Here is a 115,343-nt window from a genome sequence, read left to right on the forward strand (position 1 = left end):
CAGATTAGGCCGCGTTTTCACCTGATAGGTTTGTTCCAGCAGTCTAGGCGAATTGACAAACGTATTGCGGTGCATGACGCCGTATCGCACAATTTCGGCGTTCTCAAGTCCCGGAATCATGGAAATAATCCGCTTCTGTTCGCCCCACTTCAAATGAGTCTGGAAACCGACAAGATTGTAGAGGGTACCTGCCGCATTATCCTGACGGAGCTGCACCACAGCGTGCGGCAGCTTGCCTGTATGCGGGTTCACCAATCCAACAGGCTTCATCGGGCCAAACAAGGCGGTTTGTTTACCACGCTTCATCATGACCTCGATCGGCATGCAGCCCTCGAAATAAATCTCCTTCTCAAACTCTTTCAATTGAGCGACTTCGGCATTGATAAGGGCGTCATAGAAAGCGTCGAACTCTTCTTCCGTCATGGGACAATTCAGATAAGCCGCTTCGCCTTTATCGTAACGGGATGCCAGATAGACCTTGCTCATATCAATAGAGTCTTTTTCCACGATCGGAGCAGCCGCATCGTAAAAATAGAAATAGTCCTCACCCATCAGCTCACGAATCTGTGATGATAATGCGGGCGAGGTCAGCGGCCCTGTAGCAATAACAACGATGCCTTCTTCAGGTATATGCTGAATTTCTTCATTTACAACCTCAATTAAAGGATGCTGATGCAGAGTCTCCGTAATTTCTCCCGAAAAACCGTCACGGTCAACGGCCAATGCACCGCCAGCCGGGACGGAATTGCGGTCTGCCGAACCGATGACAAGCGAGTTCAGCATCCGCATTTCTTCCTTCAATACCCCTACTGCGTTGGTTAAACCGTTCGCCCGAAGCGAATTACTGCATACAAGCTCAGCGAACTTGTCCGTATGATGAGCCGGCGTCTTAACGACCGGCCGCATCTCATATAATGTAACGGGTACGCCTCGGCTAGCGATCTGCCAGGCAGCTTCACTGCCGGCAAGCCCTGCACCGATAACCGTAACCCTCTGTGAATCTGTCAACGTCATTACCCCCTGTATGCCTTACAAATCTGCTGCGTCGTCTTGTTCCTCGACCATTTCGGAATAATCACAAGAAGTACATTGAAGTTTAATGCCTTGCTTGCTTTTCTTCTCTACCATTAAACTGCTGCAATTCGGACACGGCTTCGTTGACGGTTTATCCCATGATACAAAATCACATTCGGGATAACGATCACACCCAAAGAAGACGCGCCCCTTCTTGCTTCGTCGTTCCACGACATGGCCTTCCTTGCATTTCGGGCACGCCACACCGATATCTTTCACGATCGGCTTGGTATTCCGGCAATCCGGGAAGCCTGAGCATGCAAGAAACTTGCCAAACCTGCCCAGCTTATACACCAACGGCTTTCCGCACTTTTCGCAGATCTCGTCGGAAACCTCATCTTCGATTTCGATTTCCTTCATTTCTTCCTCTGCTACTTCAAGGCGCTTTTCAAAGGATTCATAGAACTCTGCCAATACTTTGACCCAATCTTCGGAGCCCTCCTCCACATGGTCGAGGTCCTCTTCCATGTTAGCCGTAAACTCCACATTGAGAATTTCCGGGAAGAACTGCTCCATCTGCTCGATGACAAGTTCACCGAGCTCGGTTGGCATGAATTTCTTCTCTTCGATGGCAACGTAGCCTCTCTTCTGGATCGTCTCCAGTGTCGGTGCATACGTACTAGGTCGCCCTATGCCGAGCTCTTCCAGCGTCCGGACAAGTCGTGCTTCCGTATAACGCGGAGGCGGCTGCGTGAAATGCTGCTTCGGCTCAATATCCTGCTTCTCCAGAATATCGCCGCTGTGAAGCTCCGGCAGGTATTTATCTTCCTCTGTCGTCCCGTCGTCGTTGCCTTCAACGTAGACCTTCATGAATCCAGGGAAACGAACCTTCGAACCTGTTGCGCGGAAGACGGTCTTGCCCGCGGCAATATCCACAGAAAGCGTATCCAGCACTGCAGAAGACATCTGACTTGCCACAAAACGCTCCCAGACCAGTTTGTACAAGCGGAGCTGATCGCGGCTCATAAACGGCTTCATGGATTCAGGATCCCGCAGCACCGATGTAGGACGAATCGCTTCATGCGCATCCTGAGCGTTGGCTGCTTTTTTCGAGTATTGTCTCGGGCTCTCCGGAACGAACGGATCACCATACTTCTCGGTGATGTATTCTTTTGCTTCTTCTTGAGCCGTACCTGAAATGCGCGTGGAGTCCGTACGCATATAGGTAATCAAGCCTACGGTGCCTTCCTTGCCAAGCTCGACGCCCTCGTACAGCTGCTGGGCAACGGACATGGTCTTGGCAGCCCGGAAACCAAGTTTACGTGCAGCTTCCTGCTGCAAGGAGCTCGTCGTAAACGGTGGAGACGGGTGACGCTGACGCTCGCGCTCTTTTACTTCGCTGACTTGGAAGGAAGCATCCCGAATCGCTTCGAGAATTTCATTGACTTCCTGTTCATTGGTCAGCTCCTTCTTCGCGCCGTTAAGCTGCGTGAATTTGGCTTCGAATGCGGATCCTTTAATGGCCAGCTTGGCCGTAATGGTCCAATATTCTTCCGGTACGAAAGCGCTTATCTCATTCTCGCGGTCGAGAATGATTTTGACGGCTACCGATTGAACGCGGCCGGCAGAGAGACCCTTTTTTACTTTCTTCCATAGAATAGGGCTGATCTTATAACCAACCAAGCGGTCCAGGATACGTCTTGCCTGCTGCGCGTTAACCAAATCCATGTTAATTTTGCGCGGCGTCTTGAAGGCATCCTTCACGGCCGTTTTCGTTATTTCATTAAATACAACCCGCAGGCTTTGAGTATCGTCCAGCTCCAATGCATGCGCAAGATGCCATGCAATGGCCTCCCCTTCGCGATCGGGGTCAGCTGCGAGGTACACTTTTTTCACCTTTTTGCTAGCATCCTTAAGTTCCTTTAAGACAGAACCTTTTCCGCGGATCGTAATGTATTTCGGATTGAAGTCGTTTTCCACTTCAACCCCGATCTGGCTCTTCGGCAAATCGCGAACATGACCCATCGAAGCCTTCACGATATACTTGCTGCCGAGATATTTGCCAATCGTTTTCGCCTTAGCAGGCGATTCTACGATGACGAGTGAATCCGCCACAGGTTCATCCTCCTCTCCAACATTCAAACTTTCCCATTAAATGATCTTATATATAGCACCGGGTAATTGGGTAATCTGCTTTTTTATGATTAAAGATAACAGAACTGAATGCAAATGTCCAAAATCCCACCGGGTTCGCTCGATCATATCATCCAGCGACCCGGGACCCTGTTCGAGCATATGGTATATTTGTCGTTCGTCATTTGTCAACCCGGCTAGTTCATCCGGCTGCTCCTGACGAGGGGCCCGCCGCTCCTTATTGTATGTATCGGAGGCCACTTTTGGCAACAAAGAATCATATTCTTCTATTATATCCCTTGCTTCCGTGACCATCTTGGCTCCTTGCTTGATCAAATCCAAAGTCCCTCTGCTCTTGGGCGAAGTAACAGGTCCCGGAACGGAGAATACGTCCCTTCCCGCCTCCAGGGCTAAATCCGCCGTAATCAACGATCCGCTGCGGGCATCTGCCTCCACCACCACGGTACCTAACGTGATTCCCGCGATAATCCGGTTACGCTGCGGGAAGAATCCCGGTAGCGCCTTGGTGCCTGGCGGGTATTCGGAAATGATAAGCCCCTTAGCCGCGATCTCTTCATACAGCGATCGGTTCTCCGGTGGATATATAACGTCAATGCCGGCTCCGAGAACCGCCACTGTCGGCCCCCCGCTTCGCAAAGCCGAATCGTGGACAACGCTATCAATGCCTCTGGCCATGCCGCTGACAACCATGAACCCTGATCGCACCAACTCCTCCGATAGCATCGTTGCAAGTTTGCGCCCATAGGCCGTAGGCATTCTTGTACCTACCATCGCAATCCCAGGCCTCGACAGCAGATGTAGATTGCCCATGCAATACAACACCCAAGGTGCCTGTGGCGAAGATCGTAACGTGTCCGGGTAGATATCATCGAGGGCTGTTATAATACGTATTTTTGAACGGTTTGTCAAATTCCATACCCCGGCTTCATGTTGGCGATACCCGACATCATCCGCATTCGACAGATCGATCTGCTTTCTTTCGACATTGGAAGGGAAGTCCTTGGCCAGTTTATTCGCTTTTTCGACAGACAGACCACAGGCCCTCCAATCATTCGCATCATATGACAGCAGCCCCTCATGTAGCTCACCATTCAATATGATTCGGTTAATGGTCTTCCATCCGACACCTTCGCTTTCATGCAATGCGATCAGCAGTAAGCTGTCCACCTTCATAACGGGACCTCCTTAAAATATAAAATCAAAAACAAAAAAGCAACCCTTCATTTCCTGTTTAGGAAATAAAAGGTTGCTTACCTTAAGTTAAGCCTTTGCTAGAATTGCATAAAAATCTAGATCTAGTGAGTCGTGCAAGACTCCAGGAGACCCTTCTCCTCAAGCACGCTAACCAGGGTTGAGCCCATTTCAGCAGGTGTAGGAGCTACCTTGATACCGCACGCTTCAAGTACAGAGATTTTCTCCTTGGCTGTTCCTTTACCGCCAGAAATAATCGCGCCTGCGTGGCCCATACGTTTTCCTGGAGGCGCCGTTGCGCCGCCTATGAAGCCTACCACTGGTTTAGTCATGTTCGCTTTGATCCATTCAGCCGCTTCTTCCTCCGCTGTACCGCCGATCTCACCGATCATAATAACCGCTTTGGTGTTAGGATCTTCATTAAAGAGTCTCAATACATCGATAAACTCCGTCCCTTTAACCGGGTCGCCGCCAATCCCTACGGCGGAGGATTGTCCGATGCCGCGAGCTGTCAGCTGATGAACGGCTTCATATGTCAGGGTACCGCTGCGCGATACAACTCCGACATGTCCTGGCGTGTGAATGTAACCAGGCATGATGCCGATTTTGCATTCGCCCGGTGTAATGACACCCGGACAGTTAGGTCCGATCAAACGAGTCTTCTTGCCTTCCATATAGCGGGATACTTTAACCATATCCAGCACCGGAATGCCTTCCGTAATACAGATAACCAGATCCATCTCGGCATCAACAGCCTCCAGAATGGAATCGGCTGCAAAAGCCGGAGGCACATAAATTACGCTAGCGGTTGCGCCTGTTTTGGCTTTGGCTTCCTCAACGGTGTTGTAAACCGGCAATTTGACGGTTTCGCCGTTCTCAAGCGTAATTTCGACTTCGGTTCCACCTTTGCCGGGTGAAGTTCCCCCGACCATCTGTGTACCGTAATCCAGGGCACCTTTTGCATGGAAAAGGGCTGTTTTACCTGTAATCCCTTGCGTGATAACTTTTGTATTTTTATCGATCAAAATACTCACGATTGATTCACATCCCCTATTGTTATTTGAAAATGAAAGCAACCGCACGGCAGGGCTAAAAAGCCCATCGTGCCATGCCCCTTCAGGAATGAAATATTACTGAACGAGGGAGACGATCTTCTGTGCTCCGTCGGCCATGGAATCAGCAGGTACGATATTAAGACCGGACTCAGCCAAAATTTGCTTGCCGAGGTCTACGTTCGTCCCTTCCAAGCGTACAACAAGCGGACGAGTCAGTCCCAGCTGTTTCGCTGCTTCGACAACACCGGTAGCAATAACGTCACAGCGCATAATACCACCGAAAATGTTGACAAAGATTCCTTTTACTTGTGGATCGGACAAAATAATCTTGAAGGCTTCCGTTACCTTCTCCGTTGTTGCACCGCCCCCAACATCAAGGAAGTTAGCAGGGTCGCCGCCATAGTACTTAATGATGTCCATCGTAGCCATGGCAAGACCGGCACCATTAACCATACAGCCGATGTTGCCATCCAGAGCTATGTAACTCAAGTCGTATTTGGATGCTTCGATCTCCTTCTCATCTTCTTCGTCCAGGTCACGCAGTTCAAGGATGTCTTTATGACGGAACAGCGCATTGGAATCAAAGTTGAGTTTGGCATCAAGAGCCATGACGTTTCCGTCACCAGTTACGACAAGCGGATTGATTTCAGCGATAGAGCAATCCTTCTCTACGAATGCCTTATACAGGGCCAGCATAAACTGAACGGCTTTCCCTACCAATTCATTCGGAATATTAATGGAATACGCTAATTTCCGTGCTTGGAATGTTTGAAGTCCGATCGCTGGATCTACAACCTCTTTGAAAATCTTCTCGGGAGTTGCTGCTGCAACCTCTTCGATCTCGGTACCGCCTTCTTCGGACGCCATCAAAACGACACGGCCGGTAGCACGGTCAACGACCACACCGATATAATACTCTTTGCGAATATCGCAGCCCTCTTCAATGAGGAGACGCTTGACTTCCTTGCCTTCCGGACCCGTTTGGTGAGTCACCAACACCTTGCCCAGAATTTCTTCAGCATAAGCACGAACCTCATCCAGGTTCTTCGCCACTTTAACGCCGCCGGCTTTACCCCGACCGCCTGCGTGGATCTGTGCTTTGACAACGGTTACGGGACTGCCCAAAGATTGCGCAGCTTCAACTGCTTCTTCTACCGTAAACGCTACCTTGCCGTTCGGAACAGCTACTCCATATTGCTTCAGTACTTGTTTTCCTTGATATTCATGGATATTCATTCTCGAATCCTCCTATCAACATGACTGGAACAAGGCTGGCTGACACGGAACGAATCTATGAAAGATTACCCTGTCAACCTTTATATATTAAACCCAAGCTATTGTAACATGTTTTTAAAACGCTTACCTTAAAAAGTTCACAGTTTATCCACTCGATTTGGCATGGGTATGATTCCTTCCAGATATAAATTGGAGATATATGTAAAATTTATTTGTTTTTTCGTGCAAAGCTTATCAATCCGATAATCCCCAATACGACAACGGCAATACCTAACGATCCTGCAACTAGTGTAATGATGATATTTTCCCATAATATGGTCATCCCGATCCACTCTCCCATCCCCATAATATTTGGTGTATTCATTACTATTATACCATTAAATCCCTTTTTGTTTGAGATAAACTGTGACGCAAAATAAAACTCTTTATCCTTTTTCTGCTATCCGTTAGAATGATTGAAAGATTAGTGAACGCATTCATAAGGAGATTCAGCATGAGTTGGTTGAAGTCATTTTTTCCGCTGCATTCATTATTTGTCAAAATGCTCGTGTATTTTCTCGTCGTGATTTTCCTGCTCTCCTCCTATAATCTATGGTCGATGACATTCTACTCCCGCAATGTTAACAATGAAATTGTCAAATATAATCTGACCCTGATTCGAAACACCGTCGATCATTTTGAGAAACAATACTCCACATGGAAAAATCTCCTCCTCAACCTTCAGCACGATGAATTTGTCGGCAATATCAGCAGGCAGGCCGATTCCGGGGGAAAGAAAGGCATCAATTATCTGCAGGTGGATACGGTGATGGATCAGATTCGGACCCTGGTAAGCCAGCCCTACTATCACTTGAACAATGTCATGATTTACTACCAAAATCATTCCTTCCTGCTTGAACGGGATGGCATCGTCGATGATGACCGCATGTTTAAGCATTACTACAAAAGCGATTCCTATCCATACGAATTCTGGAAACGGAGAGATCGCGCCAACGGCTTTCTGCACATGCTTCCCAGCAGCACTTTCTCCATCGGGACTGAGAAAAGTGAGCTGCAGCTAATGCCGCTAATTACGAATGTGCAGGGCAGCCCCTGGAGGATCATAGCTTTCGTAAATATGAAAAGCTGGTATGAATCATATAAAGGAATGGCTGGTTCCCGTTTTCTGCTGCTGGACTCGGAGGGAACAACCCTGTACGAATCCGCGCCGGATGCGAAATCCCTCCAACTGCCGGAATGGGACGGCCAATCGGAATGGATCATGGAGAAGGGAACCTATTACTTTTTCGAAAAAGGCACCCGCTCCGGTCTTACCTTCGTCTCCATTATTCCGCATAACGAACTCAACCAGAGCATCAGCCGCATGAACTGGATTGCCGTATTGTTATTTGCAGCTACCCTGCTTATTGGGATTCTGGCATCTTGGGTATTTTCCCGCAAAATCAATCAGCCGCTCAAGAGAATGGTAACGGGACTTGGCCAAGCAGAGATGGAGCTGTATCAAGGGAGTATTGCCGAATTCAGCGCCATTTCCAACCATCTGAAGGGTTTACAGCATGAACGTAAGATCATCAAGGAATGGATGGACCATACCAAACCGCTGCTGACCAGCTACCATTATTGGGCCCAGTTCAAAAACATTGCCCTTGATACCAAGGCTTCCAAAGAGCTCTGGGTCGGCGAGGGTGCATTTATGGTTATCGTTTATCAGTTGAGGTACCGGCACGTCCCTTCGCGTCAGCTTGATGCCTTAATGACAAGGGCAACCGGCAAGATCAAAGATATGATCACGCTGCAGATCCAAGAATCGTTTCCCTTATCCCACACCCTTCAGATGGAGGGCAAGCAGATTTTATCCATTGTGTATACACAAGAAAAGTCTGACATGCTGCAGCAGTGTCTCAATCATCTCAAACAGATTTTTGATCAAGATCAAAGCACCTATCTCGTGAATATTGCCGTTTCGTCCGTGTTCCAGCAAACCTCTGATTTTGACCGGGCTTATGCAGAAGCCATGTCGCTCCTGCAACAAGCCATGCCGATTGAGGAAACCCAGATCATCTGGGAGAAGGAACGCCGTGAAGATGTAACAGGATTCACTGCCGAGCAGGAACACGAATTTTACGTGAATTTACAGGCGGGCAACGAGAGCAGCTGCCAATCGCTTATTGAGCGCGCCCTGGATCGATTGCAGCGGCAAGCGGCCACGGCCGATCAACTAAGCCACTTTGCCAAATCGGTCTCGGTCCGCATGAGAAGGACAGTAGAACTGCTGAAAATCAATATCGACACCCTTCCGGATTACGCACAAAAGCTTGCATATAGCGTAACCCCCGAGCAATACCGGGAAATCCTGCTCGACGAGCTTGCCCATGCAGCCCATGCGATCCGTCTGAAACGTGAGGAGCATTACGATATCATTCAATATGTCATTCATTATCTGGAGTCCCATTACGCTGAAGATATATCACTCGAGCAGCTTGCCTTTAAACTCAACATGTCGCCAACTTATCTGTCTGGGTATATTAAAGAGAAGACGGGGAGCAACTTCAGTGACCAATTGAATGCGATTCGAATAACAAAAGCGAAAGAACTACTGCAGACGACAAATATGCCGATTCAGGAAGTTGGCAACCGGATCGGCTACCGTAATGTCACTTCCTTTATCCGCATGTTCAAAAAAATAACCGGCCAAACACCGGGTGATTACCGGAAAACCAACTGGATCCGATAACACATAGGTGAGCGGCCGGCCGCTTTAACCTTTAACCGAGCCTATTAAAGCCCCTTTTACAAAATACTTCTGTATAAACGGATAAACAAGCAGGATCGGCAAGGTGGACACCATAATGGTAGCGAATTTCAAGCCATCCTCCACCACCACGATATCGCCCACAATCGGACCATCCGTTCCCGTCAATTGCCCCGACAGCACGATGTTTCTTAAAATCACCTGGAGGGGCTGCATATCGGCATCCCGCAGATACAGCAGAGGCCCCATGAAGTTATTCCACATCCCGACGGCATAATACAATCCGATGGTGGCCAGCACCGGCTTGGATAGCGGGAGCACAATCCGGAAGAAAATCCCGATTTCGGACAGTCCATCTATTTTTCCGGATTCCTCGAGCTCTTGAGGCATGCCCATGAAGAAAGTCCGCATGATGAGCAGATTCCAGGTACCTACCGCTCCGGGCAGTACCATGCCCCATATCGTGTTGACAAAGCCCAACTCCTTCACGACCAGAAACGTCGGAATCATCCCGCCGTTAAAAAACATCGTAAAAACGATCAGCATCAGGATCGGTTTGCCCATGACCATCTTGGTCTTGGACAGCGCATAAGCCCCAAGTGCCGTTACAATCAAAGAAATGGCGGTCCCTGAAATCACATAAATCAGTGTGTTCTTATATCCTTTCAGCACCCGACCGTCCTCGAACACATACTGATACATATCCAAGTTGAAGCCCCTTGGCCATAGCCATACTTCCCCGGAGGCGATCGATGCGGAATCGCTGAGAGACACGGCTAGCATATAAACAAACGGGTATAGACACGCCATCACAATCCCTGAAAGGATCAAGGCATTGAGCGCGTCAAACCAATTCCATTTCGGTTTCATCACGTTCCTCCTTTACCAGATGCTGCTTCCGCTAACCCGCCGGCTGAACGAATTAGCCGCGATAATGAAGATGAAGCTGATGATGCCGGTAAACAGATCAATCGCCGTGGCATAACTGTAGTTGCCTTGAGTTAAGCCGACCCTGTACACATAGGTGGATATAATATCAGCTGTCTCATAAGTAGCGGGAGTCGCGAGCAGGTATACTTTCTCAAAGCCGATCTCCAGTATTTTTCCGATATCAAGTATCAAAATAATCACGATTGCAGGCGCAATGCCGGGAAGTGTAATATTCAGCGTCTGCTTCCACCGGTTAGCACCATCCATCCGTGCCGCTTCATATAACTGCGGATCGATTGCCGTTAAAGCAGCCAAATAGATGATGGTCCCCCATCCAATATGCTGCCAGACGTCCGTGGTTACATATATCGACCTGAACCAGGAGGCCTCAACCAAAAAATTGATTCGTTCGAGTCCGATCGCACTCAGCAGCTGGTTGACCACCCCGCCTGTCGGAGACAGGAACATAACCGCGATCCCCGCTACAACCACATTGGATATGAAGTGCGGGAGATAACTGACCGTCTGGACAAACCGTTTCAAAAACGACTTACTTACTTCATTAATGAGTAAAGCAAGTATGATAGGTGCCGGAAAGCCGAAGATCAGCTTGTATAAGCCCAGCAGGAATGTATTTCTGAGAACAGGCCAGAAGTCAGGCGTACTAAAAAACATGCTGAAATATTTAAAACCCACCCAGTCACTCTCCGTGATTCCCTTAAATAAGTTGTAGTCCATAAAGGCGATCGAAATGCCGAATATGGGAACATACTTAAAGATGATGTAATAAAGAGCACAGGGCAGAAGCAGCAGAAGCAGGTATTTGTCCCGCTTCACTTTCGTCAAGAAACCCGGATTCTTCGGTGGTTGCAAAAAAACGTATCCTCCTTTAGCCGCTTATATCAAAACTCAAACTCCATGCTGCTTCCCCATAAGGGACCGGGACCAGCCATTACTTAGCCAAAAGCCGGTCCGGGAAAAGAAAGCAGTGCGCTCATCTTGCGGCATGCCGCGCAGATATCAATTACTTGGTTTCATTCAAGAACTTTTGCGTCCGCTCATAAGCACTTTTATGAACATCCAGCACCTGCTGCACGCCAAGCTTGTTCACTTCATTCACGTAAGCATCCCAATCATCCATCGGTTTCTGTCCTAAAATGAACTTGGCGGTCTGCTCCTCATGGAACTTTTTCACCGTTTCGCCGACCATGCTGAGCACTTCATTTTCTTCATTCGTATATGCAAGCCTTGGCTGCGGTTTCGTTTCATGGTCTGGAGCGATGGTCATCGCTTCCCGCATTTTTGGGGAATACATGGACTCGTACGCCTTCATATCCAATACCGTATGCGCTCCGATCGTAGCGATACCCGTCTTGGTTCTCAAGTCGCCGAACTCTTTGTAATCCAGGTTGAATTTGCGAACCCCGTTCTCGGTTGTGAACGTCTCGCCTTCCCTGCCCCAGGTTGCCAGTTCAATTCCTTCGGGGGAGAACAAGAAATCAAGGTACTTCAGCAGCCGATCCCGCTCCTTGGAATTTGCCGCCACCGCAAAGCCGTCGGACTGCAATCCGGCAAATACATTGTGGGACTTGCCATCCGGCGTTCCAACAGGAGGAACCATATAATCGAGACTAAACTCGGATGCCTTATCCCCAAGCATTAACGGAAGTTCATCCATGATGCCGATATAATCGCTGGCGATAAACGATTTGTTCTGAAGCAGCAGATCGTTAAATTGCTTGCGTTTATGTGCCATGAAGTCAGGCGCAACCAAGCCCTCCGTATAAAATTTATTCATATACTCAACCATTTTCTTGTAGTTGTCCTCTGTCGGACCATAGCGCCATTCATTCTTCTCGAAATCGTAATAGTAGCTGCTGTTGGTATTAAACGCCGGTGCCATATTGACCAGCGGACTCAAACCGTTAAAAACCGCAATCGGGAAGCTGTCCGGGTACAATTCCTTTAATTTTTTCGCGACAGTGTACAGCTCGTCATATGTCGTCGGGGGCGTCAGATTGTGTTTTTTGAATATATCGTCTCTGTAAAGCCATGACCGCCTGGATTGCTGCTCGAGTCCATACAACGGCATAAAATAATTTTTCCCCTCGGGAGACAAAATAGCTGCCTTCACTTCCGGATGGTCCTCGAGAAACTTCTTATAGTTCGGCATCTGTTCCAAATGCTCGAAATAGTCGACAAATGCCCCGCTCTCCCCGTGCGTGTTGGCGGCGTTCAAGCTGTTGACCATCATAAGATCCGGTATCTCGCCCGAGGATATCGCCAGGTTCATCGTTGTGGTGTAATCGCTCATCACGGGTTGTACCTTGAAGGTGATGCCGGTCTCTTCTTTTAAGTACTTGTAAATCGGCCAGTTTTCCTTATAAGGCCAATTCGTATGAGAGAAGGTCATCATTTCTAGTGTGACTTCTTTGCCTAAGGCGGCGTTTTCAGGATTCTCCTCTTTTACCGCGTTTTCTTTTGAGCATCCGCTCAATAATGTGCCGGTTATGACGGCGGCCAATGCCACCAACCCGAGCTTTCGGTTCCAAATGTTCACGCAACCCTCTCCCTTATGTATGATGATGTAACGCCAGCTACTTTTTAAAGCAGCATGTCGTTTTATGATTTTGATTCTACTTGCCGGAACCGTGCATTGACTATTCACATTCCTTCCCGTAATTGCCTGTAGCTACGATTCTGAAGAAGTGACAACTTTCTGAATTATGGTACATTCACCGCTCCAGGTCAGGTCGTTGCAACATTAACAGCGGGCGGTGTCGATCAAGGGTTCTTTTCTTACAGATTATAAAAACCAATTGTAAATGATCCTACTGGCATAGCCAGTAGGATCAAATAATTTATAGAATCATTCATATAAGCTTTATGTTGCTACTGCAACAGTTCGATGCAGGGGAACACGAACCAGGAAACCTCCAATCAAAAATGTCGCAACCCCAAACTGTGTTCCTTGGTAAAATGTTCCGATAAAACCCGAGCCATTAAACCATACAAGAACAAAAGTTCCAATCCCAACTCCAGCCAGTGGATTCATAGAGCTCACCTCCTTTCATATTTTTCAATATGAATCATCAAGAGGCCAACATTCTTTTGTTCATTCTTCATTGCTGTCACTGAACTGTTGTCTGTTATAGTGCGGTGTATTTTTAAAGCTGCGGTTATTGTTAAGAGGACGTGAATAGAGGGCTTCTGTTTTATCAGAGGGAATGCTAATTGTATTGCTTCTGGTATTTCGTTTCAAATTAAGCATTTCGTCTTTACTTGATGGAATGTGGATTGTGTCTCCTCTACTTACCATATCGTTCACCCCCTTTCATAAACCGCATTTATTTTAGTCGAAAACCATTTTTTTTAAGAAAGAGGGCAACTTTGTTTTCATTTTTCTTCAACATAATATCTTTATAGTTTTTGGCAAAAATAGGATCTGAACCTAATTTATGCATAAGCTTAGTAGATTCAGTTTCGTTTAGTTTTACTTTTGCTTTTGCAAAAACATCCTTCATCTCAATTGACTCCCTTCATTTTTGGTTTATACCAAATTGTATTAATAGATTTGAGAAGTGACACAGGCTAACACTATAAATCTATTAAAATGGTCTTTTATTTGATATCTTTATCAGTTTGCTATATTTATAAAATAGTAAAAGCTCTCCAGTTATACTGGAGGAGCTTTTTTGGATGCTCTCAGAATTACAATAAAGGTAGCTTAATGCTATTTTTAATAACTGGCTGGAAGGGTAACTTGTTCCGTTTTACTATTTAACAGCACTACAGCTGGGCTGTTGCCCGCAATGAGAGCTCTTGTAGGAGAGCTCGAATTGACAGTCGGGAGGTAAACTTTTACAATACGGACTAGAGTCACCCAGCGAAAATGAGGAAGCACCCATTTCGATTCTTGGATGTTCTTTTGCGATTCAATCCACTGATATCAGAAATGAGGTGCTTTCATTTATGTACGGAAAACTTCATAGCGCTTGCTTGCACGGCATTGACGGCGTTGTCATCCAGGTCGAGGTAGACCTGGCGAACGGACTTCCCCAAACTTCCATCATCGGTCTGCCCGATTCCTCCATTCGCGAATCCATTGAGCGGGTTCGGGCAGCGATTAAAAACTGCGGTTTTACCTATCCCTTAAAACGGGTAACCGTTAATCTAGCACCGGCAGATCTCCGCAAAGAGGGCTCTTCCTTCGATCTGGCGATCGCTGTCGGCATATTGCTGACAAGCGAGCAATGGACCTTTTCGAATGCCGGGCAAATGTTGATCCTTGGCGAACTCGCACTGGATGGTACGCTGAGACCCATCACAGGAGTGTTGCCGATGGTGGAGCAAGCGAAAAAGGAAGGATACGCCGGAGTTCTTCTTCCGAGCGAAAATGCCCCGGAAGCTGCATTGATCGGGGGGATCGAGGTTTATGGGCTCAGGCATTTGAATGAGCTCGTCCAGGATGGATCAGATGAAGTTATCGATAACCGTGAAACTGGAGGAGCAACCATCGCTACCGTTTCGCTGGCAAAGCTCAGATATGATCGGGCCACGCATCCAAGCAGAACGCAAGCGGACGGTCTACAGGACAAGCAGCTGGAAGACTATAGAGATGTGATCGGTCAGCAGCATATCAAACGCGCCCTGACCATTGCTGCCGCAGGCATGCACAATATTCTGCTCATTGGGCCCCCGGGTACTGGTAAAACGATGCTCATGAAGCGCCTCCCCACCATATTGCCGCCGCTGGCGGACCAAGAAGCGTTGACCACAACGAAAATCTTCAGTGCTGCCGGAAAGCTAAAGCCATCCGATGGGTTAATGACCAGACGTCCCTTTCGGTCTCCTCACCATACCATATCCGCCGGCGGGCTCATCGGAGGCGGTACCATTCCGAAACCGGGAGAAGTCAGTCTGGCCCATAAAGGCATTCTCTTCCTGGATGAGCTTCCTGAGTTCTCGAGGCATGTGCTGGAAGTGCTGCGACAGCCCCTGGAGGATCGCGAAGTAACCATCAGCCGGGCACGAGCGGTATTTACCTTCCCTGCGCACTTCATGCTCGCTTGTTCCATGAATCCCTGTCCGTGCGGTTATTACGGCAGTGATCACCCTCATCAACGCTGCACGTGCAGCGTTACTCGAATTGCTCAATATCGCGCTAGAATATCGGGGCCCTTGATGGATCGGATCGACCTTCAGGTGGACGTGCCTCGGCCGAAGGAATGGCCTGGTGGCGCAACACCTATATCCTCCAAGCAAATGCGGGATCAAGTTTATGCGGCACAAAGGATTCAATTGGATCGCTACAGCAGGCTACCGTTCAGCTGGAACAGCGAACTGTTCGGCAGCTTCCTGAGGAACCATGCGGTGCTGGACAAGGACTCGGCAGAGCTTCTGCAAGCGACAATCGATACGCTGGGCTTGAGCATGCGCGCTTATGACCGAATCCTGAAGCTGGCCAGAACCATCGCCGATTTGGAAGCATCCGATAGGATACAGAGCCAGCATGTCGCAGAAGCGATTCAATACCGTCAGCTGGATCGCCAGTATATCACCGCCGATGAAACCACTCATTTGTGAAATGGAGTCGACAGCCTATGGTCATCGAAGCGATGACTAATGAAGTGTTACCTGCCGATAGCCAAAACAGGACAGAGGGAGCCAATCTTGAACTGGATTAAAAAAATAAAGCCGGGGAGTGATATGATCTGGACAACAACCGTCTGAAGGTTTGCTCCTAATGAATAAATAATCTGACCTGCGCAAAGAAGGTGATGGAGCTCGGCCCCTATCACCTTCTTTTTTTTAGTGTAATCCCTATAGATGCTTTGGATCGTATCCATCTAAAATGCATTCTCGATATGATCCATCGAGACGGGCGTCAGATCTGCGCGAAGAATAACGGAGATAACATCAAACCGGATCGGCCGTTCATAATAACGCTTAGAATGAACGTACTGCTCGGCTGTGTTTCGGACCTGCATCACTTTGCGGGCGTTCACGGACTCGGAAGGCGTACCGAAGCTGGCCGTTCCGCTTCGGCTTCTGACCTCAATCACCACAAGGGTCTCCCCAGTTTCGGCAACGATGTCCAGTTCTCCAAAGCGGCAGCGCCAATTCCGGTCCAGAACCCGGTATCCTTTTTCAATAAGGGCAGCAGCCGCCAGCTCTTCGGCAGCGGCTCCTTTTTGCTTGCGGCTGTTCTTTTTGCCGGAAGGCGAGTTCATTATGGCATCATCCCTCCATCTTTCGCTTGACGATCCGCACGATAAACATATGTCAGCACTTCCGCTACAAGCTGGTACAGCTCCTCGGGAATCTGCTGATCCAGATCCAGCTTGGAGAGAATCTCCACCAAAGCTGCATCTTCCTGGACAGGGACGCCATGCTCCCTAGCTTTGTCTAATATAGACTCCGCCAATTTCCCTTGCCCTTTGGCAACCACAACCGGCGCTTCGCTCTCGCCGGGCGTATATTTAAGGGCGACTGCCTTTTTCATGGCTGTTATTTGCCCTTGCTCTTTCTCTTGCTTGGTCATATCCGCATGTCCACCCCTTTATAGGTTTGCGGGGTGTATTCTGCTGCCGTTCCCTGCACGGACGTGTCTGAAGTAGGCGGGACAACTAAGGGCTGCGGTTCTGTTTTTACGCTGAGCAATTGGTAGCCGATAGACGAAACAGCTTGAGCCAACTCTTCTTTTTTTCCCTCAAACAGCTCCGCGGCGTACCTTTGATCATTCCTAAAGCTGAGGCTGACAATCCGATCAACGACCTGCACATCGATCAAGGTCGGACCCAGAAATTTCATATCCAAGTCGAACAAGAGCCTGCAGTTGGTCGCATCCAGCTCGCCTTTGCGGCCTCTGCGTGATTGAATATGTACGGATGCCGTCTGTTCCCCGTCGACCCCATGCAGAGGTATAAACATCGTGACCTGCGCGAACGGTGCCGTTCGATCGGTGTTTAGCAAGAGCTGCTGGCCTGTTAAATGCTGAACGAGTTGCTGTGCCGCTTCCTTTAGCGCAGGCGGCGTTTCCTGGCTGGACAACACCTGAAGCAATACTCCCTTCAGTGTGTCTTGCAGGGCAAGCGCCGATTCACCCGTTTGCGTTGAGGCCATGACAACCTGTTGTACGCCTTGGGCAGAATACTGCTGGCCGGATGGCACAACCGGCTGCGTCAAGCCCTGCTGATTCACGGCACCGGCCTGAGCATTCGGAACAGCTTGTTGGTTCGCATTCGCCGTATTCGCCGCATTCCCTGGCGTAGCGAGGGCCCCTGGCGTACTCGCTGCTGTGCCATTGCTGCCAGGGGCAGTGGGTGCTGGCAGTGATGCTGCTGCCTGTCCGACTGCTTGACTAGCAGCAGCGGTTGGCTGAGCTGCAGCAGGAGGCGGGGCAGCCGCGCCTGCTGCCGTTGGAGCAGCAGCCGATGCGGGCACGGCCGCATTCGCTCCGGGCGCGGCGGCGCCGGGAGCCGCGCCCGCGGCCGTGCTGCCGGGCGCCGCCGCAGGCTGCCCGGCTGGTGCTGCGGCGCTGCCACTGCGCGCCGTTTCGCCCGCGGGGCCCGTCCCGGCCCCGCGCAGGGCCTGCTGCTCGTGCTCCGCGCCGAGCAGCTTCAAGAGCCGCCCCACCCACGGCTCCGCGCTGGGGGTGGGCGGCTTTGGCGAAGGGCCTGCGGCCCCTTCGCCAAGAGCTGCCGCCGGCCCTGTGGGCACGGCGGCGGGTTGTCCGGCGGCAGGCGCTGCCGTGCCGCCGCTGGCCCATGGCTGCGCGAGCTCGCCGCGCAGCTGCTGCAGCAGGCCCTGCAGCTTAGTCAGCAGCGCCTGCTGACCTGAGCCGGCCTGTGCTGCACTGCCGGCTGTGCCATTCGCAGCCGCTCCTTGCTGCTGCCCGGCAGCGATCCCCACTGCGCCAGCTGCCGTCGATGGCGCAGCGGACGCTGCATTTTTCCCGGCAGCCGCTGCGCTTCCAGTACCGTTGCTTAAAGCAGACGCCAGCTGCTGCTCCAGCGACTGCAGCAGCTGATGCAGCTGGGGTCCGAATACCGCCTGATGCAGTCCCTTCACGCTTTCGGGGGTAATCGGCAGTCCGCGGTGAAACGCGATCGCAGCCGACTCCGCCCATTCCGCCGCGGGAATCTGCGGAGGCTTCACGGCCAATGCCTCACGGAACATGGCGATATTGTCCTTCGTCAGCGGGACTCCCGCGCTCTGCATACCCTTGATCATTTCGCGGTTTTCCTTCGTATCCGGAAGTCCGGCAAAATCCAGCACCTCAGCCATGGAAGACGGGGACAGCGGCTGTCCTGGCGTTTGACTAAGCGGCTTGAGAACGGCCGTCCCTCCCTCTCCTGGCGGCTGAACCTGCAGAAGAGCGGTTTCCCCGGCTCGAAGCGGCGTTTCCAGCTTCGCCTTCACTTGAACGCCCTGGATCTGCACCACAGCTTCCTGCCCGTCCTCCGATACGTTCATAACGACACCGCGAACGACTTGACCCGGCTTAAGTTCCAACGTCTTGGCGTCTCCCGGCTTCTGCTCGCCCAGGAGTCCGCGAATCAACGATCCGATGTTCACGATAGTTCCTCCCACACCTTCTGTATACCTTATATATCGGCAGCAGCCCGCCTTTTGACGAGGGCGGGCTGCATCGAAATCTAGAATAGGGACAATTGCTCAATCTCCATATTTTTCAGAAAACTTCTTCTGTGCATCGCGGTAGGTCCGTGCAGCTGCAGCTGTTCACGGTGAAACTTGGTAGCGTAGCCTTTATGTACGGCAATTCCATATTCCGGATAACGCGCCTCCCATTCCCCTTCGCACAATCTGTCGCGAGTAACCTTGGCAATAATGGAGGCCGCGGCAATGGACTGACTGTTAGCATCGCCTTTAATGATGGCACGCTGGGGAATATCGCATTCCACCTTCTCGGCATCAACAAGCAGAAACTGGGGAGTAACAGCCAATTGCTCGATCGCCATCTTCATGGCAAGCCTTGCGGCTTGTTTAATGTTGATGCGATCAATCGTTTCAGCGTCCACCAAACCAACGCCAACCGCCAGTGCCTGTTCCATAATGAGGTCATAGAGGGTCTCCCGCTTCTTGGCACTGAGTTTCTTCGAATCGTTAATTCCTTCAATGACCAGCCCCTCCGGCATAATGACCGCTGCAGCGACCACGTCGCCGAACAAACAGCCTCGGCCGACCTCGTCGATGCCTGCAATATGTATATAACGGCTCCAATACTCTCGCTCGTACATTAATAAATCTGTCATAGGTTTAACCCCTTTGGTTCCGAATTACCGTTTGTTACCTATTCGTACACACGGTGTATCCCATCTATTCTATCAATCTAGTAACTCTTCTAGATTATCACACTCACCACAGAGCGTCACCCTTTTATCCCTGCCCGCATCCCGGCAGGAATTGGTTCGTCCATCGCCGAACCATCGGTTATAACCCCCGAAAAAAAAAGAGCCGCCGGCTGCGGCAGCTCTTCCCCTTATTCGATTATCGTCCCTTGGCTTCAGAGCCCAAGCCGCCATCGCTGACGATCCGAAGCGGCATCCGGCACAATCAACTCCAGCCCCGAACCGTCAGCCTTTACGGCAAGCGCCCGTCCATCGTGTACGGATCGGATGGTTACCGTATCATCTTCCTGACGTTCCACTCTCCACCGCTGATTGTTGTAACCGAGATACGTATATAACTGAATTCGGTTTTGTCCGGTATCCACATCCAAAGCCTTCCCTTCCGGCGTGCGAATGGAATACGTGCCTTCCTCTCCCGTTGGCACCCATACCCATAGCGGGTTGCCCGTACCTGTTGATTCCTTCACGGTAACGGGTTCGCCGTTTACGGATTTTTCGGTATAGATCACCTGGTTCAAGGCTTCGTTCGTGAAGCTCGTTTTCGTCAGACGAGCTTCAGACGAATGACGGACGAAGACGTTTTGATAGGAAGCCTGTCCGCCGAACACATTGACGCCAAAATGCCCTTCGGCAAATGTTCCGTCCATGACATCGATCACCGTCTTCCCGTCCACGTCGACTTGAATATGCGGACCTTTCGCTTCAATCCTCAGGTGATAGGTTCTTCCCCCTTCGATAAAGCTGGGGACTCTGGCCAGGACCTGACGCTCCTCGAATCGCCCTTCGACCATGTAGAAGAGCCGAATCGCCTTCATACCAGGGTCCATATTCAGATAATATCCGCTGCGGCCGTCCCCGCTTGCCCGAAACAGCATGGATCCGGCACCGCCTGCTTCCCCAAGCCGCACGTCTCCTTCGAACGTGAAGTCTCCTGCCTTCTCTTGCGCCATATAATTGGCATCGCTTGAATGGCTGCCCCGGATTCCATGCTCGGTTAGGACCCACTTCGAGGCCTTGAGATCCGGTTTCCATCCCGTCAGATTCGTTTTGAATGTTCCGTTCGAGACTAACACGCGGGTGCTCGCCGATATTTTTCCGTTTGGGGTTGAGGCCGTAATGACGGCTTCTCCCGCATTCACAGCTTTTAATACGGCATGTGTCTCATCGGATGATACAATCCGGACCGTATCAGGATGACTGGATGTCCATACCAGAGGTTTCTTCCCGTTGCCCTGAACACGATCCACGGCTGCGTACAGCGATTCGGTCTGTCCCTGGGACAGGTCCAGCTCGTATGAATCCAACAGGATGCGGGAAGCAGGTTCCGAAAGATCCAGATGCCTCCACACGGAATCCAGCTCATGCACCTGAAGGGACTTCAGCTTCACTTGGCCGCCTCGGGTGTAGAAGCTCATCCCGCGTCTGGCCTGATCCGGAAAAATAACATCCGAGAACACAACCTTTCCATCATTGCCAAACACCTCTACTGAAGATTCATCGACATAAATGCGCAGCTTGACCACTCCATCTACGGGGTGTAGCAAAGCTTTGTGTTCGGTCGAGAACAGGCTGGAGAAATCCGTGGTTCCCGATGCCGAACGGTCAATGAACATGTGATGCGTGGAGTTGTTATAACCGACCAGCGTCTGTTGTCCGCCGCCTTCCCGCAGCCGGAAGCCGAATTCCAGCTCGCTGCTGTCTGTCGGAATCTCGACTTCCGCCTCGATTTCAAACGCGCCGGCCTGAATTCCCTTTAACACATTCTGCGAGGTCTCCGTCACTTCCCTGTTGTTCACATGGATTACCGTATTCCGGAGGGGCTCAAGCTCAGAGATTGGAGACTGGTGCAGACGTATCCCCTCACTCGTCGTTCGGAGCGACAGCTCTCTAGGGATGGTCATCTGACCCTTCCAGCCCGAAGTCGGAAAACTGAAGGGATAATCCCAGTTCGTCATCCATGCCAGCATGATTCTTCGATTGTCCGGCAGGTCGGAGAAGGACATGGAGGCATAGAATTCCTTGCCCCAATCCGTTCTCAGCACGGTCCCCGCCGTATGATCATTCATAAATTTGCCGTCTGGCGTCACATCGCCGATAAAATATTCCGCATCGGAGCCTTGAGTGTTCGGATTAGCGCCGCTGCTGATCATCAACACCCATTTGCGCTGACCGGAGCCGTCCACGGCAAGTTGAAACAGATCCGGACATTCCCACACGCCTCCACGGATATATTCCCCATACCCGAAATGGTCCGTTAAGGTCCAATCAACCAGATTGTCGGAGGTAAAGAAGCGGATATGATCTCCCCCTGATACCACCATGATCCAGCGGTTGTTGGCTTCATCCCGAACCACTTTGGGATCGCGAAAATCCCATCCTCCGGGATCCTCGCCCTGTTTGCCCGGGTTCTCGATGAGGATCGGCCGTTCTTTCGAATACGTCCAAGTCCGTCCGTGATCGGTGCTGTACGCAAGTCCGATCTTCTGATTCCCGCCCGGCCGATCAGGATTGAAGGATGTGTAGTAGGCAATGAGCCCTTTCCCTCCAGAATCCCCGAACAGACCTGAAGCGTTCGTTGTATCGGCTACGGCGGAACCTGACCAGACATGTCCGAGATCGTTCCAAGGCAGTGCGATCGGCAGCCGGTTCCAATGCACCAGATCCCGGCTGACCGCATGCGCCCACTGGCCTCCGTCCTGATGGAAGAGATGATACTCCCCTTCGAAATAGACCAATCCGTTCGGATCGCTTGCCGAGCCTCGGATTGGGCTATAGTGATACTGCGGGCGATACTTCTCCGTATAATAATCCTCCATCGGGGTTACGTACACGTCCTGAAAGTAAGCCGTTCCGGACTTTACCTTCATCCCGATCGATCCGCCCGCGTAACTTCCGTCGGATACATTGATCGCAGCGGGAGCATAACCGTCCACAACGATTTGAATTCTGTCTCCGGAGACGTGGATCTCCACATGATGCGCACTTGTCGGCAGGCTTGGGTAGGTACGGCTCGATGCGCCAATCACCTTTCCATCCGAGGTTTCCAGCGTTACCCGGACCTGATCATCATCCTCTCTCCTGAATACGGCTTCGTATCCCTCCGTTCCTTGATCGTTCCCTCTCCAATAGAACCCGGCTTCAGCCTGTCCCCCTAAGGTGATTTTGCCTTCCAGCACGTAATCCGCAGCCGCATTCTTATAGATCTTGTAGGCTTCGAGCCCGTCCGATGCCGATCCCTTAAGCCCTTTGATGTCAGGCTGCCAGTCCCCGCTCGTAGTTGCCGGTCCGAACAGGTTGCCTTTCCACTCGCTCACCTTGATGTTTTGAAACAGAGCGGAACCGTCCCACACATGAAGACCCAGGTATCCTGTGGAATAAGCCGTATCCTCGACTTCAATTATAGGTTCATATTGGCTTCCCCAATATACCTTGATATTACTTCCTACCACCTTGACCTTAAGGTGAACGATTTCCCCTTGACTAAACGAAAGCGCTTTTTCCACTTTCAATCTTCCGTTCCCTTCGCGGGCATCCTTGAGGCGAATCAAGCCTGCGCTTGGCACGATTTGCAGCATATACGATGACCAACCGTCAACGCTTGAACGAAAGACCAGCGAAGCATCTGCTTGCATATCCGTAATCATCACATCGGCTTCATATACAAAATCATCCGCTCTGGTTGCGGAGATCATCGCTGCGTTCTCACTTGAATCGGAGCTAAGCCGTAAACCTTCTGCCGTTTGTTCCATCTTGCCGTTGCCCTTCAACTGCCACCCTTCGAGGTTGGTATTCACATTGGATGCGCTTTCAAAAATGTCATTTTCTCCTTTCCCCTTCAAAGCTGCATTCTCTTCATGGATCGCTGACGTTGCCCATGCCGAACCCGGAAAGACGCTTGTCGCCAGCAACAAGGTCATCGTGATCGCAGACACCGTGCGCAGCAACGCCGCATGTACATCCAGCGGTAATTTCATATATCCACCTCTCTTTATTTCATTGCCACACGTTATATATAGGAAGGAACAGCCCGAACAATCGGGCTGAATTCCTAATGACGAACCTGTTTATGATTGCGAATCTTGCCATGCCTGGATTCCCAGCGCCAATGCGCCGCATAAGCCGGATTGGGTGCCTAAAGCCGGAGGAACAATATAATTTCCGATGTCGTATACGATTTCGTCGGCAAGCACATATCCGTTCAAATTGCGCCTCACCTCGGCACGAATTAAGGGATACAGCTGAGCTTGCTGCATGACGCCGCCGCCCAGTATGATCTTCTCCGGGGAATTCGTCAGAATCAGTCCGGTTATGGACTGCGCTACATAATAGGCTTCGACTTCCCAAGCAGGATGGCCGGCTTGCAGCAGATGCCCTTTCAAACCCCATCGGGCTTCAAGCGCCGGCCCTGCTGCCAATCCTTCCAAGCAATCTCCATGGTAAGGACAGGTTCCTGCGAAGGCGTCTTCGGGATGACGTTTAACGGGAGCATGCCCGCCTTCGGGATGAACCAATCCATGAACAAGCCGACCTTCAGAATAAAGGCCAAGACCAATACCTGTACCCACCGTGTAATAAGCGCAGCTGTTCAGCCCCTTGGCTGCTCCCCAAGTCGCTTCTCCCAAAGCAGCTGCATTGACATCCGTATCCCAGCCATAAGGAATGTCTAAATGCGACTTCATCTTACCGAGGACATCTACCTGCGACCATCCATGTTTCGGTGTTGACGTTACATATCCGTATGTCGGGCTGTCCGGTTTCAGATCGATGGGTCCAAATGACCCGATGCCAATGGCTTCTATCTCATGATCCTTGAAATAGGAAATGGCTCTGGATAATGTGCCTTCCGGCTGTCCTGTCGGAAAGCTGATGCTGTCTTCGACGATTCCGTCTTCATTTCCAATACCGCAGACAAATTTGGTGCCGCCCGCTTCCATTGCTCCAATACGCATACTGCCGGATCTCCTTATCCCTTATCGATTCATATTACTTTAACTGGCCACCAGATGAAGAAACCTTATAGATATGGAGGGATTCTACAACCTTCCGGTCATCATCGGCAAATACGGTTATTCCCGTTGAAGCAGGATCAGGATAAATCAAATCCGTGATCACCGCCTGCCCGCGATCTGCGAACAATTCCACGGACGAACGGTCCACGAAAATCCGCATCTCCAGCATAGGGCCCGATGTCTTTAGCGGCGCCGAATGCTTACCGGAGAAATCCTTATGGAAATCAGCCCGCCCTGAACGTGTGCGATCCACGTACACCTCGGCCGACCTTGCATCCCAACCGACCAACGTCTCTTGTCCCAACCCTGTCCTTACTTTGAAACCAAGTGAAAATGCTGTATGAAAGCGGACAAGGATTTCGCAGCTCTCCAGACGCACATCCGTTAACCGGGCAACCGCTTCATCCACGGCTATATCCTGCAAGGAAAGCAACTCGGTGCGGTACGCTTCAATTTCACGAATCGGCTGCTGCGTTACCGTGACTTCGCCTTCCAGCGTCTCCAGCTGGAGTTCCCGCACCAATGTCATGGCCCCCCTCCAACCATCCGTTGGTGTCAGGTTTGCGTATTTCCAATTACTCATCCAGCCGATGAACAGCCTTCTGCCATCCGCTGCAGGAATGTCGGACCAGCTGACCCCGGCATAATTATCTCTGCCATAATCCAGCCAGCGCACCTCACCTTTGGAGCGTTCATCCGGCATAAACGTTGTCCCGTCAAAGTCTCCAATGAAATATTGCGTTCTGGAGCCCTCGACATAGGCCGGATCATCCCCAATGCTGACAAGCATGACCCATCGTATTTTATTGTCCTCCGTAGTAAGGGGGAACAGGTCCGGACATTCCCAGACTCCATCATGAAATCCGATGCCTTCGCCAAACTCGCTGGCAAATACCCACTCTTTTAAATTCGAAGATTGATAGAGACATACCGTCTGGCCGCACGCCACTATCATCACCCACTGCGATGAAGGCTCATGCCAGAACACTTTCGGATCCCGAAAATCAACATAGCTGTCATGGCTAAGGACCGGGTTGCCGTCATACTTCGTCCAGGTTCTACCTTCGTCCTTGCTGTACGCCAGACTTTGATACTGAACGATTCGATTTGCGCCCGGCGAATCGTCATGATGCGTGAAAATCGCCACAAGCCCGGGCCCTTCATCGAAAAACCCGCTGGAATTGTTCCAGTCCACAACCGCACTACCTGAAAAGATCGTGCCGTGCTCATCCGGCGCTAGAGCGATGGGAAGCTCTTCCCAGGACACCAGATCCTTGCTGACCGCATGCCCCCAATGCATGGGCCCCCAGGTTGTGCCCATGGGATGATGCTGATAGAACAAATGGTATTCTTCTTTAAAATAGACCATGCCGTTGGGATCGTTCATCCAGTTCTTATGTGGTGAAAAATGATAGGCATTTCGATAGTTTTGTTGTTCTGTGATAGACATTTGGCGATCTCCTTCATTATTGTTATTTGGGTTTACGACCGTACTTCAACGATATGCATCAACGGCGGCCGCATACCATACGTTTACTTCATGTTTCTGTCGTATCCCGTTTGTTTGATCGTCAGCCACTCCTGAAGTCCAAGTCGATCCAGCTCCTTCAGGTAAGCGTCCCATTCCTGATCTACTTTTCCATTCTGGTACCATTCGGTGCGCATTCTTTCCAAATAAGGGAACAAATCCGCTTCAATTGTGGATAAGCGATCTAACTCGTCGATGGAGAAGAACACTTTCGGGTACGTATTCTCCGCTTTCATGTGCGGTACCATGACGTCCTTCATCAGTTTTAGTCTCCATGCCGCATCATCCGGCATCGTGGTGTACTTGCCATAATACTCGTCCAGGATCGCAAGCGGCCCTGCGATGCTTGTTTTTTGTCTTAGCTCTACCGGAGCCGTGCCTTCAAGCGGAAGATGCTTCAGCATCCCTTTGGCTTCGTCCAGTTCAAAAATATTCTGCTGGGTATCGTCGCCGTAAGTCCCCCAGTTGTTCTGAACCGATTGGAGCGGTTCATACATCGCATCGATCCATTTTGCCGTTTCTTCCAGCTTCTTGTTACTGCTGGTAATAACCAATCTTCCCCGGTCAAGACCGATCCCGTTCGTTCTCGTCACATTGATCTCACCGGATGGTCCTGCAAGCGGCGGCATCAGGTCATATGTATCGTTCATGCCCGTGATGTTGGCTTTATCCCATGTAAAATACATCCCGTACCGGTGGTCTTTGCCTTTGGCCAGGTAGGTATTCCAATCCTGCTGGAATGCTTCGATATCGATAAGTCCTTCTTTGTATAATTCATGGATAAAGTTTACTGCTTCCTTATACCCCTCCTCTGCAGCGGTAAACACCACCTTCCCGTCATCCGTAACAACGGTGTGGTCCCAGTTCTCGCCCAACCCGAAAGAAGCAAACAGGAATGTCAGATCCTCGCCACCCGGCTTATTAATGAAGGATAGCGGTATTTCGTCCGCCTGCCCGTTGCCGTTTGGATCTTGTGTTTTGAACGCTTTCAATACGGTTTTCAGCTCTTCCGTTGTGGTTGGCATGTCAAGCCCCAGGGTATTGAGCCACTCCACGTTGATCCAGGGGAAGTTATCCACGGATTGGATTCGCTCTTTCCCCGAGCCCAACTCCTCGATCCATGGAAAGGAATAAATATGTCCGTCCGGCGCCGTAATCATATTGACGTATTCCGGAGCTTCCTCCAGCACCTTTTTCAAATTCGGCATGTGCTGCTCGATCAAATCCTCTACCGGGATAATGACTCCATCCTTTGCCAATTTCAGAAGATCGTAATCTCCGTACCCGGCGTCAAAAATCGCATCCGGCAAATCCCCGCTCGCCACGGCCAGATTGCGTTTTTCCGCAAACACATCGCTGGTATAGTTCTTCCACTGGATATGAATGCCCGTTTTCTCCTCCAGCCGCTTGTTGATCAGCTTCTCGTTAGGGTCTGCCGGAGCCAGCGGCGAGCTTTGCGTCAGGACATTCAAGGTCACCTTACCGTCCGGCGACTCAGTTGAGGCTTCCCCGCCCTTGCCGCACCCGGACAAGAGCAGTACGGCTGCCAGAGCTGTGAGGGATACCGTTTTTTTACTGATATGTTTCTTTGATCTCTTCTTATTCATATCAATGACCTCCCGAATCATGTATTTGGATAATGACTTTATGTTGAAGGCGACCCGCTATTTAAGCGAGCCTACCATAACACCTTTTTCAAAGTACTTTTGGAAGAACGGATACATAATCAAAAGCGGAAGACTGGATATCACGATCGCCGAATATTTAATCATCTCCGAGAGCCGTTTCAGCTCCGCCATCGCAAGCTGGTCGCTGATCATGCCGGGTGCCGCCTGATTTTGAATCAGAATCGATCTTAGGACGAGCTGCAGCGGGTGCAGCTTGGGATCGTCCAGATAGATCATGGCGTCGAAGAATGCGTTCCACTGGCCAACGAAGGCATACAGGGCGAGTACAAAGATAATGGGTTTGGACAGCGGCAGAACGATCCGGAAAAAGATTTTCATATCGGAAGCTCCATCCACATTGGCAGCCTCCTTCAGTTCATTTGGTACCCCTTTGAAGAAGGTTCGGGACAAAATGATATTCCACACATTCACCGCACCCGGGATGATCACGGCCCACACCGTATTAAGCATGCCTAGCTCCCTCACAAGCAAGTACGTAGGTATCAGTCCGCCTCCGAAAAATATGGTGATAATGAACAGCGTCATGAAGAAATGACGTCCGGCCAGCCGGCTTTCCGAAAGCGCGTATCCCGCACAGACCGATACCGTTACCGTTAGTAGCGCAAATGCTGTTGAATAAAACACCGCATTGCCAAATCCTCGAAGCATCGCCGGATTGGACAGGATCATCTGATATCCTTCCAGGCTCCAATCGGAAATTTTAAAAGATAGTCCTTGATTCAGCAGCACGGTGGGATCCATGAACGAAGCAACAACAATGTAAACCAATGGAACGACCACGACCAGTACGGCAAGCGTTAAAAGGATCGCATTTAATGACAACAGAAAGCGGTCGAAGCGTGAATGTTTAACGGCCATGAATATGTCTCCTTTCCTAGTAGAGGCCTTCGCCTTCATTGAGTTTTCGGACAATAAAGTTCACCGTCACAAGCAAAATGACATTGATGACGGAATTAAATAAACCAACCGCTGCCGAGTACGCGTAATCGCCAGACTGCAAGCCGACCTTGTATACATATGTAGCGATAATCTCCGAAGTGGGAAGATTCATTGAGGTCTGCATCAGATAAGCCTTCTCAAAGCCAATGGACATAATGCCCCCCGCCGCAAGTATGAAAACGATCGCCATAATCGGCCTAATCGTGGGCAGATCGATATTTCGGATGCGCTGGAGTAAGTTAGCTCCGTCCAGGCTGGCTGCGTTATGCAGCTCGGGATCCACATTCGCAAGAGCAGCCACATAGATGATGGAGGCCCAGCCGGCACTCTGCCAAATATCCGAGAGAATATAAATCCATCTGAAATATTCCGGCTGCGACATAAACATCAGCGGACTTCCCGTCATCCAAATGACCAATTGATTGATTGGCCCCGTTGGGGACAAGAAGATAAACAGCATCCCGACAATGACAACCACCGAGATGAAATTGGGTGCATAAAGGAACAGCTGAATATTTTTCTTGACTGTCGCTTTGCGGACCTGATTTAACATGAGTGCAAGCAGAATCGGCACCGGGAAGCTAAAGATAAGACCAAAAAAACTCAATTTAAGCGTATTCATAAAGATGACGTCAAAATTTGGCGAGGTTATAAACTTTTCAAAATGCTTGAGTCCAACCCACTCGCTGCCCAGTATCCCTTTAATGGGACTGAAATCCTTAAATGCGATAACGGCACCATACATCGGAACGTATTTAAAAATAATGGTCAATATAAGGGCCGGGGCTAGCAGTATGTACAGAAAATAGTTTTTCTTGATGAATGCGAACGTTCGTCCCACAGAACTTCGTTCCCTAATTACCCCTGCCCCCTGATTGGCTGGTTCCACTGAGTTTTCCACACCTGTTCCCCCGTTCTTTCTAGAGAAGTTTACATGTTGCTTACAGAAAAGGCTTTCATTTTTCACTTATGTTGAATGTCACTTTTACAATTTATCAAATGATGTAACATCAGTCAATCATTTTTGTAAAAATGTATTTGTGCAATTGACAATATTGTTTGTTTGTTTATTTATTCATTTGTCATAAACACGGGTAGCCCATGTCGTTCCTTACGTAAAACTACGGAAATCTGCCCTTTCCATCCTTGTTAGATGATATTTTAACAAATGTAATGGCATAGCGAAGTGGATTTCAAATAAATCTCTGTTGTTTAAATGTTTGATTGATTGTGCATTTGTAAAGCGAAGGTTGCTATTTCAGCTAATCTATTATACATTTGATTTAAGATATTCCGGTCAATAGCGACTGGAAGAAACAACGAGACTGGTATGAAGTTGATCATTTGAGGTGAAATCAGATACATGACGAAAGAAAAAGTCACAATTCAAGATATTGCCGATGCACTGGGGATTTCCAGGAATACGGCCTCCAAGGCGTTGAACGGGAGCGAAAGCATTCCGGACGAGACGCGCAGCAAGGTTATCAGAAAAGCGATTGAACTGAAATACAAACAGTTTGCTTTCATGGAGACGGACAATCTGCTGACCAAAAACCCGGGAAATATCGCTCTTCTGACGGCAAATCTTCCGAGCACCTCCCATTTTGGCTCACGATTAATCAGCGGGCTTGAGAAACGAATCAGCGCGGAAGGCTATAATTTGTCCATTCATATTGTCCGGGATATCGATCGAAGCTCTCGGACGCTGCCTAACAATTTTGAATCATCCAAGGTCGATGGAATTATATGTATTGAGTTATTTGATATGGAATACACCAAGTTGCTCACAAGCCTTGGGCTTCCTACCGTATTTATCGATTGTGCCGCAGATATGTTTTACCCGGATCTGCAGGCGGATTTACTTCTGATGGAGAATGAACACAGCACCTGTCATATGACCAAGCGGCTCATTGAGCAGGGCAACACGAGCTTGGGATTTATCGGTGATATCCGTCATTGTAAGAGCTTCAATGAACGCTGGGCGGGATTTAATCGGGCTTTGACCGAGATGGGGATCCGGCTGGATCTGGAACAGTGTGTTCTAAACCCGGACCGTGAGTTTTTCTCCGAGTCCGACTGGATGGAGAAGCGGCTGAAACAGATGAAACAGATGCCGTCCGCTTTTGTATGCGCCAATGATTTTATTGCGGTCAATGTGATGAAAGCCTTGAAGAATAGCCATATCGCCATCCCCGGCGACATTGCCGTATGCGGCTTCGATAATGCGCCTGAATCGCGCATCGTTGAACCCCATTTATCAACGGTACATATCTATAGTGATGAAATGGGAATTACTGCGGCCAACATCCTGTTGTCCCGGGTGAAAGAACCGGCGTTACCCTATCAAGTCACCCATATCCAAACCAAGCCGATCTTCAGGGCATCGACCGAAGAAACAAACTAGGGGATCGCTGGAGGGCTGAAGCTCCACCATGGATTTCCTGCTGACCCACACACAAGAAAGACACTGATCGACATACTTGCACTGAAGGTCGGAACACGATGAAAGAAAGTTTTTCTTACGATAATGAGGGCATGCCTCTGATGTTTATCCTTTTATTGAAAAAAAGAACCGTTCTCCCGGTATTCGGGCAGAACGGTTCTTTCGGGTTGGGCTGGAGTGAGAGGCAGTTCATCCTCCCATTCTCCGTTAACGATTCAATAAGGCGATTCCATGGAATATCGCCCAAGTTTTCCTGCGCGAAGCTCCCGCAGGAAAATGCTTGAGGCTTTTTCCAGATCGACTCTTCCGCCGCTTACGATACAGCCGCGTTTTTTTCCGATCGCTTCCATGACCGCGACAATTTCATCCGGGTTATCCAGATCTGTGGGGCGCTCCTTAAGATCAAAGCGCTCGCTCATCGATTCCCAATAATAGTTGGAGAAATATTTGATCGCAAAAAAAGCAATATCCTCTACGTTCAATATTTCCTCTTTAATGGCGCCGGTGACCGCCAGGCGGTACCCTACATTCTGATCCTCGAACTTCGGCCACAGGATACCGGGTGTATCCAGCAATTCCATCTCACCGCCGGCAACCTTAATCCACTGCTGCCCTTTCGTGACACCCGGACGGTCTCCCGTCTCCGCGATGTTACGGCCGGCAAGCCGGTTAATCAGTGTGGATTTGCCTACATTCGGAATCCCCACGATCAACACCCTCATAGCTCGCGGGTTCATACCCTTGGCGATTTGTTTGTCGATCTTCTCTTTCAGCAGAAGCTTGATCTGGTTCGGAATATCCTTAACACCTGTCCCCGTGGATGCATCTACAGGGCAGGCGGTTAAGCCGTTTTCTTTGAAATGGGCTTGCCATTGTCTTGTTACCTCAGGATCTGCCAAATCAGCTTTGTTCATAATAATGAGCCGCGGCTTGCCCTGCAAAATCTCGTCAATCATCGGATTTCGGCTTGAGAGCGGAAGCCTCGCATCGATCAGTTCAATTACAGCATCGATCAGCTTCAGCTTCTCCTGAATTTGGCGGCGCGCTTTGGTCATATGTCCGGGAAACCATTGTATTGTCAAACGTCGTCACCTCTACTTTGCTCTGCGAACTTTCATCGTTTCTATAGCGCCCTGCGGCTGGCTAATGGTTGATGAGCCCTATGTCTTTAATCGGCCAGAAGATCAAGTCTGCTCGCCCGATAATATCCCCCAAAGGAACATATCCTATCATACGGCTGTCCGTGCTGTTGGAGCGGTTATCCCCCATCACAAACACATGGCCCTCTGGTACAACGCCGTCCTGAACGAACGAGTTCGGAAAGTCCGTGTTATTGTATAATCTGTTTTCAGCATGGGCTTGATCAATTGCTTCCTGTATGTAGGTTTCATGCACAGGCTCCCCGTTGACAAGCACTTTATCGCCTTCAACTTTAACCGTATCACCAGCAACTGCGATTACGCGTTTAATGAAATCCCTGCCCTCATCAGGAACATGGAACACGATAACTTCTCCACGCTCGGGTTTGCGGATATCATATAAAATCTCGTTGACGATCAGCTTCTGATTGGATACAAAGTTAGGTTCCATGGATGGACCCTGCACAATAAACGGTTTAAAGAGAAGCCAGCGAATGAGAACGACGAGAACCAGAGCAATGAGAAGAGCCTTCAGCCATTCTACAAGCTCGTTCTTAGCCTTTTTGGCCGGTTTCCCCACGTTGGTTTCAATGGCCTCCTGGTGTTGATCTTTCTCCATAACCCACCGTCCTTCCCTATGGATCGCTTTCGCATGATAACGATTTTTGGATATACAAAAGGGGCTTGTATATACGCACAAGCCCCTTTCTACCGCCTTGTAATTAACGACGAATTTCTTTAATTCTCGCTGCTTTACCGCGCAGTTCACGAAGATAATAAAGCTTCGCACGACGCACTTTACCACGGCGAGCCACTTCGATTTTATCGATTTTAGGCGAGTTGATTGGGAAAGTTCTTTCCACACCAACACCGTAAGAAATTTTACGAACGGTAAAAGTCTCACTGATTCCGCCACCGCGACGTTTAATTACTACACCTTCAAACAACTGGATACGCTCACGAGTTCCCTCGATAACCTTAACGTGTACTTTTAAAGTATCACCAGGACGAAAGCTCGGAATATCTTTACGAAGTTGTTCTTGAGTAATCGCTTGAACGATATTCATCTATGACTCCCTCCTCTCACACAGGTGTTCTTGCATCTTCCGGAAACTCTATGTATTTCCTTCATTATCCGCAGCGGACCACCGTATTCACAACAAAATAAATAATAACATATTTCGCAGTCCGAATCAAGTGTTTTATCTTTACACCCTCATGTATAAACCAGCATTTCCACCGAGCTTTCGTTCATAAAAAAACCACTTCCAGCATGCAATATCATGCCGGAAGCGGTTAGGCTGAACTTAATTTACGATTTCTTTCGAGTCGTGCAGGCCTTTGTGGCGCTTGCCATAGTATTCAAGAATGTCGTCTACCGTTTGGAATTGGACTTCTGTATTGTTTGTATCTTCTATTTTCGCTTCCTGTTGTTGTCGATGCTCTGTCATGACAAGATGCCTCCCCGTCTCTCAAGTGATTCTCCAGTTACATATTACCCACCAATGAAGGAGCTGTATCAGTCATTATTAAAAAAATGTCCCTGAAGTATACAATGCTGGGTTATGAGCCAATTCTAAAGATAGAAATTCTAGCAGCGGTTTGAGGGGCATTAATCGCTTTACTGACTGGCGATAAATTATAGAGCCCTACAGTGTTACCTGCACTTAGATTGATGACGGCTGACCCTGATACTTCGGCAGTAGTTGAATTCGAATTCATGTTCGCCGTACTGGTTGTATTCCCGTTAATAACGATTCCGAACGTGTTGGGGGCGGTTTGACCATTTTCAAGCGATATCTGCCAGTCAAAGTAGTAGAAACCCGCTGTCACGATAGTCAGCGTCGTTGTACCATTAAATGTTACCCCTTGAAGCGTGTTTGATGAAAAAGTAACAGGTGAGTTGGATGCTACATTCTGAGTCGTCCCATTACTGGCAAAAATCACACTGCCACCAGCAAGGGTAGTAGAGCCGGTTGGACCGGTCGGGCCTACCGGACCTGTCGCTCCTGTAGCTCCTGTTGTTCCTGTTGTCCCCCTTAGTCCTGTTACACCTACTGCACCGGTTGCTCCGGCTATCCCAGTTGCTCCTGTGACACCCGTTGGACCTGCAACTCCTGTTGGCCCAGTACCATCAGTTGCTCCTGCCGGACCTGTTGCACCAGTCGATCCTGTGCCCCCTATTGATCCGGTTGCGCCTGTTGCACCTGTAACACCTGTTGCTCCCGTTATTCCCGCAGCTCCGGTCGCTCCTGTGACTCCTGATGCTCCCGTTGCTCCTGTAGCTCCAGTTACACCCGTAACCCCCGTTGGTCCAGTACCGCCAGTTGCTCCTGCCGGACCTGTTGCACCAGTCGATCCTGTGCCTCCTATCGCTCCAGTTGCACCTGTGACACCTGCTGCTCCCGTTAGCCCTGTAACACCCGCTTCTCCGGTAGCCCCGGTAGCTCCCGTAACTCCCGTTGATCCTGTTGCTTCGGTCGCTCCTGTTGCACCAGTTGGACCTGTCACACCGCCTGGCCCTGTTCCTCCTGTCGCACCCATTACCCCAGACGGTCCGGTCGCTCCTATTATCCCGCCAGGGGCCCCGGGTGGTGGCCCTTCCGAACCTGTTGGTCCAGTTGCGCCATCCGCACCCGTCGGGCCTGTTGCTCCCGGCACGCCATCCAAACCTGTCGCTCCTGTATCACCTGCAGCACCTGTCGGGTCTTTTACGCCCATGGCTCCTGCCACACCTGCTGCACCTGTTGCTCCTGTGACACCTGTTGCTCCTATTGGTCCTGACGCTCCCGTTGCTCCGGTCACGCCCGGAAGACCATTTCCTTGCAAGCTTCCTGACGTTTCCTGGATCGCGAGTCCTTGAACACTTTCAGCGCTCGTCCTTGCAACAGATGGGAGAGATTGCAGGGCAGCATTTTGGACAGCCACTGGGATGTTTAATGTCGATACCCATCCTGAAAGAGCATTCGTATATTTAGTCAGTTGTTCATTCAAAAGCTCGGGCGAAGCTCCGTTCAGCAGCGAAGCTTGAATTCCATCCGCTGCTGCTTGCAGCCTACTTAATTGTGGTCCGGAACTCCCTAATCTAGCAGCCTGTCGGTTAAGTCCTTGGAGCACTTCTGCAAGCTGCTGGCGCGAGGCTGCCCCTGGATTCGCAGTTGCATTCATAAAATAAAAAGGCAGATTGTTCATTAAATTGACCAGCGGCACAGCATCCGCATTCGGAAACGCATTCTCCAGCCTAGATTTAATAACTTGTTGTGAAGCCGCGATATCCATACCGATCTCGCCGCCGACTCCGAGTCGTTCTCCATATGATTGAAACAACATCATGACTTCGTTCAATCTTGTTAAGATGCCTTCCAGGTTGTCTGCATTGGAAATCCTTGCAATTTGCTGTACGACATGGCTAAGCCCCCGCCGTTCTCGCAGCGAGAACCTCATTTCCGAGACCAGATCGTTAAGGCCCTGCAATTGTATTTTGATAAGCGTGAAATTCTCATTAACCGGCTGTTCCACAAATGCGCGCAACAGTGACGTTAATTGACGGATCAATGTAACGAATCGGGTGGCTTGGTTCCTTCCTACACGGATTCGTCCAGATGTAAGCCCTTGAATGACAGCCTTGCTGTCCCTACGTTTCCTTCTTTCTTGCCTCAATCGATTTCACCCCTTACGATCTCATACATCCGCAAGTGCCTATTTATCACACTATTCAGACCATATCGATTATGTTCTCGGGTACAAGGTTCAAAGGAGCATAATCTTATGTAACTTACCATCTCATTTGAAGAAATAAAAAAAGAACAGACCTGTGCTCACAGATCTGTTCTTAGATTGAGCAAAAAAGCTTATGAGGATCCCGCTCCTCGCTGTAGCTTGTCTAAATACGCTCGATCCTGTTTGGACAATTCCAGCTTGTCTAACAATTCCGGGCGACGCTCCCATGTCCGCTTAAGCGCTTGCTCCCGACGCCACACGTCGATATTCGCATGATGACCACTTAGCAGGATATCCGGCACTTTCCAGCCGCGAAACTCAGCAGGACGTGTATAGTGTGGATATTCAAGCAGACCTGTGCTGAATGAATCCGTCACCGCTGAGTTTTCATTGCCAAGTACACCCGGAAGTAATCGGACCACAGAATCGATGGCAACCATCGCCGGCAGCTCTCCACCGGTGAGCACATAATCTCCGATGGACAACTCATCGGTAACAAGAAACTCACGAATACGTTCATCATAACCTTCGTAATGCCCGCAGATAAACACCAGATGGTCTTCCTGTGATAATTCTTCCGCCTTCTTCTGCGTGAAAGTCTCTCCTTGCGGACACATCAGAATGACTCGCGGAGGCTTGGCTGTGCCGGAGACTTCCGCCGGAATCTCCCCGGCAGGATTAACCCCATCGCCATGATTCGCCATCTCATTCACATTGGAAGCAAGAATGTCCTCCACCGCAGCAAAAATCGGGTCCGGCTTTAACACCATTCCTCCGCCGCCGCCATATGGAGTATCATCGACCTGACCATGCTTGTTCCCGGCATACTGGCGGAAGTTGATGGCATTCAAGCTCACAATTTGTTTTTCGGCCGCTTTCCCCAGAATACTGGAATGAAACACACCATCGAACATCTCGGGGAACAGCGTCAGCACATCAATCCGCATGGACTATAACAACCCTTCCATGAGATGCACGCGGACAAGCTTCGCTTCCTTGTCTACATCAAGCACGACATCCGGTATGGCCGGAAGGAGAATTTCTTTTCCCTGAGGCGTTTTGACAACCCACACATCGTTAGCGCCCGGCGTCAAAATTTCGGAGATCGTGCCGAGCTCCTCAGCAGGGTCTTCATCGGTCATCACCTTGCAGCCAATAATCTCATGGAAGTAGTACTCGTTCTCCGGAAGCTCCTCTTGAAGATCCGCTGTAATCTTCAGCAGCGAGCCTTTATATTTCTCGGCATCATTGATGCCATGCAGCTCCTTGAATTTAAGGATGTACATGTTTTTATGAAAACGGGATGTATCCACCGTTACTTCAATCATGCTCCCCTTGTCCGGGACAATATACAACTGGCTTTTTGGAGCAAATCGCTGGTCGGCAAAATCCGTATGCGGCATGACTTTAACTTCCCCACGGATGCCGTGTGTATTCACGATTTTCCCTACAGTAAACAACTTTTCAGACATGGTCTTCCTCCTGCATCACTTAATGAACGTTCTCGCTGGTATGACCGGCTGATTTCTTCAGCATGTACGAAAAAGGGCTAGGACATGCATCCTAACCCCCTTTCGTATATTTTAAGAAATGATATCAACGGTCACCCGTTTATCCATTTTAATTGCCGCCGATGTTACGACTGTACGCAATGATTTGGCGATACGCCCTTGTTTGCCTATGACCTTCCCGACATCGTCAGGATGCACGTACAGCTCATATACAATCAAGTGCTCCTTCTCAACGGTCTTCACAGTCACATCTTCTGGATGATCCACTAAAGCCTTAGCAATAACGCGAACTAATTCTTCCATAGATAACCCTCGCGATCAGTCTTATTTCTGATGCTTCAGCTCATGAAATTTCTTCATTACGCCCGCTTTGCTAAGCAAGTTGCGAACCGTGTCAGATGCTTGCGCACCATTTTGAAGCCAGTTCAGTGCTTTCTCTTCATCGATCTTAACTTCAGCCGGTTGAGCAACCGGATTGTAATAACCGATTTCCTCGATAAAACGGCCATCACGCGGGGAACGGGAATCAGAAACCACCACGCGGTAGAAAGGAGCCTTGTGAGCACCCATGCGTTTCAGACGAATACGTACTGCCATTTGAAAATTCACCTCCTTCAAAAAATGTCCATTCGATATCACCGATACTTAACGGAACGGGAATTTCATGCCTTTTCCGCCGGTCAAGCCTTTCAGCTGCTTCATGGCCTTGTTCTTGCCGCCTTTAGGACCCATCATATCCGAGAACTGTTTCATCACGCGGCGCATTTCGTCAAACTGCTTGATAAGCCGATTCACTTCAGCCAGCGAGGTTCCGCTGCCCGCCGCAATCCGTTTACGACGGTTATGATTGATAATGTCAGGCTGCTGCTTCTCCGCTGTCGTCATGGAGTGAACAATAGCCTCAATGCGTCCCATCTGCTTCTCGTCCACCTTGAGATCCTTGGCTTGCTTCATCTTGCCCATGCCGGGAATCATATCCATCAGCTGATCCAGAGGACCGAGCTTCTTGACCTGATCCATCTGCTCGAGGAAATCCTCGAACGTAAATTCGGCATTACGCATTTTACGTTCCATTTCCTTGGCCTTGTCTGCATCAATGTTCGATTGTGCTTTCTCAATAAGAGACAGCATATCGCCCATGCCGAGGATCCGCGATGCCATCCGTTCCGGATGGAACGGTTCGAGCGCATCAATCTTCTCGCCAAGTGCGGCGAATTTGATCGGACATCCGGTAACGGCCTTAACCGAGAGGGCCGCACCGCCTCGGGTATCGCCGTCCAGCTTCGTCAGTACGACGCCCGTGAGCGTCAATTGCTGATTGAAGCTTTCCGCGACATTCACCGCATCCTGACCCGTCATCGCGTCAACGACAAGCAGGACTTCATCTGGATTCACTACGCTGTGAATCTGCTTTAACTCTTCCATCAGCTCTTCATCGACATGAAGACGGCCGGCGGTATCGATAATGACATAATCATGACCGTTATCTTTGGCATGCTGAAGGCCCTGTTTTGCGATTTCAACCGGGCTTGTCTTGTCTCCTAGCGAGAACACCGGTACGTTGATCTGACTCCCGAGCACTTCGAGCTGCTTGATCGCCGCTGGACGATAAATATCGCCGGCAACGAGCAGCGGTCGGCTGTTCTGCTTCTGAAGCAGCTTGGCCAGCTTACCCGAAGTCGTTGTCTTACCGGCACCTTGCAAACCGGCCATCATAATAACCGTTGGCGGCTTGTTGCTCTTCGCCAGTTTGGCTTGGCTTCCTCCCATCAACTCCGTCAGTTCTTTATTAACGATGTCAATGATCACCATGCCGGGCGTAAAGCTGTCCATCACTTCCTTGCCGATGGCCTTCTCTTTTACTTTGGATACGAAATCCTTAACCACTTTGAAGTTAACGTCGGCTTCGAGAAGCGCGAGTCGAACTTCACGCATGGCGGCTGTTACATCTTCCTCGGACACCTTGCCTTTACCACGAAGCTTGCTGAACACATTCTGTAGTCTGCTGGTCAATCCTTCAAACGCCATATCCGCCACCTCCGTTCATACTTAATCCCATACTTTTAATCGTTCAACCATATCGGTCATTACATTCTTATCATGTTCACCCAGGTCGCTACGCTCCACCATTACCCGAAACTTATCCAGCTCCCGGATGCGCGTTTCATGCTTGCTCAGAAGCCCCAACTTCTCTTCATAGGACTCGAGCACCTGTTCTGCGCGCTTAATATGCTCATAGACGGCCTGACGACTAATCTCAAATTCACCAGCGATTTCTCCAAGGGAAAAATCATCATGGAAATAATATTTCAAAAAGGTCTGCTGTTTCTCTGTCAGCAGCTGCTCATAGAAATCGAACAGCAAATTGATCCGGTTCGTCTTCTCGAGCCGATTCTCCTGACTCATTTAAGGGCACCCCCTCGTCAAGGAAAAACACTTTACAGTTCGCTTAACGAACCTTATCATACAAAAAACAAAGAAGGATGTCAAGCCATTTCCCTTGTCATCCTTCTTCATGAGCAGGAAGCCTTCTTCCTACCCGTTCAACCGATAGGAAGAAGGTATATCAGTATCGCAAAAAAGTGAAGAATCGAACCCGCCAGCACAAACAAATGCCAGATGGCATGATGGTAAGGAAACCCCCGCCATACATAGAATATGGTACCCAGCGTATACAGTAAGCCCCCAAGGACAAGCAAATTCATGCCTTGCGGCGCTACAACCGCCGTTAACGGATTCCAGGCAATGACAATCAGCCAGCCCATCGCAATATAGAATATCGTGGAGAGGAACAGAAACTTTTTGACGAAAAATGCTTTGAACACGACACCGAACAGCGCAACGCCCCATACGATCCCAAAGAGACTCCAGCCCAGCGATCCCCGGATGGCAACCAGCAGGAATGGCGTATACGTCCCTGCGATGAACAAGTAAATGGAAGAGTGATCCATAAACTCAAAGAAATCCTTGGCTTTCCCGTCTCTCAAACCGTGTACGAGCGTAGAGCTCAAATACAGCAGGAGCATCGTTGATCCGTAGATCGTGAAGCTCACCACATGCCAGGCAGTGCCTTTCAAACTTGAAAATACGATCAGGAGCACCAGCGCAGCAACGCTTAATACCGCTCCTATGCCATGCGTTATTGCATTCGCTATCTCTTCTCTGCGTGGATAAGTGTAAGTATTGGCCATAACAGGTATCCTTTCGCTTGAAATCTTATACTTCATTATACGCCCTGCGGGCATGGAAAATCAAAGCCGCCACCTGTATCAGCCCCTCTGCGATTGGAAGAATCGCTGGATGGCGCGGACGATTTGGCGGGAGGCGGTGCCGTCACCAAACGGATTATGGGCTCTGGCCATGCTGTGGTACGCTTCCTTATCCGTCAGCAGCCGCTCTATTCCTGCCTGAACCGCTTCACACTCCGTACCAACGCATTTTAGGGTGCCTGCTGTGACCCCTTCCGGGCGTTCGGTTTTATCCCTCAGCACCAGAACCGGCTTCCCCAGTGACGGCGCTTCCTCCTGTATGCCGCCGGAATCCGTCAAGACCAGATAGGAACGCTGCATGATATGATGGAGATCAACGACATCAAGCGGTTCGGTCAGGTGGATTCGCTCGTGCCCCTCAAGCTCTTGCGCGACCGCCTCTTGCAGTACGGGGTTCGGATGGACCGGATATATCACTTCAATGTCAGGGTGCTTCCGGATCACCCGCTTCACAGCCTCAAACACCCCTTTCATCGGTTCTCCCCAATTCTCCCGCCGATGCATGGTCATCAGTATTAAGCGGCTATCTTTCCGTAACTTGTTCTGTATCGGATGTTTAAAAGGAGCCTTTAGCGTCCACTTCATTGCATCGATTCCCGTGTTACCCGTTACATACACGTGAGCCGAACGATTCTCGGCTTTGAGATTTGCTGCCGACAGCGCCGTCGGGGCAAAATGCATATCCGCCACTCTGCCGATCCACTCGCGATTCATCTCCTCTGGAAACGGCGCGTATTTGTCATACGTCCGCAGCCCCGCTTCCACATGTCCCACCGGAACCTTCGCGTAATAAGCCGCCAAAGCACCAATGAACGCCGTTGTGGTATCTCCATGGACCAGTACCAGATCATATTTTCTCGCTTGGAATACCTTCTCCATCCCTTTTAGCAGGTCTGCGCTCAGAGTGTATAAGGATTGCCCTTCCCTCATGATATTTAGATCCGTTTGCGTCTGGATTTTAAAAAAACGAAGCACCTGGTCCAGCATCTCCCGGTGCTGGGCGGTTACGCATACGATTGGAGTTAATCCCGGGGCTGACTCCAATTCCTTGACCAGAGGTGCCATTTTGATCGCTTCCGGACGCGTTCCGAATATAGCAAGCACATTTTTCTGATTCACGAACATTCACTCCCCCTCGTTTTATATGAAAAGATAGATCTGAAACCTCATATCTTAAGCATTATATGGAAAGTTGATAGATTCGTTCCGGTCATGAGTTAGCTTGTAGAAATCAACCATTTTTCAGCGATTCGGCTTATTCGTCCAATTCTATGAAGCTAGCAATGCATATATTATCCCGAGTACAAAGAAAGGAGGAAACCTCTTGGCTGTCATCATTTATCCGAGAACGATGAACTGGTCGTATATGAAACAGAGACCGCAGCAGCTTATGGCTCAATTGGGCGCGCTTGGTCATCAGGTTTTCTTCGAAAACCTGGCACCGCTGGATAAAGAGTTCAAAGAAATTGAACCGAATGTGTTCCTGTTCACAGATACCAAAACCTTTTTGCACAAAAAGCTGCCTGCCCTTCGCAAAGAACATCCGATTGTCGTCTGGACGACCTGGTCTAAGCTCCGTACGCGCATTTCCACACTCTTCAAACCCGACGTCACCATCTACGACTGCTGTGATGAATTTCCGCATTGGGCAAAATATGAACCTAAAATGATTGATGAAGCGGACCATGTCGTATGTACCGCAGAGGTGATTCACACCCGGTTATCCCTGGCATATCCGGATAAACCGCTTACCCTGATCCCGAATGGCGCAGACTCTTCATTTTTCCATATTCCATTCAGTGAAAGACCCACCGATCTCCCTCCGGGTCCTGTTGTCGCTTATATCGGCGCCTGGGCTTATTGGGTAGATCATGAGCTGTTCGCTAAGGCGGCCCTTCGTTTTCCAAACGTCCAATTCGTTTCCATTGGAGCTCCTTACGGCAGCTCCGGCGATTATTCGAAGCTCCCCAATGTGCATATACTCGGTGAAAAGCCGCACCAGGAGCTCAAGCGTTATCTGACTCATATAGACGTTGCATTGATCCCCTTCCAATACCATCCGATTACGCTGGCAACCAATCCAGTCAAAGCATACGAGTATCTGGCATCCGGTGTCCGGGTATTGTCGACGGCTCTGCCAGAATGCATCGCCATGGAGCCGCATGTTACTACAGCGACCACCCATGATGATTTCTTGGGCAAGCTGTCCTCCATGCTCTATCACCCGGACACGGAAGAGCATAAACTGGCCCGCATTGCCTACGCCAGAGAGAATCGCTGGGTTGAACGCGGATTGAAAGCCGATCAAGTGATCCGCCAGGCCATCCAGGACAAAGGCATGAACACCCATTGAAACCTTATGCCAGAATCCGTACACAGCCATTCGGCTACAGGGCCATCGATACGTCAGCCTATCGTGAACAAATTATTCAGGAAGTCTCACAAATAGATCGTGAGTGGATTCTATGGAGCGGTAACTTGTCTCTTTCCCATAAAAGCGCACAGCATTCCATTCCGATGCCACACCAAATTCCAGATCGTATTGTCTGTATATGCATGAACGGTGCCCCTCTTTATTGGAGAAAAACCTGGCTTCTTGCTGCTCTCACCCGCTGGGATAACAGGCTTCCGGCTGCTAAATTTCTGCCTTACGATCTGCTGCCCGCCGATCCAAGCCTTACGATGCATCTGGACCCAACGCAAAATCCTCCGTATCAAAAGGATCTGGAGTATATTCTCCCTATTCTGTCCGCAACAAGGATGCGAGAGAATACCACCAGTTCCAAAGGGGCTTCATTCCCTGAATTTCCTCCGCAGCCTGCCGTCTCCATTCTGATGAGCATTCATAATATGAAGGACACTTTAGGCTGGAGCATCCGTTCCGTCTTGGCACAATCAAGCGATAACTGGGAGCTGCTAATAGGCGATGACGGCTCGGAGGACGACAGTCTGGAGGAGGCTTGCGCTTATCTTGACAGCAGAATTCGAGTCCTGTCCCAATCGCGTAACCGCGGTAAGGCGATCATGATGAATCGGCTGCTTTTTGAAGCAAAGGGTCGATATATTCTGGAATTGGATGGAGATGACTGGCTGGCACCGGATGCGGTCGCGCTCCTGTCCGACGCGCTTGACCAGAATCCGGACGGCAGGATGGCCACGGGGCGGTATGGATGCTGGGAACGAACACGGCAGCTCGGTCCTCTATGGAGAAGAAACGTTGATTCGGGCAAGCTTTATTCGTCCTGGTCTACTTCCTTAAATCGAACGACTCAACATGGCCACCCGCTAGTCCCTCGAATGTATCGCAAGTCATCCCTAATCGCCATTGGCGGCTGGTGGAATCGGGAGGATCGTCTCGGGCGTATCTTCGAAGATATCGATGTCACCGCCAGGCTTCTTACGCACAGCTCACCGGTTCAGGTCGATGCCGTCATGTATCATCGCGTCCTTTATGGCAGCAGTACCAGTCAACGTAACCGCAGCCTCTTCGAAGCCTGGTGTCAGCAAACACGCAAGAGCTAGACAACGCTTGAAAAGGAGGTGATACGTAAATGCATATTGCCGCTTCCGGGTACTATGGAATGGGAAACTTCGGTGATGATTTATTTCTTCACACCCTTCGCCAGGTATTCCACGATCATCATGTCTATCCTTGGAACTCCCGATTGGATCCCCGTCAGACGGATGCCTTCATCATCGGTGGTGGCGATTTAATTACACCCTACTCATTCAATTCGTATTACTTTCCTCCGCAGCTCAAAGGACAGCCTACCTGGGTCTACGGCGTCGGCATCGTGGACGCCTACCCGGAACACACCTGGCCTGAGGAGCAGGTATCCGCCTACCGGGAGATGATCTCCAAGGCAAACCGCGCGGTGTTCCGGGATGAACGATCGTCGGCCATCGCCAGGCGGGCTGGCTTCCACCGAAATGTTGAAACCGCCCCTGATATGGTATTCGGTTACCGTCAGCCCGATATCCCGGTAAAACGATTCTCGAAGCGCCCAACGGTTGGCGTTGTTGTGTTTTCCTATGAATCGTTCCCAATGGAGAACATGACCAAACTGCTGGGACATCTTATCGCCAAAGGCTATCATGCCGTCCTTATTCCGGTTATTCATCATCCGGGCAACGCGTACTCCGATTACAACACATGTCTGCAATTGCAGCAGAAGGTAAGGGAGCTAACCCCGGGCGCTTCCATTGAAACACTGCCGTTTCTCATGGATATCGAGCTCACCTACAGCTTCATACAATCCGTGGACTATCTGATATCTTTCAAGCTTCACCCGACGCTAGCCGCTTTACGCGGCGGCAAGCCTGTACTGGCGCTTAGCACCATGAGCAAAGTGCATAGCCTGCTGAGCTCTTTTGATCTCGGTCAGTACTTTACGGATTATCGTCAGCCGCTTGATGTGCTGGTCGATAAAACCGAAACCTTCCTTAAATACGGCCCTGGTCATGTGCAGCGAATTATGCCCATGATCCGCGCAGCGGAGGAAGAAAGCACCGCTTCGCTTCTGGATTTAAAGAACCATATCGAGGAGCACAACCGTTGGTAATACAGAAAGGAGAATGACTATGTGTTGCTTCCTGTTCTGCAGAAGACTTGCCGGCAAAGTCAAGATGTTAACACGGCAGGTCGAACTTCTAAGCCAGGAAACCAGTCAATTAACCGAACGGGTAGAGTCACTGGAGAGTCAGGTCCTCACGGGTTTAACAATTATTCCGGAGCTGATTCAATACTTCGAAGTTCGTACCGGTCAACAAGTACGGGTGAGCACAACGTTTGTCACTTTGGAAGGGGTCGTTTTGGCTACCGCCGAAGATGGTGTTCAGCTCCGTGAAGCATCAGGTGACCTTGTGCTGATTCCATTCGCCAGTATTACATCCGTTCAGTAATTTCTTCAGATGATACGGAATGTCAGCTTCAAACTTTCATTACGGCAAGGAGGTTAACCGATATGCGCTACGTGGATTGGCTGCAAGGATTTATCGGCTCGGAAACCGAAGTAACGGTGTCGGGAGATGTGATCATCGGCACGCTGACCGAAGTGGGCGAGGGAACCATCACCTTAAAGGTACCGCCCATCATCTATGGTCCTCCTACAGATACTGCCATCATCCCGCTTCGTTCGATTGAGTTCGTTCGAATCGTCTCTTCCTAAAAATGCATGTGCCCGTAGATTAAAAACCGAACATGGAAAAGGACCGAAAGTATAACTTTCGGTCCTTTTGTATACATAGCGACTAGACAAGTGCCTAGCCTTGTTGTTCTGCGGCATTCTCTTCTTCTTTAATCAAACCCGCAAAGAGGGCATGAACGAACTGCTCCGAATCAAAGGTCTGGAGGTCGCCCATTTTCTCTCCCAAGCCTACCAGCTTCACCGGAAGATTCAACTCCTGCCGAATCGCGATCACGATGCCGCCCTTAGCCGTGCCATCCAGCTTGGTTAATACGAGGCCGGTCACGCCGCTCTTCTCCCCGAACAGCTTCGCCTGGCTCAGCGCATTCTGTCCTGTCGTCGCATCAAGGACCATCAGTACCTCATGCGGAGCACTCGGGATTTCGCGTTGAATCACGCGGAAGATTTTATTCAACTCTTCCATCAGATTCGTTTTGTTCTGAAGGCGTCCCGCCGTATCGCAGAGCAGAACATCCGCTTGCCGCTGCTTGGCTGCTTGAACCGCATCGAACATAACAGCTGCCGGGTCTGAGCCGGGCTGCTGTTTAATGACTTCAACGCCAACCCGTTCTCCCCATACCTCCAGCTGTTCAATCGCACCTGCACGGAATGTATCTCCAGCCGCGAGCAAAACCTTCTTACCCTCCTGCTTGTAACGATGCGCCAGCTTACCAATCGTGGTGGTTTTGCCGACTCCGTTAACGCCGACAAACAGAATGACCGTAATTCCATCCGGATTCTCCCTCAGTTCATTGCTGCTGTCATCACGAAGGAGTCCCATCAGCTTCTCGGACAAGACCGGTTGCAGATCGGCAGCGTCCTCAATCCGCCGTTTCTTCACTTCGGCACGAAGATCGTCCATCAGATCCATCACCGTATTGACGCCGACGTCAGCGCCAATCAGAATCTCTTCCAATTCCTCGTAAAATTCTTCATCGATCTTTTTCCGGCGAATTACCAGGTCCGACACTTTCTCGATAAATCCCTTCCGAGTTTTCTCGAGTCCGTCCCGGAACTGTTTTGTTACGTTTTCCGTTTTGCTGGAAATGCTCTCTTTTAACTTCTTAAAAAAGCTCATACGTACCCTCCATGTCGTTATGTTAAATTAGGCAATCTCCGCTTCCTCATTCTCAAGCTTGACGGACACCAGCTTCGACACGCCGCCTTCTTCCATCGTGACGCCGTACAGAACGTCCGCCTCTTCCATCGTTCCTTTGCGGTGGGTAACCACGATAAACTGCGTTTGCTCCGAGAACTCCCGCAGATACTGGGCAAACCGGACCACATTCGCTTCATCAAGCGCCGCTTCGACCTCATCCAGTACACAGAACGGAACCGGCTTCACCTGCAGAATGGCAAACAACAGCGCCATAGCGGTTAATGCACGCTCACCACCGGAGAGCAGCTGCAGATTCTGCAGCTTCTTGCCAGGAGGCTGCGCAACGATATCGATCCCCGTTTCAAGCAATCGATCGGGATCGATCAGGACCAGGTCGGCACGTCCACCTCCGAACAACTTCGTAAATACCGTGCCGAACTCGCGCCGGATCGCATCGAACGTCAGCTTGAAACGCTTGGACATTTCATCGTCCATTTCCTTAATGACCTGGTACAGGGTTGTCTTCGCTTCAACCAGATCTGCCTTTTGCTCACTTAAGAACAGGTATCTCTCATTAACGCGCTGATACTCTTCGATGGCCCCAAGATTGACATCTCCCAGGGAAGTTATCGACCTCTTCAAGTCACGCACTTCGTTCTGAGCGGCAGTGATGTCTTCCGGAATCGGATACCGCTGCTTGGCAAGCTCATAACTCAGCTCGTAGTCCTCGCTTAATTTCTTCAATATATTCTCAAGCTCAACATCGAGCCGGTTTACCCCAATCTCGGTCTGGCGAAGCTGATCATCCACGGCCCGCAGCTGGGTGCGCTGTTCCTTGGTTTCGCTCTCTTCCAGCTCCAGCTTCCGGCTAAGCGCGGTGCGTGCAGCCCGCTTGAATTCCAGCTGCTGCGTAGCCTCTTCCTTCTTCAGCTTATACTGGTTCAGATCCTCGATCTGCTTCACGCTTTCGCTTTCGTTCTGATTCAGGTCGGCTTGAACGGAGGCCAGCATCGTGCGGTTCTGTTTCTGCTCCTTCTCGTGGTTGTCGACATCCGACTGAAGGCGCTTGAGCTGTTCCTCCAGCGAGAAGGTTTCCTGATCCAGCTTTCCTTCGCGAACCTTGAGGTTTGTCAGCTGACTCTGAAGCTCTTCCTTCGCCGACTCATTTGCTTTACGGGCAAATTCTGCTGCTTGAATCGCCAGATGGGTTGATTTCTCTTCCTCCTCCAGCTCAGACAACAGCTTCTGCGCGCGTTCACGGCTTGCCTGAATCTCTTTGGCTTCCTTCTCTTGACTGCTCTTCTCTTCGCCTGCCAGCTCGGCTTGCTCGAGGACGTGGCGCAGCTCATGCTCAAGCTGCTTGCGGTCCCCTGCAGCCTGCTGTTCCTCGATTCGCTTGTCGTCTCCGGCTTTACGAAGCTCGTCCAGCTTATCCTGAGATTCGATCATTTGATTCCGGACGCCTTCAATGCCCTGCTGCAGCTTCTCCAGCTGCTTCTCGGTCTCCGTGATTTCCTGATCCAGCTGCTCCAGCTGACGCTTGCGTCCCAGCAGGCTGTTCGTTTTCTTGTGCTGACTGCCGCCTGTCATGGATCCGCCTGCATTGACCACGTCGCCTTCGAGTGTGACTACACGGAAGCGATAGGAGAATCTTGCAGCAATCTTGTTCGCTTGCTCCAAGGTCTCGGCGATCACGACATTGCCCAGAAGGCTGCCGACGATGTTGCTGTATCTTGAATCATACTTCACCAGCTCGGAGCCAAAGCCTACAAACCCGGCTTCCCCTTCTGCCAAGTGCCGATCCGAAGCGGATACATTCCGTGGACGAATGACGTCCAAAGGCAGGAAGGTTGCCCGTCCTAACTGGCGCTGCTTCAGGAAGGCAATCGCCTGCCTGGATACGGATTCGTTCTCCATGACGATATGCTGAACCGATGCGCCAAGGGCTGTCTCCATCGCAAGCTCCAGCTTTTCCGGTACACGAATCAGCTCGGCCACCGCACCATGGACTCCGTGGAGCACGGATTTGCGGGAAGCCTTCAGTACTTCCTTAACACCCAGCATAAATCCGTCAAAATCGTCCTGAAGCTCTTTCATGGTATCGCGGCGGGAAATTTGCGCCTCCCGCTTCTGCTCCCATTTCCGAAGCGCTCCCTGCGTCTCTTCCTGCAATTTCTGCAGGGATTGATATCGCTCACTCTCGCTGATATAACCGCTGCGGAGGTCTGCAATCTCTTTACCGAAGCGTTCAATACTTCGATCGATGCTATCTTTGCGGCGGAGCAAATCCTCTTTCAGGGCTTCCCATTTACCGGACTCCTCTTGCGCCCGATTCATCCGCCGATCCAGCGCTTCCTGCTGCTGGTCGGCGTAACGGATTTCATTCCGGGCTTGAGCCATTTGGTTCATAAGCTCCAGCAAATTCCCCTTCAAGCTCTCTTCCTGCTGCTGGCTGATTCCGCCGGTTACGCCCACCAGCTTCGCTTCTTCCGCTGACAGCTGGTCCCGCACTTGGGTTAATTCCTGCTGTAGCTCCTGCAGCTTGCTCTTCATGCTCGCAAGCTCGCCTACGCGCGCTCCAAGTCGTTGATCGCCTGATTGCAAACTTTCTTCCAGCTGCTCGCGCGTACGCTCCAGGTTGCGGCGGCGTTCCTTGAGCACCTCGCCATAGCCTTCGCTCTTCTCGAACAGCTCACTGAATTGAAGCAGCTGGCTCTGCAGATCCTCAACTTCCTGCTCCAGCTGGCGCAGCGCTGATCTGTCACTCTCCAGCTTGGCATCGTGCGCGGATACAACGGTGGACAGCGCGAGCTGCTCTTCCTTCAGCTGTTCAAGCTTGGCATTGGCCTCGCTCCATGAGGTATGTATCTGTTCGATCTGATACACATACAGCGAGATTTCCTTGTGCTTCAGCTTCTCCCGAAGCTCCTTGTAGCGAATGGCCTTCTCGGACTGCTCTTTGAGTGGTCCGATCTGATCCTCAAGCTCTGTGACCAAGTCGTGGATACGGAGCAGATTTTGCTCCGTTTCATCCAGCTTGCGTACAGACTCTTTTTTACGAGATTTATATTTAACGATCCCGGATGCTTCCTCAAAAATCCCCCGGCGATCTTCTGAACGCGTGCTCAAAATTTCCTCGATGCGGCCTTGTCCGATGATGGAATAAGCTTCTTTACCAATTCCGGTATCCATGAACAGCTCCGTAATATCCTTGAGTCGGCATGATTGCCTATTAATGAAATACTCGCTGTCCCCGCTGCGGTGCACCCTCCTAGTTACGGTCACCTCATTAAAATCCAGCGGTAGTACATGATCCTCATTATCCAGCGTAAGGGAAACCTCTCCATAATTAACCGCTTTACGCGCATCGCTTCCGGCAAAGATAATGTCCTCCATCTTGCCGCCGCGAAGCGATTTGGCGCTCTGCTCGCCAAGCACCCAGCGGATCCCATCGGAAATGTTGCTCTTGCCGCTGCCATTCGGACCTACAACGGCTGTAATTCCCCGGACAAATTCCATCTCCGTCTTGTCGGCAAACGATTTAAATCCTGCTAACTCGATCCGTTTCAAAAACATATTCGACCTATCACCTCTCCTGCTATTGTACCATAAGTAGAATCGGCTTCACCGCCGTCTTTGGACGAGGTCCATCAACGTTATAAGCAGCTGTCCCTTGATCAAAAGACAGACAACGAAAAGAGCAAAAAACAGTCATCCTATCCGGGTCCGGTTATCCGCTTGACTGCTCTTTGCTCTTTGTTTGTCATCACATCAGCGAAGCTTTAGGCATCCGCACGTTTCAGCTGCTTCAAGGCTACTGCCGCTGCTTGCTGCTCGGCTTCTTTCTTGGATCTGCCGCTTCCGCGTCCAAGACATTCGCTTCCCATGTATACCTCCGAGACAAACTCCCGCTCATGTGCCGGTCCTCGCTCTTCTACGATACGATATTCCAGTGCGCCCATGCCGTGATGCTGGGTCAGTTCCTGAAGCTCAGTCTTATAATCGCTCATCTGCGGACGACCGTTGACGGTCACCGTAGGAAAGACATGGTCGCTTAAAAACCGGCGAACCGCTTCCAATCCCTGATCCAGATAAAGCGCCCCCACAAATGACTCAAATACGTCTGCCAGAAGAGCCGGGCGGGTTCGACCGCCCGTCATTTCCTCTCCTTTGCCTAGCAGAACGTAACGACCAAAGTCCAGACCTACAGCGAATTGCACCAGGGAGGGCTCGCATACGATAGCGGCCCGCAGCTTGGTTAACTCGCCTTCCGGACGGTCCGGAAAAAGGTTGTATAAGAATTCGCTCACCGTCAGCTCCAGAACAGCATCCCCTAGAAATTCAAGACGCTCGTTGTCCTGACTCTGACTGAAGCGATGTTCGTTTACATAAGATGCGTGGGTAAAGGCCTGCTTCAGCAGCATTGCATTGCGAAACTGGATTTGAAGTTTATGCTGTAACTGCTTCAGATCTCCACTCAACACACTGTCCCCTTACTCGGCGTATTTTTTCAGGATAATCGTGGCATTATGCCCGCCAAATCCGAACGAATTGGACATGACGATATCCAAATCGGCTTTACGCGGGTGATTCGGTACGTAGTCAAGATCGCACTCCGGATCTTGATCCTCCAGGTTAATCGTTGGTGCAATGGTTTGGTTCTTCAAGCTCAGTCCGCAGATTACCGCTTCAACGCCGCCGGCAGCCCCAAGCAAATGACCCGTCATCGACTTGGTTGAACTAACGGCTACTTTATACGCATGGTCACCGAGAGCCATCTTAACGGCCTTCGTTTCCGAGCGGTCACCCACCGGCGTTGAAGTCCCGTGAGCATTAATGTAATCCACATCCTCCGGCGCAATGCCTGCGTCACGGATCGCCATCTTCATGCAGCGAGCTGCTCCATCCGGATCCGGCTCGGTAATATGATGGGCATCGGCACTAAGGCCATAGCCAACCACCTCGGCATAAATTTTGGCACCGCGTTTCAACGCATGCTCCAGGGATTCGATCACGAGCACGCCCGCGCCTTCACCCATAACAAAACCGTCGCGGCCGGTATCGAATGGCCGGCTGGCCTTTTCCGGCTCGTCATTACGGGTTGACATTGCACGCATAGCGCAGAAACCAGCCATCCCTGTTGGACGAATGGTTGCCTCCGCCCCGCCGCAGATCATGACATCGGCATCACCGTGCTGAATCAGACGGTATGAATCGCCGATCGAATGCGTTCCGGTAGCACAAGCCGTAACCTGTGTGGTGTTCGGACCCTTGGCTCCCAGATTGATCGACATCTGGCCTGAGGCCATGTTTGCGATCATCATTGGAATAAAGAATGGGCTTACACGTTTCGGGCCTTTTTCGAGCAGGATATTATGCTGGTCCTCCCAAGTTCCCAAACCGCCGATACCCGATCCGATCGAAACGCCAACCCGCTCTGCATCGGCATTCACGCCAATTTCAAGGCCACTGTCCTCCAGCGCCTTCGAACCGGCTGCAACCGCAAGCTGTACAAAACGGTCCATCCTACGGGCTTCTTTACGATCCATGTAATCCTCCGGATTAAAATCCTTCATGGATGCTGCGATCTGCGTTGTGTAATCACTCACATCAAATGCTTCGATGCGGGATACGCCAGACTTACCTTCCATCAAACTGTTCCAGAATGTATCCAGGTCTTGACCAATCGAGGTCATGACTCCCATTCCTGTTACAACGACTCTATGTTTCAAACAGTTTCACCTCTATATGGACTGCCCGTCCATCTATAAAGCCGTACATGCAGACTCATGATAACGAAGGCAGTAATAATCTATCACTTGTTCGTGCTAAAAAAGCTTGGATTGAATGTGGAGAAGTCCCGTCTTGCTAAAGAACGGGACTTAACTGTAATGACTTAGGTATGAGATTGTATGTAGTTTACAACTTCACCTACGGTCGTAATTTTCTCCGCATCTTCATCAGAGATCTCCATATCAAACTCATCTTCCAACTCCATCACCAATTCAACTACATCGAGAGAATCAGCTCCAAGGTCGTCTTTGAAAGATGCTTCTAATGTTACGTCGGCTTCGTCAACACCCAGGCGGTCGATAACGATGCGTTTCACGCGTTCCAATACATCGGACATCCGGCTCACCTCCTCTTGGTAATTATACGAGATATGACTTCAAATTGCCATAGAAGGCATTTGAAAACGATTTAATGCCCAGCGGCCAGCGCCGGAACATAGGCGGCGCCTACATATACATGCCGCCATCCACATGCAGCACTTGTCCAGTCATATAGGATGCACTGGAAGATGCTAGAAATGCAACCACGCCGGCAATCTCCTCCGGCTGCCCCAGACGGGCGAGCGGAATTCCGCCAAGCAGGCCTTCCCGCATGTCCTCAGGAAGTTCCCGGGTCATATCGGTATCGATAAAACCAGGAGCCACGGCGTTCACCGTAATTCCACGGGAAGCGAGCTCCCGAGCGGCTGATTTGGTCAGACCGATGACTCCGGCTTTGGCCGCAACATAGTTGGCCTGCCCCGGATTGCCAAGCGCTCCGACAACGGAGGATATATTGATAATGCGCCCATAACGTTGTTTCATCATAGGACGCGTCACCGCCTTAAGGCAATTGAATACCCCTTTCAGATTCGTTTCGATTACCTGATCGAACTCCTCTTCCTTCATCCGCATGATTAGATTGTCTCTAGTGATCCCTGCATTATTCACCAGGATATCAATTCGACCAAAAGTCCCCAACACCTGCTTTACCATGGCATCGGCTTCTTCGGTCCGTCCTACGTTGGATTTAACTGCGATGGCCGATACGCCCTTTGCGCGAATCGCTTCCACAACCTCGGCTGCAGCCGCTTCGCTACCTGCATAATTGACAGCAACGTTAGCGCCCAGATCGGCAAGTCCGAGAGCAATGCTCCGGCCAATGCCGCGGGAAGCACCCGTAACAAGCGCAGTCTGTCCTTTTAGAGCTTCACTCATACCTATTCCTCCTTTCCAAAGTGATCTGGTTTTTATCCATCGTTATTTATACGACCGTCTCCAGACTGCTGACGCTGTCCAGACTATTTACATTAATGACTTTGACGGATTTGTCAATCTTCTTGATCAAACCGCTGAGAACACTGCCGGGACCAATCTCGACGAAGGTGTCCACTCCTTGAGCGATCATCCACTCCACGCTGTCATGCCATAGCACGGGGGAGTATACCTGCTCCACCAGCAAACCGCGGATGGCAGCGGCATCTTCCACCGGACGCGCCGTCACATTGGCAACTACCGGCACGGAAGGGGTATTAAACGCAGCCTGCTCCAGTTTATCAGCCAGCCGGTTAGCCGCCTCCTTCATCAGGGTCGAATGGAAGGGGCCGCTTACCTCCAGAGGGATAGCCCGCTTGCCGCCTGCTTCCTTGACTCTTTCTGCAGCCGCTGCGACGCCCTGTGCGGAACCCGAGATGACGATTTGTCCCGGACAGTTCATGTTCGCAAGTTCTACAACATGTCCCTCAGCCGTAATGCTCTTGCACAGCTCGGACAAAGCCTCACGGTCTGCGCCTAGCACGGCTGCCATGGCGCCTTGACCTCCAGGTACGGCTGCCTCCATGTATTCTCCGCGGGCTCTAACGATCGATACAGCTTCTTCGAACGAAAGCACGCCTGCACATACAAGTGCGCTGTATTCGCCAAGGGAATGTCCCGCAACGTAATCCGGTTCGATCCCCTTGCCGCGAATGGCTTCCAGATAAGCCATGCTGGTTGCGAGCAGAGCTGGCTGCGTATTTACCGTTTGTTTCAAATCTTCATCAGGGCCATTAAAAATAATGGAGCTGAGCGGAAATCCAAGCTGTTCATCCGCGGTAAGAAACAGATCCCTTGCGGCAGGAACCGCATCATAGGCATCCTTTCCCATTCCGACGGACTGAGCGCCCTGACCTGGAAATATAAATGCTGTTTTACCCAAAATCGTTAGCTCCCTTCTCTTATTTCACTAGGTCTAAATACTATTCTGTTACCAGATGAGTACGGAGGAACCCCATGTTAATCCTCCGCCAAAACCAACCATCAACACCTTGTCCCCTTCTTTCAGGCGACCGGATTCCTGTGCTTCGACAAGAGCCAGCGGCACGGAAGCGGCTGAGGTATTGGCGTATTTATCAACATTGATTACGACCTTCTCTTCCGGAAGCTCCAAGCGCTCCATGGCAGACTTAATGATCCGGATGTTGGCTTGATGAGGAATGAATAAGTCGATATCCTTTTTATCGATGCCTGCTTTGGATAACACGGCTTCCGTGGCAGATCCCATCACCCGTACCGCAAATTTGAACACTTCGCGGCCGTTCATATAAATAAAGTGTTTATTCGTATTAATCGTTTCAGCGGAAGCCGGCAATCTCGAACCGCCTGCCTCAATGTACAGATGTGCTCCGCCCGCACCTTCGGCACCCAAATCAAAGGCTTGGAACCCGCGGCCTTCCGGCACTTCACCGACAATCGCCGCTCCGGCACCATCGCCGAACAGGACGCAGGTATTGCGGTCGGTATAGTCCGTAATGCGGGACAAGCAGTCCACCCCGATCACCAATGCGTTGTTGTACATGCCCGTCTTCACGAAATTTGTAGCGGTAGCCAGGCCGTATACAAATCCCGAGCAAGCAGCCGACAGGTCAAATGCCGCCGCTTTTTTGGCACCAAGCCGATCCTGGAGCAAACATGCGGTTGAGGGAAAGAACATATCCGGCGTAATAGTTGCCACAATAATCAATTCCAGATCCTCGGCGTTCATTCCGGCGGATTTCAACGCGTTCACAGCAGCATGATAAGCTAAATCCGACGTCGCTTCATTCGGAGCGGCAATATGTCGTTCACGGATTCCCGTCATCGAGACAATCCATTCATCGCTTGTATCTACCATTTTCTCTAAATCATGATTTGACAATATTTTCTCAGGTACGTATTTGCCTGTGCCAATAATACCGACCGGACGCAAATTGTTCATTTCCTCACTCACTTCCCGCTGATTTCATTCGAAATACTCTCTACCAATCGGTTCTGCAGCGCCGTCCGCGCTTGGCGAACCCCATTCTTGATGGCGTTCGCATCCGATGAACCATGGCTCTTAACTACCAGACCGCTCAGACCAAGCAAAGGCGCTCCGCCATGCTCCTTATAATCGAGCGTTGATTTCAGGCTGCGAAGTTCCGGCATCATCAAGGCGGCGGCCATCTTGGTCTTAAGCGACTTGCTGAACTGCTCCTTCAACAGCGAAAAGAGCGCACCAGCCGTTCCTTCAATCGATTTCAACAAAATATTGCCCGAGAACCCGTCACATACGAGCACATCACAAACCCCGTTCATGACATCGCGGGACTCGACGTTGCCAACAAAATGGATAGGCAGCTCCTCCAGTAACGGATAAGCATGCTTCGTCAATTCATTTCCCTTGCCCGGCTCGGTACCGACATTTAACAGCCCGACCCGCGGTTTGGTGATTCCGTGCACCTTCTCGCGATACAGGCTGCCCATTAGTGCGTACTGCTGCAGATGCTCAGGCTTCGAATCCATGTTCGCTCCGAGATCCAAGGCGAGCATCCCCTTGCCGTCGAGCGTAGGAATCATAGGCGCAAGCGCAGGACGCTCAATCCCCTTCATCCTGCCAACGACCAGCAACCCGGTCGTCATGAGAGCTCCCGTATTGCCAGCCGAGATCATGGCATCGGCTTCACCTTCACGAATCATGCGCCCCGCCACAACCATCGAAGCATCCTTCTTCCGGCGGACCGCCTTGACCGGCTCATCCTCCGCTTCAATGACTTCACTTGCATGAACCACCTTCAAATTGGACGGCTTGTCCTTCAGCAGCGCTCCAATCTGCGCTTCATCCCCAACGAGAATGATCTCGGTATCGCTCCATTCCCGTGCGGCAATGAGAGCGCCCTCGACGTTACTCTGGGGGGCATTGTCGCCGCCCATTGCATCAATCGCAATTCTCATGCCAAACTTCCTCCTTTACTTATGTCATTCTCCTGCAGATCGGTAGATTACGAAATTCCCCTGGAACACCATTTCATCAGCGACATAAGTAAACACTTCCACCTTGGCCTTCCCCTTCTGGCCGGCAATGGACCTAACGTAGGCTTTGGCAATACACTTCTCGCCGAGACGAACCTGTCTCAAAAACCGGATATCCGCTGAAGACGTCAATGCGATTTCTTCATTGATTACGGCGATGGCAAGTGAATTGGCTTGAGCGAATACATAATGCCCTCGGGCAATCCGCGTTTTGCTGAATACATGTTCCTCACGGATTTCAAATATCGATATTCCGCTCTTGTCCAACTGCAAGTCAACGACATCCCCGATCACCTCTTCGAGCGACAAGGAACGAACCTGGTCATAGGAATGCTCCGCCATTTGCTTCATTCGCTCACGAAGCTCCGGGATGCCAAGTTCCATACGGTCAAGGCGTATCGTCTGAATGCTCACTTTAAGCTGGCGAGTCAACTCGCGGTCTGTAACAAAGGGATTCTCGTCGATCAGCTGAATCAGCCGCTGGTGACGGTCTTTCTTGGATAAACGATCGATGACGAAACAACTCCTTCTGCCGCTATGAAAGCCGCCATTCTTCAAACATATATATGTAAATTAGTCGCAAATATTAGAACCTGGTACTAATGTTAAGTATAAATCATGTCACGTCAAAAAGAAAGGGGGGCTTTAGACAAAAAAAATAGCACCTCACCAAAGATGAAGTACTACTTATTCAAAAACTATTGTTTGATGATCTCTCTTGCCTTATACGTTCCGCATACTTTACATACGCGATGAGCAAGCTTCAATTCTCCACATTGCTCGCATTTCACCATGCCTGGCACAGCCAGCTTAAAATGAGTACGACGCTTGTCACGACGTGTTTTGGACGTTCTACGTTGAGGTACTGCCATGTTCCCACCTCCTTATCAGTTCAACCCGCTGAACACGGGTGCCATATCCATCATCATTTAAAGAAGTCCTTCAGACCGGCTAGCCTAGGATCGATCACTTCCGTATCGCAGTCGCACGTGCCTTCATTCAGGTCCTTGCCGCAATTCGGGCAGAGTCCCTTGCAGTCGGCTTTACATACCGGAGCTAGCGGCAGGTGGAGCAAAAATGCTTCTTCTACATAGGGAGTGAGATCCACACTCTCACCTTGCACGTATGTAGTGTCATCATTCTCATCCTGAATGGATTCAGGATCTTCCACCGGCTGGAATACTTCATGAAAAGGGATGTGCACATGTTCGCTGATCGGCTTCAGGCAGCGGGAGCAATTCATCTCCAGCTCGCCTTGCAATCGTCCACGAACATCCACCGTACCAGAAACCGATGCGGTTGCTGTCAGATCCACGTCTAATGGCTGAACAGCAATGATATCCTTCCGGTCCTTAACGGCATTGCTTACATCCACGGTTTGATGGAACTGTAACGGTTGATCGCTGGTTGTCAATTTACGAAATTGAATTAGCATATCCATCACTCCAAACAAACAAAGATTATTATACCGATTCCCAAAGAGTTTTGTCAACAGGATAACCCTAACAACCTCTTTATTGTTACCCGATATTTCTCTTCATACTACCAGAATTACAACTCTCCCGGGGGATGCGCTAATTGTTGCAGGATCGTCATGTAATTATGTTATATTCTAATCAAGGAGTTGAAACGAATGAAGACGGTTGGCATTGTCGTTGAATATAATCCCTTACATAACGGTCATGTACTGCATTATCGCAAATCCAAAGAAGTCACAGGGGCAGATGCCGTCGTTGCGGTGATGAGCGGTCCGTTTCTCCAGCGCGGCGAGCCTGCCATCGCAAGCAAGCGCGCACGGGCGGAAATGGCCCTTGCCATGGGGGTTGACCTGTGCCTCGAGCTGCCGGTAACCTATGCCGTGCAGCCTGCGGAATGGTTCGCGTACGGTGCGGTAGCCATCCTGGAGGCTACGGGCGTAGTGGATTGCCTTTCCTTCGGATCCGAAAGCGGTACGATGGAGCAGATTCTGCCGTTGTCCCGTTCGCTCGCAAACGAATCCGGCGAGCTTCGATCCGAAATCGAAAAGCGCCTCCGGGAAGGCATGAACTTCCCGTCCGCTTACGGTGCTGCCGCTGCTGCCCTATTCGGTGAGTCCGAACCGGCGATTGCCCATTTGCAAGAGCTGCTCACGCAGCCGAACAATTCCTTGGGCCTGCACTACCTAATCGCTCTAGAGCGCCTGGGAAGCCGCATTACACCCTACACCATCGCAAGAGAAAACGCACAGTACCATGATCCCTTGCCGGGAGCGTCGTCCATTGCCAGTGCAACCGCCATCCGCAACATCATACTTTCACAGGGACTGGAAGCCGCCAGACCCTATATGCCGGAATTCACGCACAGCATCATGGAGAGGGAAATCAAGAGCGGACGAGCTCCCGTCCATTGGGAGCAGTTTCGCCAGCCGCTGTTTCAAACCCTGCTCACCCATACGCCCGCACAGCTTGAAGGGCTTCTCGAAGTGACCGAAGGCTTGGAGCACCGTATTCAGCGCTCGCTATCTCAGCTGGAGCAGCCGACGGTTGACGCCCTCCTGGAAGGGTTGAAGACCAAGCGCTATACGCGAACCAAGCTTCAGCGCATGCTGCTGCACATCATGCTGAATCATGACAAGGCATCGATGAATCGCGAAGAGCTGGGGAAAGGTCCGGGATATATCCGGGTCCTCGGTTTCAGCGAGACAGGGCGTTCTCTGCTGAAACGAATGAAGCGGAGCGCCTCACTTCCCGTCATTCACAAGCCGGCCAAGCTGGAGCATCCTCAGCTGGAGAGGGACCTGATGGCAGCCGCCGTTTATGCCAACGGGCACCCTAGGCCTGATATGCGCCACTACTACGGCGATTACCTGCTGCCGCCGCTCACCCCTTAGGCGGCAGCTCCTCCAGATAATCCACTGCATCTTGCAGGTCCTCGACCGGGATCAGCTTCATGTCCGTTTTGATCCGGTCCGCGCGCTTCTTGGCTTCATCGTAATTTTTTTGCGGCACAAAAAAGATATCGGCTTCCTTCCGATCAGCAGCCACGATCTTGTGCTTCACGCCGCCAATGGGGCCTACGGCGCCTGATTTATCAATGGTACCCGTTCCGGCGACCCGGTAACCTTTGCTTAAATCACCATCGGTGAGCTGGTTATATATTTCAAGAGTAAAGATCAGTCCGGCTGACGGCCCACCGATATTGGTATCCGCAAAATGAATGGTGTGATCGGGATCAGCCGGCTCCACGCTTTGCATCGTGGCAATCATGACGCCTAACCCCGGACGCTCCGCTCCGGTCTTCTCATCCTTAATGCTCACAAGCTGAACCCGTTCCTTAACGGTTTTCCCTTTGCGTTCAAGCTCCACGGATACCACTTCCCCGATACTTTTCCCGCTTAACAGGCTGGCAATTTTCTCATTATCCTCTGCCGGCTGCCCATCGATCTTGATCAATTTATCACCTGGCCGGAAATGCTCGGCATTAACAGAATTCTCGGAGATCGACATCACGAATACATAAGCAGGCTCGATGCTGTAGTCAATTCCTGCTTCCTGGTAGGCGGCTTCCATTGCAGACGACTGGGAAGAATTCATGTAATACACTTGTGTGGCTGCATATTCATCCTTGCTCTGATCGCCCATTTTCTCAGCTTTTTTCACAACCTCCGCATTCGGGTTAAACGCAGACATCATCAACAACGCCATATTGGCATAGCTTGCCGACACGGTTGTCATCATAAAAGTGCCCTCTTCCGCCGGATCTCCCTTCTCAACATTGATCATGGGGCGAACCTCTTCGGCACTCCCCGGCTGGTATACGAGATAAGGGGTCGGCATATAAACGACAACATACAGCATGACCCCGACCATTAACAAATACAGCGCAATTTTTAAGCCATTCGGTTTTACAGACTTCTTCATGTGGTTTCCTTCCCTCCGCCTTATATATCCAGCCTTCCACCAAGTTTGGTCTGACGGTTGTCTCCTTTGCATAAAGTTGTACTAGCCATGTTTACGCTGAAAGGAGATTCCTTATGAATAAAGACAACGCCGTCAAGTCATCAAACGGGCTGTGGAACACCATCCTCCTGGGTGCCGCCGCTTTCCTGCTTGTACTGGCTGTCGTCAGCGCCCCCGAACCTGCCTTCCAAGCCACCCTGCAAGCACTTAAGCTATGGTGGAATATCGTATTTCCCGCTTTGCTGCCGTTTCTCGTACTGGTGGAAATACTCATCGCCTATGGCTGGGCCCATGGAGTTGGCGTACTGCTGGACCCTTTGATGAAAAAAATATTCAAACTTCCCGGTGCTGGCGGCTGGGTTCTTATAACAGGAATGACGGCCGGGTTCCCAGCAGGAGCACAGGCCGCCTCCCGAATGTATACACAAGGCGAGCTTCGCGCCATGGATGCCGGAAGGCTCGCCGCTATATCCCATTTCTGTAATCCAATGACCATTCTCGTTGTCATCGGAACCGGCCTCCTTCATAAACCGGAGGCTGGGTATCTGCTGCTGATCGTTCATTGGATTTCCGGACTGCTGGCCGCTTGGATATTCGGACTCTTCCATAAACCGGTTTCTTCTGAAGACACACGACGGTTTACTTCAACTCTACACACAGTACGGACAAGGGAAAACGCCCAACGCCCCCTTCTTAAAAGGGCAGCGACTGCGGCGCTGGAGGCCCATCAACGGGATGGGCGGAGCTTTGGCAAATTACTGGGCGATTCCGTTACCCGTTCAGTTCAAACATTAATGATGACAGGCGGCTTTATCTTGTTCTTCGCCGTCCTGACCAGAGTATTGACCGGTCACCTGCTGCCGCAGCTTCCACCCTACCTTGTCTCCGGAATATTGGAGGCCCATCTGGCAGCCCAGTCCATCAGCTCCTCGGCATTCCAAGCTGGAATTTTACAGCTGGCTGTACTGTCCGCCGCACTTGCGTGGAGCGGAATCAGCGCTCAGCTGCAAAGCCTGTCGCTCATGCGGGAAACCGGTCTCTCTTGGCGTTACTTTATGATGAAGCGAACCCTGCATTCCATGCTCGCCTTTGCGATTACACTGGCAATGTGGAAGCCGGTCAGCGCCCTTTCAGCAGGCATCGTACCGGCTTTCCGAACGGAACCGCTGGATCACGTCAATAAGGATCAGCACTTCAACTTTTGGAGCGGATTGCCTTCATTCTTGCAGGTTCAAGGCGTGATCTGCTTATTATTGATAGCGGCGTTCTGGCTGTACTCCCGTCTTATTGACCGTTATCGCCGCTAAATTTACGGCGCATCGCTGCATGGACTTCGGGGCTAACCAGATCCGTAGTGTCTCCATTAAAATGAGCGATTTCCTTAACAAGACTTGAGCTCAGGAACGAATATTTCGGATGCGTCATCATGAAGATCGTCTCGGCATCCGGATTCAGCTTGTGATTGGTGGATGCCAGCTGAAGTTCATATTCAAAGTCGGTCACCGTGCGGATACCCCGTACGATGACCTGGGCATTCTTCTGACGGATATAATTCGCCAGAAGGTCACGAAAGCTGTCGATTTCCACATTCGGAAGATGTGCGGTTTCCTGTTTTAAAAGATCCTTGCGCTCTTCAATCGTGAACAGCGGGTTCTTGCTTAAATTATTCAACACGGCCACAATCAGCAGATCAAACTGCTTGGAAGCACGTGTGATGATATCCATATGTCCCATGGTGACCGGATCAAAGCTTCCCGGATATACGGCAACTCGGTATGTACTAGTATTCTCATTTGTCATCTTGTAATTCCTCCTCATCAAGCTCTGACGCTTGATCTTGCGCTGTGTCGTAACGATATATCGATATGGCGGTTTCTCCGTATTTCGCGGTCCGGAAACAACAAAAATCACCAAACTTCTCAGGATAATTGTAACTTGATTCGTATTCCAATACCACCACAGCTGAATCTTGCAGCAAACCTCGCTCTGCCATATCCAGCATCAGCTCGTCACCATTCTTAAACCTGTATGGCGGGTCCAAAAAGACCAGATCGAAGCTGTAGCCGCGCTTTTCAAGCGCTTTAAGCGCTCGTCCCGCATCGTTGCGGTACACCTCAGCCCTATCTTCAAGTCTGGCCGCCTTCAAATTATCCTTGATCGTACTGATGCTCTTCGGTTCCACATCAATAAAAACAGCACGATCCATCCCCCGGCTTAACGCCTCAATGCCAAGGCCTCCCGTACCTGCGAACAGGTCAAGCAGGGCGCCCCCCTCAAAGTAAGGGCCGATCATACTGAATATGGATTCTTTCACTTTATCCGTCGTCGGACGGGTGCTTGTGCCAGGCACACTTTTGAGCGGCCGGCCCTTTGCACTTCCGGATACTACTCTCACAGCTTCATTCACCCGTTTCATTATCTATAAATTAATTGCCAAGCCAAAGCCATTGACAGTGATTATCGTAACACAATCATCCCATATATGAAAAACGAAACATAATGTCTCTCCATTTTTTTCAAAGCTATGTATATTTCTACCACAGCCGGGCATCCTTGAAATATCGACATCAATGAATGTCGTAGACAACCGCGGAGAAGACTTACGTTTCCCCATAAGCTCTTCGTCCGGTTTCTCCTCTCCCATGAGGGAATCTCTTCGGAGGTTCCCGAACTAAATCCCTGTAATGGCAATGTTATTACAGGGATTTAGTTCTTTTTTTATGTTGAGCCGCTAAACGAGATAAGCGGCTTTTTGTCATATCTATCTGCTCCTTCTAGTCAGACGATGCACTTACATGTGTAAAAAGCATAACCATTCCCTCTCAGCGAACGTTCTAACAATAAAGGGCATGATGGGGGGAACACGTGATGAACTTGTTTTTATATGCAGGATTGGCTTGCCTGGCGATTGCTGGGCTTCTATCCGGAGCGTTTATTACTACGGATTACCATCAAAGAGACTACTTCTTTACTGAACCCAAGGACAACCGCGCATCCAGGGAGAAAGTATCCATCTGGTTCTTACTAGCCGGTTTCGTATTTCTTGCCGCCGCCGGCGTTGTGTATTTGTTCCGCTAAGATGAACACACGTGAACATACGCTGCGGACGAAGTGAAGAATGATTTATACGCGGCTTTATTGCTGTTGAAGGGAACTCATATTACATAATCAGGTTTCTGCCACCAATGATCCCCACCGTAATCTTAACTAAAACACCGTTAAGGTCAAGACAGGTCGTCGAACTATCGCGAGCTTAACCGGCAAGACGTCCTCAGATATCGGAGGGCGTTTTTTTGTTCCCTTTTTTATCCATAACACCGCGCGACAAATTGCAGGAATAGCGTAAATTATGTCGAATCAATATAGCTGTTTGAAAAATATTCCTAATTGTACAGTAAAGAGAGGTCATGTAAGTGAGAAGAACGTTGTATATTCTCGTATTGTTTACCATGCTGACGGGACTTGGTTTTGCAGGCAGCACGACGCACGGGATCGCTTCTGCCGAAGAGTCCAGGCTCCAGATCAGCGACATTGCGGGAAGGAACACCTACCTGATGAGCGATGGCTCCATGTGGTCCCTGATCGACGGACGACATGCCATACGGACGCCGGGTAAAGTTGCAGCCATCAGCGGTTATGAATACGAAGGCATCGGTATGACGCAGGATGGGCGATTAGTGGAATGGGATATCGGTAAGGGTCCCAAGGTCGTTCCGGGAACAAGCGGGGTGAAGCAGATAGCGGGTTCCTACTGGCTGAAGTCGGACGGCACCGTATGGGGCGGCTCGGAAAAAGCAAAAAACCTCAGTGGCATTTTGCTCATCGCCAATGCGGATCAAGAATTTGCCGCCTTGTCTTCAAACGGAGAGCTGCTCTTAGAGGATAATTACAAAAAGGGACAATTCAAGAAGCTCGGTATCGTGGAAAACCCGGCAGGGGTCAAATCCATGACGGTTCACAGCGGGCGTGTGGCCCTGTTGCGTGACAACGGTGACGTGGTTGTCTACGAAACGTCCAACTTTGATGATAACGGGCGCATCATCCCGGTTACCGTCGCCCAGAACGCAGCTCATATCGTTTATGCATCCAATGAGCCGACGGATCTTCTGATTGTGACGCTCCAAGACGGAACCGTATGGACAACCGGAGTGTATAAAGACCGCTGGAAGCTCAAGGAGCAGGTCTCCGGACTGAGCGGGATCGTAAGAACCTCCATTTACGGAAATGCCGAGGATCTGTCGGAGGGGTTCTATGCACAGCGCTCTGACGGAAGCTGGATACATCACACGAACGGACAGAACAAATCGGTTGATGTGCCTGTCGTTAAGGCCTTATCGGTTTCGATATCCGAAGCCAAGCCTTATGTAGGGGATACCCTGGAAGTCAGTATCCAGGAGACTTACACGAACGGAGCCAAGATCAAAGTACCGGTTAAAGATGCCCGGATCGATATAGAGAAGCCTTATCTGATGAACATACAGAAGAATGGAACACTGAAGTCTGCGGGCGTTGGTAAGACACAGATAACGGTAACCTCGGGCGGTTTGTCCAAATCGATAACGGTATCGTCCAGCCTGCGCAACAATTTGAAATATGCAAAACAAGTAAACGGGAATGTCATGGTACCGGCCAAATCCGTTATACAGGCACTGGGTGGCACCTATTCAGCAAATAACGGAGCCGTGGAGGCCAAGTTCGGAGAAACCGTACTCTCGCTCACGACAGGCAGTAACCAAGCCAAGCTGAATGATAGCCCGCTGCGCCTAAAAGCAGCTCCAATGACCGACAAAGGCGAACTGCTAATTCCGGCTTCCGTGTTATCCGATGTTCTAGGCGCGAAAATCAGCTGGGAAGCCAAGTGGAAACAAGCGAATATCTCCTTCGGGAGTGATGCAGTCATGACCGTTGTTTCCAGTGAGACGGCCGGCTTGATCAAAAAAGCGATGCAGGGCAGCTTGGTTAAATTTATTGGTCGAACGTATTGGGTAAATGATTTCGAAGACTTGGAACGCTTCTCGAAATTGACGGTAACCGACATTTTGCCGGATGACAAAGGCGAATTCAACGTGATCTTTAAAACGGTTTCCGGAAAAACAGTGAAAAGCTATCCTATGCGGTCTTCGGAAGTGATGCAGCTGTTTGCGGACCGTTCTTCCCTATTAAATTACGACCCTTACCAAAAATATAAATGGTCCGCATCGGTCTGGAAACAGATTAAAGCAGGCCAGGTTTCCCTCGGAATGACCAAAGAACAGGTGCAGCTGTCATGGGGGAATCCGGCGGCCAAGGACATTACCACCGGCGGCGGAAAAACCATTGAAACCTGGGGGTACACGAATTTCGATATCGTATCTTTCGTAAACGGCAAGGTTATATTGATTATGATGTAGCATGAGAAACACACCGGGGACAGCGTATGGACCCGGGTCAATATTCGTCCTACCAAAAACAGACCACTCTTCTCGAGCGGTCTGTTTTTTTGAGATTATTCTCATATGAGGTTAAACGTTGATTCAAGACAAATCAATCACGCCGACTCTCGCTTCATCTAGAACAAGACCGCCCTAAGAAGAGGCCATGCCTCTTTTGGACGGTCTGTCGTTGTGACTGCTCAAGGTGCTCGGTATTTACTTATTGATTCAATTGGTTTGTTCGCTCAAAAGATGGATTAGATAAATGCGCGAGTAATGATCACCAACAAGATGAATAATACCAAAATAGCACCTACAGAAGAGCCATATCCATAGCCGCCATATCCTTCTCCTACTCCGCTCACATGAATCCCTCCTTTTTTGAACATACCACATGTTATGTCGGTTCCGCTCAAATGAACTGGGCTGCCGCCTGCTCGGGATAAGATTAATGAATTGGCCCATACATTCGAAAATCCCGGATACGACTATAGAGCATCGCCCTTGATTCCCATATGAAAGAGGCATGGTGTTAACGGTCGTTAACCACGCCTCATGCGATCACTTATTGTCTACACCTGCGAAAAGTTGTTCTTTTTCATCCCGCTCGGTGTCAGGATCTGAATATACAATTCTCCTGCGGCGATCGACCAAACCTTCTTCGCCCAACTCACGGTATTTGCGCATCCACACTTTCAGCCGTCCGATATCTGATATTTGTAAGGCCGATGCCACTTCTTTCTTAGTCATGCCCTCCAGCCGCATGGTGACTGCCTTTTTCTTCGTTTCGAAACTGTAATGATGGAATATTTGTCCCTTTTTCGCCATGATTATCACCTCTTTACTACCTTTATCGGCTATTATCGACCTTCTTTCAATACCTATGGCCTATTCCGACATGCGCATGTATTCAAGGTCTATGGAACCGATAGTGTTTCCACCTAAATAAATCCATGTTATGGTATAATTTGTGTTACAACTTCACATAGAAATTGAGGGATCTCTTTTGTTTAAACTCATTATTTTTGGATTTCTGTTCTACATCTTCGGTAATCCGATTACGGCGATCCTGGTGCTGCTTCTCATCGTGTATGTGCTGGACCGCCGCTTTGTCGGGGTATTTCCCAGCGTGACAAAGCCAATCAAGCGCGCACGTAATATTTCCAAGCTGCGCAGACAGATTGCAGTTAGCCCCAGCGACGTTTCATCCAGGCACGAGCTTGCCAGATTGCTTCTGGAGCGACGTAAGTATGGGGAGGCCCTGAAGCTGCTGGAATCCATTGAATCCAGTCTGGAGGACTCCGCCGAGTTCTGGGACGATATCGGAAACGCACGCCTGCATAACGGCAGCATCCCGCAAGGGGAGTCGGATATTATCCGGGCCCTGGAGATCAACCCGAGGGTCAAATACGGCCGGCCTTATCTTAGGCTTGCCGATGCATATCGGGATTCGGATCGGGAGAAGGCGCTCCATTATTTGGAGGAGTTCCATTCCATTCACTCTTCTTCAAGCGAAGCCTTTTATTTGCTGGGATATATGTATCAATCGCTGGGAAGGACCGAAGATGCCAAGAAGTCTTATCAGGAGTCTTTGGACGTGTACCGGTCACTGCCGAAATACAAAAAACGGCAAGAACGCAAATGGGCCGTACGAAGCTTTTTCAGGAAATTAATATAATTCATAAGGATTACATAAACCAAAGGGCGCCCACATGGTCAGAGACCAGGGACACCCTTTTTTCTTAATCATTCGATTGGTTACGCAAGTGGCTTGTACCCAAGCCGGTTTAATTGTTCCGCGATCACCCGGTACCCTCGGCCATTCGGGTGTAAACCGTCCACCGACATCAGTTCTTTCTCTCGGCCTGAAAATTGTGCGTAAATATCAGCTACTCGAAAATAGCCGTCGCTTAACCCCATCAAGTGCCGATTGAACCGAATCACGTATTCCGTTGCCTCCGTCCAGGCCGGGTATGGATTATACAGACCGATAGCGCGAATAAAATAAGGTTTGCTGACCGGCGTCTTTATTTTTCGGATATGTCTAACGGTATTAGCCACATGATTCTGACATCGGTACAAGGCAGCATCCAGCACCTCACGATTCGGTCGGCCTCCCGTGGACTTTACCGCACGTATCAAGTCATTGCCTCCGATCGATATCGTGATGATCTGAGCCTGCTGCAGATGATAGCGATACGTAGGAAGCTGAACGACCCGATCGTATAACTCATCCGAAGTTAATCCATTGACCCCGAGATTCTCATGGGCCACGAACTGGCGAAGCTTCTCCTCCGCCATCCGACGGTATAACGGAACAAAACCGCTGCCAGGCATCGCCCCAAACCCGAAGGTCAAGGAATCGCCGACAGCGGTATAATGGTACACCAACATGTTCACCCCCTGCCCCGCTCGTTACGACATTATATGAGGAGTGCCCCCATTGCGAAACGGGTCTATTGTCTTGAATGGCAATTTTAATTCCACTCGAAGACGGCAACCATGTTTTGGATAAGAATAGCCTATTCTTCGGATTCCTCCACCTCGTAAATGCAGCGGAATCTTTCAACGCCCGGATACTTTTCTCCCAGGCTGTATACCTCAAAGCCGATACTGCGGTAGAAATTTACGGCTTCTTCGTCCGTTTCCGCAATGACTCGGGCCGGCTTAGGCTGAACCTCAAGGAGCAGCTCCAAAATTAATCCGCGTCCATATCCCTTTCCCCGATTCTCCGGAAGAACGGCCAGATGCCGAATGGTAAGCTCGTCCTGATCGACATCGAAACCGATGACTCCTAAGAGAAGTCCGTCCTCTTCAAATCCAAACAACCGACTTGGGCCCTTCTCATAAATAGCAGCCGCCTGATCCACCGCTTCCGGATCCGGAAATACCGAGTAGCTGAGCAGTTCCTTTACTTCGGGTTGCATCGCTTGCATCGTTATATCTTTAAGCATACATATCTCCAATCTAAAGCTTGTATAGGTCTACAACATCTTCTCCGCACTGATCCCCAGCTTGCGCAGCAGCATCGCCGCCTGCGCTCTCTCGTCTTCCGACAGGCCGCTAAGCACCTTAACCATCAATTCCTGATGCTGAGGAAAGATGGCTTCGAAGAATTCCTTTCCCTCTGCGGTAAGCTCAGCATAAATGACGCGGCGATCCTCAGCGGAAGCCCGGCGAACCAGCAGGTTTTTCTTTTGAAGCTTGTCCACCACGTATGTAATGTTACCACTGGAAATGAGCACCTTTTCGCCTATTTTTTGCAGCGGCTGCGGTCCTTTGTGATAGAGTACATCCAATACGCCGAATTCGGTGGAGTTCAATCCGTGACTATTGATGCTGCGATGCGAATGTGTCATCACTGCGTTATAAGCTCTGGCAAGGACAACCAGCAAATGTAACGGGGTATCCTCGTGTTCTTGAATATCCGACATATTTCACCCTCCGAAAGATATCATGTAATTAAGGTTAATGAACGCCGGATCAACTGTCAAATATATTCTTTGCTTCTATGCTCCCGGAGTGTAATATCCGTACCGTTCCATCCTGGCAGCCGATGATCGCTTGGTCGGCCTTACCGATAAACAGCCCATGTTCAACCACGCCAGGAATGGCGCCTAGCCTAGAGCTCAATTCCTCAGGACGGGCAATATGCTGAAACCGGCAATCAGCAATATAATTCCCGTTATCCGTAACATAAACCCCCTCATCTTGCTTACGGCGGATCTCCACCGAACAACCAAGCTGGGCTAGTGACCGAACCGTCCACTCAAAAGCAAAAGGGACAATCTCAACCGGCAGCGGGAAAGCGCCGAGTTGAGCTACGGCTTTCACTTCATCTGCCACAATCACGAGCCGTTCACTGTGAAAAGCCGTGATCTTCTCGCGGAGAAGCGCTCCGCCCCCTCCCTTGATTAAACGCAGCTGGTCATCCAGCTCATCCGCCCCATCAATCGTCAGATCCAAGCGATCGATCTGATGGATGGGCGTCAAGGATATTCCTTGTTCCATCGCCAGCTTCTCCGAAGCATCAGAGGTAGCCACGGCCTGAATCGAGAGCCCGGATCGGACCATCTCGCCGATTTTGAGAATGGCGTAATAAGCGGTTGAGCCTGTTCCCAGCCCAATCTTCATCCCATCCTGTACATACTTGGCGGCATGCTCCGCCGCCACTTTCTTCATATTATATTCACTTTCCATGTGAATCCGCTCCTTCGTCTTAAGCTGAATCAAATGCTATAATATGGGGTAAATAGATGGATTTCATACAAACGAAAGGATTATACTTATGCGAACTGAGAACCAAATCAAATCCAAGATCAATGAACTTACGATGCAGAAGAAAAAACTGCACACTCGCTTGACTGCTCTCGAGGAGAACAGTCCGGAGCGTGCCTCCCTTCTCAATCAGGAAACCCGCCTCGACGATATGATCACGATGCTGGAATGGGTGCTGTTTGAGCCAAGCGGTTCCTATCATATGTAAAGTCGACTGACAAACGGCAGGGGCGCTAACTGCGCCCCTGATTTTTAGATATGAATCGCGGTCTGTCTTCCGAGAATGTACGTCGATCGTTATACTTGCGCCTCCTTCTCCTGTGTGTACTGCTCAAGCCAATGGATATAAAGCTCTTCATTATCAGGAGAAAAACAAACGAAGTCAATCCTATCCAGGCGGTTATCCGGCAGATCCTCCTCAAGCAGCTCCGTAACCGCCTTTAACGCAACGTCACATGCCGGAGCCTTAGGATACTCATAGATACCCGTGCTTATATTAGGAAAGGCGATGCTTCTGGCACCCACCTCGATTGCAAGCAGGAGACTGTTGCGATAGCATTCCGCCAGCGTATGCTCCTCACGCCGTCCGCCGCCCTCCCAGATCGGGCCGACCGTATGAATGATGTGCTGGGCAGGCAGCCGGCCTGCACCGGTAATCACGGCATTGCCTGGCGGGCAGCCGCCTTGCTGCTTGCGAATTTCCATGCACTGCTCCATGATCTCCGGCCCGCCGGCGCTATGAATTGCGCCGTCCACGCCTTTTCCACCCAGCAGTCCCGAATTTGCAGCATTGACGATAATGTCGCCCGTCCATGTCGTAATATCGCCTATAAAGACGGAGACCGATGTCCTTCCGATTTTAAATGTTTTCATTTCGGAAAATCTCCTTTCGGTCTTTTTTTTCTTTATTACCCCGCTAGTGGGTGGATTGACCCTGTTTGCCTATTCTGTTCTCGGCTTTTTTTTCGCAGCTGCAGACAGTCGGTCGGTCAAACTCTTCTCTTCCGGTCCTTGCAGCGCTTCCTCCACCGTACGGTAGAACATCAGCGTGCCGGTGTCCCTGGCCTTCGTCAAATGATGAAGAAACACATGGCCGGCTTGCTCCAGCTTCAGATCCTCGGATGCATTCCTGACCCGGCAAAGATATACCTTCATCATGCCTTGCGGATCGCGAAATTCCATGACGCCGATAGGACTCATCGACCTTTTGTCCTCCTCCGTGAACTGAGGCGTCATATAAACGGTATATTCCGAAGCAGGCGGAGGAATGTATGCTTCCCGTTTTTTATCCGCAATTAATTTGGAATTCATGAATGCGATGTAACCCGCCGCTGCGAACAATAGGATGCAGGCAGCCATTGCGATATTCAACATGTATGTCTCTCCTTGTATATAATCAATCCATCAAGCGTTAACCTAAAGAGTGCTTCTCTATACAATCACCCGTAATAACGCAATAATGAGTAAATGCAGAGGATAAAATGAACGCCATACCCAGCGACTCACCCGGATAGACTCCAGTTTCCTCCATACATGCGGGCCATAGGCTATCACGGCCGTCGGGATGACGCTCCACATCTGCAGCTCCCAGTTATTAAGGAACCAGAATAACAGGTTCAACACCATATGAAGCGGAACAAGCCAGCTGGCCTGAGCATATCGGAAAATCAAGATCAACAGCAGTCCGTAAGCTCCGTAATCAAACGGAAATTCACTCATTAGTGCACAGGCCGCAACAACTACCATCCACGATAACAGCTGGGAATCCGAACGTTCCAGCACATATAAAACGATGGCCCCAGCAACCAGGGTAATGACCACATTCAACCCTTCAGGATCCAGCGCAAGCTGATAGGGAATTTGGGAGATCACAGCAATTATGGCCAGCCGAATGATATACTTGGGTCTCGAAGAAGTGTAGCGGTGCCCCTGAACGAGAGCATAGACGTAGATTGGGAAAGCAATGCGGCCGATGATTCTCCAAATCTCCTGATGCGGAAAAAACACAAGCCCTACATGATCAATCAGCATCGTCAGCATGGCGATCCACTGCATGATAACCCCCTCCTCGCACTCGAAGATGTTGAATTCATATGCAAATCGATATATCTATTATGGGTTGCAACACTGGGACTTGCAAGCGAAGAAAACATGAAGCAACGGATATCCGGCATCCTAAGTCCAATATCCTCTATAATAAAAACAATAGCAACTTGAGAAGGAAGGACGCTTGTTTTGATCAACATGATACAGATAGGGGTGACGGTCGTATGGAAAAGAAAAAGAACAACATGGCCCTTGGGATAAGCATGGGGGTCGGTGTCGGGGTAGCCATTGGTGTTGCCATGGATAATATCGCTATCGGCATAGCGATCGGTGCCGCCATTGGCATTACGTTTGGCTCAGCCATGTCAAACAATAATAATAAAAAGCCCCCTAATGAATAAACAGAATTTCAAATAACAGTAAATAGACCATCCGATTCATCTCGGGTGGCCTGTTTGGCTTTCGTTTCCCTCTAATTCATCACAGCATGAATGGCCCGGATGTTCCCGTTACGGACTTCATGAGCCAACTCACCTGTAATAAGAGGCCCATCGATCTCGAGCGAATCCCCTCCCACCGTGATGAGAGTTAAACGCTGAATCGTAACGCCGTCCCGACCGTACGTATTTGCCGCGCGCTCGCTGCGATATGTCACCTTGACGGCACCAAGGAAGGTGAACGACACTTCTTGATTCTCGTCAAACAGCCACGCTGGAAGAACGGGGTTCAGATGAAGCTGAAGCTGGCTGCCTTCGTATCGGAATACTTTTTTTCCTGCCATCATCGTAATCCACATGCTTAGGAATTCGGCCGTCGATCCGCTCAGCCTTGCCACAAAACCTCGTCCATGCACGTGGGGATCCGGATTCACGCTGCTGGCAATAAACGAGGAGTTCTCCAGCGTGCTGCGTCCATAAACAGCCGGGTCCAGAAAAGGGATGAGGGAAGTTTTGATTTCCGAGAAAAACTCGTCATACAATCCGGCTTTTAGTAATGAAAGCAAGTATTTATAGGTCATATGCAAGAATACGGATTCCCGCTCCAGCCAGCCGGCTGTAAATGCACGGATGCGTCCGAATTCATCGGTTTCTCCCTCCAGGCTGACGGACGTTTTATACATTCCGAGCGCGGAATCATACAGATCGGAAGCCTTGATCCGGTCATACATCATTCTCGCCCGGCCTTCATCGGCAAGCTTCATCCCGCGAGCCGGTGCCTCCAGAAAATGCGGGAGCGCATAAGCCTTGAATTCAAGCACTTTTGCGGCGGGCAAACCATAGCGGGTGATGACCGGGTTTCCCGCTGCATCCCGAACCTCTTCAAATCGCTCGGCTTCAAAACGGAAATACGTTGGCACGATTCCGCCACCCATCTGCTCCGCACGCTGGATTCCTTCTTCGATTTTATCCAGGAAGGCTTCGTACATGCTCTTCACGTTCTTCACCGAAATTTCAACCTCCCGGCCGCTGATCCCGTACCGGACCGATGCACGATAGGATTCACGCTGCCCCGCTACCAAGTCCCAATAACGGAATGAGTCCAATGAGCCGGATTGATATTGCTGTACGGCTTCGTACACATGCTCTAAGTAAGACGCGATTTCTTCCGGCATTTGAATCGTTTGATGACCGAACCGCTCGGCCGCTTCCACGATAAATGCGACCAAACGCTTCAATTCTATCGTTTCGCTCATCCCCGACCCAAACAGGCCCGGCAAGCCGTTCATCGCGTCATTCCAGCCCGGCTTGTTCGCCTCCATCTCTACCCCCATCCCGTAAGGATCGAGTGTCGCCAACTTATTAAGGGACAATGAGATCATTTTGACAAACAGATTCGTGCGGTAAATGCTGCCTTGTCCGCCATCTACCCGCAGCCATTCCGCCGCGTTCCGTTTTCTGCCGAGCTTGTTCAGTTTCTCCTCGTCCTCCAGCAGCGCACCGTATTGCCGTACCTTGCCACGGCTGATCACAACCTTCTCACTCCGTGGAAGGACGTACACCGGGCTGTCGAAGAACGTATACGCATTCTCGCCAAACAGCAGTTCCTCATAACGGTCTGGATAAATATCCAAGTAGGTATCAACCAAATCCATGTTATAAGTCCAATGATCCGACCAGAACCCTTCGCCGAACGAAGCCGCAAAATGTTGATCGGATATCGTCAGCAGCCCGGACAAGAACCGTTCCTCGTCGATCTTCAGCCTGATGCCTTGATCCGAAATCGCGTTGATGATTTTACCCGGCGTATAATCCCCGGCGCATGCCTTTGCCAGCTTCTCATAATCTTCCTGAACCGCGGAGGCGCGCAGCAGCTTCTCCAGTTCTTCCTCCTTCCCTTCGCTCACGCGGAATTTCGTTCCCTCTACGCTTAGCGGGTTATACCCATCGGCTTGAATAAGACTGAAAAACATCCGAATGTTGAATGTGCCCACCTTCGGGTTGAAAAACACGTCATTTCGGCGGTTCTGATTCATATCCCGGAAATTGCCGTTCCCTTGTGAATAGTACTCCGGCGCAAGAGCGAAGAAGTTATAATCTCGCTCCAGATCCCCGTGCTTGCGGGAATATAGGTGGACGACCGCTCCTTCCTTCCCGTTATCGAATAGGAACGGATATCCGCCCCGCAGAAAATTGTCCAGATAGGACTGCCGGCTGTATTCATCAAATAGGGGTAATCCCGTTTTGGTTGCAACATCCTCGGTTAAGTTCCGGGTCAACGCCAAGGCCTCCTCGCGTTTATTGAGGATATAGGCAGGAGAACACAGATCTTTTGAGCGCTTGTTGATTTTGCCGATATCGTTCACATGACCAACCAGCGTATAAACGGTCGCCGTCTCCCCGGGCGCAAGCCGGGCCGATAACCCGCTGAAGCCGCATGGCACTTTGTTAACGGGATACGGCGTGGCATTCGTCAAAGCCTCCATCGAACTCACAGCAAATCGATCAGGGTGGATTAATGAAGTGTTACCGCCGAATACAAGCTCAAAGTCTACAAGCGGCTTGATCAACTTCCCATGCTGATCAAACGACAGATAGAAATGACCGCTCGTAACTTCGCTGACTTCCGCCTCGTCGTGCGTACTGGAGCGAACTTTATAGAATGGGATCCCCTGTTCAAGGTTCTCCACTTCCATCCAGCTCCGCAGGAGATTGCCAACCTCCTTGTACCCGCTGTTCTCGACACCGTAAGGCAGAATCTCCGGCATGCCGTCCAACAGCTCAAGCGATTCCGTCCGAGCTCCGATATTCGTGATGCTGACCTCACGGACAAGGGCGGCAAAATCTTCACCGGGCAGCTGAAAATACGACACCGACGTGCGAAATCCGTTACCGGTATGCTCCTCCTCAATGACAAGCTCATTCTGACGGATCAACATCGTTCTCTTCGCTTTGGAATCCGGCTGAAAGGATTGGAACGGCTCATAGACTGCCGGTGCCCCCGCTATCTTGATAAACGTACGGAAGCCGGTTGTCGACACATTCTTATACGAGATATTCGCCGGGGAAAATTCCATGATCGGCGAGTTCTTGTCGCGTATGCCGAAGCTGCATATCCCCTGCCCCCGATTCACATAAAAGGTCCACATAGGAATCCCTTTCAAGCCTGCGATTCCCGGCAGGAAGCTGGAAAACGGTTTGGCGAGATCATACTGCTCGATCACAAAGGTATCCTTCTCAAAATGATAATTTGACATGCTCAGATCCTCCTTAAATGGGTTCATACTTGATTCAACTTCAGAGTCAGATCTTTTTCGAAACCGGTTTCGAAAAGTGGCAAAAATGAGTCCTGCCTTTATATTTCACCTAGGTGACCGGGCGGCAGGATTCCCGGATAATCAATTGAACCGGCAGCATAACCGACTGTACTGTTGCGTCTTGTTCTTCGATCGAAGTAAGAAGGATCTCCGCCGCAACGGTGCCCAGCTGCTCCGTATCCTGGCGTATGGTCGTTAACGCAGGGGTAATATAACGGGACATTTCAATATCATCAAAACCGATGATGGACACATCTCCCGGAACATTCAAGCCATGATCCTGCACGGCACGAATAGCTCCAAGCGCAAGCAGATCTCCAGCGGCATAAACAGCTGTCGGCCTCTCTCTAAGCCCCAGCAGCCTCTTCATGGCTTCATATCCGCTCTCGGTGGAGAAAAAATCGCTGCCGGTTATGTACTCTTCCCTTAGGTCCAGATCAAGCTCCCGAAGGGCTTGCTCATAGCCTTGTTGACGCTGCTCGCCTGCAAACGTATTCAATCCGCCAGATATATGGGCAATGCTGCGATGTCCAAGCGAGTGCAAATACCGAAGTGCCTGCATGCTCCCTCCGATATTGTCGGAGTAAACCGAATGCACATGCTCCGGTGACGAGTCCAGAATGACGCACGGAATGCCGCTGTCCAGCAGCTCCTGGAAATCGGGGTCCTCGCTGCTCGACAGAATGACGACCACACCGTCGACGCCACGGATTTTGCAATGCTCCACATAACTGCTTCTTCGGCCGCCGACATCCTTGGAGATGAACATCAGATCATACCCTTTGGATACGGCAATTTTCTTAAAACTTTCGATGACGGCTCCAAAATAGGGGTGACGTATCCCCGCTCCCGTAGCTTCCACAAAGAGAATACCAATGGTCCAGGACCGCTTCGTCGTAAGCGATCTGGCGTTTGCGTTTGGAAGATAACCCATTTCCTTCGCGGTTGCCAGAATCTTAGCTCTCGTCTTCTCCCGCACATCCGGATAGTTGTTGAAGACTTTGGACACCGTCGTAGGCGAATAGCCTGTTTTTTTGGCAATATCATAAATCGTTGTCAACCTTGGGATCAGCTCCTGCACCTTCGCCGGCATATTCTAATTCAAATCTATCTGATATTAGATTCTACCTGTGCTGGAAGGCTCTCGTCAATGTTATTCCGCACGGACTGACTTACAGGAGCCAAACCTTCGGTTAGCAAGAAAACAAGTCGGCTAGGATAAGCCGGCGGAAGCGGTCTGCGATTTTGCAGGGCTTTCCGTTTCCTGATGGCGAATCATCAGCACGCAGATCAGCGCGAGCAGCATGCTGCCTGCGGCACAATAAAACAGAATCGAATACCCCATGCCATCAATGAGCTTGCCCAGAAGAGGCGGTGACGAGATCGCCGCAAGCGAGGATACCAAATAGTACATTCCTGTCCGCGTGCCAATGCTGTCCTCCGATCCGGTAGATACGATAAATGGATAGGAGTTAATATTGATGCAAGCCCAGAATAGTCCCCCAACGGTCAGCAATACACGGAGCAATAGCAGTGATTCAACCCATGGTACGAGCGCGAAAACAATCAACAGCCCGCTGACGCCGATCAGAATCATCCGTTTTTTGCCGAATTTACCGCCAAGCCATCCGCTTGGAATGGCGAACAGAACGAAGGCGAGTGAAAAAAACGTCAAGGAAAAGGAAGCCTGCGATTCCGTTAGCCCCATCTCATTTTTCCCGTACAAAGTAAACAGCGTCTCAACTCCCTGATAAGCGACAAACCAGAAAAATATCGCCGCCAAGAGCAGCACCGTCGTCCGATTGATCTGACTCTTAAAGGAAACTTTAGCTTTGGCGGCCGTCTGAGCCTGATAGCCTGGAGCGTCACGCTTCTCCTGGATAAATGTTCTCAAAATGAACAATGACACCAGCGTTATGCCCGCTGCGGCAATAAAAGCAAGGACTGATGAGCGCTATACAGTACCGAGCCCACGCCAAAAGCCAATATGGACCCTATGCCGCCCATAAAGTTAATGATGCCGTTGGCTCTCGTGCGGCGTTTCTCCTCCGTAATATCCGGCATTAATGAAACGGTAGGAGAACGATACAGGCTCATGGCCAGGTTCATGAGGACCATGAACAGTATCAAGGTCACCATCCCGGTGTGAAACGGAATAATTGCGGTAAACAGAGCGCCAAGCGGCATTCCGATGAGCAGGTAAGGCATTCTTCTGCCAAACCGGGTATGGGTCCTGTCGCTGCGACTTCCGATCCATGGCTGCAAGAACAAGGCAAAGTAATTGTCGATCGTCATAAAAAAACCGATCAGTGCGACACTGGATATGTAATCCTCCAGAAAATAGGGCACAAACGCATTGTACAGCGCCCAGGTAATGCTAATGCTGAAAAAACCAAAGCCCAGCAGCCATGTTTTCTTCACAAAGTCACGCTCCCTTAGTTAGTAGCAATCCCCCGAGTACATCCGGATAATCCGTAATAATGCCCGCCACGCCTGCATCGATCAAGGATTTCATCTGCTCCTCGTCATTGACGGTCCAAGGGTGATAGACTACGCCATGCTGCTTCGCTTCCTCTACCCATTCCGGCAGAACTGCGCGATGGTATGCATGAAGAGCATCCGCTTTGGCCAATTTGGCATACTCCCACGGTTTGTATAACCCTTCCCCATACAGCAGGCCAGTACGGATTTCAGGATCAATATGTTTGCATTCCACCAGGGAATAATGATTAAAGCTTGAGATGACGATTTGCTCTGACATATTGTAATGTCTTACGGTCTCGATCACGCGCTTTTCCAGCTCAGGATATTGAATCGACCCGTTCTTCAGCTCGATATTAACAATCGTGCCGCGATTTTTCGTTAATTCCAGCAGTTCTTCCAGCAGCGGAATCCGTTCCCCTTGAAAATCTGCTCCAAACCATGAGCCTGCATCCAACTTGGCCAGCTCGTCGTATGTATAATCCTTGACTAGCCCCTCAGCCCCCGTAGTACGGGCGACACTCTCATCATGAATCAGAACCAGTCTTCCATCCTTCGTCATCTGAACATCGGTTTCAATCCCGGTAGCTCCCTGATCCAAGCCTTTGGCAAAGGCAGCCATCGTATTCTCGGGGCATATGGCCGATGACCCGCGGTGTGCAAAATTAATCAATTGTGACATTTGTACTTCCTCCTGAGTGGTTAGATATTGGTTTGTACTATAAATATAGCTCGCAATTGTTAGAGCTATGTTATCATTCCATTTTTCTTATTCCACATCGTTTAATGAAACCCTGTCATGTACATAATTAATTTTTGAATGATTTGACTCATTTGCATGTCAGGCATATAATTGTTTAGACAACTATTTTTGAAAGCTTGAAATGAAAGGTGTGACTTGTTTCTTGAAAGTACCTAAACGCAACCCCTCCATCGGTTTTCATCTGGGTTACACCTATCGCCGCGCATCCCATTTGTTTGCCAATGCCTTGAAGCCCTATGACATCACTCCCGAGCAATGGCTGGTTCTGTACCACATCGGAGAGCACGAAGGGTTAAATCAAAAGGAAGTTGCCGCCAAAGCGGATAAGGACCAACCGACCACTACTCGTATTTTGGATCTGCTTGAGAAAAAAGGATATACTCGCAAATCCGTATCGGTCAACGACCGGAGAGCTTTCCAGCTCTTTTTGACGGATACGGGCAAAGAATTGATCGAGGCAACCACAACCATCGAAAGTCAATGCGGAAGCCAGTTAATCGAAGGCATTGACGATCATCAATTAGAGATGTTCTGGGACACACTCTCGCGCATCAATGCCAACATACACAACTTAGACAAACAGGAGTGATGTTTCACATGAATGAAATGAATACAACACAACGATTATGGACCAAAGAATTCATCACCTTGATGGTCAGCAACCTTTTTCTGTTTCTGACCCTGCAGATGATGCTGACCACACTGCCGGCATACGCCAAGGAGGCGTTTATGGCAAGCCCGCTGCAGGTCAGCCTGATAACCAGTGTGTTCGCCTTCAGCGCGATCGCTTCCCGCTTCGTGTCAAGCAAAGCGCTGGAAAAAGGTAAGCTGCGCCTGCTTCTGTACGTCGGGCTGTTGATTTCACTGGCAGCCACACTCGGCTATTACTGGGCATCCGGCATTGCCTTTCTGCTGCTGATGCGCGTTTTGTTTGGCATCGGCTTTGGGATGACCAGCACCTCGTTTCCTACGATGGCATCAGACGTCATTCCGATCAAACGACTGGGCGAGGGCATGGGATATTTCGGATTATCCACCACGCTGGCCATGTCGATCGGCCCGATGATCGGCTTGACGCTCCTGCAAGATGGGGGGTTCACACCGCTTGTAATCATCACCGTCATGATCAATGTTCTTATCTTCCCGCTCGCCTACGTTCTGACGTCAAGATCGGCAAAACGAAATACGGAGCGCTCCGCAGCGGTTCAACCTCGAGTTGAGGATCAATCTAAAGGTTCATTCAACAAAAAGCTGATTCTGCCCAGCGTCCTTAACTTTTTGATGTCCATCACGTACGGCGGGCTGTTGAGCTTCATGGCGTTGTTCGGCGCCGAGGCTCACCTCCAGAATCCCCAGTATTTCTTCTTGTTCAATGCCATTGCCATTATTTTGGTACGGCCATTCTCGGGCAGAATCTATGACCGGTATGGACACAAGGCACTGGTTGTACCTGCGGCTATTCTAATGGTTACCGGTTTGTTGTTACTAACCTTCGCCTCATCGACGGGAACCATGCTGTTATCGGCATTATGTTATGGCCTTGGCTTCGGCGCGATGCAGCCGTCCATCCAGACCTGGATGATTCAGGAGGTTCATCCGCTGCAGCGCGGCATGGCCAACGGCATGTTCTTCAACTCTCTGGATTTCGGTGTCGCTATCGGCTCTATCGCGCTCGGTTCCATCGCCAAATCCACTTCGTACGCGATCATGTACCGATATGCAGCCATTGCGCTTGTGCTGTTAATCCTGATATATATCATCATGCAGGTAACCGCTAAATCACGCCTCAAAGCAAAGTCAAAGCTTGAGGATACCGAACCCACCGTTGCGGGTTAACGAAGATTGCAATTATTGCGAATCCAAGAAAATAGCCTGATATGAGAAAAGGTCTTGTCCATTATTTATGGACAAGACCTTTCTTTTCTAAGCCCTGCGGTTTCTTGAAGTCGACTCGATATGAATTCCCTCCGGTATCGTCTTCTTTTGCCTCCGGCTTTACGGCGAATAATGTGAGCAGGCCGCCTACAGCTGCGACGGCTGCCAGAGTGCCGAACAGCACCCAATGATTCGCACCGAGGAGCAGCGAGACAACTGGAGGTCCGAGCGATACCCCGATAAAACGCATACTGCTGTACAAAGAGGTAATGGTGCCGCGCTGCTCCTTCTCTATACCTTCCGTCAGCAGCGTGTCCATGCATGGCAGTACCATCCCGATCCCGATGCCGCCAAGCGTCATCATACCGACTACAAAATAAATCTGCGCACTAAATCCGGTGACGATCAGGGAAGCTGTTAAAATGGCCATGCCCGCGAAACCGGTCCACTTTTTAGCCGCTTTATTTTTACCCGTGAATTTACCGGCTAAATAGGAAGACAGACATAACAAAGCCAGCGGAATCGCAAGCACCAGCCCCTTCACCACACCGCTTAATTTGTAAGTGCTCTCCAGAGTCTCCGACAAATAGAATAGTACTCCAAATATACCAAACATCGCAATGCCGCCGATGGCGAATATCGCATACAGCCATCTTCCCTTCTCATGCAAAACCTGCCTGGTTGTTTTCAAAAACTCGCGTATGGATTGTTTATCGTTGTTGTTCGACTTGGGTGTCTTCACAAGAAAAATGACAAGCACGATAGAGATCAGGCATAGAACCGGAATCGCTATAAAGGGCAAAAACCAGATAAAACTTCCGAGCAGGGCGCCCAGTATTGGACTGACTACCTTGCCAAACGTATTGGAGGTTTCGATAATACCCAAACTCTTACTGACCTTTTCTTCCTCTTTAAACATGTCGCCGACAAGCGGAATGACAATGGGGAATGCCCCGGCAGCACCAATCCCCTGCAGAAACCGTCCTGCCAAAATAACGTAATATGCCGCCGTCCCACTCAGCATCCAGGCAGCCACAGCCGAGACAGCTCCGCCTAATGCCGCAATAATTAAGCTAGGGATGATGATCTTCTTTCGTCCATACCGATCCGATAAATAACCGGCAATCGGGATCAGTAAGATAGCTACAACAGCATACACCGTTATCAGCATACTGACTTTGAAGGAACTGATCCCCAGAGCTTTGGAGATCTGCGGCAAAATGGGAATCAGCATGGAATTGCCTAACGTCATGATGAGTGGTATGGATGCAAGGGCAACCAGATCCCATTTCTTGTTTTCCATGAGAGAAGACCACCTTTGCGTTATCTGTCATCCATATTGTAGGTTCTTTTCCCCGGAATATGCATGATTGCAAGGTGGCCGTTTTTCCCATATACAATTTTTCCTTATTTATACTTTAAAGCCCGACATCAACTGCCGAAGCTTGCTGGACATAACATTCAAATCTTCAACGGAATTTGTAATTTCCTCCATTGAGGCCAGCTGCTCTTCCGTGGCGGCACTGACGCTTTGGGTGCCCCCTGCCGTCGTCTCTGTGACCTCCTGAATTCGGCGGATGGCGTGAACAAGCTCCCCTGCTCCGGAGTTCATCTGTTCTGTTGCAACGGTGACACTCTGAATTTGTTCATTCAATTCGCCGACGGATTGCTCAATGTCCTTAAATGCTCTCTCGGCTCCTTGTGCCACATTCATGCCCTCGGTCACTTCGCGGGTACCCTGCTCCATAACACCGGCCAGATCAACAATATCCTGCTGAAGTTCATGGACGAATTGTCTGATTTCGACTGAGGAGTTCGATGCCTGATCAGCCAATTTCCGGACCTCAGCCGCAACAACCGCAAAACCTCTGCCATGCTCGCCCGCCCGAGCAGCCTCGATTGAGGCATTTAAGGCAAGCAGTGATGTTTGCTCCGCAATTTCGATAATGATCTGCCCCATCGCTCCGATGTTGGAGGCCTTTTCGCCGAGCGCACGCACCGATCGCGCGGATTGATCCACGCTGGAGCGTATGCCTTCCATTTGAGCCAGTGTATGGATAAGTGCCTGTTCTCCTTCAGCCGCAAGTTGGTTCGTCGTTGCTGCCAAGCCGGAGACGTCTTGGGCGGCATGCGCAATGTGTTTCATTCCTTCCGCCATGTCCGTAACCGTAGCCGTCGTTTCCTCCGTATCCTGAAGCTGGTTCTCAACCCCGGCCGCCAGCTCTTCCATAATACCTGAGGTTTGCTGGGAAGCTTGACGAATTTCCTCGGTTGTGGAGTGCAGCGTCGAAGCTGCGATACCGACTTTGCCGGCCGTATCCTGCACTTGTACGACAAGCACCCTGAATCCATCAACCAGTTTATTGTAGGCGTCGGCAACCGCCCTGATTTCGTCTTTCGTATTGATCTGTAATCGGGTAACCAGATCCCCTCCGCCTTCGGCAATCTTCAATAGCTGGTCGCTCATCTGATTCAAAGGACGAATCGAACGGGTAAGAAGATATCCTTGTATAGCAAAATAAACGATACCTGCAATACCAATCAGCATGATCATCAAATTCTGAAATCGGCTGCTGGCCGCAATCTGATCAGCCTGCTTAGCCAAGGCTTCATTTTTATGTACTGTAAATTGTGCGATAAGCGTACTGAAGGACTTGCGCACTTCGCGTTCCTGGTTAAAAGCAGCTTCATATACCCGGAACGGCACAGCCTTGTAAAAACCGGTGTCATACCCTAATTTGTTTAACACCTCATTCACAGCTTCGGTGTAGGTGACATAACCGGTTTCGATCTCGTTAAAAACTTTGCGGTCTTCCTCAGCCGTCATCAAGCCTTTGGTTTCAGCCATGAGTTTGGCGACGGACGCCTGCTTCGCTTTCAATGAATCTGCAAAGGTCGAATCACCGGTCAATAAGTACCCCCGTTCATCATTCGAGACGCCCGACAATAGGGTCTCCAATTGCGTCAGGTTATAAATGACCTTCTGATCCACTTCAATAATCTTGCTGAACCTCTTCTCCGTCATATTCGATGTGATAAACGCGATAATTACGATTACCGACGTAACCGCTGCAAGAATCGTAGACGAAAGAATTAATTTTGTTTTTATCTTCATCCGCAAGCACCCGACCTTTGATAAGTAGTATACCCCCAAACCTTTTTTCGTCAGATTTGTGTCAAAAATGAATAGACTCGGCGATCGAGAAAGCGCTTTTCCCGAAAATAATTAAAAAAAATTATTAATCACCGGTCAAATCATGATAAATATTGGATAACTCCCTCCTTATTGTATAAAGCTTGCTCCTTACCGCCCCCTAATTTCACTTCCGTTTTTTTCCTCTTCTATGAAACATGCTTGGTTTTCATATATCAATCATGAAAAAAGGCCTGCCTGAGATATTGCGCAGACAGACCTTTACTTATTTAATTATGATCCGGTATAAAGTGGCTTTTTATCCCGATATGATATACATGAAGTTTGTGCATGGCACGTGTACATGCGGTGTAGAACAGCTTACGGTCGCTTTCGCGATGGTACACATCCTCGGAGCCGTTGTATATGATCACTGCGTCGAATTCCACGCCTTTGGCCAGATAGGCAGGAACGACAAGCGTCCCCTTCTCAAAAGCGGGAGTGGTTTTGGTAATTAATCGCGTAGGTATATCTGCCGACAGCTGCTTGTGTACGCGTCTGCTTTCCTCTTCTGTCCGGCAGATCACCGCCACGTACTGGAATCCCTGTTCATGAAGCTCACGGATATCTGAGACTATCGCTTCATGCAATCGTTCTTCATCGTTCACCGCAACCACCTGTGGAGCTTCGCCGCTCCGGTTAAATGGAACAATCCGTTCCCCGCCCGGTATCATTTGCCGCGTGAAATCAACGATTTCATACGTGGACCGGTAGCTTTGCGTCAGATTGATGACCTCCGTATCCTCCTCGCCGTACAGACTCACCAGATTTTCCAGATTGCCGAGCGCCTCTCCATGTGCGTAAATCGCTTGATTGAGATCCCCCAGCACCGTCATTTTCGCTCGCGGGAACAATCGCTTCAGGAATTCCAGCTGAAATCCTGAATAGTCCTGTACTTCATCGACAATCACATGACGAATCGACGTGTTTGTGCGGAAACCTTGAAGCAGCTCCTTTAGATAGAGGAACGGAGTCGCATCCTCATACAGCAGCGATTTGTTGTCCAGTGACGCAACGGTGAGACTGCAGATCTCCTCCCAATAGTCCGGGAGCGTCTCCAAATTTCCGGCCGCCCGGCGAAATAGCGATTCATCGGTATATAATTTTCGGTACATGCCCTTTACATCCACATATCGAAACCGCTTGATCCAGCGTCTAACCGGCTTAAGTCGATTGCTGATGACCATTTTGGCAAGGACGTCCCTTTCTTTATCGAAATCGTCAAACGTGTCCGACTTCCGGTTTTGCTTACGTCTCATCGTTTGAAAGGCCCTCTGGTAATCTTCCGTATCCAGCAGCTGGATTTGCTCCTCCACCCACGGGGCGTCTTTTTCGCTCTGGGCGAACTCCGACAGACGTTTCAGCATCCACTCTTTCATCAGGTCGATCCGGCCAGCAAGTTTAACCGCCGAATCATAACTATAGAACTGCGCGGACATTTCGTCGGAGCTGACGATCACCTTACCTTGGAATACGACAGGCTTAAAGAGCATCCCGCTCTTCTCCAGCAATTCCTTGTATCGTCTGATGGTATCCAGATAAGCTCCCGAGGATTTAAAGGATATGCTCTCAAGTCGCGCCCGGTAACTCGGGGAATCGTCCGCATTCAGCAAGGTTTCCGTCTGCGTAAACACATCTTCAAGCTCAAACTCCTTGCCGAGCCGGTGTTCCAGATAGGACTGGAAGGTCGTCTGCTGCATATTGTCCTCACCAAGCTCCGGAAGCACCGTGGATACATAACTATTGAACAGCGGGTTCGGAGAGAACAGAATCATCTGGTCGGCCCGAAGCGTCTCCCGATACTTATACAACAGATAAGCTACCCGCTGCAGTGCCGCTGAGGTTTTGCCGCTGCCGGCAGCCCCCTGAACGATCAGCATGCGGGTTTTGTCGTTTCGGATGACGGCATTCTGTTCCTTCTGAATCGTAGCTACGATGCTCTTCATCCGATCATCCGCGCTATGGCTGAGCACCTGCTGCAGCAGCTCATCTCCAATTGTTACGCCGGTATCAAACAACACCTTGATCTCGCCGTTATGGATGACGAATTGGCGCTTAAGCAGCATTTCGCCTTTAACAGTGCCCGAAGGCGTTTCATATTGGGCCGGGCCGGGAGCCCCGTCATAATACAAGCTCGAGATCGGAGCCCGCCAATCGTAAACCAGAAACGTCTCCATATGTTCATCCAAAAAAGACCCTGTCCCCAAATATATAGTGTCCGTCTCCGTGGTTCCATCCTCCTGAAAATCAATGCGTCCGAAATAAGGGGATTCCACAAGTTTTCTATATTTCTTAAGCAGCTTGCTCGATTGCAGATGAGCATGCTCACGTTCCGCCAGCACCTGCGACTGCTGCCTCAGGTTGGTGGACGTTTCACCCAAATCGTCCGGGTTGCTGAAGTTGACCGTTACTTCGTCCCAAAAGTCTTTCCGCATATCAATAACGACTTCACGGATATCCCCGACACTCGCTTCCAGCTGAGATATTTTATTACCGATTTTCGTTGTCACGTCCGTTACCCGTGCCTGTTCTTCTTGCCAATCCTGTTCGCTGATAGCCATTTGTTCATCCCCCTAATATACTGGTTGACAGCGTGATATGTCTGTGATATAATAAAATTGTGATATTCTAACCAAATTGTTTTGATTTAATGACAAATCATTGCTAATTATAGCAATGTAACCCGTATAATTCAACATCGAATTTCAGCAACCGACCCACCGGGGCGGTTTTTTTGCGTTTATATACAATACCATTCCCAAAGCTCACTGCCAAGAGGAATCCTATAATCCAGCTGCAAAAAAACAGCCGATCAAATATGGCATCTTGATCGGCTCCCTCATGATGACTTCTCTTATTTACGCAGCCACGAGAACAAGGCTTCCTCCTGCTCTTTATCATCCACGACACGGCTGATTTGATCCGCGACCCGGTTCAGCCGGTCAAGCTGATATCCGTAATCATACATGGAGGCGGCTACCACCGATAGCCGAAGCCCCCCTGGATTGGCGCCTGGTCCGCACATCACCTGCTCCATGAACGTTTCATTGTTCTCCGCCATGGTCTCGGCTTCGTCCTCATTCGGTTTCAGTTTATCTTCGAACTTCCACAAAATATGCTCATGGTACTTCATTAACCGCTCCAGATTATGATCAAACTGCTCGTCGATTTCTTCAGATCGTTCCGCCTGAAAATAGTGGTTCTCCACCGCATCCAGCACTTCATACCCCTTACGAAGGGATTGGAGCAATTGCTTATACACCACTAGCTGCCTTGCTTGACTGTATTTGGCCCGCTTCAGCTTCTTCTGCTCTTCCTCAAACAAATTATATTTATCGGACAATGATTTGATCGCCGATTCCAGCTCCTTCTTCTCCGCACGGTATACCGAATCCTTCATTTCGTGGGAGATGGCCGTGCGCAGCAGCAGCGACATTTTGCCAAATACAATATGAATCCGCGTGATATACTGTTCCTTGGGTTTCGGGGGAAACACAAGAATATTGATAAGAAATGCTGATATGATACCGATAATCGTCAAAATAAAGCGATTGAGTGCAAAATCCCATTGACCGGAAGCTTCCATCACGGAGATAACCGTAACAAGCGTAAGTCCGATCGTCTCGCCCATTTTCAGCTTCATGCAAATCATAATCACTAGAATACATACCAAACCGACGGAAATCGGCTGATTCGATAAAAAGTATCCTCCAAGCATCGCCAGAATCGCACCGAGCGTACTGGTCTGCAGCTGGTCCAGGAAATATCTCCACGACCTGTATATGGATGGCTGCATCGCAAAGATCGCTGCTATGGCGGCAACGACAGGGGATTTAAAATCAAACAGCATGGCTAAATAAAGAGCCAGCGTCACGGCTAAGCCGGTTTTGAACATTCTTGCTCCAAACGCCACAGACAGCCCTCCTTACCTAACCCAATTTCACATCTATGGATACACACCATGATACATACTCCTCCGTTTGAACCGCTATTACATGAATTACCCTTACGCTTCCAATGTTATGCAGTTTCTGATTCATTCACATCTTTCGAATTGGCCCGCTTTCCCATCCTCTTCTCGTAAGATCGGACGAGAAATGCAAGCCAAGCGCAAGCAGCCAGATATCCGCCAACAATATCGCTTGGATAGTGGACCCCGAGATAGACCCTGCTTAATCCGATGCCGAGAATCATAATGACGGAGATGGATATTAACGCTCCTCTCCCCGCCCTGCTGTCAATATGTCTCCACAACAAGTAAGTGAGCACGCTGTAGAACGAGAAGGCGGCCATGGAATGCCCGCTGGGATAGCTGTATCCCGTAATTTCAATTAAGCGGTGAATGTCGGGCCTTGCCCGTTGAAAGACCCATTTTAATAATAAATTCAGAATAGATGAACCAAAGACGACCACAATAAGGAGAAGAATCTCCATGCGGTGCCCCAGTACCCAATATAGCACGGCGATTACAATCAGACATAATACAATCACCGGTCCGATGGAACCTATAAACGACAGCCCGATGGCGATATCCGTGATAAGCGGATGCTCCCAGGCTTGTACCGTTGTTATGATCGCCAAATCAAACGTTGCCAGGCCTTGCCGCTTTACCAAAGCTGCCAGCGTGACAAATCCGATGAAGCTGATCATCGATATGAGGAAAATCCAGCGTTCTCTTCCTGAAGTCGGGTGTAGCTTCTGTCCGCTCAACTCTCTTTTCTCCTTTGCCTTTGTTTCGAATCCGTGCGAGTTGGTGAAAACAAGATAATATCATTTTCCTGAGATAAAGAAAAGTCCATATGGGATATACATGAAATATCCCATAGTCTATGTCAAAATCGCAATGATTACTCTTTCAAGAGAATTTTTACCATAAAGGAGTTGTCCACATGAAGGTTCTCGTTGTCGGTGCCAACGGCCAAATAGGCAAGCAGCTTACCCATCTGTTGCAAGACCATGAAGGCTATACCGTAAGAGCAATGGTACGAAAGGAGGAACAAGCAGCGCCATATCAAGCTGCCGGAATAGAGTGTGTTCTTGCGAACCTGGAAGGGTCTGTCGAGGAGCTTGCTGATGCAGCGAAGAATTGCCAGGCGGTGGTATTCGCTGCCGGCTCGGGCGGAGCTACCGGATACGACAAAACTCTGTTAATCGATCTGGACGGAGCCGCAAAAATGATGGAAGCCGCCGAGCAGGCGTCTGTCTCGCGCTTTGTGATGGTAAGCGCGATTGGGGCGCATCATCGGGAATTTTGGAATGAGGAGATCAAACCGTATTATGCTGCCAAGCATTACGCGGATCGCATGCTTCGTCAGAGCAGCCTCACGTACACCATCATTCGTCCAGGAGGACTTACGAATAACCCCGGTACCGGACGTATCACCGCTGTGGAGAATATCCGGGGCGGATCGATTCCGCGTGAGGATGTAGCACGCACGATACTGTTATCCCTAGATGAAGAAAATACCTTCCGTCGTTCTTTCGACCTGATTTCAGGAGATACCCCTATATCCGAAGCTTTATCCTCCATTTAAAGAAATGCCTTTTTCAACAAAAAATCGCCCCTTAGGATAAGCGATACGTTGGTATCCGCTCATGCTTCAGGGGCGATCTTTCATCCTAGTTCAATCATAACCAGCTATAATATAAGCGGTCCATGCCAACGCAACGCATCGTTTATGATTCGCTTTGTGAAATTAGCGTTTGTAATGAATTCTTACGCGCCGGTCTTCTGCTGCATTTGATTCCGCAATATGTCTTTAACCGCATCCACAGCTTCCTCCACCCGGTCCACCGCAACAACAATGGGCGTGCTGCCCTCATATTGGCTGAAAGAGTGATTGTACTTGGGATCATAATAATGCTCGAGCAGCAGCTGTATTCCCTGAGCAAACCGCCCCTCTTCCAAAGACTTGCCGATTTCCGCGGCGATAGGTGTGTGGATCCTGTTTTTGATTAATTGAAAGGCCGCCAAATACTGTTCTTTAAAAGCGGCAGGGTTGTAATCCTCCAGGATCTGGCGAACACGTTCCGCCATCGGCAGTTCCAACACGATGGCTACCCCTGACTCCTTCTTCTTCATAAGGAATTCGGGAACGGCGATTTTGCCGATCCGTTTGCTCTCCGCCTCAAATAACAAATACGGCGAGGATTCCAGTTGCTTCAGCCGCTCAAACAATTCCGAATCGAACGTCTTCTGATTATTCGCCTGTAGACCGATATGGCCAAAGATTGAGCCGCGATGTCCTGCCAGCCCTTCCAGGTCCACGACAGGGTAGCCTTCCTGCTGAAGCTGTCTAAGCACTGCCGTCTTGCCTGTGCCTGTCAAGCCGTGAAGGACGAATGCTTCCGCGTCCAGACTCTTATGCTCCAGCGTATCCAGTACATACTTCCGATAAGCTTTAATCCCGCCCGTAATCCGGTTAACATGGATATCCATCAATGAGAGAACGGTTGCGGCCGTCCGGCTGCGCATGCCGCCGCGCCAGCAATAGACCGCCTTATCTCCCTTGATCTCCTTGAATTGCTTCACAAAGCTCGGAAGCTTGGCCGACATAATGGCAAGTCCACGCTCTTTAGCCGCATCCACGCTCACCTGCTTATAAATCGTCCCGATCTCCGCCCGTTCTTCATCATTGAAGACCGGAATGTTCAGACTTCCCGGAATCGTGGAATCCCTGTACTCCGAAGGGGAACGGACATCAATCAAAGTAATCTTCTTGCTGCTTTGCATTTCCATTAATTCTTTTACAGTGATGTCTTGAAACATGTCGGTTCGCTCCTTTATTGATACAAAACCCGATTCACTTTATAACTCAACGACAATGCGATTCGGATGGTCATGCACGACCTGTCCGATTCTCCCGGCTTCCAGCCCGGCTTGGCGAAGCTCTGCCAGAAGCTGATCGGCCTGCGAGCCATCAACCGCAATGAGGAGTCCTCCTGAAGTAACGGCATCGCACAATATCCACTTATCGATCTGGTCCATGTTGTCAGGGAAATCCACATCGTCCTTCACGTGATCATAATTGTTTTTCGTACCGCCTGGTATAACACCGCCATCAGCCATCTCTCGAACCCGCTCCAAAATGGGAACGGAAGGTTTGGAAATCCGGATCCCCGTGCCGCTTCCTTTGGCCATTTCGAGCGCATGGCCAAGGAGACCGAAACCAGTCACGTCGGTGCAAGCATGCACCTCATACGGATCCATAAGCTCGGCAGCCGTTTTGTTCAATGCGGCCATAACCGCGGTAACTCGGCGAATCTCCTCATCGCTTAGCAGATCCTTCTTGATGGAACTCGTAAGGATACCCACGCCGATCGGCTTCGTCAGAATCAAGGCATCGCCCGCCTTAGCGCCGACATTGGTTCTTACTCTGTCCGGATGGACAGTACCTGTAACGGCAAGGCCGAATTTCGGTTCTTTATCATCGATGGAGTGCCCGCCAACCAGCGTAACCCCCGCTTCCTTCAATTTATCTCCTGCGCCTCTCAAAATATCCGTCAATACCTGCTTGTCCAATGTGGAGATTGGAAATGCCACGATATTCAAGGCAGTCAGCGGCTTGCCTCCCATGGCATAAATATCGCTGATGGCATTCGCTGCAGCCACTTGTCCGAAATCATAGGGATCATCCACAATCGGCGTAAAGAAATCGACGGTCTGAACCATAGCCAAATCATCCGTGAGACGGTATACGCCTGCATCATCACTTGTATCCAAACCCACCAATAAATTGGGATTCGGCTCTGCTTGCGGGAGCTTGCGAATGACCTGCGCCAGGTCCGCTGGCCCGATCTTGCAGCCGCATCCTCCTTTAGAGGAATACGAGGTTAATTTTATTTTTTCCGATTGACTCATCACGGGTCTTCCCTTCGTCTTAAGAATTGAATTTATTAAACACATGCAACAAACCCGGCGTGGATGCATAAAAACGTCTCATCTACCCCGGGGATAATCTGATATTCGTCCGTTTACCGATTACTTAATTAAGCACACAATACTTATATTATATGAAATCGACTGCTCCAAGTCTAATGGTCTTCCTATATCTTGCAATTACCGGGAATATCTTTCTTCGTTCTGCTCACAATGTGATATACTAATTGATTGGATATGTAAATCATTTCACAATGCATCGGGGGAGTATAGATCATGAATCACTCAAGCGACGGCAGAATGGCCTTTGATCATTCGGATCGCAGAAAAACCATCTGGTTCATCACCATCTTCATCATCATTGCAGCAACAGGGCTAACCTACGTAAAATGGTGGCCTTATTACGATAAAGCGCTCAAAGCCATTATGGAGCACAGCATCGGCTCCTCCATATTAGGCATGGAACCGGGCAATGTCGTGCCTTCCTGGCAAGCAGCATGGGACTATGCGGTCACGTATTTTAAAGCCGTTTGGAAAGCGGCTGTGCTCGGTATTCTGCTCGGGACCTTGATCCAGTCGCTGCTGCCCTCCAAGTGGCTTCTCCGCGTTCTCGGCAAAACCACCTTCGGCAGCACAGCGATTGGGGGAATTGCCTCCATTCCGGGGATGATGTGCTCCTGCTGCGCGGCACCGATCGCGATCGGTCTGCGTAAGAAAAAGGTATCCGTGGGCTCCGCCCTCGCGTTCTGGATCGGCAATCCGACCATCAATCCGGCAACACTCGTCTTCATGACGTTTGTTTTATCATGGAAGTTCACCGCGCTGCGTTTGGTCTTCGGCATCATTCTAACCTTTGGCGTCAGTTACCTGGCTAACCGCTTCGCCAAAGAGATGGATCCCATCGAGATTGACGCACCAGAGAGCACCGATCAACCCGATGAACGTCCACTGTGGAAACGCTGGTTCGCCAGCATCGGTCATATGATGATTCGCGTGGTTCCAGCGTATTTTATAGCCGTGCTGCTCCTTGGCGCACTACAAGTGTGGATGTTCCCGCATTTGGGAGCTGCTGCCGGAAACACGCTGCTGGCCGTCATCTTCTTCTCCGTGATGGGAATGCTGTTTGTCATTCCAACCGCAGCGGAAATCCCGATCATTCAGGCCTTTATGGCAGCGGGTCTCGGAGCGGGTCCCGCCGCAGCGCTGCTTCTGACGCTGCCGGCCATCAGTCTTCCGTCCCTTCTCATGGTACGACGCTCATTCCCGAGGAATGTCATGTGGTTTGTTGTTGCTTCAGTAGTACTGCTCGGAATCGTATGCGGTATAACGGGAATGCTTATCCTGTAGACCCAGCCCCAACTTTTTCGAGTATCTTTTTAATTTTTATTTTTTCTTAAGGTAAACCCTTGGCTTATCTGGTAAAGTGATTAAAGAATGAACCAACTCATTATTACATGCAGTCGAAGGGAGTCAATTATTAAATGAAAGATAACGATTTGCAGCCAAACCATCCGGGGCAACCCGAGGATGAACAGGGACAAGCCCAAGAGCTAGAGAATAACCAACAAGATCCGGGCAGCTTGTCTCATGAAGAAGAAAGAATAGATTCAACCTATCCTGAGCCCATCGAGCTTCACAAGGATGAGAACGAACAGCCTGCCATCATGCATCCGGCAGGGGATCAACCGCATTATGATGAACAGTCTCCTGCAGGTGGCGGCGGGAACGGAAGCAAAGGCTGGATGATCGCTTCGCTGGTATTGGCGGCAGCGTTAATCGTCGTCCTGATTGTCCCTCCATTTGCCAAAGGATCCGGCAATGAAGCTATAGCTAAAGTCAATGACGTTAACATTACCAAGGATAATCTGTACGATGAGCTTGTCAGCTTAGGCGGTAAACAAACACTCAATTCCATGATCACTGAGGAATTGATCCAGCAGGAACTCAAGAAGAAATCCATTACGGTGACCGACGCTGATGTGAATAAAGAAGTAGATACCTTGAAGGCTACCTTCCCTTCCGAGGACCAATTCAATATGCAGCTTCAGCAAGCCGGCATGACGCTCGATGATCTTAAAGAACAGACCAAAACCCAGGTTGAGCTCAAAAAGCTGATGGCCGACAAAATTAAGGTAACTGATGAAGAAATCAAAGAAGTCTACGACCAAAACAAAGACAGTTTCGCTACGCCTGAGCAAGTTCGCGCTTCCCACATCCTGGTGGAAACCAAGGAAGAAGCCGATGCCATCGTGAAGCAATTGAAGGAAGGCGCAGACTTTGCTGCGATTGCAAAAGAGAAGAATCAAGATGCTACGAAGGAGACCGGCGGCGACCTGGACTTCTTCGGACGCGGCCAGATGGACCCTGCTTTTGAAGAAGCAGCGTTCAAATTAAAGAAGGGTGAAATCAGCGACCCGGTGAAGAGTTCTTTCGGATACCACATCATCAAGGTTACCGATCATAAAGAAGCCACGAACCCTACCCTTGAAGATAAGAAGGAAGAAATCCGCAGTCAGCTTGAGAACCAGAAGGTTTATTCCGAATCCACAGCCTACATTCAGGAGCTGAAGGATAAAGCAACCATCACCAATACGCTGGAAGAAACTGCAGCTGAAACGCCAGCAGATCCTGCAGCAGAAACACCAGAAGCACCTGCTGCACCTTAAATGTTAGTCCAAGCCCCTACCCTTGCGGTACGGGCTTTTTTTAATGCCAAATAAAAAGTTCTTTCAACCCCAGGGAAAACATGTTAGAATGTAAGCGTTATCAAATGTTGATCTTGGAAAAGGGGGAAGCAGAATGATGAAGCACGTATCGGAATCCCGCAACATGTATGAGGACTTCGTGGTGGAGACAGACATTCTGTTCTTTAAAACCGGATCGCACGGTTTGGTCAGCTTTCACGGCAGAAACTACAATATTAAAAAGAGAATGACTGCCGATAAAATCGCATCCCTGCTCTCCGGTAAACAGTTCTATCATGTCGGCGGCAACTGCTACGTCAACGTTGACAAAATCACGACGGTAGAACAAGGCATCGTTTACTTTGGGGAGAAGGCACCTTCTGCTAAACATCTTCGGATTCCGAGATGGAAGCAAGAATCGCTCAAGCGCCTTGTCGCTGAAGTAAAACAACCTGTTTAAGAGCAGCGCTCTTCTCAAGAATCAGGCGCACAAAACAGAAGATCCCGTATCCGGTCAAACGGAGGCGGGATCTTTTAAATTACAGGCTATAACTTCAGTTTCCTAGCATTGACGATGTATAGATGCTTCAGCGGCAATGCACCGTTTCTGTACTTGCGGGCACCGGATTCAAAAAGAACGTACAGGTCATGGCCCCGCATCGCAAATGTTCTGGTCTGGTTGTTCCTGATGATACATAAGGATGCGAGATATGATCCTATTCCTACCCCATTCCTCATTATGGTAATATCAAATCTAAGGCTTATGAACATAGAGAGGATGATCACGAATCGATCCCTATTTTGATCCGAGATATCCGGAAGTTTTTACTGCTTTCTCCATCGAACATTGGATGGCCATTATGGTGTTTATCGCGCTTGGCTTACTATTGTACTTGTTTAGAACCGTAATCGCCTCCAGTACTTCTCTGCAAAAGACCGTGAGATGGGGACTGCTTGCTGCGCTTTCGTTACCGGAAGCCGCCCTTCATATCTGGTATGCGTCAACGGGAACATGGGACCCTGCCACTTCGCTTCCATTGGAATTGTGCAGTCTCACCCTGTTTCTCTCCATCGCCATCCTGCTTACGGATGAACGCCGCCTATATCCGTTGGTTTACTTTGCCGGCATCGGAGGGGCCTTGCAGGCTATATTAACACCGAATCTGGGCTACCCTTTCCCGCACTTCCGGTACTTTCATTTCTTCGTCGTCCATATCGCGATTATATTGACGGCTTTGTACATGACATGGGTTCGAGGATACTGTCCAACCTGGAAATCCATCGGCTGGACGATGGTCTTCCTAAACGTATCCGCTTTCGTTGTCGGGCTGGTCAACCTCGCTGTCGGCTCGAATTATATGTTCCTGATGCGCAAGCCGGACACGGCTTCGCTGCTGGACCTGCTGGGACCGCATCCCGTATATATTATCGTTGAGGAGCTCATCGCCCTCACGCTGTTTATCCTTATGTATATCGCCTTTTTTGTCATGCCGGATCGCATTAAACGCAGTCGCCGCCGTAAACAGGAACAAACGTCTTTTTCTTCGGCGGGCAGTTGAAGGAATCATATAAATATAAAGCGTATGGATTACAAACACCCCCGTATTCGGGTGCCGCAATATCCATACGCTTTTTTTCGGGGAAAGGCCTAGACCAGACCCTTAATCCTTGAGATACAGCCTTGAGGTTGCCTCCCAAATTTCACCCGGAGCCAAACCGAACAGACCGATATCATCAGCCGGCAAGTCCACGTTCGGCGCATTCACCAGGTTGATCTGGGGTTCGGGACAGAAGAACTTCCGGGACGCCTTGTTGTTCCATACCATCCACTGCTTATAAGAATTGCCGACATCGTAAACGAATGTTTTACCAAGCTTGGTATCTGTCAATTCCATACGGTTTCTGCCATTCTGCGGGACGGCCGTGTAATGGTTGTCCATCGAATCAAAATAGGGAGTTACACCGCTTGTCCGAAGCAGCTCCTCTTCTGTTGTCAGAGTCTGGAACTTGCCGGTCGGCAGCATCCGGTCACTCATTTCCCACCGCTCGCCGATCGTTATTCTTACGACACAATCATCCGCCGTGCTTTCCGGGGCAAACGGAGCATTGATCGCCGTATGGAAGGCTAGCAGGCACGGCATGCTGCGGGTACCCTGATTACGTATAAATACATGCTGGGCCAAGCCATCCTGATTCAGCGTGTAGCGAAGCCGGAACGTGAACTGGTGCGGGAGCATGGCATACACGGGATGATTCTCATCAATGGTGACCGAAACCACCACGTAGCTTTCAGACTCGCTGCTGCCAAAATCTTCGACGCTCCAAGGAATCGTATGTAAAAAACCATGGAGGTGATTACCCGTCGCTTCTTCATTGATCGGGAACTGATAGGTTTGTCCGTTCCATGGAAACCGGCCGTCCTCATAGCGATTAGGCGGAAAGAGAACAGGAATGCCGTGTACGCCCGGATTGGATTTGAATGCTTCCATTTCGTCTGCTTCCGGTTCTCGAAGGAACCGGTAACCGCTTTCGTTATCCCTAAAAGCAATAAGATTGCCTCCGATTTCGGGCAATATCGCTGCTTCGTAAGGGCCGTGCTGGAGCCAAACCGCGCGCTCTCCGTGATATGATCCTTCATACGCTTTGTGGTTCATCGGGTGATCTCTCCTCTCAAGTGTGAACGTATATAGATTATCATACCAGTGCCCTTACTTCTATATTGGAGAGGGGATCGTCAACCCTTGTCATCCCCTCCCCCTCCGTCCGTTTAAAATTACATGCCGGTTAAGATGAAAGTTTCGTTTTAGAAGGGTTTTGCGGAATTGGAGCCGGGGCGGATTGATCGCTTGCTGCCGGCTGTGTGGCCGAAACCAGCTCCTCATCCAGTTCCTTCGTGTATTCGTGGGTCTGCTGCTCGCTCCAACCCAGTACCCTAGCCATATAATCAATCACGGGCATCTTCCATTTTCTCGTCCAATCGATATGGAATAACAGGGAACCCGTGCGACGGATGAAAAAGTCGGCCGGCTTCGCTGCCATCTCATGCTGAATCGCATACATCAGCGGAACCAGTACCGATACCGGAAGCGCCGCTGCCTCCGCTTGGTCGGAGCCCTCTTTGGCCAGGCGAAACAATTCCGACACGTTAGATCCGTACATTCGCGCCCACTGCTCGGCGAGCTTACGGTCAATTCCTTGCGCTGCGCCAATCTCCGCCTGCTTGCGGACAAAATCAGGGAATTGGCCGGATCCGCCAACCTGACCGCCGGAAATCGGCAGATTCTTCGTTACGCTGGCACCATACGCTTTCCCGCCGTTCTCTTGGATCCGTTTTGCAACCAGATCGACAACGGTGTCGGCCATTTTGCGATAGCCCGTCAGCTTGCCACCGGCAATGGTAATCAGGCCGGACGGGGACTCCCATATTTCATCCTTGCGTGAAATTTCGGACGGGCTTTTGCCTTCCTCCAGTATAAGGGGCCGGACTCCCGCCCATCCCGACTCAACGTCTGCCGGACTTAGCTTCACGCCAGGGAACATGTAATGAATGGCTTTCAAAATATAATCCCGGTCCTCCACCGTAATCAAGGGACGTACAGGATCGGCCTTATAGACCGTATCGGTGGTTCCGACATAGGTCTTCCCGTCACGGGGAATGGCAAACACCATTCTTCCGTCAGGTGTATCGAAGTACACCGCTTGACGAAGCGGGAATTTGGATTGATCAATGACCAGATGAACCCCTTTAGTCAGCTGAAGCATTTTCCCCTTCTTGGACTTATCCATTTCACGCACCTGATCCACCCAGGGCCCTGCGGCGTTTACAATTTTGGTTCCGGATACGGACTTGACCTCGCCACCCAGCATATCCCGTACGGTGATACCGGTAATTCGTCCATTTGCATCATAATTCAACGATTCGGCCTTTGCGTAATTAAACAAAACCGCCCCTCTGGCGGCTGCCTCCTTTATGACCTCCAGCGTCAGCCTGGCATCGTCCGTCCGGTATTCCACATAATATCCGCCGCCTTTAAGGCCCTCCTGCTTCAGAAGCGGCTCCCGCTTCAGCGTCTCGGATGCGGACAGCATGGAACGCCGTTCTCCCCGCTTTACGCCAGCCAGAAAGTCATACACCATCAACCCGATGGAGGTGCTGAATTTCCCAAAGGTGCCACCCTGGTGTATCGGCAGGAGCATCCACTCCGGCGTGGTAACATGCGGTCCATTCTCATACACAACGGCCCGTTCTTTGCCGACTTCGGCTACCATGCCGACTTCAAACTGCTTCAGGTACCGCAATCCGCCATGCACCAGCTTGGTCGAACGACTGCTCGTTCCTGCGGCAAAGTCCTGCATCTCAACCAACAAAACCGACATCCCGCGCGTGACCGCATCCAGCGCAATTCCTGCACCCGTTATGCCGCCGCCGATAACAATCAGATCGAAGGTTCCCTCTGACATTTCTTGAAATCGACGCCTGCGGTCCAAACTTGAAAACGTCTGTGCCTGCTTCACAATGAATCCCTCCCAGTATGATTTACCCTGTTTTTATCTATCGTTACCTTTCCAATGAAAAAAGACAGCAAAAAAGAGACCACGAAACACGCAGTAACAAACCCCATAACATGAGGTATTCCGCGCCTAGTGGTCTCTCCAAGTCTCCAGACAAATATTCACTTATTGATCATTATACCACAGAAAATGCTATTGAAAAGCCATTGCCGCATAAACGGCTTTTTTCCAGCCGCTGTATAATTGCTCCCTTACGTCTTCCTCCATGGTTGGCTTAAAGCTTTGCCCCACGCTCCATTTGCTGCAGATTTCCTCCTGATCCTTCCAGAAGCCGACAGCGAGCCCCGCCAGATAGGCGGCACCGAGTGCCGTTGTCTCCGTAATGTTCGGCCGCTCTACCGGCACATTCAGGATGTCGCTTTGGAATTCCATGAGAAACGTGTTGGATACGGCCCCTCCATCCACACGCAGGGATGTGATATTATAGCCGGAATCCTCTTCCATCACGGATAGAACATCCCGTGTCTGATATGCAAGCGACTCCAGGGTTGCACGGATGAAATGCTCTTTCGACGTGCCTCGTGTCAGGCCGAAGACCGCCCCTCGGACATCGCTGTTCCAATATGGGCTGCCTAGTCCAACAAAAGCCGGCACCACGTACACGCCCTCCGTGGAATGGACCCGGCGCGCATAAGGCTCGCTGTCCTTCGCTTCGCGGAACATCCGCAGCCCGTCGCGCAGCCACTGGATCGCTGAGCCGGCCACGAACACGCTGCCCTCGAGTGCATACTGTACGCCATCCTTCAGTCCCCAGGCGATCGTAGTGATCAGCCCATGCTCGGATTTTACGGGCTTGTCGCCGGTGTTCATCAGCATAAAGCTGCCGGTTCCGTAAGTTGTCTTCACCATGCCTTCCGAGAAGCAGGTTTGCCCGAACAGCGCCGCCTGCTGATCGCCGGCTGCTCCGGCAATCGGAACCTCGCGCCCTAAGAAATGATAGGAAACGGTATTGGAGTATATCTCGGAAGAGGGCCTGACTTCAGGCAGCATCGCCATGGGGATATCTAGGAGCTGCAGGAGGTCCTCATCCCATTTTAATTCATGAATGTTATAGAGCATCGTACGCGATGCGTTGGAATAATCGGTCACGTGCGCCTGGCCTCCGGACAGCTTCCAGATCAGCCAGGTATCGATGGTCCCGAATATAATGTCTCCGCGCACGGCCCGCTCACGGGCACCTTCTACATGATCGAGGATCCATTTGATCTTCGTTCCCGAGAAATAAGGATCAATCAACAGTCCGGTCTTCTCCCGAACCGTCCCGTCATGCCCTGCGGCAATCAGCTCCTCGCAGATGCCGGCAGTCTGGCGGGACTGCCAGACAATCGCGTGGTAAATCGGTTCGCCGCTCTTGCGATCCCATACCACGGCCGTTTCCCGCTGATTCGTAATTCCGATTCCGGCAATCTGATCCGCCTTCACGCCCGCTTCGGATAAGCAGGTCGCAATGACCGCAAGAATGGAACCCCATATTTCATTGGCATTCTGCTCCACCCAGCCCGGCTTGGGAAAATACTGCGGAAACTCCTTATGAGCTGAGTGTACGATTTCTCCTTCCTTGTTAAACAGGATCGCGCGCGAGCTTGTCGTTCCTTGGTCAAGCGCCAGAATGTACTGCTCCAATCAACTTCTCCCCTTCCGCATATGCATTTAACCAAAGATAACGTGCAGGTGGAAACGTTGTCAAATCCATTATTCCGTCAGGGAGAAACCTAGCAAGTCCCGCAGCAGGACCGAAGCCGCACCCATTAGCTTGTCTTCCTCGCCGAGGGAGGCCAGACCAAATACCATGTCCTCCTTCAGAATCGGCAGCGCGTGCCGGTCTATATAGCTGCGAACCATCTCCAGCAATTCCGGATTTCCCTGCGCCATGTCTCCGCCCAGGATTAGCGCTTCGGGATTAAACATGTTAATCAGGTTGACGATGGCCGCACCCAAATGCTCCGCCACTTCTTCATTCAGATCCTTTGCCAGCTTGTCCCCCTTGCGAAGGGCTTCCTTGAATACGGACGGAATAATTTTACTGTAATCCCCTCCGCTCAGCTCCTGGATCAGCGTCGGTCTTCCCGTTGCGATCGCCGTAATAATGCGTGAATACACAGCAATCCAGCTGATATAACTGTCGAGGCAGCCTGCATTGCCGCATTCGCAGCGGGTTCCGCTGCGATTCACGCTCGTATGTCCGAATTCCCCGGCACCGCCATGCTTACCCCTTAGCAGATGATCGTTAATCAAGATACCGGAACCAAGCCCGTCTCCGATGGATATATAGATCATATTCGCGAACGCGTAATCGCCAAATCGGCGTTCAGCCAACACAACGGAATTCATGTCGTTCTCAACCCAGGTCCGCATCCCGTAGCGGTCTTCAAATATCCGTTTCAGCGGAACATTCGTCATCCGCAGTTTCGTGTTATAATGCACGACACCCTGGCTGACGCTCACAATGCCGGGGACGTTTATGGAAATGCCGACACACCGTTCCAGGTCCGCCTGACCTGCCATGAAATCATCCATAAGGTGAAGCAGACGCTCAATAACCGCTTCTCCTTGGAGTCCGCTTAGAGGATGCGTTTCCTTCTGCAGCACCTTCGCCTCCAGATTCATGCGGGCCAGCATCATGACCGAATTCGTTATCGCTACAGCGAACAAATAATGATTATCTGGATTGAATTTAAGCAGGATGGGTTTTCTTCCTCCGCTGGAGGAGCCGGTTCCAATCTCGGAAACGTAGCCTTCCTTGATAAGCTCCTGTACGGCTGAGGCGACCGTGGAGGGACTCAGCTTGTTTTTTTTGGCCAGATCGATTCTGGATATGGGTCCCTCTGTGCGGATCTTGTTCAGCACCTTGGACCGGTTTAATGCCTGAATCAGCTTGTGATCACCTTTTTTCATATTGTTCAAGCGAGCTCAACCTTTCTATAACTTCTTCATATAGTATGACTTTCTGTATCGGAAAAATGAGGATAGCATCACTATAACATGTTCCAGAACCGAACAAAAACTTATTCCACCAATCGAAATAACACACAGCGTAAGATATGATAACGACTCTCTCATATTGTGAAAAAAAGAATTTAAAAGGATTTGAAATCGCTATCTTGAAAAATAAACAAGGTAATTATATAATCTTTCGCAATAGAAGCTGGTTGTTCTGTCAAGAAAGATAGCATTTCGATGTTAACTTTTTTCGACTTATGGAATAACTATTGCTTTTTACATTACTTACATAAAGGGGGCGCTTAAGGGGTCCGATTCACTTCGAACAAGCCGTACGACCAACCACGCTTGATCAAAAATTATGTGAATTCAAGGAGGGTTATCTGATGAAAAAAAGAATTGCTGTCCTGATTTCGATATTATTCGTGTTCACCGCGTTACTGTCCGCTTGCGGAGGCGGCAATGCCTCTGGCGGAGATAACGGCAAGAAGGTCATCAACGTCGCTTTATGGGACGAAAATGTGCGGGACACGCTGGACAAGTCCATTAAAATTTTCAATGAGAAGCACCCAAATGTTGAAGTGAAAGTAACTTACACCCCTTGGGCCGATTATTGGACCAAGCTGAAAACCAGCCTCGCCGGCAACAGCGGCCCTGACGTCTACTGGATGAACGGCCCTAACTTTCATTCCTATGCCTCCTCCGGTCTAATTAAAGACCTGTCTCCCCTAATTGAGCAAAGCGGTCTGGACACCTCGGTTTATACCGAAGCGCTCGTCGATATGTACTCCTATCAGGGTAAGCTTCACGGACTTCCTTATTTCCAGGATTCCGTCGGACTTTTTTACAACAAAGAACTATTTGACAAGGCCGGGCTGCCATATCCCGACGATACCTGGACCTGGGAAACGGTAGAAGAGAACGCAGCCAAGCTGACGGATAAATCAAACGGAATCTACGGCTATATTACGCCGATCGACAGCCAAATCGGTTATTACAACTATATTGCCCAGGCTGGCGGGTACGTGATATCCGACGACAAAAAAACGTCCGGTTACGATACGCCGGAAGCACTTTCGGCATTCAAATGGCAGCAGAGCTTGATTGAGAAAGGCTACTCTCCGAATGCGCAGCAGCAGCTTGAAACGAAGTCCCGCCAATTGTTCGGCTCCGGCAAGGCGGCCATGTTCCCGGGGATATCGGTTAACTCGCCTGAGTTGTATAAGCTTCTCGGCGACAAGCTCGGTGTCGCTGAACTTCCTGCCGGCAAGGAAAAGGCATCGATCGTTCATGGACTCAGCTGGGCCATCAACGGCAAGACGAAAGTCGAGCAGGAATCCTGGGAGCTGATTCAAGTTCTTTCCGGTAAGGAAGGCCAGGAATTACTCGCCGAATCGGGATTCTCGATGCCTGCGTACAAAGGCACGGAGGGCGGCTGGCTGAAGTCCATTCCTTCTCTTGATCTGCAGGTGTTCGTGGACAGCCTGGAGTTTGCCGTGCCTTATCCGGTATCCCAGAAAACCGCAGAATGGCAGGACGCTGAAGTGAAGGAAATTCAGGCGGCTTTCCTCGGAAAGAAATCGTTTGAAGAAGCATTAAAAAATGCCGGCGAACAGATGAATGCCATCCTTGCGACAGAAACCAAATGACGAGCAGCCGCTCCCAAAACGGAAATTAAGAAAGGACGGTGCAGCCTGTGAGCTCTCCCATTACTGTGACCATAGAACCTCCTAAAACGACAACCAGGCGTAAAGCAGGGAAACTCGCCGTACACGAAGCTGTCTGGGGGTATATCTTCATTCTGCCTGTCGTGCTGGGCCTCGGTCTGTTCTATATGGCACCTTCCGCAGCATCCCTGTTCCTGTCGTTTACGTCGTGGGATGGACTAACTTCACCTCAATTCATCGGATTCGATAACTTCGCAAATTTGATGAAGGACGACAAATTCACCGGTTCCATGCTGAACACGATGCTGTACACCGTCGGTACGGTGCCGTTATCCGTTGCACTCGCAACGGTGCTGGCCGTGCTCCTGAACCAGAAGATCAAAGGCATGGTCTTTTACCGCACCTTCTATTTCATTCCCGTCATCACCATGCCGATCGCGGTCGGCATGGTGTGGAAATGGTTGTACAACTCCGAATTCGGATTGATCAACCACGTGCTGGGTGTCATGAACCTGCCGCAGCCCAACTGGCTGTTCGATGAGAAATTCGCCTTGTTCTCCATCGTGCTCGTCAGTGTCTGGAGCAGCATCGGATACAATGCCGTCATTCTGCTGTCCGGACTGCAGGGCATCTCCGGCAGCTATTATGAGGCGGCTTCGCTTGACGGAGCGGGAACGCTGTATAAGTTCTTCCGGATTACGCTGCCTCTGCTGACGCCCAGCCTGTTCTTTGTCTTGGTCATGTCCTTCATCAATTCGTTCCAGGTGTTTGACCTGATCTTCATCATGATGGATCAACAGACCACGATGCTGGAATCCACCCGAACGGTTGTATACAGCATCTGGGAAGACGGCTTCAAATACTTCAATATGGGTTACGCTTCAGCGCAGGCCTTCATTCTGTTTATCGTTATTCTGATCATCACCATGGTCCAGATGTATATTCAGAAGCGCTGGGTCCACTACCAATAACAGGAGGTGTGTAGACGTGAATACTTCAACCGATGCTGGAAAAGCAAGCCGTCTGGCGGTCCACATCCTCTTAGCTGTCGGGGCGCTGCTCATGATTATGCCGTTTCTGTGGATGATATCCACATCCTTCAAGTCCTTTGCGGATTCCATGTCCGTTCCGCCCCAATGGCTCCCTGTGGAATGGCACCCGGATAACTACCTGCGGGTCATCCAAACCATTGATTTCGGAACCTATTATTTGAACACCGTTATCGTGACGGTGGGACGAACAGCTGGACAGCTCATTCTGTGCTCCCTTGCAGCCTATGCATTTGCCAGCTTGAGATTCCCTTTCAAGAACGCCATCTTTCTCGCGCTCCTGGCCGTATTGATGGTCCCTTCCCAGGTTGTTATGATTCCGAGCTTTGTTATCATGCGCGAGTTCAATTGGCTTGACACGTTCTACGTGTTGATCGTACCCGGCATATTCAGTGCCTTCGGTACATTCTTATTGAGACAGTTCTTTATGACGCTGCCGAAGGACCTGGAGGAAGCGGCCAAAATCGACGGCTGCAGTTATTTCCGAATTTACTGGAATATTTATTTGCCTTTATCCAAGGCGGCTCTCGTCTCCCTGGCGATCTTCACCATATTAGCCTCATGGAACGATCTGCTGTGGCCGCTCATCATGACGAGCTCCGAGGAGATGCGTGTCCTTTCGATCGGGATATCCAGCTTCCAGGGACAGCATTCCACCGATTACCCGCTGCTGATGGCAGGCGCCTTAATGGCTACCCTCCCCATCATCATCCTGTTTATCTTCCTTCAGCGTTACTTTATTGAAGGGATCGCCATGAACGGGATTAAAGGATAGCACACGGTTCGCTCGAACCATGCAGAAAAAAGGAGTGTGCGGAAATGTTACAGGTGTTAGTTATTGGTGCAGGCACCATGGGAAAAACTCATGCCGCCGCCTATGCTTCAATGCCGGGCGTTAAGCTTGCCGGGATTGTCGATATCCGGACGGAAAAAGCGCTGCAGCTGGCGGATAGATACGGCGCACAGGCCTATGTTTCATTCGAAGCAGCAGTTGCAGGTTTGGGTGCGGATCGCATTGATGTCATTGACGTCTGCCTGCCAACCCCGCTTCATAAGGACTCTGTTGTCAAAGCCGCGGACATCGGCAAGCATGTCATATGCGAGAAACCGCTCGCCAGAAGCGAAGCGGATGCACGCTTCATGATCAACTACTGCCAGGATAAAGGCGTGCGTTTATTCGTGGGTCACGTTCTCCGCTTCTTTCCGGAATATGTGAAGGCCAAGTCGCTTCTGGATCAGGGCAGCATCGGCAAACCCGCTGTCATCCGGGCAGGGCGGGGCGGCGGTTATCCGATCGGCTGGAACCATTGGTACAGTGACTTCGGAGCGAGCGGCGGAATTACGCTGGACGCAATGATTCATGATTTTGATTACCTGCGCTGGTGCTTTGGCGAGGTTGAGCGCGTATATGCCAAAGGGCTCCATGGCCGTCATCAGGCCCAGCTGGATTATTCGCTGGTAACCCTTCGTTTCCGTAGTGGTGTCATCGCGCATGTGGAAGGCACCTGGGCTCACGAGGGTTTCTCCATGAATTTAGAGATGGCGGGCACAAGCGGCGTTATCGATTATGACAGCGCGAAGGACAGCCCTCTCCTCTTCAAAACGCGGGGCAGTGCCGCTACCGTTCCCGGCGTCGTCGTACCGGAAAGCCCGCTTGAACGGAGTCCCTATTACCGGGAACTGGAACACTTCATGTCGTGTATCCGTGACGGCAGCGAGCCGCTCATCTCGGCAAATGACGCATACGAAGCCCTTCGTATCGCGCTTGCCGCCCTTGCCTCCATGGCCTCCGGCGAGCCGGTGGTTATCGAGGACGATGCGCTCACACTCGCCTCAACATGAGGCAAAGGCGATCGACGCACTTTCAAAAGTCAGACCGCATGCAGCGGATCATTTTTCTTACGGGATAAGAAGGATACACCTCTGGTGGTTATCCTTTCTCATCTTTTTTAGAAGGAGAGAAAGCTATGAAATTGGGAGTAATCAGCTTTGCGCATATGCATGCGTTCAGTTATGCCAAAGCGCTGCAGGGGATCGAAGGCGTAGAGCTTGTCGGCATAGCCGATCCTGTAGAGGAGCGCGGACGGAAATACGCCGAGTATTTCGGAACAGCCTATTATCAGGATTATCACGAGCTGCTTGGTCAAGGCCTGGATGGTGTCATTGTCACCTCCGAGAATGTCCATCATAAGGAGCACGTACTTGCCGCCGCCGCAGCCGGGGTGCATGTGCTCTGCGAAAAACCGCTTTCGACCAATATACAGGATGCACAAGACATGATTGATGCGTGCAAAGCAAGCGGCGTGCTGCTGCAAACGGCATTCCCCGTGCGTTACAATGCTACGGTCGTTCGAGCCAAACAGATGGTAGACGAGGGAAAATTAGGCCGTATTCTGGCGATGAAGGGGACAAACCGCGGGCGCAATCCCGGCGGTTGGTTCATCGATCCCAAGCTATCCGGCGGAGGTGCCGTCATTGATCATACGGTGCATGTCGCCGATATCATGCGCTGGATTACAGGCGCCGAGGTGAAGGACGTGTATGCCGAAGTCGACCATCTCATCTCGGAATCCTCTATCGATGATTGCGGCATTCTGACTATGGAGTTCCATAATGGCGTGTTTGCCACGCTGGATTGCAGCTGGTCGCGGAACAAGGAGTTCCCGACCTGGGGCGACGTCACCTTGGAGATTATCGGCTCTGCCGGGACCCTAAGCGTTAATGCCACCAGCCAGAAACTGCACGTCTACACCGATGATTCCGGATACCGCCATCATGCATGGGGGGATAGCATGGATGCCAGCCTGATCAGGGATTTCGTAGCTTCGATCTCCTCCGACGCTGCGGAGGCATCCGTCACTGGTGAAGATGGGCTCAAGGCACTTGCCGTGGCCGTAGCCGCCTACCGATCATCCGCACACAAGCGGACGATCGCGTTGTCGGAGCTGTAATCGTTAACCGGCACAGAAGTCGTACTCGTGGTATTCGAGGAGGTCTTCTGTGCTTTTTTTCATAGCGAATCCGTTAATCCAGGTTCAAATGAATGCTTGAATAATATGGATAGCGGGGCTATAATCACGTGTGAGTAATCGAGTTACCGGAACATGGAACCAACATCCTATACGATCAGGAGTGAGGCAACCTATGATAAAAGCAGGCGTGCTTGGAGCGGGAGGCATGGGCGCCGTCCATATCAAAAACCTTCACGGGAACGAATATGTTCAGCTGGCCGCGATATGCGATACGAATGAAGTGTTAGCCAAGCAGCAGGCCGAGCTGTACGGTACGGCTTATTATACGGACGGCAGCACGATGCTGGAGCAAGAGCAGCTGGATGTGCTGTATGTATGCATTCCGCCATTTTGCCATGGTGATATCGAAGAACAGGCAGCCGCAAAGGGCATTCACCTGATGGTGGAGAAGCCGCTGGGGCTGGACGCCCAGTCTGTCCGACACAAAGCCAAAGTCATTGCTGAAAGCGGAATCATAGCAGCTTCCGGCTACTGTCTGCGGTACCTGGACATTGTTGCGATCGCCAAAGATTTTCTCAAGGACAAAAAAATCGGTATGGTTCGCGCTCACTACATAACAACACCTGTACCGACTCCTTGGTGGCGTAAGAAGGCATTATCCGGCGGGCAGTTGGTTGAGCAGTCCACGCATACCATCGACTTGGTTCGCTATCTGTGCGGCGATATCACCCGCCTGTATGCCGATATGAAGCTGCTGCTGGTGAATGACATTCCGGACCTCGACATTCCGGATGTGGGCGCCATCCAATTCGTGTTGGATTCCGGAGCCGTCGGCCATATGCAAACTGGATTTATCCAGTTCGATCATCGCAGCGGGATCGAGATCATGGGCCGCGACTTCCGCGCAGTTCTGGACGGAACCACGCTCTCCATTGTAGACAAGGAGAAAGAAATCGTGTACCGGAGCAAAACGGACTTTTACAAAAACCTTACCAATGCCTTGATCGACGCCATTCGTAACAACGACCCGAGCCTCGTGCTGGCATCTTATGAAGACGGCTTCAAGACACTGGAAGTAACGCTGGCCGCCAATGAATCCGCGGAGACCGGCAAACCCGTCATTCTGCAATCATAATAAAAAGGGCATGCTCGTGGTCTGTAGACCTTGAGCATGCCCCTTCATTTTGGGTTAAGCATGTTTAGTTCATATCACGCAACGCATCAAGGCACATTGTCTCCGGGCAGCTTGCCGCTTGCGCGTTATTACATGGGAGCGTTGAGCCCATTTCGCTCTTATAAACCAAGCGAAATGTACTTCACCTCCAGGAACTCATCCATTCCGTAGTGCCCGCCTTCCCGGCCAAGTCCACTCTCTTTAAATCCGCCGAACGGCGCTTGCGCCGTCGAGGGCACCGGATCATTCACGCCCACAATCCCGTAATCCAGCGATTCCGCAATGTTGACCGCTTCACTTAGATTCTGTGTAAAGACATAGGCAGCTAATCCATAGGGACTATTATTGGCACGCTGTACCGCTTCGTCTGTCGATTTGAACGTGGCAATTGGAGCAAGGGGGCCGAAGGTTTCCTCGTTCATGCATTCCATGTCGTCGGTTGCGTTCATAATGACCGTCGGTTCAATATAATTGCGGCCCAGCTCCGGTAACAATTGACCTCCTGCTAGTATGACGCCGCCCTTCTCTTGCGCGTCCTTGATCTGCCTCACGACTTTATCCACAGCGTCCCGGTTAATCAAAGGACCGATATCAACGCCGTTATCCAGTCCATTTCCTACCTTCAATTCCTTCACTAGCTCAGCAAACTTCGCGGCAAACTCCTGCACAATCCCTTCCTGCACATAAACCCGGTTGGCGCATACGCAGGTCTGTCCCCCATTGCGGAATTTGGAGGAGATTAATCCCGCAGCTGCTTGATCCAGGTCAGCCTGATCCGTCACGATAAACGGCGCATGGCCGCCAAGCTCCAGCGATATTTTCTTGACGTTAGCGGCAGCTCCGGCCATCAGCTGTTTCCCCACTTCGGTTGATCCGGTAAAAGACAGCTTTCTTACGCGGCTGTCTGCCTGCCACACACCGGAAATGTCGCTTGAAGCTCCGGTTACGATGTTAATGACCCCGGCTGGAATACCGGCCTGATCGGCAAGCTCCACCAGCTTGATGGCCGTGAACGGCGTCTCGCTGGATGGCTTGATCACCACGGTGCAGCCGGCGGCCAGAGCAGGCGCCACTTTGCGGGTAATCATGGATGCCGGGAAGTTCCACGGGGTAATCGCTGCTACTACGCCAACGGGCTGCTTCGTTACAATGATGCGCTGCCGGCTGGATGATCCGGGTATAGTCTCGCCGTAGATTCGTTTGCCTTCCTCCGCATACCAGGACACAAAGCTGTTGGCATATTGTATCTCGCCCGCTGCTTCCTTAAGCGGTTTCCCCTGCTCTGTTGTCATAATCCGCGCCAATTCATCCGTATGTTCCGCTATGAGCTGATGCCAGCGGCGCAGCAGTTCCCCCCGCTCATTCGCCGTTCTGCGGGACCACGCCGGAAACGCATCGGCTGCCGCATCAACGGCAAGCCCGGCTTCCTTCTTGCCGGCCTTGGAAACGGTGCCGATCACCTTTCCATCCGCCGGATTATATACATCCATCTGTTCCTCGGTCTGAATCCATTGTCCAGCAATATAGATTTGATTACGAAACATAGTAAAGACCTCCTCATCGTCTCTTCATGGCTGTGATTGCTTGTTGATCATCATCTGCTACGGTCACGATCCGTCCTTCTTATTATCCGTTACCCACTTACCCTAATGCAAAAAAATAAAACACTGGAGCTTTATACGAAAGCTCCAGTGTTTCCTATATTCATGACGAATTCGCTAAACTTATTTAATAGCTGCGTCTACTTCCGTGATCATTTCGGATACGGACGTCAGGCCGCCGCCGGAAAGATACCAGAAATCCGGGTTCAAGTAAACGATGTTACCCTCTTTTGCCGCGTTCGTTGTATTCACAAGCTCGTTCTCAACGACCGCTTTAGCACCTGAAGCTCCTTCGCCCGTGGCAACCGCTGCACCGCGGTCGACAACAAAGAGATAATCCGGATTCATCTCAACGATGTACTCATTCGAAATGTCTTTACCATGTGTGCTGACTTCGATGTTAGGATCTACGGCTCCGAAACCGAACACGTCATGCAGAATGCCGAAGCGGGAACCTGGTCCGTATGCACTGATTTTGCCTTCGTTAGCCAAGATGATCAATGCTTTCTTGCCGGTTGCTGTAGCTTTCTCATTCAAAGCTTTGATGTTCTCGTCAATCGTAGCAAGCTCTTTTTCAACTTCTGCTTCTTTGCCAAAGATTTGACCCAGCGTGTTCATGTTTGCTTTAAAGGATTCCATGTATTTGCTTGTATCAACACCCAGGAAGATGGTTGGAGCAATTTTGCTGAGTTCCTCGTACGCATCTTGCTGTCTGCCGGAAATGATGATCAGATCCGGGTTAATGCTGTTGATTTTCTCAAAGTCAGGCTCTTTCAAGCTGCCCACATTCTCGTATTTCTTGTCTTCGAATTTGGACAGGTAGGCCGGGATATTGGCTTGTGGAACGCCCAAAACCTCAATACCCAATTTATCGACAGAGTCCAGAATACCAAAATCGAAAACAACGACGCGGGAAGGATTCTTCTTGACAGGTGTTTCACCCAGTTGATGGGTAATCGTGATTTCTTCAGTTGCAGCCGGTGTATCTCCAGCTGCATCTCCGCCACCCGTGCCACTTGTTTTATCGTCTTGACCACAAGCCGCGAGTACAAACGTGAACATTGCTACCATAAATAAAGCCAACCATTTTTTCATTGTTACACCCCATTTTTTATAATTAAAAGCTTCTATAATTGAACATATTTTTGAATTTATGGTTGAATATGTAATTCAATATGAACAGATTAAACCATGCCGTCCTATATCCAAGGCAGCCCTGTCCTTGTATTTGATAAGGATTCCGTGCTGTTATCTTCCAGAATCCTTATCCTCTACTCTCTAATATCATGCCGCTTAGCCGTAGTATACGCACACCCGGTTGTCATTAATCTCTTCGATCTCAATGTCCATGTCATAGATTCCGCGAAGCACATTGCTCTGAATGATATTCTCGGTCTTCCCTTCGCTTTCAATGGCTCCATCCTTCAATGCCACAATGTAATCCGAATAGAACGAAGCGAAGTTGATGTCATGAATCACGATGACAATCGTCTTGTTCAGATCAGCGACAAGCTTTCTGAGAATCTTCATAATCTGTACGGAGTGTTTCATGTCCAGATTGTTCAGTGGCTCATCCAACAGGATATACTCTGTATTCTGGGCAATGACCATCGCTATGTAAGCACGCTGGGTTTGACCGCCACTGAGCTGATGAAGATATTTATGCTGCATATCCCCAAGCTCCATATAGGAAATCGCTTCATCCACGTATTTCTCGTCTTCCGCGTTCAATCTGCCCTGAGAGTAAGGAAAACGACCGAAGGATACAAGCTCACGAACCGTCAGACGGAGGCTGATATGGTTCGATTGTTTCAGGATCGAAACCTTCTTCGCCAGATCGCCGCTCTTCCATTGGCTAACCTCTTTACCGTCCACCGTAATTTGTCCGCTGTCCTTGCCTGTTAATCTGCTAATCATGGACAGCAGCGTACTCTTGCCGGCACCGTTCGGGCCGATAAAGGAAGTGATTTGACCTTTCGGGATCGTAACCGACACGTTATCAACGACTTTTTTGCCGCCATAGACTTTCGATACGTTCGTAACCTGGATCATGCTTTACTCTCCTTTAGTAGCAGGTATATGAAGTAGACACCGCCGATGAAGTTGATAATGACGCTGAGCGTTGTAGAGAACGTGAACACCCGCTCTACAACCAATTGACCGCCGACCAGTGCGATAACGCTAATCAGTATGGATGCTGCTATTAAATATGAATGCCTGTATGTCTTCATCACTTCGTACGCAACATTGACCACCAGGAGCCCGAGGAATGTAATCGGACCTACCAAAGCGGTAGCCACCGAGATCAGAACGGCAACCACAATAAGAAGCCGCTTCACAACATAGTCATAATTCACGCCAAGGTTGATCGCCTGCTCACGACCTAGTGCCAGCACGTTCAGGTACTTGGCAAATCGGGCAAAGTACAGCAAGGTCAACGCTACGACAATGACGGAAAGGACCAAAAGCTCGGTCTTCACATTGTTAAAGCTGGCAAACATTTTGTCGGCTACAAATTGGAACTCGTTCGGGTCAATCAGCACTTCCATGAAGGAAGACATGCTGGAGAACAGGGTTCCGAAGATCATGCCGATCAGCAGCAGGAAGTAAATGTTGTTCCCTTCCCTTTTGAACAGAATCTTATATAAGACTCCGGCAAACAGGATCATCGCACCAACGTTAATCAGAAAGTTAACGTTGCTGCCCAGTTTGTACAGCGTGAAGGATCCGAAGACAAAGATGACGGTGGTCTGGACCAGTATATATAAGGAATCCAATCCCATAACGCTAGGCGTCAGTATCCGGTTATTCGTGACCGTTTGAAACACCGTGGTAGACAGAGCAATTGCTCCGCCGGTCAGAATAATGGCAAGCACCTTCTTGATTCTCCTCGGTAGCGCGTAATCCCAATTGCCGCCAAGATCAATGAACAGAAAGACTGCCACCAGGATGATTGCCGCTGCGGCCAACAGGCCGAGTTTGGCTTTATAAGTCATAAGCCTTTCTCCTCATCAGTAAGAAAATGAATATACCGCTTCCGAGTACGCCCACGGTTAGACTAATCGGAATTTCATAGGGATAAATAATGATCCGGCCCAGGATGTCACAGAACAGTACGAACCCGGCCCCCAGCAGCGCGGTATGCGAAAGGCTTTTTTTCAAATGGTCTCCTAAGTACAAACTGACAATATTAGGTATGATCAGACCAAGAAACGGAATCACGCCGACCGTCAGCACGACGGAAGCTGTAACCAGCGCCACGATGACCAGTCCCAGATTCACAACTCTCCGGTAGTGAAGGCCCAGGTTGGTAGCAAACTCCTCTCCCATTCCGGCCACCGTAAACTTGTTGGCGAACAGATACGCCAGAATCACAAGCGGGATACTTATATAGAGCATTTCATACTGGCCCTTCATGATCATGGAAAAATCACCCTGGAGCCATGCGGACATATTCTGAATAAGATCATATTTGTATGCAAAGAAGGTGGCGATCGAACTGACGATATTACCAAACATCAGCCCTACGAGCGGGATGAAGATCGCGTCCTTGAACTTAATCCGATCCAGTATCTTCATGAAGATAAAGGTTCCTGCCAGAGCGAATACAAATGCCACAAGCATTTTGATAAGCGGTCCGCTTGTCGTGAAGACAAGCATGGCTACCAATATGCCCAGTCTGGCAGAGTCCATCGTACCTGCCGTGGTGGGAGACACGAACTTATTGCGGCTGAGCTGCTGCATGATCAA

Annotated in this window: 106 protein-coding genes and 1 pseudogene (2 of these 107 only partly in view); 28 read left to right on the top strand and 79 right to left on the bottom strand. The window is 50.2% G+C overall.

Annotated elements, in window-relative coordinates:
- From trmFO to ACQKPA_RS02260, 6 genes are all read right to left on the bottom strand, one after another.
- Positions 1–1,014: the 5' portion of an FADH(2)-oxidizing methylenetetrahydrofolate--tRNA-(uracil(54)-C(5))-methyltransferase TrmFO gene (gene trmFO / locus ACQKPA_RS02235; protein WP_427489006.1), read on the bottom strand. 321 nt of this gene lie to the left of the window's left edge; the window shows 1,014 of its 1,335 coding nt (coding positions 1–1,014); it begins with the start codon at positions 1,012–1,014; its stop codon lies beyond the left edge, outside the window.
- Between the two features lie 15 nt (positions 1,015–1,029).
- Positions 1,030–3,129 carry a type I DNA topoisomerase gene (gene topA / locus ACQKPA_RS02240; protein ID WP_216531861.1) on the bottom strand — a complete coding sequence of 700 codons (2,100 nt, stop codon included), beginning with the start codon at positions 3,127–3,129 and terminating at the stop codon, positions 1,030–1,032.
- Between the two features lie 36 nt (positions 3,130–3,165).
- Positions 3,166–4,341 (bottom strand): DNA-processing protein DprA, encoded by a 1,176-nt coding sequence (gene dprA, locus ACQKPA_RS02245; RefSeq protein WP_427489009.1) that lies wholly within the window; start codon positions 4,339–4,341, stop codon positions 3,166–3,168.
- 122 nt (positions 4,342–4,463) lie between these two features.
- A complete protein-coding gene (gene sucD, locus ACQKPA_RS02250; protein WP_071220478.1) occupies positions 4,464–5,393 on the bottom strand; it encodes a succinate--CoA ligase subunit alpha in 930 nt (309 codons plus the stop codon).
- Positions 5,394–5,489: 96 nt separating this feature from the next.
- Positions 5,490–6,650 carry an ADP-forming succinate--CoA ligase subunit beta gene (sucC, locus tag ACQKPA_RS02255; RefSeq protein ID WP_006211339.1) on the bottom strand — a complete coding sequence of 387 codons (1,161 nt, stop codon included), beginning with the start codon at positions 6,648–6,650 and terminating at the stop codon, positions 5,490–5,492.
- Positions 6,651–6,858: 208 nt separating this feature from the next.
- The gene (locus ACQKPA_RS02260; protein ID WP_427489011.1) at positions 6,859–7,014 is read right to left on the bottom strand and encodes a hypothetical protein; all 156 of its coding nucleotides are present in this window, start codon (positions 7,012–7,014) and stop codon (positions 6,859–6,861) included.
- A gap of 129 nt (positions 7,015–7,143) precedes the next feature.
- Here ACQKPA_RS02260 and ACQKPA_RS02265 point away from each other — a divergent pair, with 129 nt between their 5' ends.
- Entirely contained in the window at positions 7,144–9,384 is a 2,241-nt protein-coding gene (locus ACQKPA_RS02265) for a helix-turn-helix domain-containing protein (protein WP_427489013.1), read from the top strand.
- Between the two features lie 24 nt (positions 9,385–9,408).
- Here ACQKPA_RS02265 and ACQKPA_RS02270 read toward each other — a convergent pair whose 3' ends face one another.
- From ACQKPA_RS02270 to ACQKPA_RS02295, 6 genes are all read right to left on the bottom strand, one after another.
- Complete coding sequence (locus tag ACQKPA_RS02270) at positions 9,409–10,272, bottom strand: carbohydrate ABC transporter permease (RefSeq protein WP_427489015.1); 864 nt, start codon at positions 10,270–10,272, stop codon at positions 9,409–9,411.
- Between the two features lie 12 nt (positions 10,273–10,284).
- Entirely contained in the window at positions 10,285–11,205 is a 921-nt protein-coding gene (locus ACQKPA_RS02275) for an ABC transporter permease (protein WP_427489017.1), read from the bottom strand.
- A gap of 151 nt (positions 11,206–11,356) precedes the next feature.
- Positions 11,357–12,892, bottom strand: a complete 1,536-nt coding sequence (locus tag ACQKPA_RS02280; protein WP_427489019.1) for an extracellular solute-binding protein — start codon at positions 12,890–12,892, stop codon at positions 11,357–11,359.
- Positions 12,893–13,216: 324 nt separating this feature from the next.
- A complete protein-coding gene (locus ACQKPA_RS02285) occupies positions 13,217–13,387 on the bottom strand; it encodes a hypothetical protein (protein ID WP_427489021.1) in 171 nt (56 codons plus the stop codon).
- A gap of 60 nt (positions 13,388–13,447) precedes the next feature.
- Positions 13,448–13,651 carry a hypothetical protein gene (locus ACQKPA_RS02290; RefSeq protein WP_427489023.1) on the bottom strand — a complete coding sequence of 68 codons (204 nt, stop codon included), beginning with the start codon at positions 13,649–13,651 and terminating at the stop codon, positions 13,448–13,450.
- 28 nt (positions 13,652–13,679) lie between these two features.
- Positions 13,680–13,856 carry a hypothetical protein gene (locus ACQKPA_RS02295; RefSeq protein ID WP_427489025.1) on the bottom strand — a complete coding sequence of 59 codons (177 nt, stop codon included), beginning with the start codon at positions 13,854–13,856 and terminating at the stop codon, positions 13,680–13,682.
- Between the two features lie 448 nt (positions 13,857–14,304).
- Between ACQKPA_RS02295 and ACQKPA_RS02300 the strand changes: the two genes are divergently transcribed.
- Complete coding sequence (locus ACQKPA_RS02300) at positions 14,305–15,918, top strand: YifB family Mg chelatase-like AAA ATPase (protein WP_427489027.1); 1,614 nt, start codon at positions 14,305–14,307, stop codon at positions 15,916–15,918.
- Positions 15,919–16,181: 263 nt separating this feature from the next.
- Here ACQKPA_RS02300 and ACQKPA_RS02305 read toward each other — a convergent pair whose 3' ends face one another.
- From ACQKPA_RS02305 to ACQKPA_RS02350, 10 genes are all read right to left on the bottom strand, one after another.
- Positions 16,182–16,565: a YraN family protein gene (locus tag ACQKPA_RS02305; protein ID WP_427489029.1), complete on the bottom strand. Its 384-nt coding sequence runs from the start codon at positions 16,563–16,565 to the stop codon at positions 16,182–16,184.
- Positions 16,565–16,876, bottom strand: coding sequence for an EscU/YscU/HrcU family type III secretion system export apparatus switch protein (locus ACQKPA_RS02310; protein ID WP_427489031.1), 312 nt, complete (start codon positions 16,874–16,876; stop codon positions 16,565–16,567). The genes ACQKPA_RS02305 and ACQKPA_RS02310 overlap by 1 nt, the downstream gene beginning before the upstream one ends.
- Positions 16,873–18,912 (bottom strand): hypothetical protein, encoded by a 2,040-nt coding sequence (locus ACQKPA_RS02315; protein WP_427489033.1) that lies wholly within the window; start codon positions 18,910–18,912, stop codon positions 16,873–16,875. The genes ACQKPA_RS02310 and ACQKPA_RS02315 overlap by 4 nt, the downstream gene beginning before the upstream one ends.
- Before the next feature lie 80 nt (positions 18,913–18,992).
- On the bottom strand, positions 18,993–19,610 hold the full coding sequence (locus ACQKPA_RS02320; protein ID WP_427489035.1) for a ribonuclease HII: 618 nt from the start codon (positions 19,608–19,610) through the stop codon (positions 18,993–18,995).
- A 251-nt stretch (positions 19,611–19,861) separates the two neighbouring features.
- On the bottom strand, positions 19,862–23,680 hold the full coding sequence (locus ACQKPA_RS02325) for a GH32 C-terminal domain-containing protein (protein WP_427489037.1): 3,819 nt from the start codon (positions 23,678–23,680) through the stop codon (positions 19,862–19,864).
- Between the two features lie 90 nt (positions 23,681–23,770).
- Positions 23,771–24,655 (bottom strand): ROK family protein, encoded by an 885-nt coding sequence (locus ACQKPA_RS02330; protein WP_427489039.1) that lies wholly within the window; start codon positions 24,653–24,655, stop codon positions 23,771–23,773.
- Positions 24,656–24,689: 34 nt separating this feature from the next.
- Positions 24,690–26,165, bottom strand: coding sequence for a glycoside hydrolase family 32 protein (locus ACQKPA_RS02335; protein WP_427489041.1), 1,476 nt, complete (start codon positions 26,163–26,165; stop codon positions 24,690–24,692).
- 83 nt (positions 26,166–26,248) lie between these two features.
- Entirely contained in the window at positions 26,249–27,850 is a 1,602-nt protein-coding gene (locus ACQKPA_RS02340) for an ABC transporter substrate-binding protein (protein WP_427489043.1), read from the bottom strand.
- Between the two features lie 57 nt (positions 27,851–27,907).
- Complete coding sequence (locus tag ACQKPA_RS02345; RefSeq protein ID WP_427489046.1) at positions 27,908–28,789, bottom strand: carbohydrate ABC transporter permease; 882 nt, start codon at positions 28,787–28,789, stop codon at positions 27,908–27,910.
- Between the two features lie 16 nt (positions 28,790–28,805).
- Positions 28,806–29,729 (bottom strand): ABC transporter permease, encoded by a 924-nt coding sequence (locus tag ACQKPA_RS02350; protein ID WP_427490234.1) that lies wholly within the window; start codon positions 29,727–29,729, stop codon positions 28,806–28,808.
- A 504-nt stretch (positions 29,730–30,233) separates the two neighbouring features.
- Here ACQKPA_RS02350 and ACQKPA_RS02355 point away from each other — a divergent pair.
- Positions 30,234–31,274 carry a LacI family DNA-binding transcriptional regulator gene (locus tag ACQKPA_RS02355; RefSeq protein WP_427489048.1) on the top strand — a complete coding sequence of 347 codons (1,041 nt, stop codon included), beginning with the start codon at positions 30,234–30,236 and terminating at the stop codon, positions 31,272–31,274.
- A gap of 254 nt (positions 31,275–31,528) precedes the next feature.
- Here the strand turns inward: ACQKPA_RS02355 and ylqF are convergent, their stop codons facing one another.
- The 13 genes from ylqF to wecB form a co-directional block, all read right to left on the bottom strand.
- Positions 31,529–32,395, bottom strand: a complete 867-nt coding sequence (ylqF, locus tag ACQKPA_RS02360; RefSeq protein WP_427489050.1) for a ribosome biogenesis GTPase YlqF — start codon at positions 32,393–32,395, stop codon at positions 31,529–31,531.
- Positions 32,396–32,456: 61 nt separating this feature from the next.
- Entirely contained in the window at positions 32,457–33,071 is a 615-nt protein-coding gene (gene lepB, locus ACQKPA_RS02365) for a signal peptidase I (RefSeq protein WP_427489052.1), read from the bottom strand.
- Positions 33,072–33,174: 103 nt separating this feature from the next.
- Positions 33,175–33,519 carry a 50S ribosomal protein L19 gene (gene rplS, locus ACQKPA_RS02370; RefSeq protein WP_015736355.1) on the bottom strand — a complete coding sequence of 115 codons (345 nt, stop codon included), beginning with the start codon at positions 33,517–33,519 and terminating at the stop codon, positions 33,175–33,177.
- A gap of 240 nt (positions 33,520–33,759) precedes the next feature.
- Positions 33,760–33,903: a hypothetical protein gene (locus tag ACQKPA_RS02375; protein WP_427489054.1), complete on the bottom strand. Its 144-nt coding sequence runs from the start codon at positions 33,901–33,903 to the stop codon at positions 33,760–33,762.
- A 112-nt stretch (positions 33,904–34,015) separates the two neighbouring features.
- A complete protein-coding gene (locus ACQKPA_RS02380; protein ID WP_427489056.1) occupies positions 34,016–36,112 on the bottom strand; it encodes a collagen-like repeat preface domain-containing protein in 2,097 nt (698 codons plus the stop codon).
- A 191-nt stretch (positions 36,113–36,303) separates the two neighbouring features.
- Positions 36,304–37,119, bottom strand: a complete 816-nt coding sequence (trmD, locus tag ACQKPA_RS02385; RefSeq protein ID WP_427489058.1) for a tRNA (guanosine(37)-N1)-methyltransferase TrmD — start codon at positions 37,117–37,119, stop codon at positions 36,304–36,306.
- Positions 37,120–37,122: 3 nt separating this feature from the next.
- Positions 37,123–37,644, bottom strand: a complete 522-nt coding sequence (gene rimM, locus ACQKPA_RS02390; protein ID WP_427489060.1) for a ribosome maturation factor RimM — start codon at positions 37,642–37,644, stop codon at positions 37,123–37,125.
- A 111-nt stretch (positions 37,645–37,755) separates the two neighbouring features.
- Positions 37,756–37,986, bottom strand: a complete 231-nt coding sequence (locus ACQKPA_RS02395) for a KH domain-containing protein (protein ID WP_427489062.1) — start codon at positions 37,984–37,986, stop codon at positions 37,756–37,758.
- 21 nt (positions 37,987–38,007) lie between these two features.
- A complete protein-coding gene (gene rpsP / locus ACQKPA_RS02400; protein WP_006211361.1) occupies positions 38,008–38,280 on the bottom strand; it encodes a 30S ribosomal protein S16 in 273 nt (90 codons plus the stop codon).
- 48 nt (positions 38,281–38,328) lie between these two features.
- Positions 38,329–39,711 (bottom strand): signal recognition particle protein, encoded by a 1,383-nt coding sequence (gene ffh, locus ACQKPA_RS02405; protein WP_071220054.1) that lies wholly within the window; start codon positions 39,709–39,711, stop codon positions 38,329–38,331.
- Positions 39,712–39,732: 21 nt separating this feature from the next.
- Positions 39,733–40,089: a putative DNA-binding protein gene (locus ACQKPA_RS02410; protein WP_071220053.1), complete on the bottom strand. Its 357-nt coding sequence runs from the start codon at positions 40,087–40,089 to the stop codon at positions 39,733–39,735.
- 137 nt (positions 40,090–40,226) lie between these two features.
- On the bottom strand, positions 40,227–40,874 hold the full coding sequence (gene trhA, locus ACQKPA_RS02415; RefSeq protein ID WP_427489065.1) for a PAQR family membrane homeostasis protein TrhA: 648 nt from the start codon (positions 40,872–40,874) through the stop codon (positions 40,227–40,229).
- 78 nt (positions 40,875–40,952) lie between these two features.
- On the bottom strand, positions 40,953–42,071 hold the full coding sequence (gene wecB, locus ACQKPA_RS02420; RefSeq protein WP_427489067.1) for a non-hydrolyzing UDP-N-acetylglucosamine 2-epimerase: 1,119 nt from the start codon (positions 42,069–42,071) through the stop codon (positions 40,953–40,955).
- A 205-nt stretch (positions 42,072–42,276) separates the two neighbouring features.
- Here wecB and ACQKPA_RS02425 point away from each other — a divergent pair, with 205 nt between their 5' ends.
- The 5 genes from ACQKPA_RS02425 (at position 42,277) to ACQKPA_RS02445 (ending at position 46,120) form a co-directional block, all read left to right on the top strand.
- The gene (locus ACQKPA_RS02425) at positions 42,277–43,305 is read left to right on the top strand and encodes a glycosyl transferase family 1 (protein ID WP_427489069.1); all 1,029 of its coding nucleotides are present in this window, start codon (positions 42,277–42,279) and stop codon (positions 43,303–43,305) included.
- The gene (locus tag ACQKPA_RS02430; RefSeq protein ID WP_427489071.1) at positions 43,302–44,474 is read left to right on the top strand and encodes a glycosyltransferase family 2 protein; all 1,173 of its coding nucleotides are present in this window, start codon (positions 43,302–43,304) and stop codon (positions 44,472–44,474) included. The genes ACQKPA_RS02425 and ACQKPA_RS02430 overlap by 4 nt, the downstream gene beginning before the upstream one ends.
- 29 nt (positions 44,475–44,503) lie before the next feature.
- Complete coding sequence (locus tag ACQKPA_RS02435) at positions 44,504–45,514, top strand: polysaccharide pyruvyl transferase family protein (RefSeq protein ID WP_427489073.1); 1,011 nt, start codon at positions 44,504–44,506, stop codon at positions 45,512–45,514.
- Between the two features lie 19 nt (positions 45,515–45,533).
- Positions 45,534–45,854 carry a hypothetical protein gene (locus ACQKPA_RS02440; RefSeq protein WP_427489075.1) on the top strand — a complete coding sequence of 107 codons (321 nt, stop codon included), beginning with the start codon at positions 45,534–45,536 and terminating at the stop codon, positions 45,852–45,854.
- Between the two features lie 62 nt (positions 45,855–45,916).
- Entirely contained in the window at positions 45,917–46,120 is a 204-nt protein-coding gene (locus ACQKPA_RS02445) for a hypothetical protein (RefSeq protein ID WP_071220047.1), read from the top strand.
- A 94-nt stretch (positions 46,121–46,214) separates the two neighbouring features.
- Here ACQKPA_RS02445 and ftsY read toward each other — a convergent pair whose 3' ends face one another.
- The 12 genes from ftsY to ACQKPA_RS02505 all read right to left on the bottom strand — a co-directional run bounded on the left by ftsY (position 46,215) and on the right by ACQKPA_RS02505 (position 58,751).
- Positions 46,215–47,216 (bottom strand): signal recognition particle-docking protein FtsY, encoded by a 1,002-nt coding sequence (ftsY, locus tag ACQKPA_RS02450; protein WP_071220046.1) that lies wholly within the window; start codon positions 47,214–47,216, stop codon positions 46,215–46,217.
- Positions 47,217–47,243: 27 nt separating this feature from the next.
- On the bottom strand, positions 47,244–50,813 hold the full coding sequence (gene smc, locus ACQKPA_RS02455) for a chromosome segregation protein SMC (RefSeq protein ID WP_220684575.1): 3,570 nt from the start codon (positions 50,811–50,813) through the stop codon (positions 47,244–47,246).
- Between the two features lie 206 nt (positions 50,814–51,019).
- Positions 51,020–51,718 (bottom strand): ribonuclease III, encoded by a 699-nt coding sequence (gene rnc / locus ACQKPA_RS02460; protein WP_071220044.1) that lies wholly within the window; start codon positions 51,716–51,718, stop codon positions 51,020–51,022.
- Between the two features lie 12 nt (positions 51,719–51,730).
- Entirely contained in the window at positions 51,731–52,969 is a 1,239-nt protein-coding gene (gene fabF, locus ACQKPA_RS02465) for a beta-ketoacyl-ACP synthase II (protein WP_216531835.1), read from the bottom strand.
- A 164-nt stretch (positions 52,970–53,133) separates the two neighbouring features.
- Positions 53,134–53,367, bottom strand: a complete 234-nt coding sequence (acpP, locus tag ACQKPA_RS02470) for an acyl carrier protein (RefSeq protein WP_006211375.1) — start codon at positions 53,365–53,367, stop codon at positions 53,134–53,136.
- A 109-nt stretch (positions 53,368–53,476) separates the two neighbouring features.
- The gene (fabG, locus tag ACQKPA_RS02475; protein ID WP_427489078.1) at positions 53,477–54,226 is read right to left on the bottom strand and encodes a 3-oxoacyl-[acyl-carrier-protein] reductase; all 750 of its coding nucleotides are present in this window, start codon (positions 54,224–54,226) and stop codon (positions 53,477–53,479) included.
- A 46-nt stretch (positions 54,227–54,272) separates the two neighbouring features.
- Positions 54,273–55,205: an ACP S-malonyltransferase gene (gene fabD / locus ACQKPA_RS02480; RefSeq protein ID WP_427489080.1), complete on the bottom strand. Its 933-nt coding sequence runs from the start codon at positions 55,203–55,205 to the stop codon at positions 54,273–54,275.
- 48 nt (positions 55,206–55,253) lie between these two features.
- Complete coding sequence (locus ACQKPA_RS02485; protein ID WP_071220040.1) at positions 55,254–56,243, bottom strand: beta-ketoacyl-ACP synthase III; 990 nt, start codon at positions 56,241–56,243, stop codon at positions 55,254–55,256.
- Positions 56,244–56,251: 8 nt separating this feature from the next.
- A complete protein-coding gene (gene plsX, locus ACQKPA_RS02490; protein ID WP_071220039.1) occupies positions 56,252–57,238 on the bottom strand; it encodes a phosphate acyltransferase PlsX in 987 nt (328 codons plus the stop codon).
- A 24-nt stretch (positions 57,239–57,262) separates the two neighbouring features.
- Positions 57,263–57,874, bottom strand: coding sequence for a transcription factor FapR (fapR, locus tag ACQKPA_RS02495; protein ID WP_179090709.1), 612 nt, complete (start codon positions 57,872–57,874; stop codon positions 57,263–57,265).
- Positions 57,875–58,014: 140 nt separating this feature from the next.
- Positions 58,015–58,188, bottom strand: coding sequence for a 50S ribosomal protein L32 (gene rpmF, locus ACQKPA_RS02500; protein ID WP_006211382.1), 174 nt, complete (start codon positions 58,186–58,188; stop codon positions 58,015–58,017).
- Positions 58,189–58,241: 53 nt separating this feature from the next.
- Complete coding sequence (locus ACQKPA_RS02505; RefSeq protein ID WP_427489084.1) at positions 58,242–58,751, bottom strand: YceD family protein; 510 nt, start codon at positions 58,749–58,751, stop codon at positions 58,242–58,244.
- Between the two features lie 198 nt (positions 58,752–58,949).
- Here ACQKPA_RS02505 and ACQKPA_RS02510 point away from each other — a divergent pair, with 198 nt between their 5' ends.
- A complete protein-coding gene (locus ACQKPA_RS02510) occupies positions 58,950–60,185 on the top strand; it encodes a nucleotidyltransferase (protein ID WP_427489086.1) in 1,236 nt (411 codons plus the stop codon).
- On the opposite strand, the gene ACQKPA_RS02515 is transcribed toward ACQKPA_RS02510, so the two are convergent.
- Positions 60,175–61,215: a SepM family pheromone-processing serine protease gene (locus ACQKPA_RS02515; protein WP_427489088.1), complete on the bottom strand. Its 1,041-nt coding sequence runs from the start codon at positions 61,213–61,215 to the stop codon at positions 60,175–60,177. The two genes, ACQKPA_RS02510 and ACQKPA_RS02515, sit on opposite strands and share 11 nt — an antisense overlap.
- 113 nt (positions 61,216–61,328) lie before the next feature.
- Here ACQKPA_RS02515 and ACQKPA_RS02520 point away from each other — a divergent pair, with 113 nt between their 5' ends.
- Entirely contained in the window at positions 61,329–62,561 is a 1,233-nt protein-coding gene (locus ACQKPA_RS02520; RefSeq protein WP_427489090.1) for a nucleoside recognition domain-containing protein, read from the top strand.
- On the opposite strand, the gene coaD is transcribed toward ACQKPA_RS02520, so the two are convergent.
- Together coaD and rsmD are read right to left on the bottom strand one after the other, a co-directional pair.
- Positions 62,539–63,054, bottom strand: a complete 516-nt coding sequence (gene coaD / locus ACQKPA_RS02525; protein WP_071220034.1) for a pantetheine-phosphate adenylyltransferase — start codon at positions 63,052–63,054, stop codon at positions 62,539–62,541. The genes ACQKPA_RS02520 and coaD overlap by 23 nt on opposite strands.
- Positions 63,044–63,649, bottom strand: a complete 606-nt coding sequence (rsmD, locus tag ACQKPA_RS02530) for a 16S rRNA (guanine(966)-N(2))-methyltransferase RsmD (RefSeq protein ID WP_427489092.1) — start codon at positions 63,647–63,649, stop codon at positions 63,044–63,046. Before rsmD ends, coaD begins: the two co-directional genes overlap by 11 nt.
- Before the next feature lie 473 nt (positions 63,650–64,122).
- Here rsmD and ACQKPA_RS02535 point away from each other — a divergent pair, with 473 nt between their 5' ends.
- Together ACQKPA_RS02535 and ACQKPA_RS02540 are read left to right on the top strand one after the other, a co-directional pair.
- Positions 64,123–64,332, top strand: a complete 210-nt coding sequence (locus ACQKPA_RS02535) for a DUF5316 family protein (protein ID WP_427489094.1) — start codon at positions 64,123–64,125, stop codon at positions 64,330–64,332.
- A gap of 335 nt (positions 64,333–64,667) precedes the next feature.
- The gene (locus ACQKPA_RS02540) at positions 64,668–66,644 is read left to right on the top strand and encodes a stalk domain-containing protein (protein ID WP_427489096.1); all 1,977 of its coding nucleotides are present in this window, start codon (positions 64,668–64,670) and stop codon (positions 66,642–66,644) included.
- Between the two features lie 278 nt (positions 66,645–66,922).
- Here ACQKPA_RS02540 and ACQKPA_RS02545 read toward each other — a convergent pair whose 3' ends face one another.
- A complete protein-coding gene (locus tag ACQKPA_RS02545; protein WP_233355008.1) occupies positions 66,923–67,030 on the bottom strand; it encodes a YjcZ family sporulation protein in 108 nt (35 codons plus the stop codon).
- A 196-nt stretch (positions 67,031–67,226) separates the two neighbouring features.
- Positions 67,227–67,493: a helix-turn-helix domain-containing protein gene (locus ACQKPA_RS02550; RefSeq protein ID WP_427489098.1), complete on the bottom strand. Its 267-nt coding sequence runs from the start codon at positions 67,491–67,493 to the stop codon at positions 67,227–67,229.
- A gap of 178 nt (positions 67,494–67,671) precedes the next feature.
- Here ACQKPA_RS02550 and ACQKPA_RS02555 point away from each other — a divergent pair, with 178 nt between their 5' ends.
- Positions 67,672–68,343: a tetratricopeptide repeat protein gene (locus tag ACQKPA_RS02555; RefSeq protein ID WP_427489100.1), complete on the top strand. Its 672-nt coding sequence runs from the start codon at positions 67,672–67,674 to the stop codon at positions 68,341–68,343.
- Between the two features lie 80 nt (positions 68,344–68,423).
- Here the strand turns inward: ACQKPA_RS02555 and ACQKPA_RS02560 are convergent, their stop codons facing one another.
- The 4 genes from ACQKPA_RS02560 to rpiA all read right to left on the bottom strand — a co-directional run bounded on the left by ACQKPA_RS02560 (position 68,424) and on the right by rpiA (position 70,865).
- Positions 68,424–69,059 carry a GDSL-type esterase/lipase family protein gene (locus ACQKPA_RS02560; RefSeq protein WP_113057278.1) on the bottom strand — a complete coding sequence of 212 codons (636 nt, stop codon included), beginning with the start codon at positions 69,057–69,059 and terminating at the stop codon, positions 68,424–68,426.
- Positions 69,060–69,187: 128 nt separating this feature from the next.
- Positions 69,188–69,619: a GNAT family N-acetyltransferase gene (locus ACQKPA_RS02565; protein WP_427489103.1), complete on the bottom strand. Its 432-nt coding sequence runs from the start codon at positions 69,617–69,619 to the stop codon at positions 69,188–69,190.
- A gap of 30 nt (positions 69,620–69,649) precedes the next feature.
- Complete coding sequence (locus tag ACQKPA_RS02570) at positions 69,650–70,099, bottom strand: MarR family winged helix-turn-helix transcriptional regulator (protein WP_071220025.1); 450 nt, start codon at positions 70,097–70,099, stop codon at positions 69,650–69,652.
- Between the two features lie 49 nt (positions 70,100–70,148).
- Positions 70,149–70,865, bottom strand: coding sequence for a ribose-5-phosphate isomerase RpiA (rpiA, locus tag ACQKPA_RS02575; RefSeq protein ID WP_427489105.1), 717 nt, complete (start codon positions 70,863–70,865; stop codon positions 70,149–70,151).
- Positions 70,866–70,953: 88 nt separating this feature from the next.
- Between rpiA and ACQKPA_RS02580 the strand changes: the two genes are divergently transcribed.
- On the top strand, positions 70,954–71,151 hold the full coding sequence (locus tag ACQKPA_RS02580; protein WP_220684566.1) for a hypothetical protein: 198 nt from the start codon (positions 70,954–70,956) through the stop codon (positions 71,149–71,151).
- Positions 71,152–71,240: 89 nt separating this feature from the next.
- Here ACQKPA_RS02580 and ACQKPA_RS02585 read toward each other — a convergent pair whose 3' ends face one another.
- The 3 genes from ACQKPA_RS02585 to ACQKPA_RS02595 form a co-directional block, all read right to left on the bottom strand.
- Complete coding sequence (locus ACQKPA_RS02585) at positions 71,241–71,816, bottom strand: macro domain-containing protein (RefSeq protein ID WP_071220022.1); 576 nt, start codon at positions 71,814–71,816, stop codon at positions 71,241–71,243.
- Positions 71,817–71,885: 69 nt separating this feature from the next.
- Positions 71,886–72,317, bottom strand: coding sequence for a hypothetical protein (locus ACQKPA_RS02590; protein WP_427489109.1), 432 nt, complete (start codon positions 72,315–72,317; stop codon positions 71,886–71,888).
- A 57-nt stretch (positions 72,318–72,374) separates the two neighbouring features.
- The gene (locus tag ACQKPA_RS02595; protein WP_427489111.1) at positions 72,375–72,998 is read right to left on the bottom strand and encodes a TraX family protein; all 624 of its coding nucleotides are present in this window, start codon (positions 72,996–72,998) and stop codon (positions 72,375–72,377) included.
- Positions 72,999–73,213: 215 nt separating this feature from the next.
- Between ACQKPA_RS02595 and ACQKPA_RS02600 the strand changes: the two genes are divergently transcribed.
- Positions 73,214–73,390 carry a hypothetical protein gene (locus ACQKPA_RS02600; RefSeq protein ID WP_427489113.1) on the top strand — a complete coding sequence of 59 codons (177 nt, stop codon included), beginning with the start codon at positions 73,214–73,216 and terminating at the stop codon, positions 73,388–73,390.
- A gap of 71 nt (positions 73,391–73,461) precedes the next feature.
- On the opposite strand, the gene ACQKPA_RS02605 is transcribed toward ACQKPA_RS02600, so the two are convergent.
- The 4 genes and pseudogenes from ACQKPA_RS02605 to ACQKPA_RS02620 all read right to left on the bottom strand — a co-directional run bounded on the left by ACQKPA_RS02605 (position 73,462) and on the right by ACQKPA_RS02620 (position 79,906).
- Entirely contained in the window at positions 73,462–76,683 is a 3,222-nt protein-coding gene (locus ACQKPA_RS02605) for a cellobiose phosphorylase (RefSeq protein ID WP_427489115.1), read from the bottom strand.
- A 109-nt stretch (positions 76,684–76,792) separates the two neighbouring features.
- Positions 76,793–77,803, bottom strand: coding sequence for a LacI family DNA-binding transcriptional regulator (locus tag ACQKPA_RS02610; RefSeq protein WP_427489117.1), 1,011 nt, complete (start codon positions 77,801–77,803; stop codon positions 76,793–76,795).
- A gap of 153 nt (positions 77,804–77,956) precedes the next feature.
- Positions 77,957–79,164, bottom strand: a pseudogene (locus tag ACQKPA_RS02615) (SLC45 family MFS transporter).
- A 4-nt stretch (positions 79,165–79,168) separates the two neighbouring features.
- Complete coding sequence (locus tag ACQKPA_RS02620) at positions 79,169–79,906, bottom strand: glycerophosphodiester phosphodiesterase (protein WP_427489119.1); 738 nt, start codon at positions 79,904–79,906, stop codon at positions 79,169–79,171.
- A gap of 223 nt (positions 79,907–80,129) precedes the next feature.
- Between ACQKPA_RS02620 and ACQKPA_RS02625 the strand changes: the two genes are divergently transcribed.
- Complete coding sequence (locus tag ACQKPA_RS02625) at positions 80,130–80,576, top strand: MarR family winged helix-turn-helix transcriptional regulator (protein ID WP_233355010.1); 447 nt, start codon at positions 80,130–80,132, stop codon at positions 80,574–80,576.
- An 8-nt stretch (positions 80,577–80,584) separates the two neighbouring features.
- Positions 80,585–81,823, top strand: a complete 1,239-nt coding sequence (locus ACQKPA_RS02630) for an MFS transporter (protein ID WP_427489121.1) — start codon at positions 80,585–80,587, stop codon at positions 81,821–81,823.
- 61 nt (positions 81,824–81,884) lie between these two features.
- Here ACQKPA_RS02630 and ACQKPA_RS02635 read toward each other — a convergent pair whose 3' ends face one another.
- The 5 genes from ACQKPA_RS02635 to ACQKPA_RS02655 all read right to left on the bottom strand — a co-directional run bounded on the left by ACQKPA_RS02635 (position 81,885) and on the right by ACQKPA_RS02655 (position 89,765).
- Entirely contained in the window at positions 81,885–83,189 is a 1,305-nt protein-coding gene (locus tag ACQKPA_RS02635) for an MFS transporter (RefSeq protein ID WP_427490236.1), read from the bottom strand.
- Positions 83,190–83,273: 84 nt separating this feature from the next.
- Positions 83,274–84,977, bottom strand: coding sequence for a methyl-accepting chemotaxis protein (locus ACQKPA_RS02640; RefSeq protein WP_427489123.1), 1,704 nt, complete (start codon positions 84,975–84,977; stop codon positions 83,274–83,276).
- A gap of 308 nt (positions 84,978–85,285) precedes the next feature.
- Positions 85,286–87,616 (bottom strand): RNA polymerase recycling motor HelD, encoded by a 2,331-nt coding sequence (gene helD / locus ACQKPA_RS02645; RefSeq protein ID WP_427489125.1) that lies wholly within the window; start codon positions 87,614–87,616, stop codon positions 85,286–85,288.
- A gap of 293 nt (positions 87,617–87,909) precedes the next feature.
- A complete protein-coding gene (locus ACQKPA_RS02650) occupies positions 87,910–88,968 on the bottom strand; it encodes an FUSC family protein (RefSeq protein ID WP_071220011.1) in 1,059 nt (352 codons plus the stop codon).
- Between the two features lie 107 nt (positions 88,969–89,075).
- Positions 89,076–89,765 (bottom strand): phosphatase PAP2 family protein, encoded by a 690-nt coding sequence (locus ACQKPA_RS02655; RefSeq protein WP_427489128.1) that lies wholly within the window; start codon positions 89,763–89,765, stop codon positions 89,076–89,078.
- 179 nt (positions 89,766–89,944) lie between these two features.
- Between ACQKPA_RS02655 and ACQKPA_RS02660 the strand changes: the two genes are divergently transcribed.
- Positions 89,945–90,589: an SDR family oxidoreductase gene (locus tag ACQKPA_RS02660; RefSeq protein ID WP_427489130.1), complete on the top strand. Its 645-nt coding sequence runs from the start codon at positions 89,945–89,947 to the stop codon at positions 90,587–90,589.
- A 182-nt stretch (positions 90,590–90,771) separates the two neighbouring features.
- On the opposite strand, the gene mnmH is transcribed toward ACQKPA_RS02660, so the two are convergent.
- Both mnmH and selD read right to left on the bottom strand, forming a co-directional pair.
- Positions 90,772–91,824: a tRNA 2-selenouridine(34) synthase MnmH gene (mnmH, locus tag ACQKPA_RS02665; protein ID WP_427489132.1), complete on the bottom strand. Its 1,053-nt coding sequence runs from the start codon at positions 91,822–91,824 to the stop codon at positions 90,772–90,774.
- A 39-nt stretch (positions 91,825–91,863) separates the two neighbouring features.
- Positions 91,864–92,916, bottom strand: coding sequence for a selenide, water dikinase SelD (gene selD, locus ACQKPA_RS02670; protein ID WP_427489135.1), 1,053 nt, complete (start codon positions 92,914–92,916; stop codon positions 91,864–91,866).
- 294 nt (positions 92,917–93,210) lie between these two features.
- Here selD and ACQKPA_RS02675 point away from each other — a divergent pair, with 294 nt between their 5' ends.
- The 4 genes from ACQKPA_RS02675 (at position 93,211) to ACQKPA_RS02690 (ending at position 97,177) form a co-directional block, all read left to right on the top strand.
- Positions 93,211–94,281 (top strand): permease, encoded by a 1,071-nt coding sequence (locus ACQKPA_RS02675; RefSeq protein ID WP_427489137.1) that lies wholly within the window; start codon positions 93,211–93,213, stop codon positions 94,279–94,281.
- Between the two features lie 134 nt (positions 94,282–94,415).
- The gene (locus ACQKPA_RS02680; RefSeq protein ID WP_427489139.1) at positions 94,416–95,600 is read left to right on the top strand and encodes a peptidyl-prolyl cis-trans isomerase; all 1,185 of its coding nucleotides are present in this window, start codon (positions 94,416–94,418) and stop codon (positions 95,598–95,600) included.
- A gap of 133 nt (positions 95,601–95,733) precedes the next feature.
- Positions 95,734–96,078, top strand: a complete 345-nt coding sequence (locus tag ACQKPA_RS02685; protein WP_113057301.1) for a LytTR family transcriptional regulator DNA-binding domain-containing protein — start codon at positions 95,734–95,736, stop codon at positions 96,076–96,078.
- A gap of 400 nt (positions 96,079–96,478) precedes the next feature.
- Entirely contained in the window at positions 96,479–97,177 is a 699-nt protein-coding gene (locus tag ACQKPA_RS02690; protein ID WP_427489142.1) for a TIGR02206 family membrane protein, read from the top strand.
- A gap of 102 nt (positions 97,178–97,279) precedes the next feature.
- Here the strand turns inward: ACQKPA_RS02690 and ACQKPA_RS02695 are convergent, their stop codons facing one another.
- The 4 genes from ACQKPA_RS02695 to ACQKPA_RS02710 all read right to left on the bottom strand — a co-directional run bounded on the left by ACQKPA_RS02695 (position 97,280) and on the right by ACQKPA_RS02710 (position 103,085).
- Positions 97,280–98,272 carry an aldose 1-epimerase gene (locus ACQKPA_RS02695; RefSeq protein WP_194543635.1) on the bottom strand — a complete coding sequence of 331 codons (993 nt, stop codon included), beginning with the start codon at positions 98,270–98,272 and terminating at the stop codon, positions 97,280–97,282.
- A gap of 130 nt (positions 98,273–98,402) precedes the next feature.
- Complete coding sequence (locus tag ACQKPA_RS02700) at positions 98,403–100,133, bottom strand: glycerol-3-phosphate dehydrogenase/oxidase (protein ID WP_427489144.1); 1,731 nt, start codon at positions 100,131–100,133, stop codon at positions 98,403–98,405.
- Positions 100,134–100,322: 189 nt separating this feature from the next.
- A complete protein-coding gene (gene glpK, locus ACQKPA_RS02705) occupies positions 100,323–101,813 on the bottom strand; it encodes a glycerol kinase GlpK (protein ID WP_427489146.1) in 1,491 nt (496 codons plus the stop codon).
- A gap of 69 nt (positions 101,814–101,882) precedes the next feature.
- Entirely contained in the window at positions 101,883–103,085 is a 1,203-nt protein-coding gene (locus ACQKPA_RS02710; protein WP_427490238.1) for an ROK family transcriptional regulator, read from the bottom strand.
- Between the two features lie 431 nt (positions 103,086–103,516).
- On the opposite strand from ACQKPA_RS02710, the gene ACQKPA_RS02715 reads away from it, so the two are divergent.
- From ACQKPA_RS02715 to ACQKPA_RS02740, 6 genes are all read left to right on the top strand, one after another.
- Positions 103,517–104,779 (top strand): ABC transporter substrate-binding protein, encoded by a 1,263-nt coding sequence (locus tag ACQKPA_RS02715; protein WP_427489148.1) that lies wholly within the window; start codon positions 103,517–103,519, stop codon positions 104,777–104,779.
- A 47-nt stretch (positions 104,780–104,826) separates the two neighbouring features.
- Positions 104,827–105,768: a carbohydrate ABC transporter permease gene (locus ACQKPA_RS02720; protein WP_427489150.1), complete on the top strand. Its 942-nt coding sequence runs from the start codon at positions 104,827–104,829 to the stop codon at positions 105,766–105,768.
- 16 nt (positions 105,769–105,784) lie between these two features.
- The gene (locus ACQKPA_RS02725; protein ID WP_427489152.1) at positions 105,785–106,621 is read left to right on the top strand and encodes a carbohydrate ABC transporter permease; all 837 of its coding nucleotides are present in this window, start codon (positions 105,785–105,787) and stop codon (positions 106,619–106,621) included.
- A 44-nt stretch (positions 106,622–106,665) separates the two neighbouring features.
- Entirely contained in the window at positions 106,666–107,688 is a 1,023-nt protein-coding gene (locus ACQKPA_RS02730; protein WP_427489154.1) for a Gfo/Idh/MocA family protein, read from the top strand.
- A 125-nt stretch (positions 107,689–107,813) separates the two neighbouring features.
- Complete coding sequence (locus ACQKPA_RS02735; RefSeq protein WP_427489156.1) at positions 107,814–108,797, top strand: Gfo/Idh/MocA family protein; 984 nt, start codon at positions 107,814–107,816, stop codon at positions 108,795–108,797.
- A gap of 193 nt (positions 108,798–108,990) precedes the next feature.
- Complete coding sequence (locus ACQKPA_RS02740; protein WP_427489158.1) at positions 108,991–109,953, top strand: Gfo/Idh/MocA family protein; 963 nt, start codon at positions 108,991–108,993, stop codon at positions 109,951–109,953.
- 158 nt (positions 109,954–110,111) lie between these two features.
- Here the strand turns inward: ACQKPA_RS02740 and ACQKPA_RS02745 are convergent, their stop codons facing one another.
- The 5 genes from ACQKPA_RS02745 to ACQKPA_RS02765 form a co-directional block, all read right to left on the bottom strand.
- Positions 110,112–111,536 (bottom strand): NAD-dependent succinate-semialdehyde dehydrogenase, encoded by a 1,425-nt coding sequence (locus ACQKPA_RS02745; protein ID WP_427489160.1) that lies wholly within the window; start codon positions 111,534–111,536, stop codon positions 110,112–110,114.
- 180 nt (positions 111,537–111,716) lie between these two features.
- Positions 111,717–112,688, bottom strand: coding sequence for a siderophore ABC transporter substrate-binding protein (locus tag ACQKPA_RS02750; RefSeq protein ID WP_427489162.1), 972 nt, complete (start codon positions 112,686–112,688; stop codon positions 111,717–111,719).
- 198 nt (positions 112,689–112,886) lie between these two features.
- A complete protein-coding gene (locus ACQKPA_RS02755) occupies positions 112,887–113,645 on the bottom strand; it encodes an ABC transporter ATP-binding protein (protein ID WP_076325073.1) in 759 nt (252 codons plus the stop codon).
- Positions 113,642–114,589: an iron chelate uptake ABC transporter family permease subunit gene (locus tag ACQKPA_RS02760; protein ID WP_427489164.1), complete on the bottom strand. Its 948-nt coding sequence runs from the start codon at positions 114,587–114,589 to the stop codon at positions 113,642–113,644. The genes ACQKPA_RS02755 and ACQKPA_RS02760 overlap by 4 nt, the downstream gene beginning before the upstream one ends.
- On the bottom strand, positions 114,579–115,343 hold the 3' portion of the coding sequence (locus ACQKPA_RS02765; protein ID WP_113057399.1) for an ABC transporter permease. Its footprint extends 189 nt past the window's final position; 765 of the gene's 954 nt are visible here — the last part of the coding sequence; its start codon lies off the right edge, out of view; its stop codon occupies positions 114,579–114,581. Before ACQKPA_RS02765 ends, ACQKPA_RS02760 begins: the two co-directional genes overlap by 11 nt.

The sequence above is a fragment of the Paenibacillus sp. NPDC093718 genome (assembly GCF_050279985.1).
In the GTDB taxonomy this organism is placed as follows: Bacteria; Bacillota; Bacilli; order Paenibacillales; family Paenibacillaceae; genus Paenibacillus_AQ.

What these genes read in the sequence shown, in the direction of transcription:
- dprA (WP_427489009.1), bottom strand. Translation starts at nt 4,341, where the DNA reads ATGAAGGTGGACAGCTTACTGCTGATCGCATTGCATGAAAGCGAAGGT.
- sucC (WP_006211339.1), bottom strand. Translation starts at nt 6,650, where the DNA reads ATGAATATCCATGAATATCAAGGAAAACAAGTACTGAAGCAATATGGA.
- ACQKPA_RS02260 (WP_427489011.1), bottom strand. Translation starts at nt 7,014, where the DNA reads ATGAATACACCAAATATTATGGGGATGGGAGAGTGGATCGGGATGACC.
- ACQKPA_RS02265 (WP_427489013.1), top strand. Translation starts at nt 7,144, where the DNA reads ATGAGTTGGTTGAAGTCATTTTTTCCGCTGCATTCATTATTTGTCAAA.
- ACQKPA_RS02270 (WP_427489015.1), bottom strand. Translation starts at nt 10,272, where the DNA reads ATGAAACCGAAATGGAATTGGTTTGACGCGCTCAATGCCTTGATCCTT.
- ACQKPA_RS02285 (WP_427489021.1), bottom strand. Translation starts at nt 13,387, where the DNA reads ATGAATCCACTGGCTGGAGTTGGGATTGGAACTTTTGTTCTTGTATGG.
- ACQKPA_RS02290 (WP_427489023.1), bottom strand. Translation starts at nt 13,651, where the DNA reads ATGGTAAGTAGAGGAGACACAATCCACATTCCATCAAGTAAAGACGAA.
- ACQKPA_RS02295 (WP_427489025.1), bottom strand. Translation starts at nt 13,856, where the DNA reads ATGAAGGATGTTTTTGCAAAAGCAAAAGTAAAACTAAACGAAACTGAA.
- ACQKPA_RS02300 (WP_427489027.1), top strand. Translation starts at nt 14,305, where the DNA reads ATGTACGGAAAACTTCATAGCGCTTGCTTGCACGGCATTGACGGCGTT.
- ACQKPA_RS02305 (WP_427489029.1), bottom strand. Translation starts at nt 16,565, where the DNA reads ATGAACTCGCCTTCCGGCAAAAAGAACAGCCGCAAGCAAAAAGGAGCC.
- ACQKPA_RS02310 (WP_427489031.1), bottom strand. Translation starts at nt 16,876, where the DNA reads ATGACCAAGCAAGAGAAAGAGCAAGGGCAAATAACAGCCATGAAAAAG.
- ACQKPA_RS02320 (WP_427489035.1), bottom strand. Translation starts at nt 19,610, where the DNA reads ATGACAGATTTATTAATGTACGAGCGAGAGTATTGGAGCCGTTATATA.
- ACQKPA_RS02325 (WP_427489037.1), bottom strand. Translation starts at nt 23,680, where the DNA reads ATGAAATTACCGCTGGATGTACATGCGGCGTTGCTGCGCACGGTGTCT.
- ACQKPA_RS02330 (WP_427489039.1), bottom strand. Translation starts at nt 24,655, where the DNA reads ATGCGTATTGGAGCAATGGAAGCGGGCGGCACCAAATTTGTCTGCGGT.
- ACQKPA_RS02335 (WP_427489041.1), bottom strand. Translation starts at nt 26,165, where the DNA reads ATGTCTATCACAGAACAACAAAACTATCGAAATGCCTATCATTTTTCA.
- ACQKPA_RS02340 (WP_427489043.1), bottom strand. Translation starts at nt 27,850, where the DNA reads ATGAATAAGAAGAGATCAAAGAAACATATCAGTAAAAAAACGGTATCC.
- ACQKPA_RS02345 (WP_427489046.1), bottom strand. Translation starts at nt 28,789, where the DNA reads ATGGCCGTTAAACATTCACGCTTCGACCGCTTTCTGTTGTCATTAAAT.
- ACQKPA_RS02355 (WP_427489048.1), top strand. Translation starts at nt 30,234, where the DNA reads ATGACGAAAGAAAAAGTCACAATTCAAGATATTGCCGATGCACTGGGG.
- lepB (WP_427489052.1), bottom strand. Translation starts at nt 33,071, where the DNA reads ATGGAGAAAGATCAACACCAGGAGGCCATTGAAACCAACGTGGGGAAA.
- rplS (WP_015736355.1), bottom strand. Translation starts at nt 33,519, where the DNA reads ATGAATATCGTTCAAGCGATTACTCAAGAACAACTTCGTAAAGATATT.
- ACQKPA_RS02375 (WP_427489054.1), bottom strand. Translation starts at nt 33,903, where the DNA reads ATGACAGAGCATCGACAACAACAGGAAGCGAAAATAGAAGATACAAAC.
- trmD (WP_427489058.1), bottom strand. Translation starts at nt 37,119, where the DNA reads ATGCGGATTGATGTGCTGACGCTGTTCCCCGAGATGTTCGATGGTGTG.
- rimM (WP_427489060.1), bottom strand. Translation starts at nt 37,644, where the DNA reads ATGTCTGAAAAGTTGTTTACTGTAGGGAAAATCGTGAATACACACGGC.
- ACQKPA_RS02395 (WP_427489062.1), bottom strand. Translation starts at nt 37,986, where the DNA reads ATGGAAGAATTAGTTCGCGTTATTGCTAAGGCTTTAGTGGATCATCCA.
- rpsP (WP_006211361.1), bottom strand. Translation starts at nt 38,280, where the DNA reads ATGGCAGTACGTATTCGTCTGAAACGCATGGGTGCTCACAAGGCTCCT.
- ffh (WP_071220054.1), bottom strand. Translation starts at nt 39,711, where the DNA reads ATGGCGTTTGAAGGATTGACCAGCAGACTACAGAATGTGTTCAGCAAG.
- ACQKPA_RS02410 (WP_071220053.1), bottom strand. Translation starts at nt 40,089, where the DNA reads ATGAGTCAGGAGAATCGGCTCGAGAAGACGAACCGGATCAATTTGCTG.
- trhA (WP_427489065.1), bottom strand. Translation starts at nt 40,874, where the DNA reads ATGGCCAATACTTACACTTATCCACGCAGAGAAGAGATAGCGAATGCA.
- ACQKPA_RS02435 (WP_427489073.1), top strand. Translation starts at nt 44,504, where the DNA reads ATGCATATTGCCGCTTCCGGGTACTATGGAATGGGAAACTTCGGTGAT.
- ACQKPA_RS02440 (WP_427489075.1), top strand. Translation starts at nt 45,534, where the DNA reads ATGTGTTGCTTCCTGTTCTGCAGAAGACTTGCCGGCAAAGTCAAGATG.
- ACQKPA_RS02445 (WP_071220047.1), top strand. Translation starts at nt 45,917, where the DNA reads ATGCGCTACGTGGATTGGCTGCAAGGATTTATCGGCTCGGAAACCGAA.
- ftsY (WP_071220046.1), bottom strand. Translation starts at nt 47,216, where the DNA reads ATGAGCTTTTTTAAGAAGTTAAAAGAGAGCATTTCCAGCAAAACGGAA.
- smc (WP_220684575.1), bottom strand. Translation starts at nt 50,813, where the DNA reads ATGTTTTTGAAACGGATCGAGTTAGCAGGATTTAAATCGTTTGCCGAC.
- acpP (WP_006211375.1), bottom strand. Translation starts at nt 53,367, where the DNA reads ATGTCCGATGTATTGGAACGCGTGAAACGCATCGTTATCGACCGCCTG.
- fabG (WP_427489078.1), bottom strand. Translation starts at nt 54,226, where the DNA reads ATGAGTGAAGCTCTAAAAGGACAGACTGCGCTTGTTACGGGTGCTTCC.
- ACQKPA_RS02485 (WP_071220040.1), bottom strand. Translation starts at nt 56,243, where the DNA reads ATGAACAATTTGCGTCCGGTCGGTATTATTGGCACAGGCAAATACGTA.
- plsX (WP_071220039.1), bottom strand. Translation starts at nt 57,238, where the DNA reads ATGAGAATTGCGATTGATGCAATGGGCGGCGACAATGCCCCCCAGAGT.
- rpmF (WP_006211382.1), bottom strand. Translation starts at nt 58,188, where the DNA reads ATGGCAGTACCTCAACGTAGAACGTCCAAAACACGTCGTGACAAGCGT.
- ACQKPA_RS02505 (WP_427489084.1), bottom strand. Translation starts at nt 58,751, where the DNA reads ATGCTAATTCAATTTCGTAAATTGACAACCAGCGATCAACCGTTACAG.
- ACQKPA_RS02510 (WP_427489086.1), top strand. Translation starts at nt 58,950, where the DNA reads ATGAAGACGGTTGGCATTGTCGTTGAATATAATCCCTTACATAACGGT.
- ACQKPA_RS02515 (WP_427489088.1), bottom strand. Translation starts at nt 61,215, where the DNA reads ATGAAGAAGTCTGTAAAACCGAATGGCTTAAAAATTGCGCTGTATTTG.
- ACQKPA_RS02520 (WP_427489090.1), top strand. Translation starts at nt 61,329, where the DNA reads ATGAATAAAGACAACGCCGTCAAGTCATCAAACGGGCTGTGGAACACC.
- coaD (WP_071220034.1), bottom strand. Translation starts at nt 63,054, where the DNA reads ATGACAAATGAGAATACTAGTACATACCGAGTTGCCGTATATCCGGGA.
- ACQKPA_RS02535 (WP_427489094.1), top strand. Translation starts at nt 64,123, where the DNA reads ATGAACTTGTTTTTATATGCAGGATTGGCTTGCCTGGCGATTGCTGGG.
- ACQKPA_RS02550 (WP_427489098.1), bottom strand. Translation starts at nt 67,493, where the DNA reads ATGGCGAAAAAGGGACAAATATTCCATCATTACAGTTTCGAAACGAAG.
- ACQKPA_RS02560 (WP_113057278.1), bottom strand. Translation starts at nt 69,059, where the DNA reads ATGTTGGTGTACCATTATACCGCTGTCGGCGATTCCTTGACCTTCGGG.
- ACQKPA_RS02565 (WP_427489103.1), bottom strand. Translation starts at nt 69,619, where the DNA reads ATGCTTAAAGATATAACGATGCAAGCGATGCAACCCGAAGTAAAGGAA.
- ACQKPA_RS02570 (WP_071220025.1), bottom strand. Translation starts at nt 70,099, where the DNA reads ATGTCGGATATTCAAGAACACGAGGATACCCCGTTACATTTGCTGGTT.
- rpiA (WP_427489105.1), bottom strand. Translation starts at nt 70,865, where the DNA reads ATGGAAAGTGAATATAATATGAAGAAAGTGGCGGCGGAGCATGCCGCC.
- ACQKPA_RS02580 (WP_220684566.1), top strand. Translation starts at nt 70,954, where the DNA reads ATGCGAACTGAGAACCAAATCAAATCCAAGATCAATGAACTTACGATG.
- ACQKPA_RS02585 (WP_071220022.1), bottom strand. Translation starts at nt 71,816, where the DNA reads ATGAAAACATTTAAAATCGGAAGGACATCGGTCTCCGTCTTTATAGGC.
- ACQKPA_RS02590 (WP_427489109.1), bottom strand. Translation starts at nt 72,317, where the DNA reads ATGTTGAATATCGCAATGGCTGCCTGCATCCTATTGTTCGCAGCGGCG.
- ACQKPA_RS02595 (WP_427489111.1), bottom strand. Translation starts at nt 72,998, where the DNA reads ATGCAGTGGATCGCCATGCTGACGATGCTGATTGATCATGTAGGGCTT.
- ACQKPA_RS02600 (WP_427489113.1), top strand. Translation starts at nt 73,214, where the DNA reads ATGGAAAAGAAAAAGAACAACATGGCCCTTGGGATAAGCATGGGGGTC.
- ACQKPA_RS02605 (WP_427489115.1), bottom strand. Translation starts at nt 76,683, where the DNA reads ATGTCAAATTATCATTTTGAGAAGGATACCTTTGTGATCGAGCAGTAT.
- ACQKPA_RS02620 (WP_427489119.1), bottom strand. Translation starts at nt 79,906, where the DNA reads ATGTCACAATTGATTAATTTTGCACACCGCGGGTCATCGGCCATATGC.
- ACQKPA_RS02630 (WP_427489121.1), top strand. Translation starts at nt 80,585, where the DNA reads ATGAATGAAATGAATACAACACAACGATTATGGACCAAAGAATTCATC.
- ACQKPA_RS02640 (WP_427489123.1), bottom strand. Translation starts at nt 84,977, where the DNA reads ATGAAGATAAAAACAAAATTAATTCTTTCGTCTACGATTCTTGCAGCG.
- helD (WP_427489125.1), bottom strand. Translation starts at nt 87,616, where the DNA reads ATGGCTATCAGCGAACAGGATTGGCAAGAAGAACAGGCACGGGTAACG.
- ACQKPA_RS02660 (WP_427489130.1), top strand. Translation starts at nt 89,945, where the DNA reads ATGAAGGTTCTCGTTGTCGGTGCCAACGGCCAAATAGGCAAGCAGCTT.
- mnmH (WP_427489132.1), bottom strand. Translation starts at nt 91,824, where the DNA reads ATGTTTCAAGACATCACTGTAAAAGAATTAATGGAAATGCAAAGCAGC.
- selD (WP_427489135.1), bottom strand. Translation starts at nt 92,916, where the DNA reads ATGAGTCAATCGGAAAAAATAAAATTAACCTCGTATTCCTCTAAAGGA.
- ACQKPA_RS02675 (WP_427489137.1), top strand. Translation starts at nt 93,211, where the DNA reads ATGAATCACTCAAGCGACGGCAGAATGGCCTTTGATCATTCGGATCGC.
- ACQKPA_RS02680 (WP_427489139.1), top strand. Translation starts at nt 94,416, where the DNA reads ATGAAAGATAACGATTTGCAGCCAAACCATCCGGGGCAACCCGAGGAT.
- ACQKPA_RS02685 (WP_113057301.1), top strand. Translation starts at nt 95,734, where the DNA reads ATGATGAAGCACGTATCGGAATCCCGCAACATGTATGAGGACTTCGTG.
- ACQKPA_RS02690 (WP_427489142.1), top strand. Translation starts at nt 96,479, where the DNA reads ATGGTGTTTATCGCGCTTGGCTTACTATTGTACTTGTTTAGAACCGTA.
- ACQKPA_RS02695 (WP_194543635.1), bottom strand. Translation starts at nt 98,272, where the DNA reads ATGAACCACAAAGCGTATGAAGGATCATATCACGGAGAGCGCGCGGTT.
- ACQKPA_RS02710 (WP_427490238.1), bottom strand. Translation starts at nt 103,085, where the DNA reads ATGAAAAAAGGTGATCACAAGCTGATTCAGGCATTAAACCGGTCCAAG.
- ACQKPA_RS02715 (WP_427489148.1), top strand. Translation starts at nt 103,517, where the DNA reads ATGAAAAAAAGAATTGCTGTCCTGATTTCGATATTATTCGTGTTCACC.
- ACQKPA_RS02730 (WP_427489154.1), top strand. Translation starts at nt 106,666, where the DNA reads ATGTTACAGGTGTTAGTTATTGGTGCAGGCACCATGGGAAAAACTCAT.
- ACQKPA_RS02735 (WP_427489156.1), top strand. Translation starts at nt 107,814, where the DNA reads ATGAAATTGGGAGTAATCAGCTTTGCGCATATGCATGCGTTCAGTTAT.
- ACQKPA_RS02740 (WP_427489158.1), top strand. Translation starts at nt 108,991, where the DNA reads ATGATAAAAGCAGGCGTGCTTGGAGCGGGAGGCATGGGCGCCGTCCAT.
- ACQKPA_RS02745 (WP_427489160.1), bottom strand. Translation starts at nt 111,536, where the DNA reads ATGTTTCGTAATCAAATCTATATTGCTGGACAATGGATTCAGACCGAG.
- ACQKPA_RS02750 (WP_427489162.1), bottom strand. Translation starts at nt 112,688, where the DNA reads ATGAAAAAATGGTTGGCTTTATTTATGGTAGCAATGTTCACGTTTGTA.
- ACQKPA_RS02755 (WP_076325073.1), bottom strand. Translation starts at nt 113,645, where the DNA reads ATGATCCAGGTTACGAACGTATCGAAAGTCTATGGCGGCAAAAAAGTC.
- ACQKPA_RS02760 (WP_427489164.1), bottom strand. Translation starts at nt 114,589, where the DNA reads ATGACTTATAAAGCCAAACTCGGCCTGTTGGCCGCAGCGGCAATCATC.